Below are 115,343 nucleotides of genomic sequence, written 5' to 3'. Positions count from 1 at the left end.
AAAGCCTGCCCTCCGCGCGTCGGGCTCTAGCGTGACGGCCTGCCTCGCTTCGCGACATCAGTGTTGGAGCCGGCTTGTCCAGCCGTAGCTCGCGCGCAAGGGCTGGTGGGCGCTCACGGATTCGAACGACGCGGGCGAACTGCTAGGGACTGTCCTTGATTGAATCAAAGAGGCGCTCAGTCGGACCATGGTCGAGGCCGTGAAGCAGAGCGAGGTAAGAGAGCCAAGACCGTCCCGGCTCGCAGAGGCGCGGCGGGTCATTGAGGATTTCGCCGCCGATCTCTCAGGCGTCCCTCGCGAGCAACTATCAACGATCGGCTGGGTTACAGCACCAAACAACCCCTGAGGTCGCCATGAACAAAGATCCCCCACTGACACCGGACGATTTCCCAATCGAAGTGCACAGGGAAAAGCTCAAGAACCAAAAAGGCGAGCCGGTCGCCTCTGCCGAGACGGAACAGCTTGCGGGGGAGATCGCTGAGCGGCTCAACGAGCAAGCCTATCAGGAAGAGCAAGATCGTTGGTCGGCTTAGAAAGCTCGTGTGGCCGAGCCTTTGACTACGACAAGTGATGCAGACGGTGCAGAAGTACATCAACATCGCCGCTATAATCGCGCTCGCTGGTTGGTGTGGCCTCTGTTTCAAGGTGGGCTGGTACTGATGGAACGGCTTTCGCCGCTGTAGACCACATCGGTCCCCAGCCTGGAGGTTTTTCAGGATCGAAAAACGAGCTGGGACCGAGGCTCTGCCGCTGTCTGATCGGCAAACGCTTGGTTCATCCCAAAAAATTGAGTAGTGGGCTTCGGGGCTTTCGCAACGTGCGAGGCGCGCCCTGACCCCTTTCCCGGTCTGCGGCGTCGAATTTGCGAACCGCATTTCTCGACGCGCGCTCACTCGTCCAACCGCAGTCACCGTCAGCATTTTGGTTAATCGTCCCTGAAGGCCATCCGAGGATTGGATCGTGAAGTCGTGAACCGCTGTTAGAAAGGCCCGTGGTAAGTTGAAGTTATGCTCAGCCCTGAACCACCGGTACGAGACGTACCGAAGTCGCTCACCGACGATCAAATTGCTTCAGCACCGCTCATCGTCAATGGCCTGACCGTCCGACCGCGCAAGCAAGTGAACCCGTGGCTCTGCGCACTTTGTCTGCTGCCAGAGTTCGTGGCGCTCCCCGTTCTTGCCGGTCTCGGCATGCAGCGGCTGCTGCGATACCTAGTCACCCAGCGGAAGAAGGCTAGCTAGGCGTGACTTCCGCAACGGGTCAAAAGCGCCGGTTTGAACGGCGCCGTGTCACTTCCGGTGTGCCCCGATCAAAAGACCATATCTGAGCCAAACCGAACTTCGCCATCGGGCCCATGAGCGGACGGCCGCTACCCTGATCGCTGCGCGAGCGAATGCCCGAGGAAAAAAACGCATCATTTCCCTCGTTGCGTCCGGTCCTTTCGGATCAGTGTAGGAGCCAGCAGGGCTGCCTCCGGACCATGAGTGTCCTGCGCCGTGGATATTCCAGTGCTCCAATATTCCGCGCCCGCTCGCGTCGCTGAGGATCGTGCAGGTGTAGGCATGGCCTCCAGGTACCTGGCCGCGGTCAATTTTCTTTTGCAGCCGCATGGCTCGTACAGACTGCTCAAGAATTTGATCACCATTGTTGGGATGAACGATTGTGTCGTGATCGCCGTGAAAAACAATGGTCGGGACAGGTGGCCCGTCACCAACAACAGCCCAGCGATTGGATCCCCCGCCTTGTCGCATGGCGACCAACGCAGAAGGAAGGTCAGTGGCGGCGCCGCAAGCAAGTCCAGAATGTACGCCAATTGCTGCGTACAGATCTTTATAGGTGTTACCCATGACAGCAGCAGCGGCAGCTCCGGCCGATAGTCCACCGACATAGACACGATCCTTATCAACCGGAAAATCGCGCATGACCTGACGAGTGATCCCCGCAATGATCGAGGGTTCACCCCTGCCCCGCTGCTGGTCGGCTGCGCGAAACCAATTCCAGCATTTCGCGCGGTTTGCCTCGCTGCGCTGCGCCGGATAGACCACAAAGCAGGTTTTTTGCTCAGCGATGAAGTTCATCCTCGTACCAGCGGCGAAATCGTCCGGGGATTGGGTGCAGCCGTGCAGCATCACGATCAAGGGAAGGGGTTGGTCCTTATGGCGGCTCGGGATGAAGAGCTTGTAGGCACGACTTCCCGCTGGATTGCTGTAGCTACCTTCGATGAATCGTGTGCCGTCAGGCACGACATCTGCCGGCGAGGGCGGCTTGCGCGCAGTTACACCCCGCAATGCAAACCCACCGCGCTGCGTTGCGCGGTCAAGCAACTCGCCGAGCATGTGGGCTTGCGCCGGCGTCACGTCCGGCCCGTTGTTCTCCTCGATAACATTGGCCTGCCCGTCGATGATTGTCGGCTCTTCAAGGGTGGGCTGGGCATTGCGCGAATTCGGGCCTGGCGCACCTCCGCCGCGCAGCATGCGTTGCAGCAGTGCGGTAGCCTCGACGAGCCGACCAGCACGCGTCAGGCGCGTGGCTTCTCCAATCAAGTCCTGTCTCAGCATCGTGTTCACCGCGTTCTATCGGCGAGGGCGGCCTTGACCGCCGGACTGGCCTGCAAAGCGCCCAGGACGTAGACCGACGCAATCGCGGCGCGAGCAAGCTCGGGCGTGACATCTTGAGCGATGCTAGCAAGGCCCAAGACGTTGATGTGGAGCATTTCGCGGGCTTGCCGCGCCGCTTCGAGATCTTCGCGGCTGAAGTGCCTCAAACCCAGATCCAAACTTTTTCGGGTGGCGGACTTCTTCAGGATGTCGGCATGCCGCTCCAACTGGTTGCGGATTGCCGTGCGGATGAAATCGGTGCGGTTCGAATAGAAACCCTCCTGCACCATCAGGTCGACCTGACCAAGATCGACATAGCCAAGATTGATGGTGATTTTTTCGCTGTCCGAAGGCTTCGGCCGGAGTTCGCGAACGTTGTCTGCCATGGAACAACCATCCATTCACCATCCACATAGATGGTTTACGGAGCGAGAGAAGAGCTGTCAAGGTCTTAGGGCAAGTCCTAAGGAAGTCGGCCCGTTTGGCGCCTTTCACATGCATCGGGGCACGATTTTTCCGGCCTTCAAAATTAGCGACGCCTATGGAAGGTCCGTTGGCGGCCTACTGGAGATTGCTGGTTACGGGCTGCATGAAGCGCGCGCAGGCAGCAGGCATCACCGTCACATCACCGCTGACCTCAGGAGCGAAGGTCGCCGGCTCCCATATGCATCGCGTGGCCCGAAGGGAACGCGCCTTCCCGTTTTCCGGAGAATGGAACGCCATGGAGGTGGCCAATCACCGTCCTGCGGTTGGGCCGGGTCTGGTCGAACAGCCGCTTCATGGCATGGGGCAGCAGCGAGGCAGCGACCGTGACGAGCAGAGCATGATTGCCGGCGCGCTGTAGGGTCTCTTTGCGTCCGCGACCTCTACGTTGGGCCGACGTGGTCGACTCCGGACGTCTGATCCTCCCGCGGGCAGCCGCACGCATGTCCCCACTTTGATGGAGATCACCTGGTGTTCGGCAGAAGAACGACCCCAGGCCTGGATCAATGACCCAGGGCTGGGGCCGCTCGGGCTATGGACTGGATAGCCGTGCGCCTAAGCGCATGTTCCTCAATGTGACGGGGCGGCAAGGGTTGCGGAAGCGGCAACGAAAATTGATGAAGGTCCAAAGTATGTTAGGAATGTCCGGCTGGTGGGTTAGCTTAGGTTAATTCTTGGAAAACTAACCTTTGATTCCGCACTCGACCCGCCCCCCTCGATTCCGCACGTGCCGACACTGCGATCGATTGAGCCAAGTGCAAAGCTCCCTCGACACTACCCCGTTTACGTTCGGTGAGCTGCGCCCGATGGGCTTGCGCGAGGTCTTGGTTTACTGCCATTGCGGCCATCACGTCGCTCTGAGGGGAGATCGCTGGCCTGATGAGATGCGCCTGTCTGATATCGAGCCACGCTTCGTCTGCGCCGGCTGCGGCATTCGAGGGGCTGAGGTCAGGCCCGATTTCGAGAGCGGCAAGCCACCGCAATTCATTAGTTGAGACGCACCTACAGAGCCATGGAAATGACAGCCGCCAACCCTAGGACGGCTAACCCCCACGCCAGCGCATGTAATGTCCAATGCTGCATGGTTGCCTCGCTGGAAGCAGGCTGCAACCGGATCACGTGCGCTACTTGCGATCGATCGGCCCTCGAGACGACAGGTGCATGGGTCGGTGCCGACCGGTGCCACGCCTCTGCAACGTCGAAGATTGGCCTTACATGCGACCTCGACAAGTCTCGCGATACCTACGGCAATTTCCTTCGCCTCGTTCGCCCAACTCGTTCTTATAGAGGCAGGCTTGTCTCAGTTCGCCGCAGACATCCCTCCGAACTGGTCGTTGGCAAGTCTCCCGGTATCTGCGGCAATTTCCTTCGCCCCGCTCCCCTAAGATGTCCTTGTTTTCGCAGGCACGCCGCAATTCCTCGCATTGCCGCCCCCCTCGACCGTCGTACACTCGGACGCCTCCCGGTCCAAACTCAATGGATTGGGAAAAGGCGGAGATCGGCATTACGAAAAGAGCAGTTGCTGCTGCGGCGCCGAGCGCATACTTGCGCGTAGCCGAAATAAGAAACTTCCTCATAGCGTCTCCTCCATCGTGCGTAGATTACGCGGCGGCGTGGAGTCGGATCCACGGCTGGCAACTACGTTTATGTGTTCACTAACCTTCAGTTCCTGGACGGAGACCTTAAAAGGTTGATCTGAACCCCAGCCGAACAGCCAGTTCAAAGACTGTTTATTTCGAGCTTACAGATCTTCGCGATCATAACCGCGCTGTTCCTGAAGGACGACTTCCGGCTCGGATCAAAAACTGTCGAAGCGTTGTGCGGCAGGACAGCTCTGGGCGATAGGAAGACATCCCGATAAATAGGGTCGCCTAGGACGCATTCTCATTCCGAGGAAAGTTTGTAAACGTCACCTGGCTTGAGGTTGACTTCTTCAAAGATTCTCTGCTGTTTTTCAGAAAGAAGAGTAGGTAGAACTTGCGCTGTCCAACCTAGCTGCGAGGACCAGCGTGACGCCTGGTTTGGCTTAGCAAGGGCAAGCCATATCTCCGTCGCTGACCCTGAAACCGAGGTCACCTCGACGATAGTAAACTCATGACCGAACGACTCTGCCGTGAAGGGTCAACGCGCACTCAGGGCGACAGTTGCTGGCTGAAACGCCTCACTCGGGCGGCTTTAGTCCAGGCGATTGTAGCCACTCGCTTGTGCGACCCTGTCTCGCATTGGCGAGCCTTCCGAATGACCTACTCGCGTAGACGCCCGGGCGGAATAAGCGTAGCTTGTTCGCGCAAACGCTTTGCCTCTTCGGCAAGCCGCTCTTCCAGGGATTGAGTCTGTTTGAAACGACGCCGCGTCAACATGGCGACTCCCGTGTTCGAGAGGGCGGGAGCGCTATGGCGTTCTCATCACAGATAGTAGCCAGGGTCCGGGCTGTGATGACCCAAGCGTGCTCCCTTCATAGACAAGGTTATGTTTCGCGCCTGTGCCGGAACTCTTCAGGAATGGCTCAAAAGGATTAACCGCCGCAAAGGAAGGTTTTAGCACCTCGTCTACTTTGAGCGATTGCGGGGAAGCGCTCGAAGATGCTCTGAACGCATTGCAGGGAGGCGTCACGACGTTCTGAGCATCATTTCGCATTTTTGCTCTTGATTGGCGCGGGCTCGCCCTTACGACGGTGCTGGTATCGATCGAAATCACTTCAACAAGTCGCCGCCGGTCCGCCTGAATTTCCAAGCGAGCGCGGATCGTGGTTCCTGCTGGGACGGTCACATAACCAGCAGCTTTCAGGACCGAGACATGGAGAAAGGCATCGCCCATGCCGCCCACCAGTTCAGCGAAGCCAAACTTCTTGTCCAGCTTGAACCAAGACACTCGACGCTGAGACGATCATCTGAATTTCAACGCGCCAAAGCTGGAACCGGAGGAAAGGACTGGGCAAGCTTCGGTAGCACTTCGCCAAACTAACTTACCCATTTTCATTTGTGAATGAGGTCACCCTGTATTACCGTAGTGGAACCTGCAGAGGTGAGCGGCCAGATGAATCTTGAAGACTTGTACCGGCTTCTGCGCAGCGAACACGTCCAGGCGCAAGGGATCGTCGATACCCTCGAGGAACCCCTGCTGGTGCTGGATCAGGGCGGGTGTGTTCTGACGGCCAATCGCGGGTTTTACGAAACCTTCAGGGTCGGACGGGACGACACGGTGGGACGCAGCCTGTTCGACCTCGGCAACGGTCAATGGGACATACCTGAACTAAGGCGCCTCGTCGGCGAGATCATTCCCCGGTCTACCGCTATCGTCGGCTACGAAGTGGCAGCCAATTTTCCGACCATCGGGCCCCGAACAATGCTGGTCAGCGCCCGTCGGCTGGTTCACCCCGATAACAATAGCACCAGCGTACTGATCCTGTTTGAGGACGTGACCGACCGGCGGCGTGGCGACGCCCAAAAAGACATTCTCCTCGCGGAAACGCGCCACCGGATGAAAAATCTTTTGGCAATCGTGCGCTCTCTTGCCAATCAGACCGATGTGGAAGGCCGGACGGCGAAGGAATATCGCGATTCTTTCTTGGGACGATTCCAAGCCGTGGCCGAAGCGGAGACGCTCGCGCTGGCCGGGAGCGCCGAAGCCGATCTGAGTGCCCTGGTCGAGCAGGCAATGAAGTCGGCGGGTCCGGAGCGATGTCGGGTGGTCGCCGGGCCGCAGGTACGTCTCAAGCCGCGCCAAGTCGTGCCGATGAGCCTCATTCTGCATGAACTCGTCACCAACGCCTGGAAGTATGGAGCCCTTTCGCGCACCGGCGGGCTCGTCCACCTGAGCTGGCGCACCGCAGAAGAGAAGGGAAAATCCCTGCTTCACATCGATTGGCGAGAAGAAAACGGCCCGCCAGTGACGCCGCCAGCCCGCTCCGGGTTCGGCTCCAAGTTGATCGACCTTAGTGCGGTGCAAGGCTTACGCGGCGCCGTGGAACTTAAGTATGAGGCAACCGGTTTACGGGTTCACATCACCGCGCCTGTGGAGGCTTGAACCCCGGGGACGCATTGTGCACGACGCTCCCCGAATCTTGGTTGTCGAAGACGAGTACCTCATCGCGTTGGAGCTCGAGACTCAGCTGACGACTGCCGGTTATCGCGTGATCGGGCCGGCCTCCGACGTCGACGGGGCACTGGAGCTATTGAACGCCAGCCGTCCCGACGCGGCCATCCTCGACGTCAATTTGGCAGGGGAATGGGTCACACCGGTCGCGCAAGCGCTACAGGCGATGTCCGTGCCCTACATTCTTGCCAGCGGATACATTGCGGCCGACTTCGAAGCCCATCCTGTCCTGCGAGACGCCGTCAACGTCGGGAAGTCGTGGAGGCCAGACTTTCTCCTCAAGTCTCTTCGCGACGCACTAAACGGCGTGTGAGCGGCATCGCCGGAGCATCAGAAAACGGACTGGCTTGCTCACCTTCGGCAAATGGCACATTGTTCTCGCGTCCCAGTTATCTTGTGATAGCGGAGGGCGCCGATGAAGAACATTCTGATAGTGGAAGACGAATATTTCCTGGCTGACGATTGTGCCAGGGTGATCGAAGCTACAGGCTTGCACGCGCTGGGTCCCTTCGGCACGCTCGCTGACGCGGAGCCATATGTTGCCGAAGCGGACGGCGCTGTACTTGACGTCAACCTTGCCGGGGAGATGGTTTTTCCCCCGCTGGAGAAACTCCTGGCGGCCGGCAAACCTGTTGCTTTGCTGACGGGCTACGACCCAACTTCTATTCCCTCCCGCTTTGCCAGCTTGCCGATTTTCGTGAAGCCCGGGAGACTGCGGGCCGGCGGTAGAGCTGATCGCGCATGAACTTGGAATGAGCGGCGTTTCCGGTAACCGCCAGGTAACGTCCGACCTGCCGCCGGCCGCCGCCCTTTCAGGTAAAGTCAAATGCCCCGAGACGTTGACCGGGGGTAAGGTCGGCCCCCAAGCACCACGGCCCCAGCCCCGCAGGTGACAGGCCGGAAACTACCCGGAAGCGTTTTGGTCCGAAGTTGAACTTATAAGCGACTGGCGATCCAACCAATCCGCCAAAGCTTTGTACTCATTAGCCATTTGCAACAATTCCAGCTTAGCCGCCGGAGTCGTTGTTATAGCTGCCTGATGGCGGCAGAGCTTGCCAAGCGAGCGGTAGGATTCGGATCGAGGATTCATCGCGGAGAACTCTGATCCCGTGTGCCCCCCGCGCCCATCACTTGTGTTACAAAGTGAACACTTCAGTGAAGGGAACGCGCCCCTGCGGGCTAATTCGCTCAGCCTGAGGCAGTAAGTTGCCTCCCTGGATCACTGGCCTCAGCTTGCCTGCGTCGTACTGTTCGCTCGCGATCTGCTCGATGGGCGCCCGATCCCGTCTAAACGTGCTGGCAACATCATTTGCAGGTTCCGTCTGACGCCGCGCGGTCACGCAGGGCAGACCATTCGACCCTGCAGACGATCCGGTCATCGCCCCTGAACATTCGAACAGAACAGCCTCAGACTTCGCCTCTTCGAACCAGCCGGAAAGGATCAGGGACAAGGGGCATCTCAGATCTCCCTCTCCCGCACGGTCGGCAACTGTCGGCTTTGCGCATCGATCCTATTGGCTGCAGAGAGTGTCGCCGCTGATGACGTGTCCAACTGTAAGGGACTGGGTGATGTCTGCTTGGGGTCTTGGTTGTGTGCAAACGGATAGGTCGAACGCGGCCGTGGTCGCCAATCGTTGCAGGCCGCCGATGTTCTCGCGTCGGATCGTCCAATGACGGCCAAAGGGGGTATCGCGAGGCGGTATTGCGCTTTTGGGCGCACTTTCCGCTCTTCAGGCAGCGCGGATGGCTGCAATCAGGCTCGGCTTGCCGATGATGTTCATCACTCGTGTGAGATTATAGGCGAGAACATGCAGCGCCATCTCGGCGGCGACATTCCGCAGGCGCTTCATCAGGAAGTGGGGCGCACCCACGCGGGCTTTGATCGTGCCGAAGGGATGCTCGACCGTCTCGCGCCGCGTCCGCATGGCGTCTGGGTTGGAATCGAGCCGTCTCTGAACCTCCTCGACCACATGCTCATGCTCCCAACGCGTGATGCGACGCTCCTTTGAGGGCGTACATTGGCTCTTGATCGCGCAGCCTTGGCACGCTGCTGTCGACCGTAACGGCGCAGCGTCATTCCATGCTCGATGTTGGTGTAGTGATAGGGCAGCAGCTGGCCGGATGGGCAGCGGTAGACGTCCTCATCAGGCAGGTAGGCGAAGTCCTGTTTGCCGAACCGGCCCTCCGCCTTGGCGTTCGACGTCATGGGCTTGGGCAGGGTGACTGCAACGCCAGCCTTCTCGCAGGCCAATATCTCTTCTCCGTCGAAGTAGCCACGGTCGGCGACCGCCTCGAGTTTGTCCGCTTCGAGCACTTCTTTGGCTTGCTTCGACATCCGAGCAAGCTGCCCACGATCGTTGCCAACGTTTATGACCTCGTGCGTAACAATTAGATGGTGTTCGGTGTCCACCGCGACCTGGACATTGTACCCGACGACACCCGATCCGCGTCCACTGGTGGCCATCGAACGGGCATCCGGATCGGTGAGCGATATCTGTTGACCCGGCGTGTTGCGCATCTGCGCATCAAGCAATTCCAGGCGGCTCATCTCCTGCTTCAGCCGAGCGATCTTTTCCTTGATCCTTGTCTTGATGCTGATCGCTTCCGATGGCTCCTGCCGATCGGCGCTATCGAGTTGACGCAGATATCGACCGACGCTTTCCTCGATCTGCGCCATCCGCCTCGCCATCTTGGCATGCGTGAAGTTGCGGTCGCGGTTGTTCACCGCCTTGAACTTGCTGCCGTCGATCGCGACGCTTGGGGTCTGCAACAGGCCCATTTGCCGGCATAGTGCAATGAACTTCGCACAAACCTTCCGGATCGCCGCACCATTGTCCTTCCGGAAATCGGCGATCGTCTTATGATCGGGAGCCAGGCGGCCGATCAGCCACATCACCTCGATATTGCGGCAAGCCTCTCCGACTTTTGCCAGGTCGCGCTCACCATGAAAGCACCGAAGCCAAAGCAATGGGCCGAGCAGGAAGTCCGACGATTAGTCAGGCTCGCTCGGCGGGGAGTTGGCACATCGCGGATAGCCGCCGAACTCGGCCGTCACGCCGGATCGGTGAGGCGTATGGCGCGAACGTTGGGACTGCTGTTGAAGAAGTAGCTCCGAGCGTTCTTCAGCGCAGCGCGGCTGGCCTACAGACCAAAACCTCAGCCAATCTCCCGCGCAAGCTTGAGCGCGGCATCGGTATGGCGGCCATAGAAGAACGCTCGGTCAAGGCTGCGAAAAGATGCCCATTCCAAATAGCGCGATGGCAATGCCTCTAAACATGGTCATGGACCGGGTTGAACGATGCAAGGAAAGTTCAAAACGGCCCCAGCCCCAGGACTGGGGTAAACAACGGGGCCGGCATTCCCATTCCAATGTGCCGCAATCGGCGGTAATCGGCACGCTTTCAGCAAGCCACAAGAAACCTAACGAACTCTTTCTCACGCCGCCATCCGGGCGCGAGCCACGCCGTTGAGGTTGGATCAATGTGAAGCGCAGTGTGGGCGCTACCCATCCGCTGCTTTGCTGAGCTGCTGTGCGATTCTGAGGTCTTGCATTTCCCAATTGGCGCGCCCTCGCTCCTGACGATCGGGATGGCAGGCTCTCATCCTGATGCTGCAAAGCCCCTCGGGCCAGCCTCGGCCCCTAGGGGCTGGAGGGGACAAGTGCGGGGCCAAGGCGGTCCGACGGCTGGCGCTAAGGAGCGCCACGCACTTGGAGGCTAGTCCCAGTCAGCAAGATTGCTGTGTTCACTTGTGACCCGAGGCAGGTAATCGTAATGTTCCCGCACACGGCAGCGGCCTTTGCAGGCCTAGATCACTAGAGGAATCCAGCACAGCGTGTAGTTGTGGCACGCGGTTTAAAGACCGAGTAAGTGAGGGCGGATGTTGACCCGCCCTCACACGAGTGCTGGCCCTCCATCGGCGATGGACTGAACTCAGCGCTCAGCCTTGTCGATGTCGGCCCTGGTTTTCTTCACCGTATCGGCAACTCTCTCGGTACCAGGTAAGCGTCCCGTTCGGCGCTCAGCCTACCCGAGCCATCCTTGCCTAGCCCAGTCATGGGTCTAGAGCCTGCCAAGTGAAGGCGAGAGAGCCGAAGCGGCGGAGGTTTGCCGCACGTTGGTCGATCGGGTGACACTCGTCCCCGATGGCGAACAGCTCGCGATCATATTGCGCGGGGACCTAGCCGCGATCCTTACTTTGCGGCGGGCACGAAAAACCCCGACTTCCTTTCGGAAGCCGGGGCTCTGGATGGCTTGCTATCGTAAGCACCGGTGGTTGCGGGGGCACGCAACACCCGATTCTTGCGATTGATGGAAGCGGCAATCCCACGCTTGGCCGCTTAGTTAGACCATTGCCCTCTGAAGGCTGATATTAAGGACACTCTGTTAAGAATGAGGCGGTAAAAGACCTGCAAAAACAGTGACTTGAACGCACTGCTCGATGTCCGCAGAAACTCAGTGAGCATCCGCGCAAACAGTTTTGGGACAGTAGTAGCGAACAAGAGGAAAGAAGGTCGTAGTCCAGCACTATGGCCGCGGATCAGAGGTTGCTTAGTTGATGGCCAAGTCCGTTAGCCATCGAAGGGATGCTCCCGTAGCTCAGCTGGATAGTGCGCCTCCTTCAAAAGATGGAGGCTAAATGTTCGAATCGCGTCGGGCGCGCCAAAGTCCGCCGATACCCCTCTGTAGTACGATATAGCCGCCGATTACCGCCGGAACGACACCACAGCAAGGAGTGCGAGGTAGCCTGCGATCGAAAAAGCACAGAAACGGCGGCGTCGGGCGGTGAAAAAAGTTCAAATCGCTTATGGCGGTTTTTTGAACGCTGCTATGCGCCCCTTCTCCGCCATTCAGTAGGCAACTGAGCTGACTGATGCGGAATGCCCATTGTTAATGGTCGCGCATTCGGAAGTAGAACCGCTCGGCGAGCACGAACGAGGCCCAACCTAACGCCGCCGCGCCGGCAAAACCGAGGACGCCCAGATACACGACATTGAACACATCCCCAAGCGGGGGACTCGCAAGCCGCCACCACAGCGCAAACACCGCGGCCAGCGCCACCGAATGCAGCAGGTAGAACGAATAGGATATCCGTCCGAGCGCAACCAGTGGCGACCATGACAGAGAGCGGGCGAGCCAGCCCTCGCCGGCGCTAGCCTTGCACAGCATCAAGATGCCCACCCCGGCGAACAGCCAGACGAACTGTGAGGTGGTCAGATATCCCGCCGTCATTAGTCCGGTCGGGATGCAATAGAGCAGCACCACGATCCCGTCCGGGAACGTCGCCGCGATGCCGCGAACGCTGGCCTGCGACAACAGGCCGACCGCCGCGCCAGCAAACAGGAACACGAAAAATTCGAAGTACATGCCGGCAAGTCCTGGCACGTAGGCCATCACCACACCGGCGAGAACGGTTGTCGCGAGCGCCGGTACACGGAGCGCACGCCCGCTCGCCAGCAAAAGCGGTAGGCTGAGATAGAAGGCCATTTCATAGAACAGGGACCATGTGACGTTGTTGAACACGACGCCGGTTACGCCCAGCGCTGGAACGCCGTTTAGGAAGAGGAGATTGAAGGCGAGATCGCCCCAGCTCGGAAACGGAATGTGAAGAAACGGCCCAGTCAACACGCACACCGCCATTGTCAGCAGGAAGGCGGGATAAATCCGCACCAGACGGTTTCGCACGAACTGCGGATAGGCGAAGTCGCGGCGGTTCGCGATCTTGGCAATCAGGAATCCGCTCAACACGAAGAAAATGTAGACGCCGTGGTGCGAATGAAATAGCCAGTACATCGCCTTATCGAACGGCTCGCTCCAGCCCGCAAGCGGCACGACATTGGGATTGGCGCCGCGGAACGTCGCCATGTAGGTCCCACAATAGTGCACAAGGAAGGTCAGGAGCACCGCGACGCCGCGAAGCCCGTCCAGGCTACGATTACGTCCAATCATGTGCGAGCTGCGATATCGCGGTTGGCGGCTCGAGCCGAAATTGGCCGAACGGGAAGCTCCGTTCCGGTGATCGACGGTTCGGCCGGCTTGCCGGGTTGTCGCCATCGACGGCGATGAGTCCCGACCGCCGTCGCAAGCCGCTTGCCGAGCCGTCGAAGCGGCGTCTCAATGCACCGGAAGCTGATATCAGCCGAGACGCCGAGCAGGATGGTGGCGGCCAAGAGGAACGGTATCGTCTCGGAGGGCCCGGCGGGAGAGCCTGGAAAAGCTCCGCGATATAGCGCAGCCACCAGCCAGAAGACCGTGTTGTGGAGCAGGTAGATAGCGAACGAGCGTTCGCCGACCCAGACCAGCGCGCGACGCACGGAGCTCGGCCCGATCAGATATCCGTCGCTGTAGGACGCGAGAAACACGAGGACCAGCGCCAAACCGCTGACGACCGTCGGGAAAAACTTGATATGCATCGCCGGGATAATGCAGAGGGCTAGCAGCAGGCAAGATAGCGTCGCCGTGCGCATCACGGGGCTGCGAAGCGCCGTCGGCCTGAGTCGTTCGTAAAGCCAATGTTGCCTGCATAGTGCGAGCAGAACACCGAGCGCGATCGCGTCGAGCCGCGTCATCCACACTAGCGTCGTTCTCGGAAGCAGGGCAAACACCACGACCAGGCCGACTAGGCCGAGCATTACCAGGCGCCGCGGCAACAAAAATAAAAATGGAAAAACCAGGTAGAACTGCTCTTCCAGCGACAGGCTCCAATAGATCCCGAAGAATGAACCACAGTAGGGATTGGTGGAATCAATGCAGGCTGCGACATGGATGTTCTGAAGGTTGAGAACTATGGCAGCCAAATCGCCGGTCATGCCCCGCAGGACGATATCGCTCCAGTCGTTGAGGTGCAGCATCAGCAGCGCTGTGACCAGAAACACGATCCACGAGAGCGGCCAGATCCGGAAGATGCGCCTGATCCAGAACGGGACCGCAGCTCGCCAATAGCTGCGCGGTTTGGCGGCGATCGCGGCACTCATCTCGCTGGCAAAAGCCGAGGTGATCACGAAACCGGAGATGCAGAAGAACAGATCGACGCCACCGTAAAAGTCGAAATATTGCTCGAAATTGCCCTGCCGCCATGACAGCAGCGTGTTGATATGCTCAAGAATGACGAAGAGCACCGCGAATGCTCGCAGCGCTTCGATCTCAAGATTGCGGCAACCGGCCTTCATGCAACCCGGGGTAGCGCTACCGGATACACTCGTCAAGGATGTCGCACGAGAATGACTCGCTTTTTATCTCAGCTGTCGCCGCCGGGACGCTGATGCTGTCGTTGCATTGCGACGACGCCTGGGTGCTGGGCAGCCCGCCAACCCGTCACTCCTGTGTGGATAAGGCGTTCGATGACGCGAGCTGCCGCAAGGCTGTTGCGCGACGATCGTATCGCCGGCAGCACTAGGATCGCCGCAACCTTGGATCGCCAATCATCTTTTCCGCGCCAAACGCGACACAGCGCACAAATACTGCATGTCGGACACAAAAAAAGCTCGATCCAGACGCCATCGCGAGTCTAGCCTCACCGCTCCGATAGATGGGCGCCTGCGTTGTCGGTGGAGCACATTTAAAGAATGAAGATGGGCAACTCGTAATGCAGGACATCAAGCCAAAATGGGGGGCTGAGTCCCCGCTTGCGATGGCTGCTTTGCAGGATGCACATGCGCAACGAGACCGCTGCCGTAGCACGCGTCATGCGCCGGATTTCTGTTGTTGCGCCGCGCATTCCATTGCACCGATGTGCTTCCCCTTCCGGGGTGATCCCATGAGTTTTGAGGGCCGCCTCGGATGAGTGCAGTACTTGGTGATTCTGCATCCTGTCCCTTCATTCTTCTCCTTGCCCCAAGCCGGCCGCAAAAGTCGCAACATTGTTCAGCTTCCGTTGTACGGCTTCTCCACCTTGCGCATTGAACGCCCCATACTCAATCTTCGAAGACATAGAGGCTGACGTAGATCGATAATTAGCTTGGGCTTATCCCCTAGTTTGGTTTAAGTGCCGTTTGATACTATCAGTTGCCGGTTACACTTTTCATTTTTGATATGCAGTGAACTGCCGGCATAGACTTCGCCGGCTGCAGGTCATCAGCGACCAAACAGCGGGGGGACGCCGCTCAGCTCCCATCTAGGACCAGAACTTGCTTCTTCCGATGCTCACGTTGCTAGCTCTCAAGCTCGACACCGCCACATCCCGGTTTGCGACTGAAGCGTGCCTCGCGTGTACCACCTGGAGCGGTCCTGAGCTGGCCCGCGCGGAAGCTCTACGAAGTCGCAACGTTGACGTCGCGGTGCTGGGCCTTGCGGCGGCATTGCCTTGGTCGACCACGGCAACCAGCATACTTGGGACCGCCATTCTCTTTCTCATTTGGCCGATGATCGGGAGGGAGCGGTTGCTTACAGCCGTAAGTCAGCCTGCCGGAGCCCTGCCGGTTGCGCTCGTAATGCTTGCCGTCATCGGAACCGCCTGGGCAACCGGGGTACCTTGGTCAGAGCGGCTCGGCGCTCTCGACAAGATGATCAAGCTGCTGCTGCTCCCGCTCCTGTTGCTGCACTTCCAGTACAGTAGACGGGCGACATGCATATTCGTCGCCTTTATCGGATCGAACGTCATTTTGCTGGGGTATTCCTTCCTAGCATACGCAGTGCCCTCGTTGGCCATTGTTGAAAAAGTTGGTTACGCGGGCGTTCCGGTGAGAAACTATATCGACCAAAGTCAGGGATTTGCGTTCGTTGCGATTGCCTTGGCAGGTCTCGCGTTCGAGGCCGCGTCTCGAAAAAACCGCTATTCAGCTGCGGCCCTCGGAGCGACCGCTAGCCTATTCTTCGCTAACCTAGCCTTCGTCAACGTCGCTCGGACTGCATTCTTTTACATCCCCATCATGTTGGTTCTGTTGATGGTGCGGTACGTAAATCGAAGGCAACTCGTTGCAGGACTGATCGTTGCGGCGATCATTTGCGGGGGGGTATGGCAGATATCTCCAAACCTCCATCGAAAAGTCTCTACGATTTTCGCGGAGTTGGCTGTGCAGCCGGATGCTCCAATAGGAGTGAACGAGCCTTCGGCAGCCATGAGACTTGAATTTTGGCGCAAGTCATTGCGTTTTTTTGAAATGGCGCCCTTAATCGGCCATGGGACCGGTTCGATCCGAGGTCTCTTCCAGCAAGATGCGATCGGCCAGGCAGGGGTATCGGCCGTTGTTGTCAGAAATCCTCATAATCAGACGCTTGCCGCTGCCGTCCAGTGGGGCAGCATCGGAATCATAATTCTTTGGACAATGTGGATAGCCCATCTACGGCTCTTCCGCATCAGCGGCCCGGCCGCTTGGATCGGCTTGCTGGCGACAGCGCAAAATATCGCAAGCTCGGTCTTCAACTCTCATCTGATGGATACGTACGAGGGCTGGCTCTACGTTCTGGCGGTTGGAGTAGCAGGCGGAGAAGTGTTACGTATTCAAACCAGCAATCCGGTTCTTCGCAAAACCGCGGAACGATCGCAGGCAACTCAGGCGCAGTGAGTTGCGAGTTCTTGGCTTATGTGCGTCGATCCGGATTTGCCGACCGCATCTCGCGCAGCGCACATCCAACAAGGCGTCGCGGCTAAGATTGGGCTGTCGCGAGTCATGATTTCAGAAATTTCAGATTTAGGTTGCCCACGTTCACGAGATGTTGGCGCCATCCAGCAATTTCAGTAGCGGGCCCGACCGAACGACAGCAGCGTGTCTTCTGCTGGCGCCGATCGGGAGCGGATTCTTACTTGGCTAGAATTCGTATGCCAGCGCGATGACGGGGCTCGCGACTCTCTAAGCCGAGTGAGGCGCGGATATTTTTCTAACGAGTGAGCAGCTAAGAGAAGCGTCAGGTTGCGTCAGCCGCGTCCGTTTCGAGGCGCGCTCATAGACTACTCAATCGCGCAGATTTGTCTCGATTATCTTGAGTTCCATTTCTTGCATAGGTATCGCGACCATAACGCCGTTACGGTGCCGCGAGTGCACGTCGAACAGCAGCGCGTCGTGTTGCCAATGGTGCTGCACATGGACGTCGAGAGTGCCGGAGGCGATGGCCGTCGTCACGGAGTAGCGTCCGGATGCGAGGTTAGGGAGAACGAACACGAAGCGGGCCGCGACCTGCTGTCCTTGCCGAAAAACCAATCCTTGGTCGGCATAGCTCAAAAATGTGTTGTCCCCGAACAATGGTTGGCCGAGGCGATCTTTGACATGAAAGCCGACGATGGGACTTTCCATATCCGCGGCGATCTTGATCCGAATGGTTATCGCGATTGCCTCGCCGCCCTCGATCCAGGACAGTGGCGTGCCGTCCGGAGCCGTCATCGTTGTTTCGACAATTTCGGCAAGCCCGCTGCCGAAAGAGCTGCTCTCCTCGCGGACGTCAAAGATAGGCGGCTCCGCCTGTGGTGCAGGCGGCCGAGGCCTCCTGGCCGCCTCGCCTTCCTTAGCAGGAGGCATTGCCAAGGACCCTGCCCCCTTGTCGGAGGTTTGGTTCTGACTGGCCGCGACTTTACGAGGGCGGGGGCGCGCCAATCGAACAACATTTTCCGGCAAACCCATCGCCTGGGCCTGGATCGCCGCGGCATATGCCTCACAGACATCCTTGGCGGTGCCCTCCATTTGCAGTCGTCCTTTGTCGAGCCAGAGGGCGCGCTGGCAGAGACTCATCACGGCGCCGGTGTCGTGACCGCAAAACAGAACCGTGCCGGTCTCTCGGAATTGCCGCAGCCAGCGCAGGCATTTTTGCTGGAAATAGGCGTCACCGACGGCCAGCGCCTCATCGATGATAAGAATATCGGCGTCGACATGGGCGATCACGGCGAACGCCAACCGCATCGCCATGCCACTGGAATATGTCTTGACCGGCTGGTCCACGAAGCCGCCGATATCTGCGAAAGCGACGATGTCGTCCATTCGTGCCCTAGTCTCCTCCTGGGACAGTCCGAGCACCGAGGCGTTCAGAATCACGTTCTCGCGGCCCGTATATTCCGGATTGAAACCCGACCCTAGTTCCAAAAGCGCCGCGACCCTTCCTTTGACCTGAACGTCGCCGGCCGTCGGAGTCAAGGTGCCACATACTAATTGCAACAGCGTCGACTTGCCCGATCCGTTGCGGCCGATCACGCCTACAGTCTCACCGCGGGCTACTTTGAAGTCGAGCTCCTGCAATGCCCAGTGACGACTGAAATAGGTCTTCTCGCCGAGTTCAGCGCCGAAGCAGCGCGCCACCGGGCGGACATACCGTTGCAGACGTGGCACTACGCCCTGCAGCAGACGATCGGTGGGCTGGGAATAGATTAGATACGCCTTTGAGAGGCCTTTGGCCGCAATGGCCAGGTTAGAGGACATCGGCGAATCCGTTTCTTAACCTCTGAAAAATCCAAAATCCGCATGCAAGCGCTGCCAGCGCCGCCAGACTGTAAATCGTAAGTCCGACGAAATCCGGCCACCGGCCGAAAATCGTGACGTCGCGCGCTTGTTGCACCACGAAGGTGAGCGGATTGAGTAGGATGACGCCTCTGAACGATTCTGGAATCGCCTCGATCGGAAAGAAGATCGGCGTCAGGAACAACGTCACGGTGATGAGCAAGGAGACAAGTTGCGAAAGGTCGCGTAGATAGACGCCCGCGGCTGCAAAGAAGAACACCAAGCCGATCACAAACAGCAGATAAGGAGCGATCACAAGCGGCAGCATCAGAACAGTGAAGTAGATCTTTCCATTCAGCAGAAGGTTGCCGATGAGGACGATGGCGATGCCGATGCCTGCGTTCACGAGCGCCGTAAGGACGGTAACGACTGGCAATATCTCGAGCGGGAACACCACCTTTGTGACGTAGCTTGCGTTTCCAAGCACAAGAGCAGGAGCGCGCGCCACTGCCTCGGCGAATATCGTATGGACCACCATTCCGGTCAGACAGATGACGGCGAAGTCGAACGGTCCGTCAGACATGCCTGGCCAGCGCGCCTGGAACACCTTGCTGAAAACGAAGGTATACACCGCCGCCGTGAACAGCGGCATCAGCACCGCCCAGGTGCCGCCGAGCATGCTGCCGCGAAACCGCTGTGTGAACTCCCGCGCCGCGAGACGAAAGATAAGGACGCGGTGACGTCCCAGTGCTTTGACGAGTTCGGCGAGCGAGGCTGGATGGTGCTGCATTGTTGAGGTTCAACTTTTCCGGGAGAGTTCGTCCTGGGCGAAATCCAGGTTCAAAAGACCGTTTTCCACGCGGTGGACATCGAGCAATTCCGTGCTTTCGGAGGTGTCGTCCGATCGGTTGGCGTGATCGAAGGGCCGGCCTTCGCGTGCGTCACAAAAGAAGCGATCACGTACCCGCGGGAGGCCATGACTTTTCCGTAGCGATTGGCACACAGGATCGTGTCCGTGTCGAGTGCGAGTGAGGTTGCTTTGACAGCCATCGGCTTTTCCATGAACGCATTGCTCATGCCCATGGCATCTTGTCGGTCGAAAACACGACGACGCGCTGAACGAGAGGTGGGGCCTCCGAGCATCCTGGAAATTCCAGTCACGTGAACCTTCTGCATGGAAATCCCCAACTGGCGCGCAGCTGCCCCAACTTCGATCTGATGTCTACTCAAGGCATACGTCCCGCTTTTGATACCCAAGAAACTGGCGCACGCCGGCTTCCATGCGTTCGAGGGTAAAGTCCGCCATGAAGGATTCCTGAGCAGAAAGGGCGAGATGCGCATAGAGCTGGGCATCCTCGACCAAATGCATCAAGCCATCATATACGGCGTCGGGGTCCATGGACTGGCAAATGAACCCGGCGCCCGTCGATTTCAGGTATTGCGCAGGACCTGCATAGTCCGGCCCGTGGAAAAGGATTGGTCTGCCCGCGGCGAGGTAGGTTGGGATTTTGGATGGGAAACTGAGTTTGGCGACGTCGGCCATCGAAGTCGCATAGGGGTACGGGCAGTAGAGAATGTCGCACGAATCCGACAATAGCTCCACGGATTTCGCCTGCGATTGCCAACCAAGAAAATCAAGATGATCGTCTGGTATGGCTATCGGGCGCTGATGCCCGAATACGCGAACGGTTACTCGACGGCCGGCCACTTGCCAACGAGCGAGTTCGAGCGCCCTCACGAGCGCAAGCCATTCTTCATTGGCATAAAATTGGCCAGCCATTCCGATCACCAGTTCGCCGGTGGTTCGCAATGCCAGCTCTGGCCGTCGCGCGATAGACCGATCGAGCGAGGCAATGATGGCCTGGCTCGGTGTCCCATAGAGCTCTTCGTATTGCCCGGCCATGGCCCACGAGGCGGCAGCACAGGCGGTCGCTGCTCGCATCGTTCGGTCGAAGGCGGCGAGATCCCATCTGCGGTTGAAACGATCGACACCGTGAGCCCGGAGCCACCAATCCAGCGGATCCCAAATCTGGGCGCGGAGCGGAACGCCGAGTCCGTCTGCAACCCCAGCGGCCATTCGGACCATGGTTTGGCCCTGAAGGATGACCCAGAGGGATGAGACGTTCTGTTCTTTGCCGTAGGCGACAGCCTGCCGCACCAGCGGCGAAATCCTGGTCCGGCGGCGGAACGTCTCGATTGCCGTCGCGCCAACCGATCCAACCGAAATCCCCCGAATGCTGCGACAGCTGAGTTCGTTAGGTTTGACCACAAAGCGTATCGGGAGATCAGCCAGGTCCGGATAAGGCTCCGGGCTCAGATGGCGGTTTTGCACGCAAAAAATCGCCAATTCTCCGGCGGGGACGAACCGGCACATTTGCGCTGTGACAATCCCGGCCGTGAGGTTGCTGGAGGGCGGTATGTCGGTGAGCAGTAGCGTCTTCATTGTGACGCAGCCTCGCTGGGACTGTTCAAGGCATGCTTGTCGGCCACGGACCGGTACAGTCCGGCCAGCCGCCAGGCAAATAGTCGATCGCCGTACAAATCTTCGGCGGTGGTCCGCCCCGCCGATCCTCGCGCACGTCTTTCCGCTTCATCGGCGGCAAGGCGGCGTATGGCCGCGGCGAGGCCATCGATATCCCCCATCGGGACCGATATACCGACATCAGGAGCCCGGGCGACTTCGGGCAGGGAGGTGCCGTCAAATACGATTACCGCTTTCCCGCACGCCATCGCCTCAATCGCCATCATGCCGAACGCTTCCGCGGTCGACGGCATGACGAAAAAATCGGCAGCCTTGAAGGTGTCGAGAATCAACGCCTCGTCGTTTGTCCATCCCAAATCGATGATCTGATGCGTTCCGATGAATTCGTTGAGCTTTTCCTTGGCGTGGGTCGCTACGATACAGAGCGGGACATTGATTTCTCCCAGACGGCGAAGGGCTTGTAGGAAGAAGTCAAAGCCTTTGTATGGACTGTCGGGGAAAGCCCTCACGCCTATCACCAACCGGTTTGGCAGCACCCCGAGGCGCGCTCGCGCGGCGGCGCCATCGCCTGGACAGAATTTCTGCAGGTCGATGCCGAAGGGAATGCAATGCAGCCGGATGGCCCGACCGATCGGCGATGATTGCACCATCCGCCGCATATGCTCGGATGCAACCACAACATCGATGTCGCTCTTGTGGATCAGCCGCTGTTTCCACTCAAAATCCTGGGCCGTGCGATCGCGGCGCATCTCGAACACGAGGTCCAGCCTCGGACATTCCCCACAGCCGATTCTCCACCTTTCGCAGCCCAGCGGATAGATGCAGTGCCCCGTCATCGGCCAGGGATCGTGCCAAGTCCAGATACTCGGCTTGAGCCGGCTGAGCCAGGGCAGCGCATCAAGTCCGAAATAGCCATCGTGAATGATGTGATAGTGAACCACGTCTGCTTCGCGAAACGCACGATGCAGCGGCAGCGTGAACGATTGAAGTTGGAGGCGCGAGTGAATGGAATACGCCCGCTCGATTCTTCCTAACATTTTCGTCAGGTCGCGACTGCGAGGAATTCTAAAAAACTTGCTCGAGGCGTTGCTGTCGCTCAGCTTGTTCCAGACTAGATGATGCGTTTCGATCCCGTCGGCCGCGAGTAAGTGGCGAACGTCGAAGCCGTTAAAACGACTTCCGATCAGGTCGGATGAATTAAGCTGAAGTACCTTCATGCTTTGAACACCAACACGCAGTTCGCAATCATTGGGCAAATGCCCGTCGGTAGAACTCATCCATTTTCGGACGTAGCACTTCGACCGCCAGTCTCGATTTTATGATTTCGAAATTCTCGATAGCAGCAGCGTCAACCAGATTGTCGTCGGTCAAGGCGGTTGCGAAGCGCTCGCATATCTTCTCAAAATCGTCCGGCGGGATGGCAAAGCCGGTCTTTTCGTGAACAAACCATTCCTCACAGCACGAGGTATTGGTCTGGATCGGAAACGCTCCCATCACCATTGCTTCCAGCACCGACGTCGAAATAGCGTCAGAGATGCTGATCCCGAGATATATCCGCGCCTGGCCGAAATGTCGCAGGATGTCGTCATGCGTGGCCCAATCGATCACCTTGATATTGAGGATTCCCGCCTCGGCAAGTTCTAGCGCGCGGACGCGTGGTTTTGCACTGACCGAGAACAGAACGATCGTGTGATCCTTCAGCTGCTCGGCAAAGCGCTCGAGCACCGCAAGCGACACCATCGCGCGCCCGGCAAAATGATCATAACCCTTGACCATGATCAGCTTGCGCCTCGAGGGGGGCTCTGGATCACGGAGCGACAGGACATGGTTGATGTCCATGCCGCCGGAATTCGGCAGAACCGGCAGGTCCGGTCCGCGATATCCGAATTCCCGTCCAAGTGCGAGGTCGCGATGGCATTCGCAGGAGTAGAGATCGATAGCTTCGCACACCCGCCGGATCTGCCGCGCATGGTCGGGTTGCCGGCCGAATAAAAAGATATCGCTGCCCCAGTTAGTCGCGAGCCAGCGAGGAAACGGACCTTTGATACGATCGCGCGCAGCGAGCACGAGATAGGCCGAATGTTGAAACTCCATCGAGTGGATCAAATCCGGCTTGAGCTTGCTGATGAGAGAGGCAAGCACGTCAGGACCATGAATGCGCAGTGTGGTTTGATTACTCTCGTCATCGCGTCCGAGGCGAACGGTTTCCGTGACATCGGCAATGGCGCCGATAGTCTGAAAAGTCGACAAGTGTCGAATTTTCACGCCCGAACTTGTGGTGTCAAAGGGCGGCGGCTCAACGTCGATAACTTCCGCTGTCGGACTCATCAACATTGCTTGCTTGATGCGGTTCAAGGCATATGCTGGGTCGGATCGCAGGAGACGCAGGAAGTTGAGGACGCGAGAACGGATACCTTTCCGGCGGGCTTCCTTCACGGCCTCTTTTGGCGGTTCGTCCAGGACCGGAACGTGAAGCGTCAAATCCCGCAGCTTGTGATGTGGAGTGCTCGGCTCGAGCGGAAAAATATGGAGGTCATAACCCAGATCCGTCGCGATATCGATCCATCGCGCGGTGTGCGGGCTATTGTGCATCGCTACAAAGAGTATCTTGCGGCGCACGGTCATTCAGCGATCCAACGACGAGATGACTGAACAAAACGCATCTCGCGCCCGCTCCACGTGGAATTCCTCGGCAAGGAGTGCTGCGTTCTCGGTGAGACCGTGCCTAAGTTTGCGATCGTTGGAAATCGTGGTCAACGCCGCGACCAGCCGATCTGGATCGGAGGTGTCGACAATCAGGGCGGCGTTAGCCTTCCGCAGGAGCTCGGTCGCAAAGGACCCGGTAGGCGCATGAACCAGGATAGGAGTGCCGGCGGCGAGATACTCTCCGAGTTTGGCGGGCGAAGATGATAGGATCGCCTCGGGAATCGCGGAGTCGAATGACAGCGGTAGAAAAAGGACGTCCGCATTTCGTTGCAACGACAGCGCGGTCGACTGGGAAGTATGTGCATGATGGTGCACATAGGGGCCGTCAAGGCCGCTTGCGGCCAGCGCAGTAATGGGCTGAGAGGTGTAGACGTGGAGTTCGAAGCGGCCCGCCAACCGGTTAAGCGCCGCGTTCAGATTGCGAAAGGCGCTCGCCTGCGCCGAATACACTGATCCCGTGTACAGTAAACGGCAGGGCCGTCCGGCGTGTCGTTCCGGCTCATCCTGCGGTATGCCGGTGGGCTCATTGGAGAAGGCCGCAGGGTCTACGGGATTTCTCACAATATAGATCTTCGCCGCCGGAAGACGCGCGCGCACGTCGTTCGCCAGGACTTCGTTCGGGGCGATTATGGCGCCGGCGCCGCGGCCCCATATCGGCTCCCAAAAACGCGCTAGCCACCGGTAGATGCCTGGCTCCCACTGAAAGATGGGGTCATCGAACAGATAGGCGACGAAGGGCACCTTGAGCCGCCGCGACGCAAAGTAAGCTGCGGGAAGGTCGAACGGACTGGCCGTGCAGCCCACGATCGCATCGACCGGCTCGTCCCGCAGGATCGACGTAATTTCCTTCGTTCTCGACATCGCGCTGCGCAGCAACCCACCATAATTGTTTAATTTCCGCAACGCTACGGGTGCGCGAGATATCAATTGATGGCGGGGAGCACCAAGCGAATGATAGCTGCCGAAGCGGTGGCCATCGGCCTCGAGCGCTTGAAGTTGATCCGTGAGGTAGACCGGAGGAGCAACTCTTGCAGGTACCATGAGATGCTCCAGAACTCTCGCTTGTCCACTCGCAGACGGAGGCGCAGCCGTGGTGACCACGGCGAGTTTCGGCAATCGTGATGGACGTTTTCCGGCCACCGGCAGGCTTTCCTTGGGAACGTTGCGGTTCATGCCTCACCGCCGAGATTGGCCGGAGATTCGGCAGACGAATCCTTTGGCACCTGCCACCAAATTGCCGCGCCGTCGACTTCGTGCATAGGTGCTACAATTCCATAACGAGCTCGGAAGTCATCCACGGCCTGGGCGCAGGCCTTGAGGATGTAATCGTCGACAATCACGAATCCGCCTGGAGACACTTTCCCGTAGAGTGCGCTGAGGGTATTGATCGTGCTTTCGTACATGTCGCCATCGAGCCGCAGAACGGCCAATTTTTCGATGGGGGCGGTTGGCAAGGTGTCCTTGAACCATCCCTCCAAGAACACGACTTGTTCGTCCAGCAACGCGTACCGACGAAAATTGGCCTCGACTTCTGCGCGCGAGACGGCGAGCTGCGCGAACGTGTGGTGCTGGTCGCCGGCGTCCGCGGGGTAGGCGGCTTCGTCAGGAGCAGGTAGGCCGCGAAAGCTATCTGCGACAAATACCCGGCGGCTTGTGTCTCCGGCCGCTGCCAGAATGCCCCTCATGTAGATGCACGCGCCCCCACGCCAAACCCCAGTCTCGATAAGATCGCCTGGCACGCTTTCTTGGAGCGCACGCTGCGTTAGGACCCGCAAGTTTCGCATTCGCGCCGTGCCGATCATCGTCTCGGCCCGCGACGGCCAGTCTCGTCCAACCGCCCGGCGCGCGGGGTCGAAGACATCTTTCGCCCAGGGGGCCTGTGAGACATCCGGGTGCAGCGTGCCCGTCAGCGAGGCTTCCAAAAGGTCGAGAAAACGATCCGCCGCCGCCATGCCGGCTCCAGCAACCGATCCGTTTAGCCGGTTGCGAAGGCTCCGGAAATGCTCATCTTGTCCACTGCGAAGGGCAACAAGGTTTGCGGTTAATAGCGGCATTTGGCTGGTAAATACCGCCTGAGCTTCCGCGAAACGGCCCAGGAGAAGATTGCCGAGCGTAGGGAGATGTTCGTGGATATGCGCGCTGAGCTCCGCGACATGTTCCTGGAGTCGAGCGACATCTGCTAAGCTACGAGCGAGACTATCGGCTCGCTCGTTTGAGGCGGCAAGCTGACCCTTGGCGCTTTCCAATTCCCGTGAACTTTGGGACTCACGTGCGGACGAAGCTGCCAGTTCACTCCGGATGCTTTCCAATTCCTGCGAGGCTTGGGCTTCACGGGCGGACGAAGCTGCAAGTTCACTTCGGATGCTTTTCAATTCCCGTGAGACTTGGGCTTCACGGGCGGACGAAGCTGCAAGTTCACTCCGGATGCTTTCCAATTCCTGCGAGGCTTGGGCTTCACGGGCGGACGATGCAGCCAGTTCGCTCCGGACGCTTTCCAATTCCCGCAAGGCTTGGGCTTCACGGCCGGATGATGCTGCCAGTTCGCTCCGGATGCTTTCCAATTCCCGCAAGGCTTGGGCTTCACGGCCGGTCGAGGCCGCAACTTGGTCTTGGAGCACACCGATCTGTGCATACAGCTCTTTAAATACCCACAACTTTCGGGCAGCTCGACCGAGCATTGAGTGGTTCTGTTTTGGCTGCGTCATAGCCTCCGCGATTCCTCAACAAATCAAAACAATCGCGCCAGCGTCTAGCAAGCGCAGCCTGCCAGCGGCCAATATCATACTAGAGAGCATCGTCGGGACCTGACAACGTTATCCTCCGCCTGAAGCTTTGTGCCAGACGGTTCTGTTGACGTAGTCGACATAGCTCAACACGATGCGAAGCACCTGCTTTGAGACCGGCCCGGTTTCGTAGTCCGGCACTGTCTTGAATGTCCGGGAGCTTGTTTGGTGATGATTGATGACGACCTGCACCGCCTCCAAGACGCGCCGGCTCTTCAGCCCGCTCATGACGAGCGTCCCCACGTCCATGCCTTCGGGTCTCTCGTGTGCATTGCGAATTGTTATCGCTGGAAGGTTGAGGAGCGATGCCTCCTCAGTGATGGTACCACTGTCGGAGAGTACACACAGTGCACCCATTTGAAGACGAATGTAATCGATAAACCCGAACGGTTTCGCGAACACGATCCGATCATCCATTTCCATCTGCCCGAGCGCATCGAGCCGCTTGCGGGTCCGAGGATGCGTGGAAACCAGGACGGGGTATCCATAGGTAGTCGACAAATCCCGTAACGTGCCCAGGATGTCGCGCAAATGTTCGACGCTATCGACGTTTTCTTCGCGGTGAATGCTCACGAGGAAGAATTTTCGCTCGTCCAGGCCAAGTCGCGTCAGAACATCGGACGCCTCGATCTTCGGCATGTAAAACTGAAGCACCTCCTGCATGTGGGAGCCGGTCTTCATAATAGTCTCCGGCCGGATCCCCTCTGCGAGCAGGTAGCGACGCGCGTGCTCCGTGAGCACGAGATTTACGTCGCTAAGATGATCCAGCACCTTCCGGTTCAACTCCTCCGGCACCCGCTGGTCGAAGCATCTGTTCCCGGCTTCCATATGGAAGACGGGAATCTGCTTCCGTTTCGCGGCAATGACAGCCAGACAGGTATTCGTGTCGCCGTATAGCAACAGAGCATCCGGTTTTTCCGTGTTCAGGACGTCGTCGGTTTTCGCGATGACATCCGCTATCGCCCTGGCAGGCGTTTCGTTGTTCACTCCCAGAAAGTGATTGGGCTTGCGGATTCCAAGTTCATCGAAGAAGATCTGGTTCAGCTCGAAATCATAGTTCTGTCCCGAATGGACCAGAACATGATCAAGCTGAGCGTCGAATTCCGCAATGACGCGGCTCATCTTGATGAGCTCTGGCCGCGTTCCGACCAATGTCATCACCTTCATTTGCTGAGCCGCTCCTTTTTTCACAACACGGACAGAGCAGGCCGATCGGACGATCGTCCAAGTTCGGCCCGGACAAAATCGAGAGATAACAGGCGCTCCTTAAGGCCTTCAACGGTGAGGCGATGAGTGTTGTGAGATGTGTAGTCGTCCACTGTCGAGAGCTCCACTTCACCCTCCACAAAGAACTTATCGTAATTCAGGTCGCGGTTGTCTGCAGGGATCTGAAAGTACCGGTCTGAATGACTGGCCCTCATTATTTCTTCGCGGCCAATGAGCGTCTCGAACAGCTTTTCTCCGTGCCGAGTGCCAATGATACTAACCGCATTGCTCGCTCCAAACAGCTCTTTCAGTGCAATCGCCAGATCACCCATGGTGGCGGCTGGAGCCTTCTGTACGAAAATATCGCCTGGCCTGCTGTGCTGGTACGCATGAACGACGAGCTCGACCGACTCTTCCAGCGACATCAGGAACCGAGTCATATTGGGGTCTGTCACGGTGAGGGGGAGGCCGTTCTTGATCTGCTGCATGAACAATGGAATGACGGAGCCGCGGGAGCCCATCACATTGCCGTATCGGGTAATACACATGATCGTGTCCCCGGCCACCCTCGATTTCGCCAGCACAACCTTCTCTGCCATGGCCTTCGACAGACCCATGGCGTTGATGGGGTAGACCGCCTTATCTGTGCTTAGGAAGACAACGCGCTCCACGCCCGTCTCTATCGCCGCCTGCAGCACGTTCTCCGTGCCAATCACGTTGGTGCGCAAGGCTTCTATCGGGTAGAATTCACAGGAGGGCACCTGCTTCAGCGCTGCGGCATGGAAGATATAGTCGGCGCCCTTCATCGCATCACGAACGTTTCCGTAGTCTCGAACGTCGCCCAGGAAGAACTTAAGCTTGGGGTTCCTAAGCTCCGTACGCATATCTTCTTGCTTCTTTTCGTCGCGGCTGAAGATGCGAATCTCTCCGATCTCCGTGTGGAGAAAGCGACGCAAGACGGCGTTCCCAAACGAGCCCGTACCGCCAGTGATCATCAATGTCTTGTTGTCAAACATTATTCATCTCTCGACGCAAATCAGCTTCATACAATCGCCGGATCAGTTCCGGCCAATCAGCCGCGCGATAGCCTGTCTCTCTCTGAAACTTCTCGGAGTTGAGAGAACGATCAATCTTCGTCTGATCGTCCTTCAGTATTTCAATTCGCTTTCCGTACTGACGCGCGAGAAGGTGCAGCAGATCGAATTTGCAGATCGGCGCTGCAGAGACGTGATAGAGCCCCGCGAGATCTTTGTTCGGCAGGACGACATCGCGAATAACTGCAGCGAGTTCCGCTGTCGGCAGCCCGGAAAAAATGGCTTTTGCGTAACCCTTGACGGCGTCTTGCTGGGAAAGAAACCACTCGACGAGCGAATGAGCGCTGTAGAGTTCCCGGCCGATAATCGACGTGCGCAACGTCACAGCATGGTCGTAGTCAACGAGCTCTCCCAAGAGTTTTGATCGGCCATATAGGTCTTGAGCGTCGGTGACGTCACCTTCCGTGTAATTTCCCTTCCATCCGGAGAAGACGCAGTCGGTGCTAATGTGAATCAGCCGGGCGCCAATCAAGGAGCAGATGCGGGCAAGCCGGTGTGGAAAAATCGCATTGATCGGTAGAGTGACCAGCGGGTCGGCCGCTGACGCAAGCTGCTTCACAAGGCCGATACAGTTGATAACCGCGGCAGGACGCTCCCGATCCAGAAGCGAGACAAGCGCGTCCTCGTCAAGGACATCCAAATGCAGCAGGCGCGCCGATGCTACCGACGAGAAGAAGCCCAGAGCCACTTTGTCCCTTATGGTTCCAACCGCCTCGAAATCGGCGGATGCAAGAAAGGAGCGGAATACAGCGGCGCCTAACATTCCGCTGGCGCCCAGGATAAGGACTTTAGTCTTAGGCATGGCAACTCATTTCTCTTTGCAAAATTCCCAGTAGCCGGCTCAGCACCTGATCCGCATCAAAGTGTTTTTCGTAATACGCGCGGCCGGCTCGACCCATTTCCAGCCGTTCGATTGCAGGCATTTTCGTCAGAGCGAGTATGCTTTGCGCGAGGCCAGCCCCATCTCCGGCTTGAACAGTGAGGCCGACTCCCGCGCTTACGATCAGATCCGCAGCCGCGCCGTTAATAGCGCCGACGATCGGCCTGCCCGCTTTCATGTAGGCCTGTATTTTGCTTGGAATGGTTGCGTTGAGAGCTGGATGATCGCCGAGAGTCACGAGGAGGCAGTCCGCATGCCTGAACAATTCCGGCATCATGCGGCGATCCAGCATGCCGATCATTTGGACGTTCGTTAGCTTAGCAGCAGTGACTGACTCTCTAAGCGTCTCGGCATGGCTGCCCGTTCCGGCGACCACGATCAGGATCTCAGGGTGAAACCGAAGAATGCGCGCCGCGTGGACGATCGTGGACAGCGACTGGGCTCTGCCAAGATTGCCTGCAAACACCACCGAAAACCGGCGCGGAAACAAGCCCGCGATAGCAAGCGGCAATGGAAGCACTTCGTCACTCGGGGGAGCAAAATTCGGGAGGACGAATATCTTCTTCTTTGGAATCATCTTGGCGATCGGCCCCACGAACTGGTTTGACTGGACCAGAACGGTGTCTGCGGCGCGATAAATGAATCTGACTAGAACATGAAGAATGGCTACGACGAAGCGGCTATCTACAAAGCCGGTCGACGTCACGACCTGCGGCCACAAGTCCTGTACCCAGAGCGCAAGGTGGCAACGTTTGATCCAGCGCAGAAGAATAGCTGGAAGCGCCGCCGTTATCGGCATCGCGAGCACGAGGATAACGTCGAACTCCTGCCTTTTGAGCAGCCGCGGGAACCACAGGAGACCTGACCAAGCGAAGGACAGGTAGTTCAGGGCAAGATTGAGCGCCGTAGCCTGGTGTCGCGGCCGGCTCGGGATTCTGAATACTTGTGCGCCGGCAAACGTTTCGCATTGAACCTTATCGCGCGTATAGCCAGGTGCGAGTTCGCCGGTCGGATAGTTCGGCTTGCCGGTCGCGACCGTCACTGAGTGTCCGGCCTTGGTCAGCCATCGAACCAGGTCGTTCACAACAAATGACTCCGGCCAAAAATACTGAGTCACAATCAAAATACGCATTAGACCAAGCTCACCCATTCAGGCTTGGACGCTGTTTGATCGCAGAGCCATTCGAAAGTTTTAAGATATTGGCCGGCAATATCAGGCCATGAAAACTGCACCGCGTAGTGCCGCGCCGCATCGGCTGTCGCTTTCAGCTGAAATGGAGGAAGAGACACTGCTTCTCGCAAGGCTTGTCGCAACTGACCGACGTCATTTTTGACAATCCAACCCAGGTTCTTTTCCGCAAGGTGTGCCCAAGGCGTTGCGCTGGTGGTGATGACCGGGAGGCCTGCTGATAGTGCCTCGGCAACCGTGATCCCGAAGCTCTCGGTGTAAGACGGCAGCACATAGATAGAGGAGGCGTGAAGCTTTTCCCATTTCTCCCGCTCGTATAGTGGACCGAGAAGCTTCACGTCGCGACGGAGACCGAGTTGTCGGATTCGCGCCTCCAAGTAGGCGCGATAGCCTGGGTCGCCAAACCCATGGATATGCAGTTCATAGCCACGGCGATCCTCAAGGCCGCGCCACGCTTCCAGCAGATCAGGAATTCCTTTCGTGGGACAGAGACGCGCAAGAAAAAGAATGACCTTTTTCCTCTCCGCGTTTACGTTCTCCGACGATATGACAGGCATTTTCGGGCCATCGACTCCATTAGGAATAATGGCAATGGGTGAGGTGAGTCCGGATCTCCGAAGATGGTCATGCTCTCGCTCTGAATTTGCAATCAGCAAATGGGCGCGCTGAACTATTCTACGCTGGTACAGAGTCCACGCCATAAACTTCTTTAAGCGCTTGCGATCCAGTGCACGAGGCGACAGCGCACCATGTGGACTGATGACTAGCAAGGCTTGACTACGCCTTGCTTGTAGCTGCGCCCAGCATTCAAAAGGGGTCCATAATCCGTGAATATGGATCACACCGCAAAGCAATTGCTTTGGGATCACGCCAATGGGGCCAACGGTTCGGCCCGCCACGTAGACATGTTCGACATCTTGTTCCGGCGCCAGTCCGCAGACCAAGCGAGCGTCAACTCGCTGCGCCAGCAACGCATGATGCAAAGACAACGCAACAGCAGCCATGCCGCCGCCACTTTGGCTCGCATCTCGCACCACACCAGTAATGGCGCCCACCCCCGCCATTCTCATTCCACTACCTTACGCAATATTTCACTTCAGCATCTGCTCTCACGAGAGCCCCTCCCGTGAGCGAACTCCAATAAATAGAACAACACCCTTAACTACGACGGACGCCCTCAAAACACTCGACCACTGCGCCCAGCGTTGCGCATGCACAAAGCCCGGCCCCATAACGAATACTGGAATTACGGGCACGACTCCGACAAAGACCGTACGGAACGTACTAACAATCGTGTTACGCACCCGAGCGTGCCGCCCCGACAACAGATCGGTACGCTTCGAACAAACGCCATTCTCCCGCTCCAGCCTTGCGGCTCGGCAGGCTCGTTCAGAGTAGCCTTGTACTTGCGCTCGGGTTGCGCGTTTTCCGGGGTTAAGACGCAGCAATTCTGCGTAAAGCGCGGGAATGCGCCGATACTCGATCGGGCAGTGACCGCAAGCCGCGTCATTGCCCGCGATGTGGTTGGTGATCCTAGTCAGCATCAAGGATGCATTCGGCACCGTTGGATGCGACACAGGGTTGACCGCAACTTAGCGTCCTAATATTGGGTGCCCCACTACATTGGTGGTGGGAGCTTGACGTGGGGGTATGGGTTCGGCGAGCCGCGGCTCAACCTCGGATCTCATTTATCGACTGCGCCTTTGGAACGCACATCCTGAAGCACGGTCACGCGGCATATGCGGCGCAATCATTGGTCGGGAACGTTTCGCTATGCTTGAGACACGGGCATCTCGCGCGCCTGTATCAGCTCCTCCACTTACCCGATTTCGCGTCTGACAAATTCCATCGCGATCGTTCAGCGGCTGACGATGCAGAAACTGAACCGCGTGAAGTCAAGCTACTCTCGTATCGTTCGAGAGCGCCGATGACTGCCTGGAATCTCCGTACCTACCAGACGCGCGAGAGAGCGTTGCGTCCGTCTCGTGCCGTGACGTTTGGATCGATATGTGACCCGCTTTGAACAATATTTCCTGAGGTTGACAAGCGGACCGCATTAGCAGGAGCGCACGAGCTCTTTCGGTGTTTATGAAATACCAAAGACGGCTCTGGCCAGCGGCGGTTACTTGACAGATTGCGTCGGCTAATTGCCGGAATTTGATATGGGCGGGACGTGATAAGCGAACAATATCCCATTCGGTACTTGTCGGGCCTCCACCAACGAAGCTATTTTCGCTCGCGTGGCGTGGCCAAGCGGGGCGGAAGTCGGTCGAAGGATTGGCCAGCGAACGCGCTATGTTGACCTTGAGGAAAGAGCAAGTGTCGAGAATGACTGACCTGCCAATGCGTACGGACGGCGCCACGGCCGAGCGGCTGAAGGCCTTGGAAGAGGAGAAGGCAGAGCTGAAGAAGCTTCTGGCTGAGAGACTGCTCGAAGCAGCCGCCCTTCGCGAGCATCGTTCAAGGGAATGATCGGGCACGCGCGCTGCGTCGCGCGTCCGCAGACCGTCATCTCTCCGCCCCGTAAAGAGATCTCTTGAAGTGGCCAAATCGAAAGCGAAAGCAGCGGCTGTGGATGATGTCACGCTCGCGTACTGGCTGATCGGAGCTGGAGCAGTCCTAGTCCTGATTGGGCTATTGGGCGTAGTGGCCTTGCGCAGGCTCGACGCGAAGGCGGGGCGAACGCGAGAGTTGGCAGGCACGACTCCTGGTACAGCACGCTTGCCAGAAGTCCTTGATCACTAGCGCGCTAGCGGAGTGTCCCCTCCCCCCTGTCGATAGGGCTGAGGCGTTATGACATGGCAAATGAGCCCGCTAAGCTGATCGACGACTTCTGCAGACCGGACTTGGCAGCAAACGTTCGTGCGTGGGAGGACCGCAGAACGCGGACTGCTCGACGGCATCTTCCTGGCCGACGTGTTCGGGGTGTACGACGTATATGGCGGCACTGGCGATGCCGCCGCCTTGCACGCTGTTCAACTGCCCAACGCCGACCCGACGCTGCTCGTGTCCGCCATGGCGCTCGTCACCAACCATCTCGGCTTCGGCATCACCTCGAATCTCACCTTCGAGCATCCCTATCAGCTCGCGCGCACATTTTCGACGCTCGACCATCTGACCCGGGGCAGGATCGGCTGGAACCTCGTCACCCGCTATCTCGATAGCGGCGCGCGCGGCATGGGTCTTCCGGCCGGGCGCGCCCACGACGACCGCTATGACGCGGCCGAGGACTTTCTCACCGCGGCCTACAAGCTATGGGAGGGAAGCTGGGAGGACGATGCGGTTCGGCGCGGCCGCGGCAGCCGCATCTTCACGGACCCCACAAAGCTCCACCGGGTTCTTCATGAAGGCCCCTACTTCAAGGTCGACGGCATCCATCTCGCCGAGCCTTCGCCGCAGCGGACGCCGCTATTGTATCAGGCCGGCACCTCCAAGCGCGGCCGCGCCTTCGCGGCTCAGCACGCGGGAAGCGATCTTTCTCAACGGCCAGACCAAGCCGATGCTTGCGCGTGCCGTTCGCGAGATACGCGAAGCCGCCAAGGCCTACGGCCGCGATCCCTACGACATCCGCCTGTTTGCCGGCGCGACCGTGATCGCGGCGCCGACACGGGACGAGGCGAACGACCTGCTCGCGGACTACGCACGCCATGTCGACCAGACCGGCCAGCTCGCCCTGCTGTCGGGCTGGACCGGCATCGACTTCTCGACCTATCGGCCCGACCAGCCGATCGAATATGTTGAGAGCAACGCCATCCAGTCGATGGTCGGGAATTTCACGGTCCGGAGCGACCGGCCGGTCAAGGTCGGCGACCTCGCCAGATTGAGCCGCGCCGGCGCGAGGTCACCCTTCGTGGTCGGCTCGCCGCAGGACGTCGCCGACGAGCTGATCTCCTGGGCTGACGAGACCGACGTCGACGGTTTCAACCTGTTCCGCCTGGTCGCGCCGGAATCGCTGAACGCCTTCGTCGATCTCGTGGTGCCGGAGCTGCAATCGCGCGGCGTCTACAAGACCGCCTATCGCGACGGCACACTGCGCGAAAAGCTGTTCCCGGGACGCGGTCCGCGGCTGCACACGACGCATCCCGGCGTGGGTTTTCGGCACTCAGTCGACGCGCTGCGATCGGATCGCCGCCGAATAGTGGGCGGGCCGATTTTAGACAACAAGCTGCATCGCGTGGAAAATTCCTTTCTCAGATTGTGTCCGGTCAGAGACGCTTCCTTCTCCAACTGCACCGCATTCGGAAATTGCAACAGGGCCAAGCTTGCCTGCACATTGCGGCCTGCAGTTTTTCAAACGCGTCGCCTAAGCGGCTTAGCTTCAGGATCATTGTTCATGTCTGGTTTCAACTCCCGCCTGCGGACCCTCGCCGCGGCCGCGCTCGGCATCTTCGCCATGGCGTCCGTTCAGCCCGCGATGTCCGAAGAGATCCGCATCGGCTATCAGAAATCCTCGACGCTGACGGCGATCCTGAAGACGAACGGCGAGTTGGAGAAGGCGCTCGCGCCGCTCGGCGTCACCATCTCCTGGCACGAATTCACCAGCGGCCTGCCGCTACTGGAAGCCATCAACATCGGCAGCATCGATTTCGGCGCTGATGTCGCCGACACGGTGCCGATCTTCGCGCAGGCCGCCGGCGCCAAGCTCGCTTATATCGCCGAGGAAGCCGCCTCGCCGGCGGCGCAGGCGATCATCGTGCCGCAGTCGTCGGCCATCAAAACAATAGCTGATTTGAAGGGCAAGAAGGTCGCGGTGACCAAGGGCGCCGGCAGCCACTATTTGCTGCTTGCGGCGCTGGCAAAATCGGGGCTTAATTTCAAGGATATCACGCCTGCCTATTTGACACCGGCCGATGGTCGCGCGGCTTTCGTCAGCAACAATGTCGACGCCTGGGTTGCCTGGGATCCGTTCCTGACCAGCGCCCTGCATCAGACCAAGGGCCGGATCCTGTCCGATGGCAGCAACGGCCTTGCGAGCTACAAGCGCTACTATCTCGCTTCCGCCGCCTATGCCGACAAGCATGCCGAAGTGCTGAATGTGATCTTCACCAAGCTTGCCGCAACCGGAAAATGGGTAAAGTCCCAGCCGAAGGACGCGGCCACGTTGCTGGCCGGGCTCTGGGGTATCGACGCGGCGATTGTCGAGGAGGCCAATAGCCACCGTTCCTATCAGGTCGGCGCGGTCACCGGACCAGGCCTGTCGGAGCAGCAGCGAATTGCCGATGCGTTCCACGCCGAGGGCCTGATCCCGGTGAAGCTCGACACCACGACCATCAAGATCTGGACCCCGAGGGGGTCCTGATCTCCGGCAATTTGCGCTTCGGCCGCCGACCTTTGGAATCTTTATGTCTCCGCGCCAGCTGCACCTGAACGTCAACCTCCTCCACTCCGGCGTCTATCCATCGGCCTGGCGATTACCGGCCAGCGATCCGCGGGCTTTCTTTGATCTCGGTCATTACGTCCGGGTGGCGCAGATTGCCGAGCGCGGCAAGCTCGACGCGATTTTTCTGGCGGATTCGCCGGCCGTGAATGATCGCATCGACTACCGGTCGTTCACGTCGCTGGAGCCGACCATCATTCTGGCAACGGTCGCGGCCGCCACAACCCATGTCGGCCTGATCGGGACGGTGTCGACGACCTATAATGAGCCCTACAACATTGCGCGCCGCTTCGTGTCGCTCGACCATGCCAGTGGCGGCCGTTCGGGCTGGAACGCGGTCACCACCGCAGATGCTGCTTCGAGCCGCAACTTCGGCCTCACCGGTGCCTTGGAGCACAAGGCCCGCTACGAGCGCGCCAAGGAATTCACGGAGGTCGTCCACGCGCTGTTCGACAGTTGGGACGACGACGCCTTCGTCGGCGACACGGCGAGCGCGCGATTTATCGATACGTCGAAGGTGCACACGATCGCGCATCGCGGCCCCCATTATACGGTGGCCGGACCGCTGAACGTTCCACGCTCACCGCAAGGGCGGCCTGTTACCGTGCAGGCCGGCGGCTCCAATGATGGGCGCGATTTCGCCGCCGCCTATGCGGAAGCCGTGTTCACACTGGCGCAGTCGATCGAGGAAGGCGTTGCCTACGCGCGCGACCTGCGCACGCGCGCCGCAGCTTACGGTCGTTCCGGCGATTCCATCGTTAGCCGGCCCGGGCTTGCCACGGTCATCGGCAGCACCGAGGCCGAGGCGAAGCGGCGGCAGGACGAGCTCTGGGAGCTGGTGCCGATCGAATTCAGCCTGGCGCGTCTCGCCGGCACGCTTCAGATCGACCCCGCCCTGCTCGAGCTCGACAAACCGCTGCCCGATCCGTTGCCGCTTCCGGCGAACGCCAACCACACCATGTTCAAGGGCACCGTGAACATCGCCCGCCGCGGCAACCTCACCGTCCGCCAGCTGATCCGCGCGCTCGGAGGCGGCGTGGGTCATCGCATCATCGTGGGTACGCCGGAGCAGATCGCAGACGATATCGAAGCCTGGTTCAAGGCCGGCGCTGCGGACGGCTTCAACCTGATGCCGGACGTTCTGCTCACGGGACTGGAGACCTTCGTCGATAACGTGGCGCCGATCCTGCAGACGCGCGGACTGTTCCGGACCGAGTACACGGGCACGACGTTGCGCGACCATTTCGGACTGCCACGACCAGCGAGCCGCTATGCGAAGCGACCGCCGGCAGTCGCCTCGGCCTGATCGTCGCGACCGCCTATCCTATGGGATGGGCTAGCTTCGCAGCAGGCCTGGCCGATCGTCTGGCTCGGACACGGGGGATTATCTCCTCTGCAAAACGCCGCATCTCGGCCTCGAACGGCTGGAATTGCAGCATGAAGAGTTCGATACCGGCGGCATGGAACGCCTCGATGCGCGCCGCCACCTCATCGTAACTGCCGACCAGCCCCGCGGCCGTTCCGCCGTTGCTGCCGACCCGCGGCGTCTTCTGCATGGTCTGCATCATCACGACCTTCGGGTCGGTGTTCTGCTTCTGGATTGCCTTCATCGGCGCGTCCTTGGCCGCTAGGCTGAGCAAGCGCTCATAGGCGACCTGCGCCTGCTCCCGGGTCTCGCGTGCGACGACAAAGGCGGACAATCCGAAGCGCAATGGCGGCGCTGAACCGCGCGGCCGCGCGGCGACGTCGGCGATCAGGCCGGCGACATCATCGAGCGGCTGGCCGTTGATGAACCAGACATCGCCATGAGCGGCGACCAGATCGCGCGCGGGCTCGGACTCCCCGCCGACATAGATGGCCGGACGCTTGCGGTAGAGGCTGGTCGGCCGCAGCGCATAGTCCGTGACGTTGAAGTGATCGCCGCTGAAATTCAGGCGCTCGCCCTCCATCAGGCGGGACACGACGGAGATCCATTCCTTACCGTAAGCATAGCGCGCATCGTGATCGGGAAAGCCGATCCCCGCCTTCTCCAGCTCCGGACGATTCCAGGCATTGACCAGATTGATGGCAAACCGGCCGCGGCTGATGTTCTCGATGCCGAGCGCGAGCTTGGCGAGCACCACGGGGTGATAGAGATATGGCTTGATGGCGGCAATGATCTCGATGCGCTTGGTCAGCGCCGCGATCGCCGCAGCAGCACTCCAGGCTTCGAGCTGATCGAGATCTTCCTGATGCGGATTGATCGTGTGCTGCGCGATCAGCGTCGAATCATACCCGAGCTCCTCGGCTGCAAGGATCAGATCCCGATTGCGCTCCCAGGAGGCATCGTAGGGCTCTTCCGGGTCCTGATGCGCGGCACGCGGCCCATGCACCAGCGCCCAGATGCCGAAGCGAAGAGGTGCAGCCGTCATCATGCTCTCCCGTAACTCTCTCGACTTTGAGCGTTCTCGCTAATCGCCGCCGCAAGTTCAAGCAGACCTGCATCAAAAGATTTTCTTTGTCGCGCATCCGCGCGGCGACGACAGCAGATCACTCCGGAGCCGACGACAATTGAAATACCGCTCTATTTCTGCCAGCCCGATTTCGTGGGACATTTTGTGGAGACGGCAGGTGATTGCCGTCACGCCTTCTGCATCAAATGCAGTGCGTGAAACGAGGTCTCGCGTCTTGAGCAATCTGGAACTGAGCGGCATCGACCGCACCGCGATCGGTGCGGACCGCGCGCCGGCATCGCAAAGCAGCGGCGGCGCACTCGCTCCGGCCGCCGCGAAGAGCAAGCCTGGCACTCGCGGCCTTCAGCTTCTGTCGTGGCTGGCGCCGGTGGTGCTGGTCGTCATCTGGGAATGGCTGGCGCAGGCAGGATGGCTCTCGCCGCAAGTTCTGCCCGCACCGAGCAAGGTGATCCGCACCGCCTTCAAGCTTGCGACCACGGGCACACTGCTGAACGATCTCGGCGTGAGCTTGCTGCGGGCGGCGGCGGGATTCGTGATCGGCACGGCCATCGGCGGCGGCCTCGGCATTCTCGTCGGCTTCTCCCGCATCGCCGAAGCTCTGATCGACCGCAGCGTGCAGATGATCCGGGCCATCCCGTTCCTCGCAGCGCTGCCTTTGGTCATCGTCTGGCTTGGCGTCGGCGAGACCCAGAAGATCTTCCTGGTGGCCCTCGGCGTCACCTTCCCGATCTACATCAACACGGTGCTCGGTATCCGCCAGGTCGATCCCAAATTGCTCGAGCTCGGTCGCGTCCAGGGCCTGAGCTCCATTCAGCTGATCCGTCGGATCATCCTTCCCGGCGCATTGCCCTCGATCCTGACCGGCGTCCGCTATGCACTGGCGACGGCATGGCTTGCGCTGGTCGTCGCTGAAACCATCGGCGCGCAGTCGGGCATCGGCTTTCTCGCCATGGACGCGCGTGAATTCCTGCGCACCGACGTGATCGTGCTGACCATCGTGATCTATGCGCTCATCGGCGTCGCGGCCGATGGAATTGCACGCTTTCTCGAACGGCGCCTTCTCGCCTGGCATCCGAACTACGGGGCAGCACGATGAACGCACACATCGCTTCGCTGCCGGCCGCTCCATTCGAAGCCGGACCGGCCGTCACCGTCAGCAATCTCGTGCGCAGCTACGGCAGCCGCGTGGTGATCGAAAAGCTGAACCTGCGCATCGAACGGGGCGAGTTCGTCGCCCTGCTGGGCGAAAGCGGCTGCGGCAAGACGACATTGCTGCGGGCGCTCGCCGGTCTGGACTCGATCCAGGGTGGGCGCATCGTCGCGCCGCGCCGGCCGGCGGTGGTATTCCAGGAGCACCGGCTCCTGCCCTGGGACAGCCTCTGGCGCAACGTCTCGCTTGGTTTGCAGGTGCCGGACGCACGCGAGCGCGCCGCCGAAGCGTTGACCGAGGTGGGCCTCGGCGACCGTCTCGACGATTGGCCGCGCAATCTGTCCGGCGGACAGGCCCAGCGCGTCGCGCTGGCCCGCGCGCTGGTGCAGCAACCAGAGCTTCTGCTCCTTGACGAGCCGTTTGCCGCATTGGACGCGCTCACCCGCATCCGCATGCATGAGCTCGTTCGCGAGCTCGTCGCCAATCATCAGCCGGGCGTTCTGCTCGTCACGCACGACGTCGACGAAGCGATTGCGCTGGCGGATCGCATCCTGGTGATGCGGAACGGCGCGATCGCCTACGAGCACCGCGTCGCACGAAACGGCTCGACACCGATCTCGCGCAGCAAGCTCCTTGCCGAGCTCGGCGTGAATTCGCACTCCACCCATTGATTCAGCGGAAGGCCATTATGTCCGACTCTCCCATCTCCAAGCCGTCCCGCCGCAGCTTTCTCAGCACCGCGGCCTTCGGCGTCGGCGCCCTCGCCGGCCTCAACATCGGCGATTTTGCCGAGGCCGCAACTGGCCGCACCACGGATATTGTTCGCCTGACCTGGGGCCTGAGCGGTCTCAATCTGATCGCCAAGGAACGCGGCGAGTTCGAGAAGGTGCTGGCCAAGGACGGCATCAAGGTCGAATGGCTCGGGCCCTTCCCGAACCACGCCCCGACATTGCAGGCCGTCACCGGCGGCAGCGCCGATTTCAGCTTCGGCGGCAGCACGACGCCGGCGCTGGCCGCGATCATCGCCGGTTCGCCGCTGGTGTTCACCCAGTTCGTGGTTTACGAGCCCCGCACGACGGCGATCATCGCCAAGGATGGCTCCGGCATCGATAAGGTCGAGGACCTCGTCGGCAAGTCGGTCGCGGTCAACCGCTCCGGCCTCGGCGAGTTCCTGCTGGTCGCCGCGCTCGAGAAGCACAAGGTCGACCGTTCCAAGGTCAAGTTCGTCTATCTCAATCCGCCCGATGCGGCGCCTGCGCTCGCCTCCGGCAAGGTCGACGCCTGGTCGATGTGGAGCCCCGGCGTCGATATCGCCCGGCTCGAATACAAGGCGCACGACATCTTCCTGGAAGGGAGGGACCTCGACTTCCAGATCGACTACACCTCGTACCTGACCACCCGCAAATTCGCGACCGACAACCCCGCCCTCGTGCGGGCCGTCAACGATGCGTTCCGCGCCGAAGGCAAGTGGATCTCGGAGAACGGAAAGGAGGCGGAGTACATCGCCCAGAAGGCGGGCAAGTACAGCGACGAGGTCCGCGATCAGTTCATTGCGCTGAAACGCAAGTACCGCTACTTCGCGGTCAATGACGAGCGCTTCATCAGCGAGCTGCAAAAGGCCGCCGACTGGCTGGTCGCGCGCAAGGTTCTGCCCGAGCCGGTCAAGGTCACCGACCATCTCGCCCAGCTCTAGTTAACAGGTCAGGACAATGAACAAGACCGTATCCGCCCCCTCCCTCGGCAGATCCGAGCCGTTCAAGGCCGGCTCGCCGGAGCTGGAAGCGTTGCTCAACCAGATCGCCGAAGGCGCGAGCGCGCGAGAACGCGACCGCGTGCTGCCCTTCGAAATCATCGATCTCATCCGCCGCGCCCGTCTCGGCGCGCTGCGGCTGCCAGTGAGCGCCGGCGGCGCTCCGCGATCTCTTCGCTTTCGTGATCCGCCTCGGCGAGGCCGACTCCAATGTCGCGCATATCCTGCGCAACCATTTCAGCGTGGTGGAACGGCTGGTGCGTACGCCCAAGGACGAGCAGAGCCGCGAGTGGCAGAAGGCGGTCGCGCAGGGCGCGATCATCGGGCTTGCCACCACCGAGCTCGAAAGCCCCCGCGTCGGCAATGTCACGCCGGGTACGACCTTCACGCCTGACGGAAACGGCGATTACCTCCTGAACGGGACCAAATATTACAGCACCGGCACGCTGTATTCGGACTACGTGCTCGTCCGCGCCGCCGATCCTGATGGCATCAGCGGCGCGACCATCGTCCCGATCAAGCGCGAGGGCATCGAGCTGGTCGACGATTGGGATGGGCTCGGACAGCGGCTCACCGCGACCGGCACGACGCATTTCCGCAACGTCAAGGTCAAGCGCCAGGAGATCGTCTTCGACACGCCCGACACCGGCTACGGCGTGCCTTACTCCAACACGTTCGCGCAGCTGTTCCTGACCGCGGTCGTTGCCGGTATCGCGCGCGCGACGTTGCGTGACGCCACCGCGCTCGTCCATTCGCGCAAGCGAACCTTCTATTACGCGCCCACAGAAGTTCCGACGGATGATCCCCTGCTGCAGCAGACCGTCGGCCAGATCGCCAGCGGGGCGTTTGCGGCCGAAACGGTTGTGCTGGCGGCCGCCGAGGCGCTCGACATCGCGACGGATGCCTTCGACTCCGGTGCATCGAACGCCGCGGAGGCCGCCCACACCGCCGCCCTGCTCTCGGCCAAGGCCAAGATCATCGGACGATTTCGCCATCCGCGGCGGCAGCCTGCTGTTCGATGTCGGCGGCGCGTCGGCGACCAAGAAGGTCACCAATTTCGACCGGCACTGGCGACAATCCGACCACCTACAAGGCGCGATCGATCGGCCAGTACGAAATCAGCGGCACGCCGCTGCAGGCGAAGGGCTTCTTCTAGGCAGGATGGCGCCTTTATCCGACGGTCCGACGCAAGGAGAGACAGACATGTGAAGGTCGGACATCCATCTCGTCAATGAGATCGAGCACCAGTTCCGCGCCGTGATGCGCCGGCTCGCCGGTGGCGTCAGTATCATCACGGCCGCCGCGACGCCGACATCACGGGAATGACGGTCACGTCGCTGACCTCGCTGAGCGCCAGCCCGCCGCGTGTGCTGGTCAGCGTCAACCGCCAGGCCTCTTCTTTTGCCCCGATCGAGCGTCACAGGGTGTTCGGGGTCAACATTCTCGGATCCGACCAGCAGGAGCTCGCGAGCCGATTCAGCAATGGCAGGCTGAAGGGGGCCCAGCGCTATGAAGGCGTCGCCTGGACGGCTGGGCCGTCTGGCGTTCCCCTGCTCGGCAATTCACTGGCGACGGTCGAGTGCCAGGTGGAGGAGATCATCGAGCGATACTCGCATGGGATAATCGTCGGCAGTATCTTGAGCTTCGAACTGTCGCCCCAGCTGTCGGGGCTGGTATACTGGAACGGTCAATATATCGAGATAAAGCACGATTTCGACCTGGATTTGCTCGCCGAGATCAGCATCCCCCTGGCGCATGTCAGGTAGGAGCGCTCCTGCGGCTTCTCGATCTCCGGCATCAAACGAGGGCAGCATGAAACGCGAAATCCCGACATCGGACCTGGAGCCGACGTCCAGGCGGTGGCAGCTCGACCGGATCGTGGCCGAGCTACGCGTCTCCCGGAAGGAGACACACAGCATCCGCAGGGACGGCGAAGCACGCCAAGCCCCATCGCGCGAAGCGCTGGAGGCCGTCCTCGATGGCCTCACGGCGGCACTGTTTCCACGGCATTACGGTCGCTCCGAGCTCGACGGCGAGAATATCGACTATTTCGTCGGAAACACCCTCGCCATCGCCCTGGACTCGCTGTGCGACCAGATCCATCGCGGTGCCCTCTTCATCGGCGACGAGCTCACCGCCGGATTCCGCCGCGAGGACGCCGTCGAACTGACCCGGACATTCGGCTCGCGACTGCCGATCGTGCGCGGGCTTCTCATCAATGACCTCAGGGCCGCCTTCGTCGGTGACCCCGCCGCCCGGAATTTTCCCGAGATCCTGATCGGCTATCCCGGGATGACGGCAATCATTCATCACCGCCTCGCCCATATCCTGCACGGGCTGGGCGCCCGGCTGATCGCTCGCCTGGTCGCCGAGATCGCGCATACCCGCACCGGGATCGACATTCACCCCGGCGCGAGCATCGGCTCTGGCTTCTTCATCGACCACGGCACCGGCGTGGTGATCGGCGAGACCGCCATCATCGGCGACAACGTCCGCGTCTATCAGGCCGTCACGCTCGGCGCTCGTCACTTTCCGACCGACGACGATGGCAGCTTGATCAAGGGCGACGCCCGCCATCCGATCGTGGAAGACGATGTCGTCATCTATGCCGGCGCTACGATCTTGGGCCGGATCACCATCGGCCGCGGATCGACGATCGGCGGCAATGTCTGGCTGACCCACAGTGTGCCGCCGAACAGTATCGTGACCCAGGCCACGGTCCGCAATAAGCAAGGCTAGGGCTTCTTGTTTCTACGCGTTTTCTTGACGCGAACCGGTATCCACTTCGCTCGAAAACGCTAGATGGCCGGCGCCTTCCAGCGCATCAGGCGACGCTCCAGTGCCTCCAGGATTGCGTTGAAGGAGAGGCCGATCACCGTGATGCCGAGGATGCCGAAATACATCTGCGGGATCAGGAAGCTGTACTGGCTGTTGATGATGAGATAACCCAGCCCCGATTTCGCACCGACCATCTCGGACGCGACCAGCACCAGCATCGCCGAGGCGCTTGCCAGGCGGATGCCGACGAAGATGGTCGGCAGCGACGCCGGCAGGATCACTTTCCGGAACAATTGGCTCGGCGTCGCCCCCATCGTCCGTGCCGACTTGACCAGGAGCGGATCGACCTGGCGGACTGCAGCGATCGTGTTCAGCAGCAGCGGCCAGGCGCAGCTGTAGACCACCATGGTGACCTTCGAGAGCTCGCCGATCCCGAGCAGCAGGATGAAAACCGGCAGCAGCGCCAGCGGCGCCGTGTTGCGCGCGATCTCGATGATCTGGCTCAGGAGATTGCCCAGCCCGACATACCATCCCGTCAACACACCCAACGGCACGAACAGGGCAATGGCGATCAGAAAACCGCTCAGGGCACGAAGCAGGCTTGCCCCGATGTGGTCGTAGAGCTCTCCCGACTGTGCAAGCTGCCAGCCCGCGGCGATCACCTCGGAGAACGGCGGCAGGAAGGTCACATCGATGAGACCGAGGCGCGGCGCCGTTTCCCAGAGGGCCAGGAACAGCAGCAACAGCAGGGATCGCTGTCCAATGATGCCGAGCCATCGCACCAGGCTACCCGTCGCCGCGGCAACTACGCCGGCGCGTTGCCTGGCCCGGTCTTTCGGGCTGCCCTCGGCCAGTTCCATCAAGGTCAGGATCTCCAGATTAGACATGAGCGAGCTCCTTCGCCTTTGCCACGCGCTCGCCATCCGATGCTGCCACCTGGGAGCCCTGCGCCTTCAAGACCTCGTCGCGCAGCAAGGACCACACTTCGTGCCTGACATGCCCGAACCCGGGCAACGAGCGAACGTCCTCGGTCTTGCTGTGCAACTCATCGGGAATATCGATGACTTGCTTGATGCGGCCGGGACGCGAGGTCATCACCGCCACGCGCTGACCAAGGACCACGGCTTCATCGATGCCGTGCGTGATGAACAGGATGGTCTTTCCCGTGCGGCGCCAGATCCGCAGCAGCTCGCCTTGCAGTGTCTCCCGCGTCTGTGCATCGAGCGCCGCAAACGGCTCATCCATCAGCAGCACCTCCGGATCGTAGGCAAGGCTGCGGGCGATCGCGACGCGTTGCTTCATGCCGCCGGAGAGCTCGTGCGGATAGCGGTCGGCAAAGCCGGACAGCCCGACGAGATCGAGATAGTGCAGCGCCCTTTCCCGCCGCTCCCTGGCCTTCAGGCCGGCAATGTCGAGCCCGAACTCGACATTCTGCGCGGCCGTGCGCCAGGGAAACAGCGCGTATTGCTGGAACACGATGCCGCGGTCCCGCGCCGGGCCCCCGATGACCCCGCCATCGAGCAGGATGCGACCGCTGCTCGGTGTCGTTAGGCCGCCGAGCAGGTCCAGCAGGGTCGACTTGCCGCAGCCGCTCGGCCCCACCAACGCAAGGAATTCGCCGGTCCGCACATCCAGTGTGATGTCGTCAAGCGCGGTGAAGCGCTGCGCCGGCCCGCCATCCCTGCCGCGGACCAGGAAGTCCTTGCGCACGTGCTCGAAGCGGATCTTGGCCGTCGTCATTTGGCCTCCGCGGTCTTGCCCGGGCGGAAATAGTTGAACGCGTTGGTGAAGATGTCCGACGGCTTGAGCTGGTCCTGCTTCAGCAGGCCATCCCTGACCAGCCAGTCGATCCAGACCTGGAGCTCGGCATCGCCGATCACGCCGCCCTTGGTCGCGACGCCCGTGCTCCTCCAGTACTTGATCGGGGTGGCGTCCTCGTTGCGCTTGCGCTCGGCGATGACGCGCTCGAAGCGGGCACGGACCTCCTCCGGCGGCGTTGTCTGAGCCCAGTCGATGGCACGAGACACGCCCTCGATCAGCTTGCGGGACGTGTTCGGATTGTCCTTGATGAACTTGTCCCGCAGCACATAGGCCCCTCCGGTGAAGTTCCCGAAGACGTCGGTATCCGCAAACAGCCGGCGAATGCCGCCGCGCTCGAGTGCCTTGTCACGCAGGACGCCGCCGAGCGTGCTAAGCTCGACCTGCCCCTGCCGCAGCGCCTGCTCACCGGTGACCGGCGGGATCGCGACCAGCGTCACCTGCTTCGCCTCCGCCGGCGTCAGGCCGTTGCGAGCCAGGTACTCGCGCAGCACGAATTCATGGTGCGCTCCCAGCGTGTTGACCGCGACCTTCTTGCCGATCAGGTCCCGCGCGGTCTTGATCGGACTATCCTCCTTCACGTAGTAGCCGCTGTAGGTGTTGTCGTCCGAACCGTAATAGCCGACCACCGCCTTGATCGGCGCCTTGGCGGCGATCAGCTTGATGATCGCGCCGTAGAACGCACCGCCGATGTCGATATCGCCGGTGACCACGGTCTGAATATCCTGCGGACCGCTGATGGTGTTGCCGACCCATTTCAGCTTGAGCGGCGCGAGATAGCCGAGATCGTCAGCCAGCTCGATGAAGGTCACCTGCCCGGCCCAACCCTGGTAACGGATCTCGCTCTTCTCGAGCTGCGGCTCGGCCATGGCGCTGCCAACGAACCCCGTCAGACCGAGGGCCGCGAGGCCGAGTTGCCGGCCTCGTGCACGGAGCCCGGCAACCAGCCGGCGCAGAGCGGAGATAGCAATTCTCATTGTATTCACTCCCTTGCTTATTTCAGGCGGCTTTTGCTTGCGGCTTGGTCGACTTGATCCGGGTGACGCTCTGCCGGCCGTCGACGCTGACCGGCACCTCGCCATCAATGGTCGCGCGGCGCACGACGCGATGCTGATCGCCGTAATCATTGACCGCGTAATGCTGGGTCGCGCGATTATCCCAGATGACGACATCCCCCTGCCGCCAGCTCCAGCGAACCGTGTTCTCCGGCGCCGTGATGTGCGACTGGAACAGGTCAAACAGCTTCTGGCCGTCGTATTTCGACAGGCCAACGAAGCGCTGGACGAAGTTGCCCAGCACCAGCGTGCGCTCGCCGGTCTCAGGGTGGACGCGAACGACGGGGTGTTCGGTCTCGTAGATTGTACCGGTGAACACCTCCTCGAAGTGTTTTCTGTCGGCCTCGCTCGCACGGGTCTTGACTGCATAGTCATAGGCATTGCTGTGCACCGCCCAGAGCTCGTCGGCGAGCTTGCGCAGCGGCGCCGGCAGGTCGAGATAGGCGGCAGCCGTGTTCGACCAGATCGTGTCGCCGCCGAACTCGGGGATCACGACGCCGCGCAGAACCGAGATCTTCGGATAGGCGTCGACGAAGGTGACATCGGTATGCCACTGGTCCGCACGGCCGCCTCCGCGCGCGGAGTCGAGCTCGAGGATCGAGGCCGTGCCCTTGGTGGCGCCGACCGTCGGATGCGGCACCAGATTGCCGAGCCGATGGGCAAAACGCTCCTGCTCGGCATCGTCGAGATGATTTTGGTCACGGAAGAAGATGACTTTGTGCTCCAGCAGCACCTGATTGATCGCTGCAATAAATCGATCCGGCAGATCGCCCGAAAGCTTGATATTCCTGATTTCGGCGCCGATACGGGCCGACCGTTTCACGATATCCGCGCGCGGAATGACGTTGTCGATGGTGATTCCGTCAGTCATGTCACTTTCCCCGATGCCGCGATCCATTTGGACAAGGCTCCGCCGTTCGCCGATCGCAGTTGCGATGACGGAGTGAAGGACAATGATGGTGCGATCGATCCTCTTGCGAGACTGCCGTCCGCTCTGACGGCAATCCCGTCTGGCGGGACCTTTCCGTGGAGGCTACATCAATGCAGCCTCGTGCTCAGTCAGAGAATGCTAGCTCACGGATTTCGGAAATGGCTTCCAAAGATTGAACAGTGCGGGGAATAGTTGCATTCGCGAAAACAGCGACAGAAGAACGCAGAACCGCTCTCGGCGTAAACCCACGGTGTCGCCGCCGCTTAGATGGTCGTCTGGACGTGCGCATCTCGAATCCACAAACAGTCGCGCCACGTGCGATCTCCGCTTGCAGGCTTTCCCGAAAGTTCATGCTCGCATCGAACTCAACAACGCAATTCCATTCCATCGACAACGATGCGAGCGCCGACATAGATTTTGCCCAGGCCGCATACGGGGCGTTTCGACATGAGCAATCAACGGCAGCTTGTTCTCAATCTCTTCATCAATCCCGGCGGCCATCACGAAGCTGCCTGGCGCTACAAGGGATCGTCCGCGGAGCACATTCTCGACATCACCTATTATCAGGAGCTGGCACAGCGCGCCGAGGCGAGCAAGTTCGACGCGATCTTCTTTGCCGACGGGCCGGCGCTAGCCGACAACGTCCGCTACGCCCAGCGTTTTCGCTTCGAGCCGATCACCTGGCTGGCTGCGATCGCCGCGGTGACGAAGCGTATCGGCCTGATCGCGACGGCATCGACCACCTATACCGAGCCCTACAATCTCGCGCGCCTGTTCGCCTCGCTCGACCACCTGAGCAAGGGCCGGGCCGGCTGGAATATCGTGACGACCAGCGCGCCGCAGGCTGCGCAAAACTTTGGATTGCCCGAGCACCCGCCTCACCACGAGCGTTACGAGCGCGCCCGCGAATATCTCGACGTGATCTCGCGGCTCTGGGACAGCTGGGAGGACGACGCACTCGTCAACGATCCCGCTTCCGGCGTCTTCGCCGAGACCAGCAAGATCCACACGCTCGACCATGTCGGCAAGCATTTTCGGGTGCGCGCCCCGTTGAACATCTCGCGCACGCCGCAGGGCCGGCCGGTCTATGTGCAGGCGGGCTCCTCCGACGATGGTCGTGCCTTCGCCGCGCGCTTTGCGGAAGCCATCTTCACCGCGCACCAGACGCTGGACTCCGCCAAGTCCTTCTATGCGGACATCAAGCGGCAGGCCCGCACCTTTGACCGCGGCCCTGACGAGATCAAGATTTTGCCCGGCATCAGCCCCTTCATCGGCAGCACGCAAGCCGAGGCCGACCGCCTTCAGGACGAGTTCAATGAGCTGATCCAGCCGGAATATTCCCTGACGCAGCTGCGCCAGATGATCGGTCTCGATCTCACGGGCTACGATCTCGATGGTCCCGTGCCGCGCCATCTGATCGACACCGCCAGTGCGCGCGGCGTCGCCAGCCGCTTCAAGCTCGTTGTCGACATCGTCGATCGCGAGAAACCGACGATCCGCCGGCTCGTCCAGCGCCTTGCCGGCGCGCGGGGGCATTGGGTCATAGCCGGCACGCCGGAAAAGATCGCCGACAATGTCCAGGCCTGGTTCGAGAGCGGCGCGGCCGATGGTTTCAACGTGATGCCGCCCTGGCTGCCCGGCGGATTCGATGTCTTTGCCGAGCAGGTCGTCCCGATCCTGCGCAAGCGCGGCTTGTTCCGCGAGGACTATACCGGCACGACGCTGCGCGAGCATTACGGCCTCGCTCGCCCTGCCAGCATCTACTCCAACCAGGTCAAGGCGATCGCCTGACACCGCTCTCCCTCCAAACTGGAACCGTAAGAAGACATGAAGACCGCATTGTTTCTCCTCTCCGGCCTTTTGGCTCTCTCCCCGCTCGCCGCCGGAAACTCCCTGGCGCAGCAGCCCTCGAAGCCCGAATTGCGGGTCGGCTTCGTGCCGGGGCCGTACATCGATGAGTTCAAGATCGGCGTCGAGCCCGAGCTGAAGCAGAAGGGCTACAAGATCCGCTATGTCGAATTCTCGACCGGCCTCGAAGCCAACAATGCGGTGTTCAAGTCCGAGATCGATGCCAATGTGATGCAGCACACGGTCTTCCTTGAGTCCTACAACGAGCGCCAGAAGACCGATCTTCTCGGCATTGTCCATGTCCCGACGCCCCCGATGGGCCTCTATTCGAAGAAGCACCCGCTGGGCACGCCGATCAAGCCGGGCTCCAGCGTCGCGGTGCCGAACGATCCCGTCAACCTCCAGCGCGCGATGTGGGTGCTGCGCGATCTTGGCCTGATCGAGATTCGCGACAGCAAGCCGGTCGACGTCACCGAGCTCGATGTCATCAAGAATCCAGGCGGCATCAAGATCGTGCCGCTCGAGGCAGCGCAGGCGCCGCGCGCGCTCGACGATGTCGATTTCGCCGCTGTCCAGGGCAATTTTGCGATCTCCAGCGGCCTGAAGCTCACCAATGCCTTTGCGCTGGAGAAGATGACTACGCCTTACATCAACGTGCTCGCAGTGAAGAAGGCCAACGCCAATGCCGAATGGGCCCAGGACATCGTCGCCGCTTACAAATCGCCGACGTTCAAGACGGCGATCTTGGCTGACCGCTTCTATGACGGGTTCACCCTGCCCGACTACATGAAGTGAGGGGATCGCGGAAAAGCAGTGAGACGCGGCCTCAGCATGTTCGCGTTCACGTTGGAGTGGACGCGTGTTCGTTCTCCCGCTGAGCGGGCGACCGACGCGCGAGCGGTGACCGATCGCATCGGCTGGCATGAAGCCTTGATCCTGCCGCTGGTGCTGCTGATCGCGTTCCTGTTCGTGCTCGGCCTGATGACGCGCCTGCACCTGCATGAGCGCGCCGACCCGAGCCTGATGTATGCATCGTTCGGCAGCATGGGTCTGCCCATGCTGCCGACGGTGCCGGACTCCTGCCGCAGACCGCTGAACGCCGGTTCCACACAGCAGCTGCGGCACGCCGACGTGCTCGCGTTGCTCGCGAACGACTGATCCAATCCTCCGCATTCCGTCCACTGCGTGAAAATCGTTCCTTGCGAAACGGCACCAGGGAATATCTCGCTCGAACAGATGACAGTCTCAGTACGATCCAACCAAACTGAACGTGGTCAACGGCTGGCGATGTTCAACATGTTACCGCTCGTGTTAGCCTTGTCGGGTTCTCGCCCTACAATGTTGTCCGGAGTGAACATGAGCTACATCATCTCGCTGCATTCAAGCTTTGCCAGCTGGTTCGAACAGGCACGCGAGTGGTTCCGGCACTCACTGCGGCCGCAGACGGGTGGCCCGAACGATGAACGATGCAGCCCTCAGGATGACCTTTACGAGATCTTCCTGTTCGGACCCCACGGCTGACAACCCTGCCTAAGCGCCGGTCCCCACCTCCACTGACAAAAAGGTAATCAGACAATGTCCGACGCTGCGCTGCAGCTCGCCGAGACGGGCCGCCGCCTCGATGCCATTGACCGCAAGATCCTGACGGTGCTTCAGGAGGACGCCTCACTGTCCGTGGCCGAAATCGGCGACCGGGTCGGCCTGTCCTCCACGCCCTGCTGGAAGCGCATCCAGCGCCTGGAGGCCGACGGCGTGATCCTGAAGCGCGTTGCGCTGGTCGACCAAAACAAGATCGGCCCCGGCCTTTCGGTGTTCGTCTCGATGGAAAGCTCCGATCACTCCGATGGCTGGCTGAAGCGTTTCGCCGCTGCCGTTAGCGCTATACCCGAGGTGATGAAAGAACCAGCCGACGCTTCCAGCTCAGTAGACGCAGAGGAAACGGTTCCGACAATTTCCCCGATGGCCGCCTCGAAGGCATCTGCAAGCCGGCGCATGTCGGACTTTCGTTACTCGGCAGCGATACGATCATGAGCTGCCTTGGCTTCGGTTTCCGCTTGCGCCTTCTCGGCCGCTTTCACCTTAAACCTTTCGACCGCGCCCGCGATTTCGCCGATTTCGTCCTTGCGGCCAACACCGTGGAGCACAACATTGGAATTGCCTTCGGACAAGTCCAGCATCGAGGCTCTCAGCTCCCGGATCGGATGCTAATGCTGCGCGACGTAAGCACCGAGAGGGCGAGCCCCAGGAGCAAGCTGAGAGCACCAAGATCAGAGCAATCATTACGCCCAATCCAAGGTCTTCTTCTGCCCTCAACGCAGTGGCTTTCGAAGCCTTCTCGTAATCACTTGCGAGCGGCTCTGCGAGCTCGTCAACCCGCCTTCCGGCCGCAAGCGCAGAGCTTACGGCGACCAACTACCGGGCCGCAGCGTAAAGACCTTCTACTGACAACCTGAATCAGAACGAGAGAGGCGAAATGCCTTGGCCTGGTGATCAGTCCAGTGGCCGGATATTCTGGTTCATGCGGAAGAAGTTCGTCGGATCGTATTTCGCTTTGATCTGCTGCAGGCGACGGTAATTCCGCCCATAGGCAGCGGCAACGGGATCGCCTGTCTCATCATCATCGAGATAATTGACATAGCGTCCAGAAGCGAAAAACGGCCGCATCCTTTCATAGGTTGCGCGTGCCCACGAGATGCTGCGGCTGGTATCGCTGGCCTGCGTCCATTGCGCGAGGATCAGGAAATTGTAGCCCTCCTGCCGATGCACAAATGCCGTATCCCCGGCACCTACGCGGGCCGCGGCACCGTGGATGTGCTCGAGCAGCAGCTGCCCCATCGGAGTCGGGCAGCGGGCGAAGCATTCGATCATCGTCGCGACCGCACCATCGCTCAGCTCCGTGAGGAAGTTCGACTTCCAATAGTTGAACGCGCCTTTCGGATAGTTGGCGTCGAGCATGCGGTTGAGCTCGCAATAGGTCATCGGTCCGACCGCATCCAGAATCGGAGGCCCGAACTGTTTCAGCGGCTGCATCGCTCGTTCGGCCTCCGGGACTGGGCCGCAGTGGCTGGTGACCAGGGCCGCGACCTCCCTGCCGGACCCGTCGGGCGCATGGGTCAGGGATGCGAACAGCATGTGCTCGTCCGTGAGCGATCGCGTGCTGGTCCGGAAAAATTCCAGCACGTCGCGGGAACGCTCGATAGGGTGAACGATCGGGCCGCCGGTGATGATCGGCCCTACCGTATGGAGGTCGTATTCAAGACTGGTGGCAATCCCGAAGTTTCCGCCGCCGCCGCGCACGGCCCAAAATAGATCGGGCTGCTCTTGCTTGCTGGCCCGCACAACCTTGCCGTCGGCGGTGACGAGTTCGACAGCCCGCAGATTATCCAACGCGAGGCCGTACTTGCCCATCAGCCAGCCCAGCCCTCCGCCGAGCGTCAGGCCCGCGATGCCGGTGGTCGAGACCACGCCGCCGGTCACCGCGAGTCCGTGAAGCTGCGTTTCTCGATTGAGCTCGCCCCAGGTGACCCCGCCCTGCGCCCAAACGGTCTTGCCGATCGCGTCGACCCGGACCCCCTTCATGGGTGAGAGGTCGATCATGATCCCGCCGTCGATGGTTGCGCGCCCGGCCACATTGTGGCCGCCGCCGCGAACCGCGACCTCGAGGCCGAGCTTGGTCGCAAGTGCCACGGCATCCACGACATCGGCCGCACTGCGACATCTGGCAATCAATGCTGGCCGTTTGTCGACCAGCCCATTGTGAACCTTGCGCGCCTCGTCGTAGCCCTCGTCCGCTGGTTTGAGCAGTTCTCCTCCGAAGGAGGCATTAAGCTCGGCGGCAGCGCTGGCAACAGATGCGATGGACATGGCGTGGGCTCCTCAGCTTGACCCCGCCATATCCTCGATCGCGGGCTGTCTCAGAGCAAATCCGAAGAATTCAGGTGACGATGAACTGATTTCACCTACACTCGCCGCATGCACAAGCTGCCGCCCCTGATCGAGCTCCGCGCTTTTGAGGCTGCCGCGCGCCATCTGAGCTTCAAGAAAGCCGCGGCAGAACTCGGCGTCACGCCGACCGCGATCAGCCACCAGATCGGATTGCTTGAGCAGTATTGCGGCCGCGCCCTATTCCGGCGCAGACCACGCCCTCTTTCCTTGACCGATGCCGGCGCCCAGCTGTTTCCTGCCATTCGCGGCGGGCTCGAGGCGTTTGCCGCTGCCATTGCGTCCCTCAAGCAGGAAGGTGACGAGCAGCCGCTCCGGGTTACGACGACCAACGCCTTCGCCAGCCGCTGGCTCGTGCCCCGCCTGCCCCTGTGGCGGAAGTTGCATCCTGACGTGCCGCTGGAGGTGATAGGCACTGACACGGTGCTCGATCTGCAGGCCGGAGACAGCGACGTTGCCATTCGCTACGCGACAAGCCGCGTACCACCGACAGACGGGATCGTCGATGAACTATTCAGCGATACGTTCTTGCCGGTCTGCAGCCCGGATTTGCTTTCAACGGGCCGCCTGAAGAGACCAATCGACCTTGCAAACCATGTTCTGATCCACTCCTATTGGTCGCCGACCGATCGCGAGCCGCCCACATGGCAGAGATGGCTTACCGCGGCTCAGCGCAGGTGGCGGGAAGTGCCCCAATTCAAGGATATGCAACACTTGAGTTTCCGCGAGGAACTGCACGCCATCGAGGCGGTGATCGCCGGGCAGGGAGTCGGGATTTTCAGTGATGTGCTCGTGGCCCACGAACTCGCTGTCGGTATGCTCGTGAAACCGTTCAAGTTGAGCTTGTCTGGCTATAGCTTCTATGTGGTCACCAGGCCAAGCAATCCGCGCGCAAGGACCATCCGAGCCTTCTCGGAGTGGTTGCGGTCGAGTACTTAATCCGCTCTTCTTGTTGTCTTCGAAATGTCCGCTCGGGGTCACAAGCGGCGGTCGTGGCAAGCGCAGCCTTGCGCCCGGTTTATAGCCAGGAGCCGACAGCCAACTGCGAGGGCCGGCCTCAGGCCGCCCACCCGTAAATTTCCCAAGTGTTCGGTCATTTGCGCTCGCTGGTTAACTGGTGAGGATCGAGCGCCGCATCATGAAAACACCAAAGCCAAAGCAGTGGGCCGACCAAGAGGTCCGACGATTGATCACACTGGCCCGACAGGGAGTTGGCGCGTCAAAGATAGCCGCCGAACTCGGCCGCCACGCCGGATCGGTGAGGCGCATGGCGCGAACGTTGAGACTGCTGTTGAAGAAGTAGTCCCCGAGCGATCTTGAGCGCGCGGCTGACCTACAGCCCCAACGCCTCGGCCCCTCCCGCTGCGGCCGTTGCGACTCGCGAAAAATGCAGAACTCAGATCGTTTGCAGCAATATCATCCCGACGATGGTCACAAAGAAACCGATTGCCGTCACTGCGGCGAAGCACCGTTCTACGCTATCCATGAACGCAACCCCTGCTAAAAAGATCAGTTCAGCTTTTTCGTAATGTAAGTGCGATTGCAACTGCCAACTTGCTCGTACTCGCGCGACGAGTTTGAGAGTCCCTCCGGCCAGAACAGAAAATAACCGAAACGCTCATACCGCCATACTGGGCGCCGATTGCGTGGTGTTCGCATCATCTCCGATTGCTAGGAGCGGGAAAGCAGATGCGCACGAGTGATCGTGCAGCGCATCGTTGGCTAAATGCTCCCAATACTCAGCTTCGGCGAGCAGTTTCCAACTTCTATCGGAGTGATGCGCGGCAGTCTGACGGCACAGCGATGCCATCGCGCGCAGGCGACTCACAGTATCCACCTACTCCTCCCATTCATTTTTTGTTTTTTGCACCCTATTTTCTATTTTTGCGTCGGAGTCATTATAGTTATAGCTCTGAACCAATTTTACTTTCCGAAGCTCGATCGGCTTTCGCTGCGGTTTCAAATCGCGCGTCAATCACAATGGGCGCAATCCATTGCGTTCTTTCGGGCTCAATGTCGAAGCGCGCGGCTAAAGCGGTCGTCGAGCATGCCGTATTTGCACTGCAATGGTCCGCCATGGCCGTAATTCTACGGAGATTGCGCACCCCCAGTGTTTGGCTTCTACTTCCGATTGTTTTTATGACGATTAGCTTTTTGAGCGAGAGGTCATGAGCGTCAAAGCCATGATGGCAACTATTCTACGAAGCCAGATGACATCGCGCGGCATACACTCCCTGCCGCGATCTGACTACGAGGAGATAGTAGAGGAGTTGGTCGAACAGCTCAGAGAGCTGGAGCTTAGCTTGGCCGCTCGCGAGTTGGCAGACAAGCAGAAGCCGAAGTAGCTTCATATTGGCTGACACCGCACATGTGCTTGGTCTTCCACGGCGACTCAATATTTCGATTGTCCGCCATGAAACACGCCGCTGCCCGCCCCTTAGCTGATCGGAAGTCGCCGCTGGAAAGCTGGTCGAGATCGCCAGCGGCATTAAACCCGTACAGGACGGACGGATCGTCATTGAGCTGATCAATGGGCACGGGCCAACAGTTCAGCGCCGCAGTCGCGTTGGCGCAGGAGCGCGGCTGGCTGGAGCTGCATGAGAGTGGCACGTATGTGCGGCTACCGGGGCAAACAGAAGCATTGGGTTAAGTGAAGTACTGAATTCAGCAATTGAGCAGTGATTTGGTCTGCGTTTAAGCCAGTCTTGTCGTGCTGTACCGCCCATCAACCCCGAAAGCGAACCTCCCAGCAATCGGCGATCTGGAGCGTGTTCACGCGCTTAGTTCGGGCGCTCCAGATGTCCGCTCATCGTTCAACAGCGGCACAAACAGCAGACATGATCGAAGGTCGCCTATGGGCCAACAGCCGTCATAGGAACGACACGGTAATCCAGCCCATTTTCAACGACGTCCTGCACGATCCAAAATGCCCGCGGTGGGATCCCGAGTTCGACCTATCGTCACTTAACCGAGACGCTCCTCAATTCCCGCTGAGACATGTTCGTCGATCCACCGGACAACTGCGGAACGTACGTCTGCATTTTCATAGACACTGTGCGCTAACTGATCGGCGTTGCTGCCTCTTGTATCCCGCGAAAATAGATGAATCGTTGCTGACGCGCCAACGGGTATCGCTTCCGTTGTAATTTCCAGAGCGAGAGATGAGCCAAGCCCCATAGACCAGCGCGCGACCCAGATCGCTATCCGCTCATTCCAGCGAACATCTAGTTCTTCGAACATTTCTCGAGAAGGTACCGTTCCTTGTACGGCGGTAACAACCAGAATAGCTACCAATAACATTAGGAAAAAGAAGCCGTACAATAGATTATCAAAGAAAGTCGTCTTCAGACCAACTAGTACAAGCACGGATACGGACACAGCCACTCCTCCAATGATAGAAAGACCGGGCGCCGCAAAGTATTTGGCGCCGGCGGAAGCTAGAATGCCGACCAACGGAATGAGCCAAAATGCGGTGGGTACAGGCAGATTACGAAAGGGCTCCCGGAGAAATCGAAGGTCATTCGCTTTTGCAAAGTACGTCGTCAGTCTCACTGAGGCCCACGCAAGTAGTTGACCACTTGCCAAGCTGGCAGAGGCCTCATCTCCTGTCACTCTGAATACTCCGATTTGCGTGTTCTTTGGAACGCACACATTCAGACCATCAGCTAGTTCAGCCACTCTCTTTGTCCCGATGTCGCCCAAGTGCGAAATGATCACGGCGGCAAAGGTGCAAATGAGACCCAATATCACGAGAACGCCACACCACTCGAAGAACGAGAGGCCTGATGCTAGGTTAAATATGTAGCTGGCTAGGAGGGCCAGCCCCATAAGGCCCCCCACGACAGCCCTCTCAGAAAAAAGGAGGCGATCGCGATGGATGGCGTGGAGAAACGGAGTTGCCAGGCAGGCTATTCCATCGATCCTCGTTCGTCGAGCAGCGTAAAGGGCGACATTTCCGCCATGACTGTGTGCTACTACATACTGCTTAGCATCGGGATATATTGCACGAAGTGCATCGACAAAGTCGCTTAGCTCTTCTGCGGCTTTCGCGCGATCCCAAAGGTTATTGCGGCCGGACCAATCGAATCTCGTTACAACGGCTCTACATCGCAAATTGTGAAGCAGGTCTATCGAGAATTTCGAATCCAGCTGTGTCCACTCAGCACCTCTAGCAAACGTTCCATGAACCAGAGTAACGACGACCATGGGCGACATGGCAGTTCTCCCTCGGTTCGAATCGGTGCAACACATCAATTAAGTCGCTGTCGCCACGACGAACGTGGACTGAGGATACCAGACGGGTGTATTTGCCGGAAGCGTTCGCAAGCTGAAGCTTTCCTCGGAACAGCGACTGTCGGTTGGCTTTGCTCGCGGCCCCAAAAACTGTCTGATCAGGGTCATAAGCTGCGGTGGCGCACTATGCCGCGATTGGACCGCTTAGGGCCATGTGCGGACCCAGGCGTGCAATGAGCGAGCGCATCTCTGGGCGTCAGGACGATCGCCTCGCTGAAGTTGCAGTTGAGAGGCTCAGCGCTGCGAATGCATCGGGAATTAACTACACTTGGTGGTTGACACAAATTAAATATGCTTATTTAATTGGTCCGTCGCCCGCCGTTTTAATTATAGAATCGATCGCGTTCTGTTGTGGGGGAATCGGTAATGCGTTGGCTTGCGCTTGCACTGATTTTGAATGCCTGGGGAGTGTCCGCGGCTGAACTGCGCGGCACCTCCGATGCGCGATCCGCTCCAGCGCAGAAATATGACACTCGCGCCCAATGCGAAGCCGATCCTAACAGGGCCAGAAGCTGTTGCGACTTTACTGAGCGGCTCCGATACGCCTCTCCGCAACATGATGGCAAGCTGATTTCAGAACTGGGATCAGAGATGCCGACTCGATTTGTGTGTCACGACCCAGATTTCAAACGATGAGAACGGCTTCAATCCTCATGCTCGAAGCCGGTTGAGGCGTACTTCAGGAGGGTTCTCTTATGTTGTTTTCAGGATTTTGGCGATGCTGCGTAATCGCCACGTTGACGCTGCTGGCCGACGGCGCGTTCGCCCAGCCGCCGCAGGAAATCTCCGTCCCGGCTGAAGACACGATCAGGCTACAGCCCGGTCAGATACGAATTCTCCAATTCGGGGAGGCTGTGAAGCAGATCGGTACGCCGGAGGACAACATCGTGGAGATCACGCCGCAGTCTGAACGCATATTCACCTTTAGGGGGCTCGCGTCGGGCGAAACGATTGTGACTGCCCGATCCGACGACGGTCGCGTGGTCCATCGGGTGCGCGTCGTGGTCGGAGGCAATCTAGTCAAAGTGTATGGCTTGGCGGATGAACCGGACTATGTCGGCTTTATATGCGATGGGTACGGCTGTGGGCGCGGTGAGTCCGGGCAGGCTAAAGCCAACTCGACGACGGTACGGAAACCTTTGCGCGGCGGTGGCTTCATCGAAAAGAACTATCAGTAAGGTGTCAGGCAGCAGCTTCCCGCGCGGCGAGGACGAAGGACCGAATGTCGGATAGAACTTCGTTCAGGGGTCAAGACCGCTTGGGGGCAAAATGCGAAGAACTCAGGTTGAGCAAATCTAGTCCGCTCTGCCGCGATAAGCGGACCTCCGTGAGACCTAGCGCAACTTCGCAGATGGGCCAAAACCGGAAGTCGCCTCCCTCTCTCGATTAGCCTATCTGAGCGAGTCAGGAGGCTAGGAGGAAGCTCGAAACCCAGCTCTTGGCAGCCTTGAGATTGATGACTAATTCAAAATGGATCTCTTGGAAGAAAGGCATTTCTGCTGGGTTGCTACCATTGAGGATTTGGACGATCCGCGCGACTATCCGTCGACAGCCTGCCCTCAGATCGTTTGCGTGCGACATAAGTGCGCCCGCCTCGACCATGTCGCCAAAGATTCCAATAGCCGGCAATCTGAGATAACTAAGTGATTGACTTAGTCATGTCGCATTGCCTCGACGGCCCGGCGAAATTCTGCTTCGTTGCCGGCGAGCGCAATTAAAGTCGCAGGCGTTGCAGATTTGCAACCCGCACAGTTATCCGCGATACTAAGCTCCTGCATTGAGACGACCGAAGCATATTTCGTGCTTAATTCGATACGATCAATGGGGGCGAAAAGTGTTTGATGTCTATCGCAATGGCAAGCGGGACTTGCTCGTTCTAAGCACAGGGGCCGCGATACCCGGTGCTTACTCTGCAAATAACTGGCGCAAGAGTAGAAAAAGAATTCGCAAAGTAAGCGACGAGATTAGGTCAGCCGTTCATCGACAAGGTTATTACGTTCGTAGCTTCCGTGTCGCGAAGGAGGGCACGATCTAAGTGAGCGGGCCGGCGGCCCTGATGCTCCCATCTGCAATGTCTAGAACACCAGCCGCGAGCCCGGATACTCGGCAACCCATTGTTCGCCGAACTTCGATCCTCCCCGACACAACTTGTCGTACTACCATACCGGCTTCTCGCAACCTGCTAACTATTTTTCAACCGCTTTGACTTAATTTCTGGATACGGAGCATCTACAGCCGGTCGGCGTGGCCATTCTGCGACAGCAAATGCTTGCCCGAGTGGACCTGTCCCCGTTGTAACTCGCGTATAGTGTCTTTCTTTTATCATCGCTTTTTTGATCTTTCGGCAGGACAAGGCCGATCGGAATTAGAGATTCGCGACAGATGTCGTCAGTGATACAACTTGAACAGCCATACAAAGCAACAACTGCGACAAGTCCCTCGTGCTATGGACTGCCCGATATTTTGGTGAACCTCCTCGCTTTATTATCGCAGATTCAAGCTCTCGAAATTCAGACGACAGATGACGCTCGTCAGGCGATCATCCTTCTTGAACTCGCGAATGGCCGCATCCGATTGACCGTCGGACAAACCAAACTGAACGAGACAACCCGAACGACTTTACTGGTTCAGTCGGCGCGGATCGATCTGCTGATTGCAGAGACCTGCAGAGAGGCGGCGTGTTTATTCGAACGAACTGATTTGAAATCGTGGATTGCAGATGAAAGAGAACAATCGAAAGGCGCACCGCGTTCGATTTGAACACAAACACATCGTGAGCATCATGGGTGTTGATGGCACGTGGCGAAGAAGCTGCGTTCTCGTGGACGCCTCTGCAAGCGGCGCGAAGCTTGAGGTCGACGGCTCAACGGACCCCCTGAAGGCACAGGAATTCTTTCTAGTTCTCTCGTCAACTGGACTGGCATTTCGGCGCTGCGAGCTGGTTTGGGTGGACGGGTCTCACGTCGGAGTTCAATTCGTCACAGCAAAGACGAAGGCCAAGGCGAGCCCACAGAAACGTCTTGTTGGCTCACAATGAGGCGGGTTCGGACTTGCCAAATGACCGCTCAGCAGGATGACAGGCTTGTTGTCGGCAGTCGTTTCAAGATGAGCGAGCTGGGGATTGTTCAGTTCCCAAAATTGGCCCACAAGACCGGCACCATTGTCGAAATCAGTATTCGCACCCCCGGCGTGACGGTGCTGTTCGACGGCGCAGTCAGACCGACCGTCTTAGATCGAAGCTACATATCTCCTCTCTCGAAGTGACGATCTTCTCGACCGAGAACCTTCTCCGACTTTTGTAGGTCGCGCTCACCATGAAAGCACCGAAGCCAAAGCAATGGGCCGAGCAGGAAGTCCGACGATTAGTCAGGCTCGCTCGGCGGGGAGTTGGCACATCGCGGATAGCCGCCGAACTCGGCCGTCACGCCGGATCGGTGAGGCGTATGGCGCGAACGTTGGGACTGCTGTTGAAGAAGTAGCTCCGAGCGTTCTTCAGCGCAGCGCGGCTGGCCTACAGACCAAAACCTCGGCCAATCTCCCGCGCAAGCTTGAGCGCGGAGTCGGTATGGCGGCCATAGAGGAACGCTCGGTTTAGCTGCGGAAAAGATGCCCATTCCAAATAGCGCGATGGCAATGCCTCTAAACATGGTCATGGACCGGGTTGAACGATGCAAGGAAAGTTCAAAACGGCCCCAGCCGCAGGACTGGGGTAAACAGCCGGGGCCGGCATTCCCATTCCAATGTGCCGCAATCGGCGGTAATCGGCACGCTTTCAGCAAGCCACAAGAAACCTAACGAACTCTTTCTCACGCCGCCATCCGGGGAGCCACGCCGTTGAGGTTGGATCAATGTGAAGCGCAGTGTGGGCGCTACCCATCCGCTGCTTTGCTGAGCTGCTGTGCGATTCTGAGGTCTTGCATTTCCCAATTGGCGCGCCCTCGCTCCTAACGATCGGGATGGCAGGCTCTCACCCTGATGCTGCAAAGCCCCTCGGGCCAGCCTTGGCCCCTAGGGGCTGGAGGGGACAAGTGCGGGGCCAAGGCGGTCCGACGGCTGGCGCTGAGGAGCGCCATGCACTTGAAGGCTAGTCCCAGTCGGCAAGATTGCTGTGTTCACTTGTGACCCGAGGCAGGTAATCGTAATGTTCCCGCACACGGCAGCGGCCTTTGCAGGCCTAGATCACTAGAGGAATCCAGCACAGCGTGTAGTTGTGGCACGCGGTTTAAAGACCGAGTAAGTGAGGGCGGATGTTGACCCGCCCTCACACGAGTGCTGGCCCTCCATCGGCGAGGACTCAACTCAGCGCTCAGCCTTGTCGATGTCCGCCCTCGTTTTCTTCACCGTATCGGCAACTCTCTCGGTAAGTTCTGTCGCTTCTTTGCGCACCACTAGTTCTTCGCCGGCTCGAACATCCTTCTGGACCACGGGCTCCTCGTGCAGTTCTCGCACTGCGTACTCGCGCTCCAGGGGTTGTCCCGTCGCAACTCCCGTGGCTGGACGGCGCTCGACCACGGTTCTCTCATCGCGCAGTCGCACGTCCTTTTGCACGGGCTCCTCGACTACGTAAGTTTTTATGTGTTTGACGGTCTCGGTAGCCCGTTTGCCAACCTTCAGTTCTTCTTCCGGAAGAGGGATGACCTTTTCGCGTTCGACGCCTTGAGAGACATATCCTTCTTGCCTTACCGCGCTTCCTGATGCTCCGCTTCCGACCGCTGCCGTGCCATCGCTGTTTTCTTCGTGAATCTCGACTGGATTGTACTCTTGCAGCACACCTTCAATACGTTCGAGATCGGCCATGCTCGGAGCATCTACTAACACCGACAACGCGGCACCACCTCTTTGCATGTGGTTTTCATAGAGACGGCGCTCGTCATCCGGCACATCGCTTCCAAACAGCCAGTCCCAGAAACTTTCTCCATCCGAAGCTCGCGCTTACTCTATCGCTGATCGAAGATTGTGATGTTGATTGCTCACTCTCACATGATCCGCTGGAACCCCTGAACCGACCAAAGCTCGGTACGCTTGCTCTGCATCGTTGCGGGAGCTGTATACTGCTACTACGCATTGTCCTTGCATGGTTGCCTCCTCTATGGACATGCGCCCAACGCGAGCATCAACGCATCGTTCTTAACTTTATCGCAAACTTTAGTCCGGTACGGCGCATGAGATCGGCTTCGGCGTAAAAGTGGCTGCGAGCGGACCGTTGAGGCCGCGCTGAGGTTGATCGAAGAAGAAGAGATGGGCCCCGCCAGCTGAGCACACTGATGGACAAGACCTTCGTCTATGGTGCGTTGAGGCAGGTCGAGCGCGATGTAGTTGAAGGAGAAAAGGATAGCACAGCCGCTGAAGCAGAGCTGGACACAATGCGCAGAGCCCAACGTATTCTTGATCAGGACCGACAACGCCTCCTCTCGCTGTTACAGCCTTGAAAGGGTGTCGCCCGCAAGCAGTTTGACTTTGAACCGCGCGCTGAGGGCCTAGCCGCGTTAAACTGTGCAAATGCGGACGCATCGTCCCACTTGCTCAGGACATTGAAGTCCGCCAGGGTCAGACTGAGAAGAGCTCGGGCTGAGCAAATCTGGTCCGGTATGCTCCGCTGAGCAGACGCCGTCAGGCCGTGCCGCCACTTCGCATTCGGGCCATATGCAGACCTGCTGACTTTGGATGGCCGAAAGGTTAAGCTGTCGCATTATCAGCCAGACGGCCTTCAGGGGGGCGCCAATGGCCATCTTGTATTTCGAGGAGGCGGAGGTTGGCAAACTGCGTACGGCTGGCCCTTACCACGTCACAAAGAACGAGATCATCGAATTTGCCCAAAAATTCGATCCGCTGCCCATTCATACCAACGAGGAGATTGCCGCACGTTCGATCTTTTCCGGACTGATCGCTTCGAGTGCACACACGTTTGCGATACTTATCTCTTTGTTGAGCAGAACACAGCCGTACTCGCTTCGTATCGTTCCCGGGCTTGGCTGGGATGAACTCAGGCTCCCCGCGAAAATTCGCTCTTGAAGAGGCCGTCGAAAGCGCCTGATAACTCGCTCATCCCGCACCACCGATTGACTCGGACTCGCTTCTGCTCATCGGTTAAACTCCGACCATAGTGGCGGAGCATATGCTTGTTTATACAGGTAGAGTCTGCATAGGGGGATCAGAATGATCCACCCGTTCTGAAGTCTCCGCCCCCGAAGGATCCTCCGGTCCCGAAACCGTCTGGAGGCGGAATCGGCAACCCTCCCCCGAAACCCGAGTCCCATGGGCTGGGCCCACGATGGAAGCCATCACGTAGAACTTGCCCCAGCACCGCACTCCCAATAACCCCAGTCAGGATGCCGCCAAGCACGTTTCCGAGTGACGCCTCGTTACTGAACGTGCCGTAAGGGGTGTCGTAGCCTTGATGCCGTAGTTGCTCCCATTCCTGTTCGACCGTCTCGCGGCGCCGGGCGAGTTCCTTGAGCCGCTGGTGGGAGTCTGCTGCTTGGCGTAACGCTGAATTCATTAGCTCGTCCGTAGATTGGATACGCCTGACGATCTCCTCATCCTTGGGCGTCGGAGTTTGAACAGCCTCCCTGTAGAGTTCCTGCAGATCTTCGCGCTGATCGGCGGCTGCCAGCAGGTCGACCGCATCACGATAAGGGGCATCCCCCTGGAGGATCGATGCATCGAAACTTCGGTCCTGAGCAGCGAGAGCTTCCCGCGCCTGTTGGAGATGGGCTTCGCGATGTGCTACCGCATCCCTTCCCTTGGCAACTTCAGTTTCGGCGGCCTCAAAGCCGGACTGGACAAGTGCGTTGCGCTCCAAAACTTTTAGATCGGATCGTTCCTCGCGCAACCTCTCAGCAATTCGCTTGGAGTGCTCGCGTAGCCGCACGGGGATTTCGTTGAGCAGGGCATAGTTGACTCGTAACCTGTCATAACCCACGACGCCGGCCACCATTCGATCCATGTAGCGGGTGAACGGGTTGGCTCGGTAGGCGGCGGTCCCGAACTTCCGGCGCCAGAGATACATGAATAGCGGATCGGCTTCGTAAGGACGACGCTTTTCGTCCCGATCGGCTTCCGCTTGGATGGCCTTCTTCTCAGCCTGCTGGACTTGCCCGGTGATCTCCTCAACTCGCGCCCGCTGGGCAATCCATTCAGTGTTGATACTGATCTTGGCCTCGACGTCTTTGCGAATCGTCTCCGCGCCGGCCAAGGCACGTTGCAGATCGTCCAGGGCGGCCTGCCGCTCAGCCTCCGCTTGCTGCACCCGTTGCTCGGCCTCGTGCCGCCGCTCCGTCAGCTGCTGCAAGGCCTGCTGCCGGCTGTGAAGCAGGCTGATCGCCTCCCGCTCTGCGCTATCCAGCTCGCCAACGACCTGGTTCTGCCTGATGGCGTCGAGCTTTAGCCGTGCGAGTTCGCGGAACGCTTCCGTGCGCTGGACACGCAGGCGGCCGACGTCCTTCGTGGCCTTCGCATAAGCTTGCTCGAGTTGCGCCTCCTGTTGGCGAACTCTCTGAATGAACTGTTCGATCTGGGCAAGCGCCTGCCTTCCGGATATCATGGCCTTACCATTGTGTGATCGCGCCGCCCAGAACCGGCAACTTGTAATCCACATCGAGATGGCCTCGGCGCTTTTCGCCAAGGCTATTCTGCTGCACGATTCCGTCATCGTTTCTTGTCTTGCTGCACGCGCATGGCCGTCGCCTCACTCACACGCACGCCCCATTTCGAGGCCTCCACGGTCCGGCCATCCTCTTCGCTCGTCACGGGTAGCTTGAGAACGCGGCCATCGGGCGTGAGGGGTTCAACGATCAGATAGTAGTTGCGGCCTGTGGGATTGCGTTGCGGGACGCGCCAAACACCGGTGGGCTCGCCCGGTCGCGAGACAATACGCAGGACATACTCGCGGCGCAGATCCCGATGCAACGCCTCCAGATCGTTAACAGCCCGCCGTGCTGCATCGGCGTCGCCGCGGGCAATGGCTGCCTTTCCATCAGCAAGAAGCCCAGCGGCCTTCTCGCGCGCCGTAGCGACTTTCGCTTCGCGGAGGACATCCTCGTGCTCCTGCTCCAGGGCTGCCGGCAGCCTCTCGGCCAAATCGACCCTGTTGCGCTCCGCTTGGGCCTGCTCCTGGGCGACCCGCCGCTGTGCCGGCTCGACGATGCCGAAGTGGTATGCGCCCCAGCCGAACGCCACTATCGCCAGTAAGGTCAGTAAACGGCGACCGATGCGACCACGATCGACCCAGGCAAGCGCCATCGTGCGGGCGAAGCTTGGCGGAGGGGGAGTATAGACGAAGCGCTGTTCTTTGAGGGCCTGCACACCCTCGACCAGAATACGGTCAGGGACCTCGATGCCCTGCCCTAGATAGATCTCACGAAGTCGCTTCAGAAGTTGGGCGTCCCGCTGCTCTTCGCTGAGCTCGCGGCTGACGAGATTGTCTTGGTGGCGCAGCGTGTCCACGACATCCATTGCGAGCATCAAATCATTGAGGCTCGCAGGGGCTTTCTCCTGCGCGATAGATGCAGCTTGATCAGCCATCTACTGGCAACGCCTGTCCTTCCGCTACTAGACGAGCGATGCGGCGCTTGCCGTCCTCAACCGCATCTCGAATCTCCGCCGAGTTTTGAGTCGCAAGCCGTCGCATCTCACCAATGATTTCTTGGGAGCGCTCCTGGAAGGTGATAACGGAGTCAACGAGCTTCTTGACCGCATCCGCGCGGATCGTCGGCCCGTAGCCCGCCTTGATGGCAGCTTCTCCGACCTGATCGCCGATTTCGGCCAGCACTTCCAGGCTGCGGGACACGCCCTCTTTCATTTCGTTGAGGGTCTGTGTCGACTCATTCAGGCCGAACATGCCCGTGAACGAGGCTTTCAGAGCCGTGAAGACGGAGTCGTTGGTCGAGAAAAACGTGACCGCCTGCGCGTAGACGCGCTCCTTCGCGCTGGTCATCTGCATGAGCCGAGCCATCACCACTTCAGAAGTGTTGTATCCGATTGTCAGATTGTCCGAGAGGTCTTTGGCGATCTGATAGCGTTTCTCCTCGTCCTGGGTACGTCGGAGTTGCTCGTCACGGGCAAGCTCTAGCCGTGCGCGTTCAGATACCTCCTGTCCTGTGAAGTTGGCCACGGCGTCGGCCGCCTTCTGCAATTCGACCTGAGCGCCCTTGAGTTTTTGCTCAGCGGTCTTAAGCACCTCCAGGGCCATGACCTCGGCATGTTTCAGCGCGCCGCGGAAATCACGGTAGGAGTCAAGGATGATCTGCTCGCGCTGGATCTGGTCCTTGGTTGAGCGAGTGACGTCAAGATAGACTTTTCTGATCTCATCGAAGCGATCAGCGACATCCCCGCGCGACAGCTTCATCCAAACGTTATTGATGCGCTCGAACAGATCGATCTTCTGATCCGCGAGCTGGTCCACCATCTTCTTGGTGTCGTCGCGAATGGAATTGAAAGAGTCGGTGATCTGACGGTAACGTTCGCCGATCTCCATCGCCTGAACCTGCTCGCGGACCACCTCGTTGAACACACTGGTCTGACCCAGAGTACGAGCGATGATTACGATTCGGTCCGCATCGAGAGCGGAGATTTTTTCTAGCAACCCGGCAATTGGAGCCTCGATCGGCTGGGGCGGCGCAATTCCGATCTCCCGCAACGCTCGGGTGGCCCTGTCGAGATACTGCATGGGCGACGTTGGCGCGACGTCAGACATTGGGGCCTCCGTGTAGTTTCCTTCCTGAGTTCCAAAAACCCGCTCCTGGAATCAGCTCCACCGAAAACAGCGAGCGATCCCATGGAGAATTCATCTCAATAGGATCCGATTGTCTTGGTTCCTATAGACGGTATGACAAGCCGCCATCGTAGCGACGATGCGTCCGCTGCGCGATACAAAAGCTCTCGAAATATGCGATTGCCATTACCGCCGACCTGAATGCCTCCGCGGCCAAAGCGCTTACCGGGCCTAGAGGCGCGGGTCTGCAGATAATAGCCGATGGCCTTGATCAGCTCACTTAGCCGTCCTCGGCCAGTCAAACGCTTTCCATTGTCAAGTAGCTCCACTCAGAATAACGCTCACTAAGCTTAAGAGCTGCTTAGGCCCGCTCGCATCGCCTGTTTCGGATCATTGCGGGAAGCAGCGTGGCGACGCTTTGAACTAGGGTCAGGAACGGGCAATTTCTGCCTTAAATAGGCGGCAGAACATGCCAGCGCATGCTCCGGCGAATGCTGTCGCTCCACGCTTGGGCGGGTCAACGCTGCGCTGGTGAACCAGAAGGTCCTTGACGCGACAGAACACCATGGATTCGGAACACCTTTGATTGGTAGATGGACGGAGCCGACCCGTGCAATTTTTGCTGAGAGTTATGCTTGCAACCGCCCTCGTGAACCTTGCTCCAGCCGTCGCCGCGACGCCGAAGAACGCCGTCGCTTCTCCTGCCTTACAGAAGGAATTCGATGATTTCATCGAGAAGTTTCGCGCGGCGCTGAGGACAAACGATTCCGCCGCCGTCGCTAGTATGACACGATTGCCGTTCATGAACGACAGCGGAATTCGCGCCGCCGCGCAATTTCGTGCCAAGACCTATCCGACCTCGTTCACGGCGAAAAATCGCGCGTGTATCCAGCGCGGCAAAGCCTTCTACGATCGCGATCAGGAGAACAATGACTATTACTCCGTCTTCTGCGGCCAGCTCATCTTCGTCTTTACCAGGACGCCGGCCGGCTTCCTTTTTACGGACGTTGGCGTGAATGACTGATGAGGCAATAATGCTATCACTGCCGCCAGACGTATGACCGGTCGGCTCCCTTAACGACGCATTGGATAATAGGCGGAGGGCTGCACTCATCAACGGAAAGACTCGCCGCGAGTGCAATGAGCCGGCTCAGATCCCCATTGACGGATATGCAAATAGACGGCGGCGACTTCGCCTTCGGTCAAAAGCGGCGGTCAGCCGACCAGCCCGGAAACGTCTGCTCAGCGGCCAGAAGCGGACACCAAATGAGGGAAAGGTCCGGGGAGTCTGCCGGCATTCTCCCGCAGGTGTCTAAGCGCGCTTCACATGGCGAGCCGCCCGAAGGCCGCGCAGTCATTGTGGAGGCGAGCCGCGACCGGTTTGTTGGCGAATTTAGTCCTTTTGTTTCTCGCCTGCGCTTTTTCCATCGGAGCTCTTAGAGCGCTCTTCGAGCGCCTGGTCCTAGTCCAGCAAAGCTCGGAGCGATTCCGTGACGATCCATGCCGCAAATGAAGCAATGGCCGCCAAGACGATCATTTGGAGCCGCTCGTCCGCGGCGACCTTCCTGATCATCTGCCAGCGATGATGCATGATAGGTCGCCTGCGTTTCAACGAGGGACAAAGGGCTGAACGACGACTTTCGGTCAGCTAAACTTGGTCGAGAGCTGAGGTCAATTTTTCGGTCCGTGTTGTCAATGCCGGGCGACTTGCGCCGACACTGTTGGATTCACGGCACCGGCTTGCCCTGGAAAGAACGCGGCCAAGGCGCCCAGTAACAAAGCCACCGCCGCGAACAATGCACCTTGCGAGACGCGCTTGGCCGCTGTGTCCGCCGCCTGCTTTGCCTGCTCCTTCGTCTTGGCTACCGCTTCTTTATATTGTTGCTGGTACTGACTGATCTGCGCCTTTGCTTCGTCTTGTGATATATTCTGCGCCTTGGCTAGAGCCTCGGCGGCCGTGTCGTTAGCCGCTGCCTGCTGAGAAGCGTCACCCGTTAGCGCCGCGCGGACGGCTGTGGCCGCGGCATCACAAAGCGCAGCGGGATCTTGCCCTCCCGAGGCGCCTCTAACTTTGCTTTCGATGGCAGCCATCGGATCGCTAACATTGTTCAGCGTAGGCGCCGCCGTCTGAACTGCCGTTTGTACCGACCCTCCAAGCGCTTTGCCCGCTCCGCCCAAAGCGGAGGACGCTGTGCTGAGAGCGCCACCAGCGATGCCGGAAGCGGCGGAAGAAAGCAGATACATTACTGCCAGCGTCGAGACGGCCCATGACATCAGTCCATGATAAGCCGTCGTTGAAGCCGACGCCTTGCCAGAAAGCCGACCGGCTATGTAGCCCCCTAGCGCTGCAGCCACAATTCCAGAAACTACGAACCAGATACCAGCACCAACCGACATCGAGCTTGCGCTGGGCGTACTACCCTCCCCAACGTCGACAGTCGACAAACCTACGCCCAGACCGATCATGTTCAGGATAATCTGTATGACAAGGGCGATGGCTGCACCCGCGAAAACGGCGCCCCACGCGACCTGGTTCAACATGATTGTGCGAATTTCGTCAGCGGGAACGACCTCGCTCGTCTGAGGGGGCGTGCGGTGGCTTGAACGAACCATTTCGGGAGAGTTGGCCATGACATTATCCTTGAAGCCTGTTTGATCCCGCAACTTGCTTTTGGATGCGACGTTCCTAAAAAGTCGCAGGCCTCAACTGCAAACCCCTTGCAGCACCGCCGCTCGAATGCCCGTTAGCGTGCACCTCCCGATTGTCCTTCGCCGAGTTCGAGCAGAACGGCGGCTCCGGCAGGTGTCGAATTGCTGTTGGCGCCATGGGTAGGCTCGGGGTGCTGACACGAACAGCAGCTAAGAAGCTAGCGAAAGATGACCCGCTTCAGGTCGGCATTCAGGTGCAAAGCCGTCGATGCCGGGTCTGCTTTGCCATTACCGGGCAGCCCCTCCTCGCCCAGCAGGTTCCACATCAAGCTCCCCACTTTCGCGCTCAATGGGAACTTTTGCCAGTTTTTCCCGTATTCGACAGGACGAACCGATCTGCCATGTCGTCCCAACAGACATCTCAGTTTCGACCGACTGCTCCTACGCCGCCGGCCAACCGGCTGCCAACTCTTCCTTCCCAGAAATCCATTGGAGTGCTGGAGCGCCGAGTTTTTCCTCGCACCTCTTTCGACGGTTCGGCTTGCTTTCTTGGCGGCTATCCTTGTGCACGAGCCGAGTATTCTGAAGACTTGGCCTCTGCAACTCCATGCCACAAATGAATTTGGGTTGAGCGCAACCGCCCGGTCAACCAATTCAATCTCACTTTTATAATCGCCGACCACGAAGGCTGATGTCTAGCTCTTGGCGATATGTTGTAATGTTTCGCGCCTAGACTCATTGCCGACTTGATCGGCCATCTGTAAAGCTTCGGCGGCCTTGTCCTGAAAGCGCTTGGCGTTTTCCAAACCAGTACGCGCCTTCTGACGGAGTTTGCTGGGCGACGTCAACCACTCGCTCATATGCGAAGCGGTTTCGGCCTGGCGGGCCTTCCGCAGAACTTGCTCGCGCTCGGGGCCGCGCGGCAGAGACTTCACCTCCTCGCGCAGTCGATTGGCTTCCTGGTGAAGCCGTTCGTCGAGAGATTGGGTCTGCTTGAACCGACGGCGCTCTATCATGGCGCTGCTCCATTGGTGAGTTAGGCGGAGCGCAACTGGCGTTCACACACCGATAGAGGTGTCGGACCAGTCGGTGATGGAACAAAGTGCGGCTAGGAAGGTGACAAGGCCAACGGTTTATTTCGTCCACACGCAACTATCCAGGAACTACTCAAAAGTAGCCGAATTGGCCAATACCCACATTCGCTTTAGGAACGACCAACCCGGCGGCCCATTGAAGATTGAGGGACGTCAGTTCCGCGACACGGTGGCGCGCCAGCACGTTAGTGCCGCAAGGGTACAGCCATGCACGACATGCGAATCCACCTAGAAAAACTCCTCACGGAAGCGGAGGAGTGCGCGGTTATCAGCAGACGCCACGCAGCCGACCAATCGAAGAAGGAGTTGTTTGCTGATCTCTCCTCGAACCTATTGGGGCTCGCCACCAAGGTGGAACTCGCCATCCAAGAGCGTCAGGACTGGTGTAACAGGTAGTGTGCATCGGCGAGCCTTTCCTGCGCCTTGCACCTGACGCTCGGGGACTACGTCTGAATCGCGACAGGCGATCGGTAGTCAATGATCAGGTTCTTCCCTTCATCCGGCCATGATAGCGCAAGCTTCCCTGCCACACCTTTAAACAGCGGCAACTACACGGCCGCACCATCAAGACTGCCAATCCAGCGAGTCGGCCCTTCTGCCAACAATGCGCGGCGAGACAGGCAGTGCCGCACTAGTTGCCGCAGTTCCTAACTGGCTGCTCTGCTACATCTCGGAGGGTGCGGACCTGCTCCGCGCGGCGGGCGAGCTCCTCATAGGTCTTAGCGACCTTACGCAAGCTTTTCCTTGTCTCAGGATGCTCGCAGTTGTCCGCCTTCGTCCGAAACTCCTCCGCTCGCATCTCCCAGTAATGAGGCGAGTGCATACGTTCGATACCCATGACGCCAATTTCCTGAATTGGTCGTTCATGTTGATTAATGTACATTCAGTCCAAGTGTTCCGCGCTCCTACGGGGGAACGGTTAGGTCGCTTCCTCACCCTAGCGGGCAAAAGCGATAGGAGCAGGTCGCGCCGGAGAGCCGGCCTACGTCAGCTATGGGTCTTGGTTGTGTGCAAACGGATGGTCGGCACGCGGCCGTGGTCGCCAATCACTGCAGGCGGCTGATGTTCTCGCGTCGGATCGTCCAATGACGGCCAAAGGGGGGATCGCGAGGCAGTATTGCGCTTTTGGGCGCACTTTCCGCTCTTCAGGTGGCGCGGATGGCTGCAATCAGGCTCGGCTTGCCGATGATGTTCATCACTCGTGTGAGATTATAGGCGAGAACATGCAGCGCCATCTCGGCGGCGACATTCCGCAGGCGCTTCATCAAGAAGTGGGTCGCACCCATACGGGCTTTGATCGTGCCGAAGGGATGCTCGACCGTCTCGCGCCGCGTCCGCATGGCGTCTGGGTTGGAATCGAGCCGTCTCTGAACCTCCTCGACCACATGCTCATGCTCCCAACGCGTGATGCGACGCTCCTTTGAGGGCGTACATTGGCTCTTGATCGCGCAGCCTTGGCACGCTGCTGTCGACCAGTAACGGCGCAGCGTCATTCCATGCTCGATGTTGGTGTAGTGATAGGGCAGCAGCTGGCCGGATGGGCAGCGGTAGACGTCCTCATCAGGCAGGTAGGCGAAGTCCTGTTTGCCGAACCGGCCCTCCGCCTTGGCGTTCGACGTCATGGGCTTGGGCAAGGTGACTGCAACGCCAGCCTTCTCGCAGGCCAATATCTCTTCTCCGTCGAAGTAGCCACGGTCGGCGACCGCCTCGAGTTTGTCCGCTTCGAGCACTTCTTTGGCTTGCTTCGACATCCGAGCAAGCTGCCCACGACGTTGCCAACGTTTATGACCTCGTGCGTAACAATTAGATGGTGTTCGGTGTCCACCGCGACCTGGACATTGTACCCGACGACACCCGATCCGCGTCCACTGGTGGCCATCGAACGGGCATCCGGATCGGTGAGCGATATCTGTTGACCCGGCGTGTTGCGCATCTGCGCATCAAGCAGTTCCAGGCGGCTCATCTCCTGCTTCAGCCGAGCGATCTTTTCCTTGATCCTCGTCGTCTTGGCGCTGATCGCTTCTGATGGCTCCTGCCGATCGGCGCTATCGAGTTGACGCAGATATCGACCGACGCTTTCCTCGATCTGCGCCATCCGCCTCGCCATCTTGGCATGCGTGAAGTTGCGGTCGCGGTTGCTCACCGCCTTGAACTTGCTACCGTCGATCGCGACGCTTGGGGTCTGCAACAGGCCCATTTGCCGGCATAGTGCAATGAACTTCGCACAAACCTTCCGGATCGCCGCACCATTGTCCTTCCGGAAATCGGCGATCGTCTTATGATCGGGAGCCAGGCGGCCGATCAGCCACATCACCTCGATATTGCGGCAAGCCTCACGTTCCAGGCGGCGACTGGATTGCACCCGATTGAGATAACCATAGATGTAAAGCTTCAGAAGAACTGCCGGATGATAGGAGGGCCGGGCGTCCCCTTGGCGATCACACGCTCAAACCCCAGTCCATGCAGGTCGAGCGCCTCGACGAACACATCGATCACATGGACCGAGTTGTCCTCGCTTACCCAATCCTCCAGACATTCCGGGGCCAGCCTGCGTGTGCTCGGCTTCACGCGGGGCGAGGTGCTGCGCATCCTCTTGCTGGAGCTCGCGATCCTCACCCTGATCGCGCAACCGCCTGGCTGGTTGATGGGCTACGGGCTCGCCTGGGTCATGAAGACGAACCTTGCCGGTGAACTGATGCGCGTCCGCCTGGTCGTCGAGCATTCGACCTATGTGGTCGCCACATCCGTCGTGGTGCTGGCGGCCATCGCCTCCGCGGCCGTCATCCGCCAACGCATCGACAACCTGGACGTGGTCGCGGTCCTCAAGACGCGAGACTAGCCATGCCGGCACAGTGGATCAAACGCATCATCGGCGCCGCGATTCTAGCTGCGGTCGCGGGAGGACTGGCCCGGTTCGCCTGGCCCCGGCCTGTTTTGGTGGACCTCGCGATCGTCGGGAAGGGGCCTATCGAAGTCACGGCGGACGACGACGGGAAGACCGATGTGCCCATGTCTACACGGTCTCGGCCCCGATCGCGGGGAAGGTCCTGAGGATCTCGCATCCGATGGGCGAGAAGGGACCTTCGCTACACGTTGGCGACGAAGTCGTCGCCAACGAGACGGTCATGGCCCTGATGCAGCCGGCGCTGCCCGGTTTCATCGACGTGCGTTCGCGGGACCAGCTTCAGGCCGAGGTGCTTGCCGCCGACGCGGCCATTCAGCAGCAGGAGGCAGAGGTGCAACGGATCCAGGCCGCACTGAATTTTTCCAAGACGGAGTTTCAACGGGCGCAAGCGCTGTTGCGGACGCAGTCCACCTCGGCACAGGCGTTCGACAAGGCGAAGTTCGAGGTGGCGACCAGCGAAGCCAATCTGGCGAGCGCCAAGGCCCAGGTCGAGATGCGCCGCGCGGTGCGGACCAGCTTGGCAGCTCGATTGATGGATCCGGCCAACGCCGTGCCCTCTGCGGAGCCGACCTGCTGCGTCCGGGTGCTCGCGCCGGCGAACGGACGGGTACTGAAGATTGCCCAGGACAGCGAGGCGACCGTCCTTCCCGGGACGCCCCTCGTCGACATTGGCAACCCACTTGATCTGGAGGTTGTGGCAGACCTGCTCTGGACCGATGCCGTCCAGGTCAGGGTCGGCGCCCCCGTCCGGATCGACGGCTGGGCGGCCAGCCGATCAAGGGAAAGGTGGTCCGTGTGGACCCGGCCGGCTTCCCGAAGGTCTCGGCCCTGGGCATCGAAGAACAGCGAGTTCGGGTAACCATCGACTTCGTGGATCCGCCCGAGGCGTGGGCATCGCTCGGCCACGACTACCGGGTCGTCGTCCACGTCACCACCTGGAGCGCTTCGGACGCTCTGACTGTGCCGGTGAGCGCCTTGTTCAGGAAAGGCGATCAGTGGGCTGTTTTCGCCGATGAGAACGGTCGCGCCAAAACCGTGCTGGTCAGCATCGGTCACCGCAACAACCAAGTGGCCGAGGTGCTCTCCGGGCTGGCTGCGGGGGACCAGGTAGTTCTGCATCCCAGCGACCGAGTGGTCGATGGAGGCAGGATCGCGATGCGCGCCGCACCGTAGGTAGCGGTCCGTTGGTAAGTGGTCGGCTTGTTGATGCAAAGTAGAAGACGGGCGAATCCTCGGCTTCGCCTCAGGATCACATGGCGACGTTGGCCCGAGGCCGCAGACGGTCAGTTCCGGGCCACAAGCGGAAGTGAGGGACAACCAATGAAAGAGGCCGCGAACTGAGACGGCCTTACTTCGGCCCCGGGAGATCGTCCTTCTTCGGCGGCTGTAGGCCGGGCGAGTTAAGCCAATCGTCCATGTGAGCGGCTGTCTCTGCTTGCCTCGCTCTTCTTAATGCCGCGTCGCGCACCGGTCCGTGTGGCAGCAACCTAGCCTCCTCCAAGAGCTTGTGAGCCTCTTCGAGAAGCCGTACTTTTAGTGACTTAGTTTGTTTGAAACGACGACGACGAATGATCGTCATAACGCGCTCCTTTCCATTGGAGGAAGGCGGGAGCGCAATCGGCGTTCTCGTCACGGATAAAAGCCAAGGTCCGGTCCGTGATGAAGGGATAATGACACAGCCCCGGGTTTGGTTATGTATCTTTTGATACGCAGCGAGAAGTAATTATTCTTTCGGTAACTCAAATTGAGCCACTCGCAAATACAAAGCAGGCCACTGACCGTCGCCCAAGTCCGCTTAGGGTCAATCGCGTCGGTTTGGCCCCGTTTAAGTTAGGTCGGGTCCACCCCTGACAGCCGACATATCCTCGGCCGTGCGATGCGGCGGCATGGGCCAAAAGCGGCTGTAAGCAATCGCAGCAAACCGCCCCACTATTCGATCACTTCGTCGGCGCGGGCGAGCAGCGTCGGCGGCATGTCGAGGCCGAGCGCCTTGGCGGCCTTGAGATTGATCACCAGTTCAAACTTCGCCGGCTGCTGAACGGGGAGATCGGCGGGTTTTGCGCCTTTAAAGATCTTGTCGACATAGCCAGCAGCACGCCAACTTAAATCAGCAAGATCTGCTCCATAGGCAATGAGCCCACCATCATCCGCAAATACGCGCAGTCCGTAGATCGTCGGGAGCCGGTTCTTGGCCGCGAAATCCACAATCTTTTTACGATAGGTGATGGTTAGAGGTTCCTCTACCGCAACCAGAGCATTCGCGCGCTGCTCCGTGACGGCTTCGAGCGCGTAGTCGAAGTCAGCGGGAACTCGCACATCGATGGATTGAACCTCAAGCCCCAATCTCTGGGCCACCTCTTTGGTTTCGCCGAAGACGCGTGCTGAATAAGGATTCGCCGCATTCCAAATGACTGCCACGCGAGAGGTACTAGGGGCAAACTCGCTGAGCATTTCCAGTCGTTTCCCGCCCAGGTCCGGCACCATGAGACTCAGTCCGGTCACGTTTCCGCCTGGCCGCGCCAAACTGGCGACGAGACCACTTCCTAGCGGGTCGCCCGCGCCTGTCATGACGATGGGGATTGTTGCGGTGACACTCTTGGCAGCAAGCGGCGCTTGCGTTCCCCCTGCTACAATCACATCCACCTCGAGATTCACAAGCTCCTTCGCTAGCTCAGGCATTCGGTCGAGCCATTCGGCGTATCGACGCTCAAAGATGAAGTTTTGCCCTTCAATCCAGCCCAACTGGCGGAGGCCCTCAGTGAAAGCTCCGTTTAGCTCATTGCTATAGTCGGTACTAGGATAGATCCCCGATCCCGGGCTCAACCAGCCTATCCGATAAATCTTTGGGGCTTGCTGCGCGCGCGCCACGCGGCCGCGCCGCCGAGCATCGTCATGAACCAGCGTCGGTTCATTGCCCGGTCCCTCCCGTGCTTCTGAAGGATAGCACACCTCGATACGGCAGGGACTGCTGTGCTGCGGGATTGCGATACAGCTTATGTCGCAGATGGGTCAAAAACGCGAAGAATTCAGGTTGAGCAAATCTGGTCCGGCTCTGGCTCAACGAGCGGGCTACCGGCCGCGGAGGTGCAACTTCGCTGATGGGACAGGAGCTGGTCTTCGCCAGGATAACAGTCGGCCGCCCCTTGCTCGCCTTTGCTGCAGCGAAGGCAGATAGCTGGCGTGAACAGCCGCGTCTCAGACGGTCAAGGCAGTACTCTTGTCAGATGCGTGCGCCGCTTCATTTTTACAACCGAACATTGCATTTTGACCCGCTATGCTCGACGTGGAGCTTCTGGTTGCGGCTCAAGAATGAACTAGTTCATACTATCGGGATAGAAAACACCGCTACGGTACGAACTGATCGAGAGATAAAGCATCTGCATCGGACGACTGTCCGGGTCGGAATTCGGTCTGGGTTCTTGGTCCGCCTCGCGCATCCCTCACGCGAGCATAGGATGCTCTGGCTGCAAATCCGTCGAGCCTGATTTCGATCAACGCGTGTCGGAGTTGTGGTGAGGTCCACATGTGCACAGGACTGGGCACGCCCATGTGCGATATCTGCGGCAAATTCTGCGCGCGCGGCGGAACTGCCAACAGGCCTCGTGTTCGCCACAGTGTTCGACCACGGTTTTCGGCATACGCACGCACCCGCGCCATTGAACAGTAAAACGCGATTAAATCTGTCGCTAAGTCCCGGCCTCGGGCTCCAGCCCGATTTGTTGCCCACGATGGGCGGCGGGCGTACCATACCACGCCGGTTGTCAGCCTAGTGTCGAGAATTTAAGGACCGGCCGCAATACGAACGGCCTAACAGAAGATTTTACTCGGCCGGCCAGAGCTCGGTCGAACTGTTCATAATCTCGCGACCAGGAAGGCTCTTCATGACGGGGGGCATCAGTGAGAGGATAGTGGAGCGCAAGGTCGCCATTCTCGGGCGGCTTGGCGTCTACCCGATGGTTCGCCTCTCGCTCCCGGCGCGCCGGCTTCTCGCCTTTCTCGCGCTTCAAGGTCGGCCGGTCTCGCGCACCGCAGCCGCCAGCAATCTCTGGCTGGATCTCGCCGAAGACGCGGGCCGAGCCAACCTCCGCCGCGCGCTGTGGCACGTTCCGCGCGGCTGGATCGAGACCATGGGCGACGAGCTGGTGCTGTCGGCGGACGTCGATTTCTCGCGCGCGCAGGCCATCGCGGCCCGTGCCCTCAAGGGCGAAGCGCTTACCTTCGAGGACATCGTATTGCTATCGAACGACGTTCTGCCCGGCTGGCATGAGGAGTGGCTGATCGCCGCGCAGGAGGCGTTTCGCCTGCTGCGGGTGGAGGCGCTCGAGGCGGCCTGCCGGATGATGACGACGTGTGGGGATCTCGCGCTGGCAGCACAGGCGGGAGTCGCCGCGCTCGCCGCCGAGCCGCTGCGCGAATCGGCGGCCGAAGCGCTGATCGATGCATATCTCGCCCAGCGCAATCGCTACCAGGCGGTCCAGTGCTACCGTTCGCTGGCAAAACGCCTTGCCTGCGAGCTGGGCGTCGCCCCGGATGAGGCGCTGGCGAAGCGCGTGGCCGGCATTTGTCCCGCCTCACGCACCGCGCACTAGCTTCCCCTTCCCTTCCTTCCCTTCTGTCTCGTCCTTTTCCGGAGTCTGCAGGGACGGCCGTCCTGCCCGCGGACGATCCTGCGACGCTGCGTGGACGCCTCGGAAAGCGCCGCGGCCACGGCAGCAATCCGCACTGAGCGCGCGAACAAGACGGCAAGGCGACGGCGCCACACACAGCGGCGGACGGCGGTCATGCTCAACTGCACCGCAGATGTTCAGGAGGCCGGAGTCGCGCGATGCTGAATCAACAAGAGTCATCCCATCTCTTCGCCGCGCAGGAAAATCCGTTCGCTGAAGCCTTCGCCGAAACCGGCAACGGCGCGGCGATCGGCTTCGCTCCGTGGAGCGAGAATCTCACGCCATTCGCAGCGACGCTCGATGGCGGCGCAAGCCAGTCCGAGACCGACCGCCTGGTGGCCGAAGTCTATGCCGAGCTTCGCGACGAAGCGTTCGACGAAGCGCTTGCGTTTCTGGCCGAGGAGACCGAGCAGGCACTCGACGAGCGGTTCGTCGGCGAGACGCCGGCGTCCGCACAGGAGCGCGAGCGCTATGCCGACGCGCACCTTGCCCCGGTGCGCTTCGAGGCGCAACAGTATCTGCAGGCGCTGGAAGCAGGGATGGCCGGCCTGGACGTCGGCTCCCTTTCAGAGCAACAGCTCGATGAGGTGCTGGAGAGATTCGACCCATTGATCGGAGAGCTGACGCCGGCCGGCGAGGAGTTCATCGGCAAGCTCATCAAGAAAGCCAAGGGCGTCGTCAAGACCGTCGCCAATGTGGCAAAGAGCGTCGGCAAGGTCGCGGGGTCGCTGCTCGGGCCGGTTCTGAACAAGCTGCGCGGCCTGATCAATCCCCTGCTCCGGCGCGTCCTGTCCTTCGCCATCGGCCGGTTGCCGGCACCTCTGCAGCCGCACGCACGCGCGCTCGCCGCCCGATTCACGTCCGAGGCTGCGGAGGAGAGCATCGACGAAGCTCAGGTGTCACCGGCGAACCTGACCGACATGGAATCGCTCGCCGAATCCTTCGACGCGGCCATCGCGGAGGCACTGGCGGGCGATGCGGCAGCCGAGTTCGAAGGCGAGGCGTTCGGTGCGACGGACGAGAGCGAGATCGAGACTCGGGAACTCGAGGTGCTCGCCGAAGCCCGCGGCGCACTGATCGAACGGCTGCGCGACGCCGACGAGGACGAAGATCTCGCGCCGGCGATCGAGCAATTCGTTCCCGCCCTGCTCGGCGCGCTGCGGCTCGGAATCAACCTCGTCGGTCGACCGAAGGTGGTGGGCTTTCTCGCCAATTATCTCGGCCAGCTGATCGGCAAATGGGTAGGACCGCAGCTCAAAGGGCCTCTGTCGAACGCCATCGTAGATACCGGTCTGAGGCTCATCTCGCTCGAGGCCGAGGACCGGGCGCAGCTCGAGCGCAGCGACGAGGTGGCGCCGGTCGCGCTCGCCAGCGTCGTCGAGGATACGGTCCGCCAGTTCGCCGAGAACGAGGACTACGTGTTCGAGGACGAAGAGCTGACCCAGCTCGCGACCGCAGAAGCGTTTAGCCAAGCCGTTGCAACGCATTTCCCGCCTCGCTTCGTTCGTGCGTCGCTGCAGCAGGCCCCGTCGCTCGGCGGAACCTTCGTGAGCCGCCGCCCGCGTAGCCTCCGGCCCTATCGCAAGTACAACCGCACGCCCGATATCCAGTTGACGTCGCAGATTGCGGACACGCTGCCCACCTTCGGCGGATCGACGGTCGGCGCGGCGATGCGGGCGGCGGGCGCGCAGTTTCCGATCCGCGCGCGCATGCACATCTATCAGTCTGCGCCCGGCACCACGCTCCAGCGCATGGTGCGCACCGACCGGTCGGGCGCAGGCGCAGGCCGCGGCTACATCAACACCGCCAACGTCCATCCGCTGACGCCGGCGGCGGCCGGCGTTCTACTGCGTGAACCGAAGCTCGGCGTCGCGGTGCCCGCCGCATATCTCCGCTCGCGACAGCGGATCGCCGCGGGCCAGCGCTTCTACATTCTGGAGCCGGTCGGCGCCGGCGCGCCGCCAACTTTGCCCGCGGGCCCGGCGGGACAGGCCGCGGCCAGGCGTCTGCGCGCAAGCCGTGCCTGGGCGTCGGTGAATATGCGCCAGGCACGCATCACCGTCGGCATCTACTTGTCGGAGGCGGAGACGCAGAAGATCGTCGCGGCGATCCGCAAGGGCCAGGGAAGCCTTGCGCTGCTGCAGGCGCTCACCAGGACCTACCAGGACATGGAGCGACTCTCCGCCGGCGGCCAGGCTCCTCTCCGGATGTTGCGCGAGGATGGTGAGGACGGCGAGACTTTCGAGGACTTCGCTGCCCAAAGGGGCAAGCTGCTGCCGCCCGGTCTGACCGCACAGCTGCGCCAGCGCCTGCGCGCCTGGGTGATGCCGGCGTTGACGAAATGGGCGCGAGCCAATGCGGAAGCGTTCGTGCGCGCAGCCGGACATCCCGATCCCGGTGTAACGGTTCGCATCCGCCTCACCGCGGTCCCCGGGCTCGACGCGATCCGCAGGATGCTGCGCGGCGGTGCGTCCGCGCCGGCCGGCGCCGCGCTGCGCGGCACACCGAGCATCGCCATCTCCGTCACACCTGGGCGGGGCGGCAAGTGACGCGTGACATCGACCAGCATCTCGTCACCTCGGACCTCCAGCGGCAGGTCGCCCACTGGCTGGCGGCCGCTCGCACGTTTCGCGATGCCGAGGAGTTTGCTTCGATCGAGGCCTGGAAGTCGGTCGAACGCGACACCGGTGCGCCGCTGCGCCAGCAGATTAACGCGGTCGTCGAGGAACTCATCGAGCTCGGTGAGGCGACGCAGCGGGTCGTTGCCGAGGCGCGGAAGAATCCGGCCCGCATTCCAGCCGCCTCGACCGGTGTCCAGCGTTTCCGTCGCCGCTACGTCCAGGTCGACACCACACTCGATTTCCTCGGAGATGCCGTGAACTCGCGAACGAGTGCGCCTCTGCGCGAGGCGCTCACGACGCTCGACCGGCTTGCGGTCACGAGCATGCAGGGCGTGCTCGAGCGGGCGAGGAAGCCGGTGCCAAGAGTGCTGGTGTACCAGGACAAGGGAACCGGCGCATCGATCCTGCGCGCGGGCGTCCGCCTCTGGGCGCCCGGGGCCATCATGCCGGTCGCGGCCATCAAGATCGTGCGCCACAATCTCTATCGCCCCACCTCGCTCTTTCACGAGACTGGCCATCAGGTCGCTCACCTCACCGGCTGGACGCCCTCCGTGCGAGCGGCCATAGCGCGCGCGCTGAAGGACGATGAAAAGCTTCAGGCGATGTGGACACCCTGGGCCTCCGAGATCGGTGCCGACGTCTTTGCCTTTCTTCACACCGGCTATGCCTCGACGGCGGCGCTCTACGACGTCGTCGGCAATGCCGACACCATCCTGCAATGGCCGGTGGGCGACCCGCACCCGATCGGGTGGCTTCGCACAGTCCTCGGTTGCGCAATGTCACGCCTCTGCTTCGGCGACAAGGGCCCATGGAATGCCCTGCAACGGGCCATGGAAGCGCATTATCCGATCGCCCTCGCCGAAGAGACGCTGCAGCCCCTGCTCGCCCGCTCGAAGGCCGCGATGCCAAGGATCGCAGAAGCGTGTCTCTCAGCGCCCGTACCGGGGCTCGGCGGCCGGCCGATGACCGACCTGGTCGATCCAAAACGCGTCTCGCCCCAGGCGCTTGCCGAGCTCGAACACACCGCTGGCGCAGCGCTCTGGACGTCGCCGGCGTGGCGGCAGCGCGAGGGAATACGGATCGTCGCACTCGCCGGCCTGCGCGAGGCCGAATGTCCGGAGACTGCACCGATGTGGATTGAACGCGCACGCAGCTGGTTCGTCAACCAAGCCGAAGCGGCGTGAATTGAGAAAGGAATACGACATGGCCAAGAAGCCTTCATCTTCGGCGGGATCCGACTCCGTGCTGGAGCTTGCCAAACGCCAATCGGACGGGCACCCGCGCAACGAGGAGATCGACCTCCTCAAGCAGACCATCAACGAACTGCACGAGCGCGATGCGAAGCGCGAGCAGGAGCTGTGCCACTTGAATCAGGCGCTGAGCCGGTTGTCGCAGATGAGCGCGATCGAATGCATCCTGACCAACGGATTTGAGGAACTGTCCACCAAGCTCGCACCGCTGGCGGAGATCGGACCTCATCGCGTTCCGATCACGGATGGCGCTGTGAACGCGCGTCTCGCAAGCATGATCGAAGCCACGGCGCGGCCGAGCTGGTCCGGAGCATCGACCGTGCCGATACCAACGCGTCCCGTTCCATTCATCGGCGAGGTCGTTCCGCGCCCACGCGACAACGAAAGGTATTAGTCATGATCCAGCAGCTGATTGACCGCATGATGGCGCCGCCGTCCAACATGTCGCGCGATGCGGCGGCCGCAATAGTGCTCATGTGCGATCCGTTCGATCTGTTGCTCCACATGGAACAGGTCTGGAACGCCTTTCGCGTATGGGGACCGCCGCCGAATCCGCAGCCGGCCAGCCCGGCCCGGCTGGCCTTCCTCCGCTACGACATCGGCGCATTCGCGCCATTCATCCCGGATCCGTCGTTGGCCGGTGTCCCGCAATGGGACCACCTCGGCTACAGCTACGTTCTGGAGAACACACGCGCCATCCAGATCCTGCGCCGCGTCGTCCGGGAGTATCGCTCCGGCGAGGGATTGGGCATCCCGTCAATCGCGACCCAGCGTTGGCTCGAGATCACCGAGGTGCTGCTGTTTGGTGCCGCCAATCCGCTTGCCCCGTGGCTGTCCACCAGTGTCATCCGTCCCGATCCCGAGGCGGTACGGCGCAACGCATACTGGCGGCTCTTCGGCCTCGACCTGGCATTCGGCACCGACGACAACCGGCCGCCCACCTACGACAAGGCCACGCACGCGAACGCGTCATTCATCCAGGTGTTCGAGGAACTCCTTTTTGAACTGTGGCAGGCGATCACCAACGTTCGCAACACATCCGGCGTGAACGCCTCAGACGACGATCGGATTTTCAGGATCGCCGAAGCGCTGCGATTTGCACTGCGCGCCCGGCGGCAAAATCAGTTGCTCAGCCGGGAGGAGCTGGTCGCGGCAACGGCCCTCGGCTGGGCCGAATTGACGCTAAGCGCCAACACGCCGGTGGTCGAGGATCTGGTTGCCAACGCCACGAGCCCCTACGAGCGTCTGCGGATGATCGGCGAGCGCGTTGGGCTCGCACCGCACAGCAGGTCGTCGGCTCTGTTCTCGATGGCCGGCGATCTTTCCCGGTTCCTGCGCATCGTCGAGTCCGGCGTCGTGTCCGGACCTGAACTGGCGTGGGTTCTCTACCTCGAGCAGCCGCCGGTCGGTTCGCCGCCGGGCGCAGCTTCGCCGATCGGAGCTTCGAGCAGGCGGGTCATCACTGAGTGGGCATCCGCAACTGGCAAGGATCTGAAGACACGCGCAAAGCCGATCGAGATGCGGCCGCCGACCCGGCCGCCGCTGCTCGTCGGCGCACGTTGAGGTCAACGCAGGAGGCAGACGATGCACGGGTCCACGCAGGATTTCCAATCGCTCGACCCGCTCGGCCTCGACGCTCCGTTCGCGGAGACGTCCGAGCCGGAGAACCACAGCGGAATTGGAGCGTTCGCCACGCTCGAGGACAACCCGTTCGTGGCCTTTTCGGGCGAAGCGGAGTGGACTGGTGCGGGTGAATCCCAGTCCCTCGAGGAGGAAGAACTGGGCTCACCCCACTCCTTCGCGAACTGTACGTCGACGCAGAAGCACCTGCTACTTGACGTCGCCGAACGGTGTCTGCGCGCAGTGCGGCATGCGGCCTCGTTCGTCGGCAGCGCGTACGGACGGCCGGATCAGATGGGCGCAGCCACGCGGCAGCTGCTGCTGCGGCATTTTCACACCACGAAGCACGACGATCTCCGTCACATCGTCACACGGCTGATGCGGATCGAAATAGCGCTGAAGGATGGAATCAAGTTCCGCGGCGAGACCGACTGCGCCACGGACGGCAAGGGAGCCGTCTGCGGCTATGCCCTGACGACGCAGTTGTTCGGCGGTTTCGGCAAGGTCCACATCTGCTTCGACACCCGGCCGAGGCACTGCAACTTCAGCGCGCTGGCGCCCGACACGCAGGAGGTGACCCTCATCCACGAGGTCGCGCATCGCTATGTCGGCATCAAGGACCAGGCCTACGAGCACGAACCGAAATACTCGACCCTGTCCCCGAAGCAGGCTCTGGACAACGCGGATAGCTACGCCTTCTTCGCCGTCGAGGGCATGACCCTGCTGAGCGAGAGCTTCGAGCCGGAGGTGGAAGGCTCGCTGTCGGAAGATTACGATGAAACGTCGTTCACCGGGCTTGAAGCCCAGGCGTGGGATTCGCATGGCTTTTCCGCGGATAACGAAGCCGCGCGAGACGAAAGCTCGGAGCCTTGGGAGCGCGAGCTCGAGGAGGCTCGCGAGCTGGAATCCGGAGCCAGCCGCTGCGCCGAAGACGAACACGAAGGTGAGGACGAATATCTCGAGTCCGAGGCGTGGACCGCAACAGCGGAGCAGATCGCCTTTCGCAACAATGTGCTCGCCGAGCATATCGCCCGCAGCCGCAAGGCCAGGGGTGCTCCCCTGCCGGACCTGAGCAGCACTCAGGTCGAGACGATCCCCGGCACCAGCGTCAAGACGCGGCCGGAGACCGCGCGGGCCGCAGGCCGCCTGCTCGCCGCTGCAAATGCAGATCTGCAGAAGGCTCAGATTGCGGGTGATGCAGATGCGCTGCAAACGAAACGATTGACGGCAGCAAGCGGCTATCGCGGCAGCGAGCACCAGCGCTCGCTGTGGCTCAGGTATTTCAAGGGCTACTACAACCGGACACGCGCGCACCGCGAAGCTCTTGCCGAAGGTCCGCATTCGAAGGCGGCAGCCGCCTACATGCTGAAGTCGAAGGCCTACGGCGGCTTTGGCCTGGGTGGCCGGATTGCGGCGCCAGGCTACAGCAATCACCAAAACGGCATTGCCGTCGACTTCTATCAGAACAGAAAAGCGGGATTCGAGGTTGCCAACAGTAGCAGTGACGCAGCGCGAGCGGCCTGGCGCAGGAGCTGGTTCTATGGATGGCTGAAGCAGAACGCGGCGGCTTACGGCTTCGAGCAGTTGCCGACCGAGGAATGGCACTGGGAGTTTCGCCGCAAGCCGACGATCACGAGCGAGTTCGAAAGCGAAGCCGTCGTTCCGTCCACGAAGCCGTATCTTGACGGCGCGTTATGGATCTACCGCTCCCGCGTCACCGGGACGAAGATCGCCGTATTCGCGCCGGCCGCGGCCGTTCGAGGCAGCGGGCCGGTGGACATGTTGCTCTACATCCACGGGTTGCTCAGTCCTTGCGGCGTGCCGCGAGCCATGCCTGCGGGCATCGTGACGGAGGCGACCTTCAGGCTCGGCAAGATCGTGACCGACAGCGGCCGGCCGATGCTGCTGATCGTGCCGCAGCTCCAGATTGGGAGCGACGCAGGCTGGAGTGCACACGGCCTCGACCGGCCTGCGCAGCTCAATGCGCTGTTTGCCGAAGTGCTGGGCGAGACGGACCGCCGCCTCGAGCGGAGCGGCACGCAAATAGGCCGGCTCGTCATTTCCGGGCACTCGCGCGCCTACGGCGTGCTCTATCCGCTCGCCAACGCGAACAAATCCACGGCGCTCGGCACCGGCGCGCTTGCGAAGCTCGTCAAGGTGTGGGTGCTTGACGCCACCTACGGAAGCCCGCCCATCGCGGCGTTCAAGACGCTCGCCGCAGCCCGGCCGGGTTTGGGCGTGGACATCGTTTACCGCGCCAAATCTCCGACCGACAAATTCGACGGCCGCGCCAGTGCGGGCGCCGTGGCGCTGCGCCCCGTGCCAAATTCGATCACCCATTGCGCGCTGCCCGGTAAACTGCTCCCGACCTTGTTGAGCGAGCTCGGCGCCCCGGATGGCGAGGCCTTCGAGGATTTCGATGCGATGTCGAGCGCGGAAACACATCTCGAGAGAGGCGACGGGGAATCGTTGGCTTGGCGGGACGTGGAAGCAGGCCTTCCTGGCGACAAGCTCGACGAAGACTTCTCCGACACGGGCTGGCCTGAATCGTCCGAGGACGAAATCGAGCACGAAGGATGCGGATGCGGGTGCGGCGCTCACTCGGCGCCCCGAAAATTCGAGGCCGAGTGGTTCGAACCGGAATCGGATGATGCAGGATGGCCTGCAGGCGTCGGCGTGCGCGCATTCGACACCGAGGCCGGTGGAGCTGCCGACCTCTTGCAGGGCGCCTCGGCTCTTGTGGTCGGACCGACGCTTCGCCGCGGCAACGGCGGCGCCGGTGTCGAAGCGCTGCAGCGCGCGCTGGCGCAACTCGGCCATTCGGCGGGCGAAATCGACGGACGATTTGGCGCTGCAACGGAAAAAGCGGTCCGCGCCTTTCAGTCCCGCGCAGGCCTCGCCGCCGACGGCGTGGTCGGCCCGCGCACCAAGGCGGCTATCGCCGCAGCGCTCGGGGGCAAGATCGCGCCGCTACCTACTCCACCTGCTCCCATCCCGCCGGCACCGACCCCGCCTGCGCCGCTTCCTGTCGACGAGGATCTCGATGCCTTCATTGCCAGATTGGCTGCGGAGTGGTCGCGGCGGACGGGCGGAAAGCCTTCGGCCGACGAACGAAGCGCGGCGCTGCGCGGCGACTACGAGGATACGCTGAAGGGCGCCCGCATGCGCTTCGGGACGAAGTACGCCGACGACGTTCTCCGCCGCGCCTGGATGATCAGCCGCGAGGAAGAGATGCGCTTCCGCACCGAGCCATCGGGCGGCTCGCTCGGCGATTTCGGGCCGCCGGCGCAGCGGGTGGAGCTGGTCAGTCACGCGTCGATCGACGGAAGCGGCAAGGCGCCTGTCGCGCCGATCATGGTCCGCTTCTTTGCCGAGCTGCGCCGCCGCTACGGCGCAGGCCTCGGAGCGGGCACGTATCGCGGACATGGCGGCGGGAGCTTCAACGACCGCGGCTATTCGCTCGATCTGTTCCTGAACAGGCGCGACGCTCGCGGTTTCTATCTCCGCGACGATGCCTTGAGGTTGCTGCGCGCGGTGAACGAGACCGCGAAGGCGATGCCGGCCAAATGGCGGGTCATCTACAACGATTTCGCGGTCGCCGACGAGATCAACCGGGAGACCGGCAAGCGCAACGTGATCTTCGTCGGCACGACGCGCAAAGACAAGAACAAGCGCGTGACGGGGCTCAACTGGCATGGACCGCATCCCCTAATCATCCACTTCCACCTCGACCTCGCGCCGCTGCCGGGCGCGCAGAGCGAAGCCGAGGACGAGGGATGGCAGGAGACTTGGCAGGAGAACTGGCAGGAGAACTGGCAGGAGAACTGGCAGGAGAATTCCAGCGACAGTGAGGACGTGCGCGCCGCCTGCGAGGGCGAATCTCCAGCCGACGAGACCCTCACCCTGGAAGCCCTGCTCGCGGGCGAAGCGGGAGGCGATCCGGGGCTGGTGGACCGCCTCAAAGGCGTCGCCGAATTCATGCTCGGACCGACGCTGCGCCGGGGCAGCAAAGGCGACGGCGTGAGCAGCCTGCAGCGCGCCCTTGTCGGGCTCGGTTACGATTTGGCAGTGGACGGTGATTTTGGTTCGAACACCGAACGCGCGGTGCGTGGGTTTCAGTCGCGCAGCGGGCTGGAGGCCGACGGCGTCGTCGGCGCGGCGACCAAAACCGCGATTGGCGCCGCGCTGGGTGGCCGCTCGCTGCCGCCCGCCCCCGCTCCTACGCCTCCTGCGCCGACGCCCTTGCCCTACGTGCCGGGCAAGAAGCTCGCGCCGAAAGCGTTCGTCGCCACGTTCGGCGAGTCAGCCAGGGCTTCGCAGGCGGCGAGCCGCGTACCCGCCCTGGTAACGCTCGGCCAGGCAGCGCTGGAATCCGGCTGGGGTGCGCATGCGCCCGGCTTCAATTTTTTCGGTATCAAGGCAAAAGCCAGCATGCCCGAAAACATGCGGCAGTTGCTGAAGACCAAGGAGGTCATGTCGCGGCCCGACGCCAAATTCCCCGAAGTGATCTCGGTGACGCCGCGGCCCGACGGCAAGTACGACTATGTCGTGCGCGACTGGTTCCGCGTCTATCCCGACGCTGCCACCGCGTTCAGCGAGCACGGCTCATTTCTGGCGCGCAACAAGCGGTACGCCAAGGCGTTCACGGTCAGCCACGACCCATACGCCTTCGCAACCGAAGTCGCTCGCGCGGGCTACGCCACCGGACCGACTTACGAGAGGGAGCTCCATGCCGTCATGCGCATGATCGAGAAGGCGGGTGGCGGGTAAGAATGTCGAACTGAAACCTGCGACCTAAATGGTCCGATCCGGATCGCCGGTCGGGTCTGGGCGACGCGTTCTCGAAGAAGTCAGGGCGGCAGCCTTATCGTGCCCGGAGGTCCACCATTCGCCAGCAAGAGCCGCACGCCGACTGGCTCTCGATCATTCAAGCCGACTGCACGGAGATCGGTGATATGCCACGAGGACCTGACAAATATGATTCCATGACTGCTCTGTACGATGATCCGAACAACGTCGAAGGGATGGCATATGGAAAAAGATGGCTACGTCATGAGTGGCGCCAACTGGTGGAAGAACAGGTTACGGACAACACGGAAACACAAAAGATCATCATGGCCCTCCACGGAGGTGGCATTGAGACCGGCACAAGCGAGATCGCTCTAGCTACGGCAGGCTATCATCCGGCTACGCTGGCGACCGCAGTTGATGGTCTTGGATTTCATGACCTCTGGCTGTTTGAAGGGTTGTTGCCCTCCAGCAACGGCGACCTGCATGTGACGGCTTCCCACTACGATGAGCCAATAGCCACGAAGTTGGCTGAAAACGCTCAACGTTGTATCAGCTTGCACGGCTGTACGGACACCCAGGCGAATGGAAGAATTCAGCTCGGCGGACTGGACGACGAGTTGCGCGATATCGTTCTGGAAGAATTGGATGCTGCAGGAATCCCGGCCGAGGTTACCAGCAACCCGATGCTTGACGGCAGTCTCCCAAGCAACATCGCAAACAAGACAAGAATTGGCGGCTGCGCCCAACTCGAGATGGGAACGAGCTATCGTAGAAGCTTGTTCGGGATCAACACAAGGCGACAGCGGAAAAACACGACGAACGCTCAATTTTGGCTACTGGTCGACGCTTTGCGTAAATCCATGAGCCGCGTATGAGCCGTTCCCTACCCGGACGGACTAGCCAGCAGGCTTGTTCGAACCGGGCACGACGGCTTAGAAAATCGATATTCCAAGCCCAGGTTACGCCGGCGCCCACCGGCCGTCTCAGGAATGAGCACCCACGGACGGCGCGACGTCGAGGCGGACGGCGACACCAGCCAGCTCCGGGCTCGGTGCCGGATAGAGCTTCATGACCAGCGGATCATGACCGGGTACGATGTGGTCCGCGTCGGGCGCGGCCGCCCGCAGCTTGTCGAAACCCGCCCCAGCATGTCGCCGACGTGAAACGCCGTCGTGAACGGACGCTCGCTGGTCATGTTCTCGGTGAAATGGCTGACGTCGGAGGCGAGCACGACAGGGCCGCGGCGCGTGTTGACCCGGACGAACTGAAGGCCGGCGGAATGTCCGCCCGCGGCATGGACCGTCAATCCCGGCGCAATCTCCGCGCCGCCGTCGTAGAACAGCACCCTGCGCGCATAGTTCAGCCGCACGATCCCGCAGACATCCTCGACCTCGAAGGAATGCGACAGCCGCGGATATTGCACGTAACGCCCGGTGGCGTAGGCGAGCTCGCGCTCCTGAAGATGAAACCGCGCATTCGAAAACCGGTCGAAATTGCCGGCATGGTCGTAATGCAAATGCGTCAGGATCACATCCTTGACGGCGGCGAGGTCGATGTCGAACGAGGCGATCGAAGGCTTCTGGTTCAGCGTATTCACGGCCGCGTGTACGAAGCCATTTTAGGCGCCCAACGAAGCGAAACTGAAACAATGCAATTCGAACCTGTGATCGTAACGCCCATTGAGGGAGGGTGGAATGCGTAGCCTGATTTTCGGTGCGGCTCTCCTGGCGCTGGCAACCATCGGATGTTCCGCGTTTATTTCGGCCGCCCTTTCCGCAGCACGGGATGCAAAGGCCGCAACATTCTCAGAACGGTTCGCGCCGACAGTGACGGTTCTCCCAACCGGCTAGGCCCGCCAGCGTGAACCGGCGGGCCTGAGCACTCACTTCTTCAAACAAAGCCCGACTGTCGGCGACGTCCCGCATTTCGCTCCGTCGGCGGCGCCTCCGCTTGGACAGAACACCGACACTAGCGTTTCGCTGTTGTTGCAATTGACGGCGCCATCAGCTTGCACTGCGCGGATGTTGACGTCCCCGGATCGCCCTTGTCTCCCTTCTCACCTTTTGGCCCCTGCGGTCCTTGTGGTCCTTGCGCACCGGCTGGGCCCTGTGGTCCCGGCACCCCCTGAATCCCTTGGGCCCCCTGCGGGGCCGGTCGGCCCCTGCGGCCCTGGATCACCTTTAGGTCCAGGCTCTCTGCCACAGGCCGCAAGGATGAGCGCGGCAGTCAGAACTCCCGCCGTGATCATTTTGTGCATTGCGATCCTCCCAGTTATCAACCCATTAAACAGGTCGTCTGAGAGAGCCGCGAGAGAGAAGCCCGCCAGCGTGAGCCGGCGGGTGAGTTGGTTTGGACTGTAGATTGCAACCGGGGGTGCCGGCCCGCAGCTCAACTGTATGCGAGCTCGCTCGAGCCCGCGAGCCCATCTAAGCGGCAGCTTCCGCCCCGGCCTTCCGCGGCGCGTCGCATCCATCCCCTTCATGGGGTGGCACGCTCCTTGCCAATTGCACGTCCCGCAGCATGGAGGCGTGCACCGATGGGACAACGTAGTCGCATTATCCGGCGCCCAAAGCCCGATTTGACACATATCGCTCGGAAGCTCGTGAGATTGCTCGACGAGATCGAAGACCTTGATGAGCTGAGAGAAAAGGTCCGGCTCGCCGAAGCCGCTCGAGTGTTGCACTAGCCTGCACTAAAAAGCGCCCTCCACCTTCTTGGGGCGCTGATTGCGCTCCCTAGCAGCGCTAGGATAATTGTCGCATTTCACTTCCAGTTTGAGTGCGAGCCGCACTGCAATCCATCTTCTGGATCGCTCTAACAAGAATGGCGTTGTGCGCGCGCCGACGAGGCGGAGTTAGTGTTAACCTCGACAATGTCTTTAAAATTGATCCCAACGCGGGCCAGACCTGTTCTGAGGGGCTGGTCTCGAAACACCTCGATCGGCCTTACCGAGGCGGACGGCAACCGGCGTTCAGTGTCAGGCACCGTGCTGCTGGGCTTGCGAGCCGCCAAGCACTTAGCTTGGTCAAGGCGCGAAACGCAGCGAGCGCGTTCGCTTCAAGTGAACGCAAAGGCGAGCAGGCTCGAGCAGAGCACCACCAGACCGACCGCTGTCAGTGTCAGGAAGCTGTCGGAGACAAGGTCACGATTGCGCATGAAACACCCACGATCGCTCCGTAGGAGCGAGGGCAGCAGTCCCGCCTTGGCTCGACGAGAAAACAACCGGCCACCGCCTCAAGCGCCTTCTGCCGCCAGCGCTCGAACTAGGTCGGGGCAATGGGACACCGGCTAGAGGGATGCGGAGATCGTCGTCCACTGCTTGCCAACATCTTTATGAATTGGTTCCTGAAGCATTGGCGGCTGACGGCGCGTGGGGAAGCATTCCGTGCGGACGTTGTCGCGTACGCCGACGACTTCGTCATCCTCAGCTGCGGATACGCGACTGAGGCTCTGGCGTGGACGAACGCGGTGATCACCAAACGCCTACACATCACCTCGTTGGCCTGGGCGATATTCGACCTGGCCTTGCGTTCGCATCGCGCGTTTCTTAGGGTGAACGCGCAGCATTGCTTCGTTCTATCGGACATGTCGCAGGAAAGCGGCGAGATGTCGGGCGTCCACGATCGGCACCGATCTCATCGATAGAGAAAGTCGTCGGCGCAAGCGGGCGTAGCTTCCGACGCGTGCGCATCTCATCTTCTGTCGATCTCGTACCGACCCACCGTTTAATTCAGGTTAGTGCACAAGCTGCCGTCATGGTCGGTTAGCTGAATTCGGCGATCGATTACAGGCACAGGTCTGTACGTAATGTACAGAACTGTGCCCCGGTTTGCGGTGATAGAGGACACGAAAGTCAGCCCGCCCGGCCCCGCCTTCGCCCCCGCTAAATAATGAGTTCGGCCACGCATGCCGCCGGACGTGGCGAACTTCAAGAATTTATCTTTTCTCAAATGTTTGCCGCGACCTTCCAGCACTGGCGGCAACGTTAGAGCCAGTCCTGCGGGGTCCGAGATGAGGACATATCTGAGCTTGTATGTCTCGAAGCTATTCGCGGGGGATCTGGCGGCTTTCGGCGGCCCTGCGACAGATGAAGCGGTCGCAGGGCACATTCGGGCGGAGCAGATCTCCCTCGTGCTCGGCTATTCCCTAGGCATAATGCTGGCCAACGCCTGCAATGCGACGGTGCTTGCAATTGCCCTCTGGCACTCGCCCAACAGAAACTATGCCCTGATCTGGGCAGCTGCCGTGGTTTGCGGCGCGTTATCGATAGGCCTGAAGGCGCGTTTATCACGACGGATTACGAAGCCGCAGTTCGTCTCCCGACAGGCCATGCATCGGCTGGTGCGAAATGCGCTCGTTCTTGGAACAGCCTGGGCGGTCGTTCCGGTCGCTTTCTTCGCCGACGCCTCAAATGGCGGCCAACTCGTGATCACATGTCTTTGCTCCGGGATGCTCGCGGGCGGAGCATTCGCCTTCGCTACGATTCCCGTGGCGGCGGTTGCATTCACGGCTCCGATTTTTGTGGGTACGGCAATCTGCCTCGGCAGAAATGGCGATTTCGTCTATCTGCTGGTCGCTATTCTTGTTGTGGCCTATGGCTTCGTGCTTCTGCGCGGCGTTTTCGCCCATTCTTTCGAATTCACGAAACGCACCATTGCTCAATTGGAAGCCGAACGGAGGGTCCGGCGGGATCCCCTTACCCACTTGCCGAACCGTTTCGCCTTCAACGAAAGCCTCGAAGCCGCCCTCAATCGGTTGGCTCGCTCGGGAGAGGAATTCGCGGTTCTTCTGCTTGATCTCGATCGCTTTAAGGAAGTGAACGACAAGTTCGGCCACCCCGCTGGAGATGAGTTCCTCGTTCAGGCCGCGGCGAGACTGCAACGATGCGCGCGTGAGACCGATACTGTCGCGCGGATCGGCGGGGACGAATTTGCGCTGATCGTGACCAATCTGGCCAAAGTCGAAGACGCGTTGGAAATCGCCGAGCGCTTCGTCGGGGCTTTCGGCGAACCATTCCTGATCGAACGATGCGAGATCGCGAGCGCGACGAGCGTCGGGATCGTGTTGGCCCCGCGCGACGGCAATACGCCCCATGAGCTCTTGAAAAATGTCGACCTTGCGCTCTATCGCGCCAAAAAAGCGGGGCCCGGAACGGTTCGCTTCTTTGAGGTCAGCGACGACAAATCAGCGCGCGATCGCAGGGCGCTGCAACGGGATCTGGAGGAGGCGATCGGGAAAGACGAGCTTTTTCTGGTCTACCAACCATTCTTTGATATTCGCGAGAACCGAGTAACCGGCTTTGAGGCCTTGCTGCGCTGGCAACACCCTGTCCGGGGAGTCATTTCGCCGGCTGAGTTCATCCCAATTGCCGAAGAAACCGGCTTGATCCACCCGATCGGCGAGTGGGTGATCCGACGCGCCTGCTCGACGCTTTCGAACTGGCCCTCCGATCTCAGGGTCGCCGTGAATTTCTCGGCAGCTCAATTCCATAACACCAGCATCCTGCAAACAATCGTGCAGGCCTTGACAGAGGCCAGAGTTGCCCCTAGCCGACTTGAAATCGAAATAACGGAGTCGATGCTGATTTCAAAATACGGGCCGGCATCATCGATCCTGAATTCACTCCTGCAACTGGGGGTGACGGTGGCGCTCGACGATTTCGGAACAGGATTTTCGTCGCTGACCTATTTGCTCAAATTGCCTTACACCCGCATCAAAATCGATCAGTCCTTTATACGCGACATGCTGACACGGCCGGATAGCGCGGCGATCGTAAAATCAATAATCACGCTGGCGCAGGATCTGCACATTGGCGTGGTAGCGGAAGGCGTCGAGACCGCCGAGCAGCTCGGGCGTTTGCGCCAAACGAGCTGTGATGAAGTCCAAGGATATCTCATCGGTCGGCCGGTATCAGCCGACCGCATCTTCGCCCTACTCGATCAAAATAAGCAATGGTCGACACCTGCCGCTTGAAACGCCCTGTACGAACCGACCGACCATCATGCCGCGCGAAGCCGCGTGCGGCGCTGGCAATGCTAGCGGAATCAACGACAAGATCGGTATGTGACCGACCTTGCGATATGACCCTACGGCATCCAAGTCCGTCACATCGTCTTGTTGTTCAGCGCCAAGGGTAATACCGATATCGATCAAATAGGTCGAAGGTCTATCGGTAGGTACATCGGAGCCCCGAAGGCGCCGCCCTGCCGCAGCAGGGCATCCCGCAAATAACGAACCACTTTCACGATGATAATTTGCGCGCTGTTTTGGGTACGAATAGTAGCATCAATGTCATCAACCCGCTTCAACCGCTGGCGTTGCGCGACTTCTGAACCTCGTCGAGTAGACCAAGGCGCGTGACTCGCGATGCGTGCCACAGTTAAAAAGGCCATTTGAGCCAGAGGCCGGAAGGGCGGGCGGCGTCCTACCGGCTCACCTCAGGTTCGGCAAATAAGCCCTGCCGCGACAATCGTTCCATGCTCTATAAGGGCCTACCGCGACTGTTCGCCGAGCTCGCCTGGTGCGCGGCGACGTCGGCATCAACGCCTGTTGCACGATCTCGGCCGCATCGTGGTTCTGCTCCTCTACCATCGCGGTCTTGAGCCGATCGACGCTGGCGCCCCTTGCGCGGCAGTTCGGGTCCACTAATGGTCTTCCGTTCACGCAGAGCTGCCGGCACAAGGCCGCAGCGAGCCGACCGCTTCAAATAAACTTCTAGATCTGGATCGTTGACATCGATTGCCCACCACGTTCCGTCCAAGCATATCAAGGGTGAAGAGACGAGACTTTTACATCCGTTGCCAGAAGGCGGGTCGTTAGGCCCAACTTTCACGTCTTTCGCTCCCACCCAATTCTGATTTCGATTTCGGCAACCTATCCTGAATGGCTCCAGATTTGGTTGGAAGAAAAAGAACACTTTTAGGCATTTGCTCGGCAATTACCTGGGACACGCGGCCAGGCAAGGGCGTGTTTGGCTGGGCTGTTCTGCAACTGGACCCGCCATGTTTCAAAAATTAACCAAGAATTGTTTCTGTTACCCATAACGCTTTCTTAATACTTAAGCTAAGCGAGACTAAGTCTTGCTAGTGGCTCGCAAGCGATAGTCGCGCGGCCAACGCTGACGCAATCTTCCAACTTCATGGAAACGCATGATGAGCGATCTTACGGACACCGTCGGCCATCCACAGAACCCGATGGCCATTCCCGGCTCACGGAAGGACGACGTTGTTCGCGGAATATATTGCATGATCGCCGCGAGCGTGATGTTCGCACTATCGAGCGCACTATCGAAATGGCAAGCCGCTCTCTATCCTGTTGGCGAAGTTATGTTCTTTCGCTCCGTTTCTGCGTTTGTCCTCTGCGCCGCATTGATCCTCCCGGCAACGGGCATGTCAGTCTTTAACACTCGGCGGCCCCGCGCCCACCTTGCGCGCGGGCTGTCGCAGTCGATCTCGCAGACGTTCACTGTCATCGCCGTTAGTCTGATGCCCCTTGCAGGCGCGATCGCGATCAATTTTTCTGCATCGTTGTGGGCGGCCTTGCTGTCATTAGTCTGGCTTAAGGAGCGTGCCGGGATCGCGCGTTGGAGCGCGCTGGTAACAGGATTCGTGGGGGTCATCGTTGTGGTAAATCCAGGTGCAGATTCGTTGCAGATTGGCGCATTATTTGCGCTGGCAAACGCGGTTATGTATGGCAGCGTCACGGTTGCCGTTCGCGGAATGACCGCAACTGAGTCTGCAAAGACGCTGTTGATGTGGCAGATGCTTACGGTAACCTTCTTTCATTCCTTCTTACTGCTGTTTGGATTCCGGGTGCCGGCGCCGGCTGACGCAATCATGTTGACCCTGAGCGGTGTTACAAACGCCGCGGCACAATATTTTTGGACGCAAGCGCTCCACCTAGCCCCGGCCGCCGCCGTCTCGCCATTCTATTACCTGACCCTCGTCTGGGCACTTGCGATTGGATTTTTCGTTTGGGGCGACGTGCCGACGCTTTTTCTTCTGATCGGGTCCGGTATTGTCGTTGCATCGGGCCTGTTCCTGCTCGTGCACGAGGCTCGGCGACCAACCAAGAAGCCGATCTTCGGTGAACAAACTGGAAAATCCAGCCTTCAGAAAGTCGCTGGGTAAACGAGCGGGTCCCAAACTCTAGGCGACAAATTTGCGCCCGGGCGACCATTTGGCAATCATTTCAGGAACTGTCGCTATTGGAACAGGCGGACTGAACAGATAGCCTTGCCCTTCGTCGCAATCGAGCGCCGCGAGAAAATCATACTGTCCGACGGTTTCGATGCCTTCTGCCAACGTCGTCATTCCCAGAGCGCGAGCAATACTCACCACGGCTTGCACAATCACAACGTGCTCGGTGCCTTCAGCAAGGTCAGAAACAAACGACCTATCTATCTTGATTTTGTCGAATGGGAAGCTACGGAGATAACTGAGAGAGGAATACCCCGTACCGAAGTCGTCCAACGAAATGCGGACGCCGAGTTGCTTCAACTGACGCAGAGTAGATAGGGTGGATTCATTATTGGTCATGAATACTCCCTCGGTAATTTCAAGCTCAAGGCGATGCGGCTGAAGTCCGGTTGCCGCCAGGGCGTGTCTCACGACCTCGGAGAGATTGGAAGCTGAAAACTGAATCGGGGAAAGATTGACCGCTATCTTAAGATTGTTCGGCCAGTGCGCGGCGCAGCGGCACGCCTCTCTCAGCGCCCATTCACCAAGAGGTTGAATGAGTCCAGTATCCTCCGCTACCGCGATGAATGTTGTCGGCGGTACCATGCCATTGACCGGATGGCGCCATCGCATCAAGGCTTCGAAGCCGGTTATGATGTTGCTCCGCAAATTGAGGATGGGCTGATAATATAGCTCCATCTCATTTTGCTCGATCGCCTCGCGCAGATCGATCTCAAGCTGCCGTCGTTCCCTAAGCTCCCTGTTCATTGCAGCATGATAGAATCTATAGCTGCCACGTCCTTGGGCTTTGACCGCGTATAGTGCCAGATCGGCGGCAATCAGAAGGTCGTCGCAATTTACTCCATCGCACGGCCCAATGGCGATACCTACACTGATGCCAGAACGGATTCGGTGACCTCCGATCTCAAAGGGCTTCTGTGCTGCCTCGATCATGCTATTCGCCAGGTCCGCGATCGCTGGTCGAGACTCAACCGTCGGTACAACAACTGCGAATTCATCGCCGCCGAGCCGTGCCAGCACTTCATTTGCACCGAGCGTATTCTTTAAGCGCCGGGCCATCTCCTGCAGCAGCAAGTCACCGGTCTGATGGCCAAGGGTATCGTTGATAGCTTTAAAACGATCAAGGTCAAGAAATAGGACGGCGAATTCCGCCGCTGGCTGCCCGTTGTCTACTGCCGATGGTTGCCGGCGGCTCATCTGGTCGAGCATGGAGTGGAACATCCGCCGGTTTGGGAGACCGGTCAGTGAATCCTCGGAACTAAGGCGGACTGCATCTGCTTCAGCGCGCGATCTTTTCGTGACGTCAGTGAAGGTTTGGACGAATCCACCATCGGGGAGACTTTCCCTGCGAATTTCGATGATTGATCCATCCGGCATCGTTCGTTCGCTAACGCCGAGTTCTCCTGCGACAAGATCTCCCAAGATCCGAACAGAAGCCTCGGTCAGTTTGCCCGTAGGTGTCTCGTATTCGGCGAGTTGATCGACTCTTGGTGGGTTCTGTATGAACTCTACGGGCAAATCGAGCAACTCGCCGCAGCGACGATTGATAATCGGAATCTGCTGATCATAGGTAACCAGCATAATTCCCTGATTCATATATTCGAGCGTAAGGTCAAGTTGATTCGCTTTTTGCCTTGCCTTCGCGTCTATCCGTAGAAGCTGCTCAAGAGCAATGAGAACCAGCAAGGTAAGTACGGTACCCACCAACGAATTCAACTTGAGGGCGTTCCGAGAGCTTTCCATGATCTGGCTTTTGCTCAAGCTAACGCTGACCCACAATGGATAGCCCTTGACCTTGCGGACAGTAATGAAACGCGTTTCGTTGTTGGCGGGATCAATGTTTTCAAATGTAGTTTCGACCCCGGCTCCCATTTGGTCGAGCAGTTGTGTTCCGCTAAGATCGTCCCCAAGTGCGTAACCGACCGCGCTCCCGCCACTCGAACGAACCACGCCATCACTTCCGATCAGGGCGATCGCCGCCGCCGATCCAAAATTGATATTGTTGTAGAATTTCGTCAAATGGCCCGGATTGAGCGAGGCCACGACGACGCCGCCGAACGTCTGATCACTATTCACGAAGCGCCGCGTGAATTGCACGGACCATTTTCCGCTCGCACGGCCAACCACCGGCTTGCTGATAAAAAGCTGATCCGCGATGTTGTTCAAATGAAACTTAAAGTGCTCTCGATCGCTCAGATCAAGGGCAGGCGCGGGTTGAGGACCGCTGTTCGACGCGCGCATAATTCCCTTGTCGTCGATAATGGCGACTTGGACGATAATGTCGCTCAGCACGTCGGTCGTGTTGGCAATAGCGCTAAAACTAACCGAATTTTTCCGGGTCTCAATGCTCCGTCGCAGGTATAAGAGCGCCTTATCAATTTCTCCGATTGATCGAAGAACATTCTCTTCGAATACTAGCGCAAAGTTACGAGCGTCCCGATGCGCCTCTCTTTCGTCCCCCCGAACATCGCCGAAGTATTTTACAGCAACTCCTGCCCACACCATGGTGATGATCACCAAGCCGAAAATTGCCGAGCTTCGACGCTCAGCAATCAGCTTTGGCAACTCTAGGATTTGTAAATTCATGCCGAGAACAGGCCCCCTATCGGCAGGGCTTACTCGTCGGATATTTCGGGCGACTTAACTTCATTGATCGGCCACCGGAGCGTGAGGTTAACCTTAATAGATGGGCCACCTCTCTCCCGAGTTGACGTTGAGAAAAATAACCGATTATTAACTCGCGATAAAAAGATCTTCTTTCGGAGTTCATATGTCGGGTTGCGATACGGTTGGTTCGAAAGAAGACGCATTAGCCCACACTGAATTTAGGGCTTGTTCGCAACCCTTTGGCAACAAAGCTGTTGACGGAGCATTTGAACGATCAAACGAAATTGCGGTGCCTGTCACTCCTCGAGCCAAGGAGATTGCGCCAGAAAAAGTCCTGCAAGCCTTTAATACTTGGGCTTTTAAGCGTGAGCAACCTGACAACTCTGCTGCAATGTTGCAGAGCATTTCCAAATCAATTGCGGTCAGAAATCCCGTTCCGTTTGTGCTCTATTGGGGCAAAGGTCCGCGGTCCAACATCGACAAGCCAGACTTCGAATGTCTCAACTATTTGGCTGCCTTCACCCGCCGAATCAGCACAACATATGCACCGGGGGCGGCATTAAGGCTGATTTTCACCGATACCCATGCGGAATTGAACGGACATTCATCACTGAACATACGCCAGTACTTTGATGAGGTTGCGGATGGCGCCCGCGAACGCGGTTTCGAGAGCTGTTGGTTGGGCGACCTCACAAGGGCCGCAGAAGCGGATAGCAAAAGTCCTTTAATCGATGAGATCGTACCGGAGCCGACGTTCCAGCGGCTGCTTGCCAGCGCGATGAAATGGTATCGTGGAAATGGAAGTTGTGAGGATGGCGCAATAGAATATTACCGGATGAACATGATCGAAAAACGCGCGGTCGAACGTGCATTTCCTGACTCAATCTTTATCACCTTCAATGGAAGCGAATTTCGAGGGCTTTTCCCCCCAAACCTTCCAATTTTCTACATGTATTCGCTTCGCAAAGGGATCAGCATCAAACCCTGGTTCCTCTTCCCAGATACGGACGCCTGCGAACAGCGAGCAAGTTAGTCTCGCGTGTTGGAAATGCCGCGCTACGTTGTTGAGATTTATTCTTCCGAGGACGGGCCGCCTTGCGGATATTGTCCGGGTCTAGCTGAGAAGGGCGGCTAGAGCGGGCTTGCAGAGGGCAAGATAGACAGCTGCGGCAAAGTCTCCGCAGACAATCTGCTCATAGGATGATTTGGACTCCTCGGGGAAAGCGAACTCTCGCTGCTCAGTGGGCTCCGGCGTCCAAATGCACTTTCAATAGCGCAGCCCACACGTGTGGCGCAGGATTCCAGAACGGTACGAAGTCGCACTGTCGAAGCGCGTGCCGCTGAGGCCGGAGCGAGCGAGGGCTAGCGCCCCGCCGGCCCGGCGAATTTCGGTCTATTCTCCCCCCTCGTAGAACAGCTCGAGCGGCAGCCCGACCAGCGCCTTGCCGATCCAGTCGCGAGCAATCACATTCGGGGTCCCATGGCTATGGCTGCCCGTGCGTCGCGGAAGGAGCGCTCGATGGGTCCTCGGTGATAGCCGTAACCTCCCGTAACCGTGAGCGCCGCCGCCGCGACCTTGTTCGCAACCTCGGCTGCATGCACCTTGAACTCGGTCCGAGAAATGAGGATTTCGCTCTGCGGCTTGCCGGCTCGCCAGAGCTCATCCAGCCTTGCCGCGAGTTCCACGCGCCACGGCCGCAAGGTCTCGACCAACACCTTGGCTGCACCGAGTTCCTGCCGGATCGCCTGATAGTCCGACAGGCTCTTGTTTCGGTCCTTGTGCACGAAATTCGTGGCGTGCGTGGTGACGGCCTGACGCCAAACGACCTCGCTGAAGACTGGGCTTTTCCAAGAAATGTCGACGCCCGCCAACTCGGGAAGGACGAGCAGATCAACGGGCGCCTTAGCGAGCTCACTTTCCAGCCGGCTTCACATCGCTGTCGCGCTGTCGCGATGATCGGGAAATTCGCAGGTCGCTACTCGGATGATCGCCGTGTCCTCCATGACAGCCAAAGTTGCGCCAAGCGATGCCGGGTTGACCAGTGGCACAAAGTTTGACGGCAATGCCTTGGCATCCATATTTGCGTGGGCGCAACACCACTTGGATCAAGACCTGGCGATCGACCTCCTCGCTTCCCGCGCTGGAATGAGCCGCCGCACTTTCATCCGGCGATTCGAGGAGGCAACCGGAATGTCGCCCGGTGATTGGTTGACGCAGGCACGCGTGTCGCGGGCTCGCGAACTCCTCGAGGCGACGCAGCTCCCAATCGAGGGTATCGCGGTCGAGACCGGCTTCGGCTCGGCTGAGGCGCTGAGACATCATTTCAGACAGAGAATCGGTACTAGCCCCATGCGTTATCGTGCGGCCTTTCAGTTACCTGCGCGAGCGGGAGCCGAAAATTGCTGAGCAGCATATGGCGGTTAAATCGCTAAGCGCGAGCTTCAGGACGGTCGCCTGCCCCTGTTGTCGATTGGCCAAAATGCCAAAGCTAGTGTTTGAAGCAAGCTGGCTACCGTCGCCAGTATCCATGTCGGTTTGGCCGTCCCAGCAGCTCGGCGTCGCGGTCGCGCTGCGGGTTGGGCGTGGTCAGCAGCACGTCCCTGATAAACATCGAGCTGGCACCGGCAAGGAAGCGGAGTGCCTGCAATTCATCAGTCATGTACTGAACTCCGGCAGAGAGCCGGGCCACGCTTTGTGGCATCATGATGCGCGCCACCGCAACGAGGCGCACCACATCGATGGGATCCGGCCGTTCCGCGGTTACGTTGACCGGGACGCCCCTTGACTTCGTTCCAAAGATTGATGGAAACACTCTCCGGGTGAACGGTCATGTTGGCGAGCAGCACTAGCATGCGGAGCCGGTCGGTAGCCTGCTCGCCCATTCCGATGATGCCGCTACAGCAGACCTTGATGCCGGCTGCGCGACACGCGGTCCAGCGTGTCGATGCGGTCCTGTGCAATCACGGGAATGGATGTTGTGCAGGCAGTACCAGAAGTTCGCGGTCCGCAACTACACCGCGCCTCCCTCCTCAGGCACCCCCACGGGCTGGTGCCGCACCACCTGACGGGCGTGGCAGCCATCCGGCGAGCCCTGCTTTGACAACAACACTATCCAGCGACATCCTTCCTGGGTGCGCATCAATGAATGAGACAACCGGCAGCCTTCCAAAAAATGCCGCTGCCGGATTTCTCCAACAGCGGCCTAAGTCTTGGGAGAAAGCAGACGAGCCGGTCTGCCAGCGGAGCCGAGCAACAAAACAGAATCTCAATCGTGGTCGCCCATTGACACTGCCAACCTCTTTCCGCTCGCATTGCGGAACGATTCGACTTCGACTTTGCGCATTGGAACGTCATCAAACGGTTCGAGATACGGAGTGAAGTCCTGCTTCCAATCGCCATTCTTCCAAATGAACTCGCCTGGGTCATTGGGGCACGACGCAGCATCGGGGTAACCTTGGGTAAATAGACCAGGCGACCTCGAGAGGCGACCGGACGAAGATCGTGAGAAGCTCGCGGCCTACGCAGATAACGGTTTCAACCTATCGAGGCCGGACACTTGGCTTGCCAACCAGCAAATTAAAAACATTCGATCCCAGCATCCGAAAAATGAGAGACACAATTTGCAATTATCGTGCGTTTTCTGACCAACGGCCAAACAATGGAGATAGAGAGATCAGAGGCTCACGAGATGAGCACCAGTTGTGCTTGCCAAACCATGCACAGAAAACTTGAGACCTCCTGATTTTTGAAATACGTATTGCGGTCACCATAGATCGAAAATCGACGAGGCAATGCTGCCTGCCTAGCAAGCTCTCTCACAGGGAGAGGAGCGTGCGCGATAATTCCGACGAGGATAAGGACTGATTACTAGAGTCGCTCCGTCTTTGGCCACGATGCATCGCGCTTTGCCGGAGGCTGTGGATTATGCGTCAGGTCCTCAACGACTTGATGCGATTTATCGTAAGGGTCGTTCATGATCGCGAGTCTCACTGTTGTCCTCCTCTGCCAACTCATCGGCGAGGTCATTGTGCAAGGTCTGAGCTTACCGTTGCCAGGGCCTGTGCTTGGTCTCCTCCTCTTGCTGATCACGCTGCTTGCCCGCGACCGCTTCGTGATGATGGCCCGAGGACCGTTTCGGGATAATAGCGTGGAGAATGTCAGCAAGGGACTGTTGACTCACCTGTCGCTCCTTTTTGTGCCAGCCGGCGTTGGGGTCGTGCAGAAACTTGATCTGCTCGCTGCGCATGGCATAGGCATCATTTGCATTCTTATGGTGTCGGTGACTGTGACCTTGCTCGCGACCGTGCTGACGTTCCAGATTGTCAGTCGCTTCACAAGCCGAGAGGACGCTCGATGAAGGAAGATCCGTTTTCGCTCTGGGTCTATCTGTCGCAATCCCCCTTACTTTGGCTGACAATCACTTTGCTGGTCTACGCAATAACCGACGCGGTATCAGTTGCAACGCGCCGTCATCCACTCGGCAACCCTGTGTTGCATGCGATGTGGATCATCGGCTTGTTTCTGCTTCTGACGGGTACCTCCTACACAACCTACTTCGCTGGTGCGCAGTTCGTACATTTTCTGCTGGGGCCTGCAACCGTCGCGCTCGCCGTGCCTCTCTATGAAAATCGCAAGCTGGTCACCGCCGCGATCGTTCCGATGCTGACCGCCCTGGTTGCCGGCTCCGTTACAGCTGTCACATCTGTGGTCCTTCTTGCCGAGGCCGCCGGGCTTCCCCTCGAAACTATCCTGTCTCTTGCGCCAAAGTCACTCACGGCCGGCGTTGCAATGGGAATCAGCGAAACGCTACATGCGGATCCGTCGGTGACTGCTGTCGCAGTCATTCTCACTGGTATCATGGGCGCCATCATCGTGACCCCCTTGATGAACTGGACAGGCATCATCGATTTTCGGGCTCGAGGCTTTGCCGCAGGCATCGCGGCGCACGGCATCGGCACCGCACGCGCTTTCCAGGTTGATGAGATCGCTGGTGTGTTCTCAAGCCTTGGCATGGGCCTGAATGCCCTTCTGACATCCTTCCTGGTGCCGTTCGCAGTAACGGTATTGATAAAATGATGCGCGAGACCTCTCGCCGCTATTGGACTCTGCATCGACGAAGAATGTCCAGAGACGAACCGCTTCGCCAGTAGCACCTTCATAGCCCTCGTTTACGTTCCGAGATGTCCATGGGCGCTGTTCGGACACCACTCGCACTCCCATAAAACAAGATAAAGCCTGAAAGGGAAGCCTGTGCAAGGAAGCCGCCCAATTGACTCGCTCAATACCGGAACAGATCCCGTCTACTTGATGAAGGCAAGCCGTGATCGATCGAGCGTGACTGTCACGGCCAGGATGACGATAAGGCCCGTCACCATGATCTGGATGTAGGTATGCACCCCTGCGATGTTTAAGCCATTTTGCAGAACGGCAATCACCAACACCCCGATTAGCGTTCGATGCACGCCTCCTGAACCGCCTGAAAGAGCGGTGCCCGCCCATGACCACAGCTGCGATCGCCTGAAGCAAAAGGTCATCCCCCATCCGGGCGGTTCCGGTCGAGGTTCGCGCGACAAGCAACAAGCCTGCAATTCCGCAGAGCATTCCGGATGCGACGAACGCGATTGCTTTCGTGCGAAGAACATCGATGCCCGAAAGCCGAGCCGTCACTCCTCCCCCTCCAATTGCAAACAGAGATCGCCCGAAATGGCTTCTCGCACCGATAAAAGAGGCGACCGCAAATATCAGAAGCGCCAGAATTCCCGAGTTTGGAATGCGCCCGATCATTGCACCGGATGCGACCCATGTGAGATCCGGACTGCGAAAAAACACGTTCACTCCGCCACTGATCCAGGTGGAAATGCCCCCAATGATGGTCATGGTGCTGAGGGTGGCGACAAAGGACGGGATCCGCAGGCGCAGCACCAAAATGGCGTTGAAAAGGCCGCAAAGCGCCCCGATGACGGAAGCAGCAAACAGAATCGCAGCGGCGCTGAACCCGAAATCCCGGATCAGAACTGCCGAGGAGATTGCCACGAAGGTCACGATCGCGCCGACGGAAAGGTCGATTGCTCCCATGAGAATGACAAAGGTGATGCCGGTCGCCACGACGAGCAGGATGGAGGACTGTCTCATCAGATTGAAAAGGTTTATCCAGCTCAGGAAGCGAGGATTGATGGCTGTGAAAACGATGACCATCGTCAGCAGCAGAAGCGCGGGGCCACCTGGATTTATGATCGCGCGGTGACGCTGAACAAACTGCCTCGCGATCTCCATTGTAGCCTCGAGTCGCAATCTCGATCTACGCGCCTTTGTCTCAGACCATGTGCCTGACAAGTTCCTGCTCCGTCGGTTTATCATTGGCAGGCGCGTCCCGCTCGAACTGGATCTCGCCATCGCGCATCACCAGAATCCGGTTTGACAGACCGATGAGCTCGAGCAAATCGTCCGATATCAGAAGAATGGCTGCTCCCTGGTCCGTCAGATCCCTGAGGACACTGTAGATCTCCTCTTTTGCGCCGACATCAACACCACGGGTAGGATTGTCGAGCACCAGAACCTGTACCCCTCGCGCCAGCCATTTTGCCAGCACGACCTTCTGCTGGTTTCCGCCGGAGAGGAATTGGCAGAGTTGCGTCGGCCCGCTGCATCGAATCCGTAAGCCATTGACGTGCTTCTGCGCTAAAGACCGTTCTCGCGCTGCCGATATGATTCCAGTCAGCCGGGAGACGAGGGGCAGCGAAGCCAGAGAAATGTTCGCTTCGACTGACATGTAAGGTACGATGCCTTCGGTCTTTCGTTCCTTGGGGACGAAGCCTACGCCATTTGCGATGGCGGCCTTGCCACGCCTCCGAAGGGGCAGGACTTTTCCGTTCACCTCGACGGTGCCGGCTGCCGGAAACGGATCAAATCCGACAACTGCCCTTCCAACGGCCTCTTTGCCGCATCCAACCAGTCCGCCAAGTCCGACGATCTCGCCTTTTCGAACATCGAAACTGACGTTCCTGACGTTATCGCCCTCAAGCCCATTCGCCGAAATCACAATAGGCGCTTCGGTGACGTCCAGCTGGCGCTTTTCCTTGAAGTACTCCTCATCCCGGATTCGCCCCACCATCGCCATGTGCAGGTTCTGCTCGGAAATCCGTTCTCCGGCAAACTCACCCACGTTTCGACCATCTTTGAAGACATAGATGCGATCGCACAGCTCTATGTATTCGGAAAGCCTGTGAGTGATAAGAACGAAGGATGCGCGCGCACGGAATTGGCGGATCGAGTCGAAGAGAAGCCTGACTTCGCGCTCACCGATGGCCGCGGTCGGTTCGTCAAGCAGGATGATCGGGTGGTCAATGTGGAAGTACTCAGCCAATGCGAAGGCTTTGGCAATCTCGATCATCTGCCGGTCGTGAAAGGCGTAGTCACTCGTCCGCCGACGTGGGTCGATGTGCGCAAGACCCAAGTCTTTCAGATGCCGTTCGCTGTGGGCAATCATCGCTTGCCGATCAACGAGGGCCAGCCGGTTGGTAAAATTGACTTCGAGCGACAGAAAGATATTTTCATAGACGGAAAGGCTGGGAATAAGGGCCTGCTCCTGGAACACCATCGAGATCCCGGCCTCGACGGCCTGGGTGTAACGGAGGGGCTTGAACGGTTTACCGAATAACTCCATCTCGCCCCCATTCGGGGGATGGATGCCAGCGATCATTTTGAGGGTCGTGGATTTTCCCGCCCCATTTTCACCTGCGATGCCGACAATCTCGTTTGGAAAAATCTGAAGATCAACTCCTTCCACGACCCAATTGCCGTTAAAGCTCTTGGATCCGCCTCGCATCGCGAAGATTGGATTGCGTACTGCCGTCATCTCACGTCCTCCGCGCTCACACGCTTCGTGTTGAGGAGAACAGCGAACAGTATGACGACCCCCTGGATGATCGCCTGCAGATGAGGCGCGAGCGCAAGCGTGTTCAGACCATTCGAAAGAGTCGTCGTGAAAAGCACCCCAAGAATCGTCAGGCGCACGTTGCCGAATCCTCCGGTGATCGCAGTACCGCCGACGACCACCGCGGTAATGGTGTCCAGAGTCATGAAGCTGCCCATTGTCGCTGTGGCGGATCCAAGACGCGCGGCCAATAACGCTCCGGCAACCCCCCCCAGGAGGCCGGACAACGCAAACGCCTGTATTTTGATCGTATTGACCTTCACTCCAACAAGAGCGGCTGTTTGCTCGTCACTTCCAAGTGCAAGCGTCATACGGCCAAACCGAGTGCGCGCCCCTAGAACGACTGCAGCCATATAGATGACGAGGGAAATCAGGACCGCATTGGGAATCACATTCAGCCATGCGCCCTGAGCGATGTCGATCACGGCGGCATCAGATACCGTCAGCGAACGGCCATCAGAGACAAAGAGGACGGCACCCGAGAGAGTCGTTGCGGTTGCAAGCGTCACCAGGATGGAGGGGATCCTGAGGTAGACGTAGACGAGCCCGTTGATCACACCACAGGACAGGCCCACCAGACAAACAATGGGGATTGACCAGAAACCGAAGTCCGGCGCCATCCGCGCAACCAGCATGCCACAGAAGCTCGCGATCGCTCCGATCGAAAGGTCAATGGAGCCCATCAAAATGACGAAAGTCGCACCGACCGATGCAACCAAGAGGACAGAACTGGATAGCTCAATCGCCCTCAGGTTTCCCACGGTCAAAAATGAGGGGGCCGCCAAGCCGATGGCCGCGCATGCGACAGCAAACACCGAAATGGTTACGATGCGCCGCGCTAGCTCGCCATCCCCACGCCCGACCTGCCATGCCTGCAACATTTTGCGATCCGATTGAGCATTTCTTGGAGGGATGCCTCCCTCGAGAAGGGAGGCATCCAGGCGCATTTTACTCGGGAATTCGCTGCTTGTAGTGGTCCTTATACTCCGCCGTCAGCTTCCCCACACAACCCGCGTCGAAGGCTTCCTGATATGGCTTCGGAAGGTTGTAACCGGCGGGCATACGGCTTCCCCAATAGGTCTTCACGTCGATCGGCCAGACGTAGTTTTGAGGGTCCCAATCGTTGGGATGGAGCGCGCGCGACATTTTCTTCCAGTCGAAGGGCAGCTTTTCCCCTGCAAGAAACGCCTGATACTTGTCGACATTCGCAGCCGTAATCAGCGTCGCCCCCGTGTACATCATGCGTTCGCACGGACTCGGCTTGAACCCCTTGGAGGCGTCGTACGCCCGCACAAGTGCGAAACCGGCCTGCCACTGTGGCGTAAAGCCCATGGTAGCAAGAATTCGGCCCTCCTTCACCAGCTTCAGGGTTTCGCCGTTGCCGTCAAGCCCTGTGATCGGGATGTGCATACCAGCATCTTCAACGGCCTGCATGGCTCCGAGTGCGATCGAGTCGTTCTGACCGAATACCGCATCGATCTTGGAATGTGCGACCAGCAGGTCTTCCATGACCTTGCGGGAGTCGACCTGGTTCCATTTTCCTGGCTGGCGGGCGACGACCTTGATGTTCGGGTATCCAGCGAGGGCCTTTTCGAAGCCTGCGGTTCTGGCGATGTCCGCATCGACCCCGGGAAAGCCTGTGATATGAACGACGTTGCCTTTTCCGCCGATCTTGTCGAAAAGCAGCTTTGCTATTCTATAGCTGTTGTCGACGTCGTCCGGCGTGAAGAAGGTCGCGAAGGCATAGTTGTCGGTCCCACCGTCCAAAGGATGAAAGCCCGGCAGAGATTCCCAGACAGCAACGTGCACTGCTCCTGCCTTTTTCGCCATCTCGACGATGGGCTTGATGTTTGCAGCGACCAGATTCTCGCCGAATGTAATTTTGACGCCCGCCGCGAACTGAGCTTCGTAGATTTCGATTTGCTTGGCGGCATCACCCTTTCCCGAAAGGATGCGGTAATTTAAACCGAGCGCTTTCGCCGCCTGCTCGGCACCTTGCGACCAGTTGTTGAAATACTCGTTCTCCAGCGTGGAGACCTCGGACAGGACATCTTCGGCCCTTGCGGCTGTAAACGACGCCAACAGAGCGGCTGTTGCAAAAAAGTAGGCAGACAAGTTGCGCATTAGTTCCCTCCTCTACTCGTTTCAAACCTCGATCGTCTCTCAAAGAGTCCGCAATCCGCGTGCAGGCGCCGTCATCTCTCGATATCGCGTTTGGCGTGAGAAAATTGACGAGTCATCTCTTACGCCGCGTGCTCGCACGCGCGACTTTCCCTCGTCACATCTAAGGTTGTGGTATTGATCATGGCGGGACAGCTTCGGCGTCACCCTCCCATTGCTTCTACATTTGTTTCCAGTCGCCAATCTGCTCGAACGCATGCGCCGCCCTATAGATGGTCGTCTCCTCGAAGTGACGACCAACAAGCATCAAACCCACTGGCAGGCCATCCACCATTCCGCAGGGCAGCGACATAGCGGGATGGTGCGTGAAGTTGAACGGAGCGGTATTAGTGAACATCTCAGTCGCGCGCGCGATATAGTCCTCTCGGCTGACATCCTGCGGAGGAAGCTGGGTCGCCTTCATCGGCGTCGTTGGCATTAGAAGAAGATCGTAATCCTTAAGCGTGTTGTCGTATGCCGCCCTCAGGCGGCGAGATATGTTGACCGCCTTGCCGTAAAATCGCGGCCCATAATTGTTATTGATGAATGTGCCGAGCATCAGGAACAGCTTCGCCTGCTCGGACAGGGAATTCGCTTTCCGCCGCCAGCCGCGATGAAAGTCCATGAGCGACAGTGAAAAGAGGTCCGATCGGCTGGTACCATAGCCGTCGCCGAACATCATGGTCTGTGTCGCGCCCTCGGTACCGATCGGCGTCCAGATTGCGGCTCCCTGGAGGTGCATCGGCACTGACACTGTCTCTACCGAGGCGCCGAGATCTTTGAAGCGCTTGGCGGCTTCACGAACGCTTCTGTTGACAGTCGCCTCCGCTCCGGGTTGCTCAAAGCCCTCCTTCAGAACGCCGATCTTCAATCCACTGATACTTTGGCCGAGCGCTTTGGTGTAGTCTTCGACCTTCGGCGCCTTGATGCGCGGATCGTAACCGTCGTCTCCAGCAATCACTTCAAGCAACAATGCGTTGTCGGCGACTGTTGCGGTCATCGGACCGGTGTGATCCAGCGTCATTTCATTAGGCATGATGCCGGTATAGGGGACCAAGCCCCAAGTCGGCTTCATGCCGTAGATTCCGCAAAAGGACGAGGGCATGCGTATTGAACCGCCCTGATCGCCGCCGATCGCCATATCGACTTCGCCAAGGGCAACGACAACCCCGGAGCCCGAAGACGAGCCTCCTGCGGAGTAGCCCATCTTGTGAGGATTGTGCACGGGTCCGAGCGCACCGGTATGGCTGCCGCCGGATGTGCAAAAGCATTCGCAGTGGACTTTGCCTGCAATTTCGGCGCCCGCGTCCAACATCCGACTGACAATGGTCGCATCGATTTCAGGAACAAATCCTTCGAGCGTCGCCGAGCCGTTCATCATGGGCACCCCGGCGAGCATGATGTTGTCTTTCAGCGCGACTGTCTTTCCCTTGAGCTTCCCACTAGGCGCCCCCAGCACCCTCGTCTTTCGATACCAGGCGTTGTGCGGGTTCTCCTCGGCTCTCGGCTGATATCCCGGCGTGCGAGGATACTTCACCGCAGGCAATTCGTCGGGAACGGCGTCGACATAGTTGTAGGCTTCAAGCGCCCCCTTGATAAGGCCGCGGAAGGAGACAAGGTCTTCATCGGAAAGTGAAAGACCGCATTGCCCTGCGACATCTCGCAACTGCGCTGGTGTAGGCGGGACGATTGACACTGGGCTTTCCTCCTCGAGGTGGGCTATTCGTATGTGTGAGGCCGCTCTGCGGTGGCTCGTCACTAACATTTCAAGAAAATATGCTTGGTGCAGCCGAGTCACCGAGCCCGCGCTCAAAACTGGGTAATTTTGAGTAATTCATCCTACAAAAATCGCCGAAAAAAGAAGCAATTTATGCGGGAATAATGCGCATTCAGCGCGACAATTATTAGTCCTACCGGGGAATAGATCATTTGCGTACTAACACAGCGAACTGCTGGCACCGAGATTTGGCTCTCGCGTTTACAATCCAGAAGCTGTCGGAATAGAAGCGATCCAAGATCACCGCGACAGGTAGCCAACCACGCTCGCTCAAGAGCCGTGGATTGCGGTACCCCTGATGCAGAGTCCAAAGTTGCTGCCTGGAGGTTCACTCCCGCACGTCAAGCGAGGCGAGATGACGCAAAGCGGATTGGATGTGTTGTTCGAACACATCGTCGTCGGGGGCAAATTTTACAGATCGACTAGTCAGGGGCTGCGGACGAATGATGATGCAAGATCTGCCACGCATCGTCTTTGTGGCTCAGCACGAAGGTGAAACGAGCCGGTGTCGCCGCTATGTGATCCGTGGAAGATTGGGAAAAGACATAATTGCCCACCACCAGAACGAGGTTGGCGGCCAATCTCGCAGAACGCCAAGCTTCAAATTCCACTGTATGCGTCCGACGGAAATAGGTTCGAATCTCTTCAGCACCCGAATAGAGCTTCGAGCTCGATGTACCGTACAGTAGCGCGTCACGTGCGTACAGGGCCGCCAGCTTGTCGACGTCGTGAGCGTTGAAGGCTTGCGCCCAGAGCACCAGGAACGCGCGCACGTCCGGCATCATATCGTCTCGATTAGAATTAGATACCCACTTAAATGACGAAGACATCTTGCTGGAATACTGTAAAACACGAGATGAGTCGCTTTGACACTTCCTGGCGATCGACCATTGAGATTGCCGCCTCAAAAGATCGCCGCTGCTGGATTGCTCCAACAGCGGCTTAGTCTAGGGAGGAAGCAGACAAGCCGGCCTGCCAGCGGATCGCATTACGTGACCTTAGCAAGCGGCAACACGGAGATTGTTGGTTGCGCCCCTCAGTCCAAATGGCACTCCGGAGATCACGATCGCTAAATCACCCGGCTCGGCGTAGCCTTCCTTGCGCGCCGTCGCCGCCGCTATTTGCGTGATGTCATCGGAGCTGGAGGGGTCGGCTGCAACAATGCTGTGTACCCCCCACAGCAAGCTCATGCGCCCCGCGACCCTCTCGTCTGGCGTAAGAGCGAGAATCGGGACCAGCGGCCTTCTACGCGCGATACGAGCGGCGGTGGTCCCGCTTGCGGTGAACCCGATGATCGCCCTCGCATCAATCGCGGCCGCCAGATCCGCGCCCGCGGCCGCAACCGCATGAGGAGGCGTGATTTCCTCACCGACCTGCGAGGCGTCGAGAAGCGACCGATAGAGATGATGCCGCTCGGTGCTTTTGATGATTCTGTCCATCATGGTAACCGCCTCGATGGGATAGGCTCCGCTCGCCGATTCAGCAGAAAGCATAACAGCGTCGGCACCATCGTAGATGGCGGTCGCGACATCGGACGCTTCCGCGCGCGTCGGCGTCGGCATAGCCGTCATCGAATCCAGCATCTGCGTTGCGACGATCACGGGCTTGGCGGCAAGCCGACAGGCGCGAACGAGCTCCTTCTGTCGCGGAGGCACCTCCTCGAGCGGGATCTCAACACCAAGATCGCCGCGCGCGACCATAATGCCGTCCGACAGGGCAATGATATCGCCGATACATTCGAGCGCCATGGGCGTCTCGATCTTGGCTATCAGACCTGCAGCTTCACCGATCAGGGAACGTGCTTCGAGGAGGTCCGATGGTCTTTGAACGAACGACAGAGCGACCCAGTCGACGCCAAGTTCAAGGCCGAAGGCTAAGTCGGTGCGATCCTTATGGGTCAAGGGGGATATATCAAGGAGTGCACCTGGGAGGTTTACCCCTTTGTGGTCACGGATCACGCCGCCCACGACAACTCTCGCGACGATCTCCTTGTCGCCGGGACTAACAACACTTAGACGCACTCGGCCGTCATCGATCAGGACGTCCTGGCCGGGATGGACGGCTGCGAAGATTTCGGGATGAGGCAGGGGAATGGATTGTTTTCCGTCCCCTCCTCCGTCGAGCGAAAAGCGGACCGTTTCGCCCGCATTCAGCATCAGCTTTCCGCCATCTAATGAGCCGATGCGAAGCTTCGGTCCTTGCAAATCCTGCAGCACGCCGATTGGCGTGCCGACCTCGTGTTCAAGCCGCCGGATCGACGCAAGAACCCCCGCATGGTCATCATGCGATCCGTGACTGAAATTGAGCCGGAACGTGTCCGCACCTGAAAAATAAAGAGAGCGGATCATCTCGGGTGCGGCCGTCGCCGGCCCCACCGTTGCTACAATTTTGGCAAAGCGAGAGCGACGCATCTTGGATCCCCTAGTTAGAGGATGAAACCAGTGTGAACGAAATTGGAATGCCGTCCCTCGACGATGGTATTCAGAATCTCGCGCGATGGGCTCGTATACTTCGCGGCCACCATCGATCGAATGGAAAACGAACGTAGCGCATCCGTGACCGACAAGGTGCCTTCGGCCGCATCCTTCCTGCCCGTGAAGGGAAACACGTCCGGCCCACGCTGACATTGACAGTTCAAGTTGACGCGGCAGACTTGATTGACCAGGACATCCGACATGCGACCGATCACGTCGGGGTCGCGGGCGAACAAGCTTACCTGCTGGCCATGTTCAGAGGTGGCCACGTAATCAAGCGCGAGGTCGACATCCTCGAAGTTCGACATGGGGATGAGTGGTCCGAACTGCTCCTCCCGAAAGAGCCGCATGGACGGCCCCACAGGATAGACGACTGCGGGATAGAAAAGAGTGCCTACGGCCGTACCCCCGCCGGCGTTGAGAATACGGGCGCCCTTCGTTACGGCGTCATCTAGAAGCGCGCTCATCTGGTTTACTTTCTCGACACTTGGCAAGGGCGTCAGAGTCACGTCTGGCGCCCAGGGCATACCGATTTTTAGTTGGGCGAGCTCCGCTTGTAGCGCCGCTATGAACGAATCAGCGACATCGCGGTGCACGAGCAGCATCTTCAGGGCC

89 protein-coding genes and 9 pseudogenes (1 of these 98 only partly in view) are annotated in these 115,343 nt (G+C 59.6%); 47 read left to right on the top strand and 51 right to left on the bottom strand.

Going from position 1 to position 115,343, the window contains the following annotated elements; genetic code table 11:
- Nucleotides 1-353 precede the first annotated feature (353 nt).
- Nucleotides 354-533, top strand: coding sequence for a hypothetical protein (locus ABIA45_RS38595; protein WP_036031726.1), 180 nt, complete (start codon nt 354-356; stop codon nt 531-533).
- Between the two features lie 756 nt (nt 534-1,289).
- Here ABIA45_RS38595 and ABIA45_RS38590 read toward each other — a convergent pair.
- The 4 genes and pseudogenes from ABIA45_RS38590 to ABIA45_RS38575 form a co-directional block, all read right to left on the bottom strand.
- Nucleotides 1,290-2,558, bottom strand: coding sequence for an alpha/beta hydrolase family esterase (locus ABIA45_RS38590; RefSeq protein WP_404655529.1), 1,269 nt, complete (start codon nt 2,556-2,558; stop codon nt 1,290-1,292).
- A gap of 5 nt (nt 2,559-2,563) precedes the next feature.
- The gene (locus ABIA45_RS38585; RefSeq protein WP_225125419.1) at nt 2,564-2,983 is read right to left on the bottom strand and encodes a CopG family transcriptional regulator; all 420 of its coding nucleotides are present in this window, start codon (nt 2,981-2,983) and stop codon (nt 2,564-2,566) included.
- Nucleotides 2,984-3,252: 269 nt separating this feature from the next.
- A pseudogene (locus ABIA45_RS38580) lies at nt 3,253-3,435 on the bottom strand (phosphatase PAP2 family protein); the annotation flags it as partial.
- Between the two features lie 2,036 nt (nt 3,436-5,471).
- Nucleotides 5,472-5,951, bottom strand: a complete 480-nt coding sequence (locus ABIA45_RS38575; protein ID WP_404655528.1) for a cold-shock protein — start codon at nt 5,949-5,951, stop codon at nt 5,472-5,474.
- 165 nt (nt 5,952-6,116) lie between these two features.
- Between ABIA45_RS38575 and ABIA45_RS38570 the strand changes: the two genes are divergently transcribed.
- The 3 genes from ABIA45_RS38570 (at nt 6,117) to ABIA45_RS38560 (ending at nt 7,920) form a co-directional block, all read left to right on the top strand.
- Entirely contained in the window at nt 6,117-7,106 is a 990-nt protein-coding gene (locus ABIA45_RS38570) for a sensor histidine kinase (RefSeq protein ID WP_404655526.1), read from the top strand.
- A gap of 37 nt (nt 7,107-7,143) precedes the next feature.
- A complete protein-coding gene (locus ABIA45_RS38565; protein WP_404655525.1) occupies nt 7,144-7,488 on the top strand; it encodes a response regulator in 345 nt (114 codons plus the stop codon).
- A 102-nt stretch (nt 7,489-7,590) separates the two neighbouring features.
- Nucleotides 7,591-7,920 carry a response regulator gene (locus ABIA45_RS38560; RefSeq protein WP_404655524.1) on the top strand — a complete coding sequence of 110 codons (330 nt, stop codon included), beginning with the start codon at nt 7,591-7,593 and terminating at the stop codon, nt 7,918-7,920.
- Between the two features lie 391 nt (nt 7,921-8,311).
- Here ABIA45_RS38560 and ABIA45_RS38555 read toward each other — a convergent pair whose 3' ends face one another.
- The 4 genes and pseudogenes from ABIA45_RS38555 to ABIA45_RS38540 all read right to left on the bottom strand — a co-directional run bounded on the left by ABIA45_RS38555 (nt 8,312) and on the right by ABIA45_RS38540 (nt 14,343).
- Nucleotides 8,312-8,626 carry a hypothetical protein gene (locus tag ABIA45_RS38555; RefSeq protein ID WP_404655523.1) on the bottom strand — a complete coding sequence of 105 codons (315 nt, stop codon included), beginning with the start codon at nt 8,624-8,626 and terminating at the stop codon, nt 8,312-8,314.
- 279 nt (nt 8,627-8,905) lie between these two features.
- A pseudogene (locus tag ABIA45_RS38550) lies at nt 8,906-10,092 on the bottom strand (IS1182 family transposase); the annotation flags it as partial.
- A 1,972-nt stretch (nt 10,093-12,064) separates the two neighbouring features.
- A complete protein-coding gene (locus tag ABIA45_RS38545; RefSeq protein ID WP_404655521.1) occupies nt 12,065-13,123 on the bottom strand; it encodes an acyltransferase family protein in 1,059 nt (352 codons plus the stop codon).
- Complete coding sequence (locus ABIA45_RS38540; protein ID WP_404655520.1) at nt 13,120-14,343, bottom strand: acyltransferase family protein; 1,224 nt, start codon at nt 14,341-14,343, stop codon at nt 13,120-13,122. Before ABIA45_RS38540 ends, ABIA45_RS38545 begins: the two co-directional genes overlap by 4 nt.
- A 957-nt stretch (nt 14,344-15,300) precedes the next feature.
- Between ABIA45_RS38540 and ABIA45_RS38535 the strand changes: the two genes are divergently transcribed.
- Nucleotides 15,301-16,677, top strand: a complete 1,377-nt coding sequence (locus ABIA45_RS38535; protein ID WP_225174700.1) for an O-antigen ligase — start codon at nt 15,301-15,303, stop codon at nt 16,675-16,677.
- Between the two features lie 387 nt (nt 16,678-17,064).
- Here the strand turns inward: ABIA45_RS38535 and ABIA45_RS38530 are convergent, their stop codons facing one another.
- From ABIA45_RS38530 to ABIA45_RS38470, 13 genes are all read right to left on the bottom strand, one after another.
- Nucleotides 17,065-18,516: an ABC transporter ATP-binding protein gene (locus ABIA45_RS38530; protein WP_404655518.1), complete on the bottom strand. Its 1,452-nt coding sequence runs from the start codon at nt 18,514-18,516 to the stop codon at nt 17,065-17,067.
- Nucleotides 18,506-19,324: an ABC transporter permease gene (locus tag ABIA45_RS38525; protein WP_225174646.1), complete on the bottom strand. Its 819-nt coding sequence runs from the start codon at nt 19,322-19,324 to the stop codon at nt 18,506-18,508. The genes ABIA45_RS38530 and ABIA45_RS38525 overlap by 11 nt, the downstream gene beginning before the upstream one ends.
- Before the next feature lie 50 nt (nt 19,325-19,374).
- Entirely contained in the window at nt 19,375-19,710 is a 336-nt protein-coding gene (locus tag ABIA45_RS38520; RefSeq protein ID WP_404655517.1) for a polysaccharide biosynthesis protein, read from the bottom strand.
- A gap of 46 nt (nt 19,711-19,756) precedes the next feature.
- Nucleotides 19,757-20,977 (bottom strand): hypothetical protein, encoded by a 1,221-nt coding sequence (locus ABIA45_RS38515; protein ID WP_225174644.1) that lies wholly within the window; start codon nt 20,975-20,977, stop codon nt 19,757-19,759.
- Entirely contained in the window at nt 20,974-22,293 is a 1,320-nt protein-coding gene (locus ABIA45_RS38510) for a glycosyltransferase (protein WP_404655516.1), read from the bottom strand. Before ABIA45_RS38510 ends, ABIA45_RS38515 begins: the two co-directional genes overlap by 4 nt.
- Nucleotides 22,262-23,641 (bottom strand): glycosyltransferase, encoded by a 1,380-nt coding sequence (locus tag ABIA45_RS38505; protein ID WP_225174642.1) that lies wholly within the window; start codon nt 23,639-23,641, stop codon nt 22,262-22,264. The genes ABIA45_RS38510 and ABIA45_RS38505 overlap by 32 nt, the downstream gene beginning before the upstream one ends.
- Nucleotides 23,642-24,895: a glycosyltransferase gene (locus tag ABIA45_RS38500; RefSeq protein WP_225174641.1), complete on the bottom strand. Its 1,254-nt coding sequence runs from the start codon at nt 24,893-24,895 to the stop codon at nt 23,642-23,644.
- Complete coding sequence (locus ABIA45_RS38495) at nt 24,892-26,427, bottom strand: TylF/MycF/NovP-related O-methyltransferase (RefSeq protein ID WP_404655514.1); 1,536 nt, start codon at nt 26,425-26,427, stop codon at nt 24,892-24,894. Before ABIA45_RS38495 ends, ABIA45_RS38500 begins: the two co-directional genes overlap by 4 nt.
- Before the next feature lie 108 nt (nt 26,428-26,535).
- Nucleotides 26,536-27,672 carry a non-hydrolyzing UDP-N-acetylglucosamine 2-epimerase gene (gene wecB / locus ABIA45_RS38490; RefSeq protein WP_225174639.1) on the bottom strand — a complete coding sequence of 379 codons (1,137 nt, stop codon included), beginning with the start codon at nt 27,670-27,672 and terminating at the stop codon, nt 26,536-26,538.
- A gap of 20 nt (nt 27,673-27,692) precedes the next feature.
- A complete protein-coding gene (locus tag ABIA45_RS38485) occupies nt 27,693-28,727 on the bottom strand; it encodes a polysaccharide biosynthesis protein (RefSeq protein ID WP_404655513.1) in 1,035 nt (344 codons plus the stop codon).
- Nucleotides 28,720-29,607: an SDR family oxidoreductase gene (locus ABIA45_RS38480; RefSeq protein ID WP_225174637.1), complete on the bottom strand. Its 888-nt coding sequence runs from the start codon at nt 29,605-29,607 to the stop codon at nt 28,720-28,722. The genes ABIA45_RS38485 and ABIA45_RS38480 overlap by 8 nt, the downstream gene beginning before the upstream one ends.
- Entirely contained in the window at nt 29,600-30,817 is a 1,218-nt protein-coding gene (locus tag ABIA45_RS38475) for a glycosyltransferase family 4 protein (RefSeq protein ID WP_225174636.1), read from the bottom strand. The genes ABIA45_RS38480 and ABIA45_RS38475 overlap by 8 nt, the downstream gene beginning before the upstream one ends.
- Nucleotides 30,817-31,938 carry a glycosyltransferase gene (locus ABIA45_RS38470; RefSeq protein ID WP_404655511.1) on the bottom strand — a complete coding sequence of 374 codons (1,122 nt, stop codon included), beginning with the start codon at nt 31,936-31,938 and terminating at the stop codon, nt 30,817-30,819. The genes ABIA45_RS38475 and ABIA45_RS38470 overlap by 1 nt, the downstream gene beginning before the upstream one ends.
- Before the next feature lie 1,264 nt (nt 31,939-33,202).
- Here ABIA45_RS38470 and ABIA45_RS38465 point away from each other — a divergent pair.
- The 5 genes and pseudogenes from ABIA45_RS38465 (at nt 33,203) to ABIA45_RS38445 (ending at nt 37,557) form a co-directional block, all read left to right on the top strand.
- Complete coding sequence (locus tag ABIA45_RS38465) at nt 33,203-33,346, top strand: hypothetical protein (RefSeq protein ID WP_225174652.1); 144 nt, start codon at nt 33,203-33,205, stop codon at nt 33,344-33,346.
- Nucleotides 33,347-33,736: 390 nt separating this feature from the next.
- Nucleotides 33,737-34,330: pseudogene (locus ABIA45_RS38460) on the top strand (LLM class flavin-dependent oxidoreductase); the annotation flags it as partial.
- Nucleotides 34,218-34,712, top strand: a pseudogene (locus ABIA45_RS38455) (LLM class flavin-dependent oxidoreductase); the annotation flags it as partial. The pseudogenes ABIA45_RS38460 and ABIA45_RS38455, both read left to right, overlap by 113 nt.
- 495 nt (nt 34,713-35,207) lie before the next feature.
- Complete coding sequence (locus ABIA45_RS38450) at nt 35,208-36,173, top strand: aliphatic sulfonate ABC transporter substrate-binding protein (protein ID WP_225174651.1); 966 nt, start codon at nt 35,208-35,210, stop codon at nt 36,171-36,173.
- Nucleotides 36,174-36,216: 43 nt separating this feature from the next.
- Nucleotides 36,217-37,557 carry an LLM class flavin-dependent oxidoreductase gene (locus tag ABIA45_RS38445; RefSeq protein ID WP_404655509.1) on the top strand — a complete coding sequence of 447 codons (1,341 nt, stop codon included), beginning with the start codon at nt 36,217-36,219 and terminating at the stop codon, nt 37,555-37,557.
- A 13-nt stretch (nt 37,558-37,570) separates the two neighbouring features.
- On the opposite strand, the gene ABIA45_RS38440 is transcribed toward ABIA45_RS38445, so the two are convergent.
- Nucleotides 37,571-38,662 carry an LLM class flavin-dependent oxidoreductase gene (locus ABIA45_RS38440; protein WP_225174633.1) on the bottom strand — a complete coding sequence of 364 codons (1,092 nt, stop codon included), beginning with the start codon at nt 38,660-38,662 and terminating at the stop codon, nt 37,571-37,573.
- A 256-nt stretch (nt 38,663-38,918) separates the two neighbouring features.
- On the opposite strand from ABIA45_RS38440, the gene ABIA45_RS38435 reads away from it, so the two are divergent.
- The 6 genes and pseudogenes from ABIA45_RS38435 (at nt 38,919) to epsC (ending at nt 44,343) form a co-directional block, all read left to right on the top strand.
- The gene (locus ABIA45_RS38435) at nt 38,919-39,800 is read left to right on the top strand and encodes an ABC transporter permease subunit (RefSeq protein ID WP_404655508.1); all 882 of its coding nucleotides are present in this window, start codon (nt 38,919-38,921) and stop codon (nt 39,798-39,800) included.
- Nucleotides 39,797-40,525 carry an ABC transporter ATP-binding protein gene (locus ABIA45_RS38430; protein WP_225174632.1) on the top strand — a complete coding sequence of 243 codons (729 nt, stop codon included), beginning with the start codon at nt 39,797-39,799 and terminating at the stop codon, nt 40,523-40,525. Before ABIA45_RS38435 ends, ABIA45_RS38430 begins: the two co-directional genes overlap by 4 nt.
- Before the next feature lie 17 nt (nt 40,526-40,542).
- Entirely contained in the window at nt 40,543-41,547 is a 1,005-nt protein-coding gene (locus ABIA45_RS38425; protein ID WP_404655506.1) for an NrtA/SsuA/CpmA family ABC transporter substrate-binding protein, read from the top strand.
- 16 nt (nt 41,548-41,563) lie between these two features.
- Nucleotides 41,564-42,760: pseudogene (locus ABIA45_RS38420) on the top strand (acyl-CoA dehydrogenase).
- A 104-nt stretch (nt 42,761-42,864) separates the two neighbouring features.
- Nucleotides 42,865-43,370, top strand: a pseudogene (locus ABIA45_RS38415) (flavin reductase family protein).
- Between the two features lie 46 nt (nt 43,371-43,416).
- On the top strand, nt 43,417-44,343 hold the full coding sequence (gene epsC / locus ABIA45_RS38410; RefSeq protein ID WP_404655504.1) for a serine O-acetyltransferase EpsC: 927 nt from the start codon (nt 43,417-43,419) through the stop codon (nt 44,341-44,343).
- A gap of 59 nt (nt 44,344-44,402) precedes the next feature.
- Here epsC and ABIA45_RS38405 read toward each other — a convergent pair whose 3' ends face one another.
- The 4 genes from ABIA45_RS38405 to ABIA45_RS38390 are packed head-to-tail and all read right to left on the bottom strand — an operon-like array spanning nt 44,403 to nt 48,126.
- Nucleotides 44,403-45,269: an ABC transporter permease gene (locus tag ABIA45_RS38405; protein ID WP_225133317.1), complete on the bottom strand. Its 867-nt coding sequence runs from the start codon at nt 45,267-45,269 to the stop codon at nt 44,403-44,405.
- Nucleotides 45,262-46,122, bottom strand: coding sequence for an ABC transporter ATP-binding protein (locus tag ABIA45_RS38400; RefSeq protein ID WP_404655502.1), 861 nt, complete (start codon nt 46,120-46,122; stop codon nt 45,262-45,264). Before ABIA45_RS38400 ends, ABIA45_RS38405 begins: the two co-directional genes overlap by 8 nt.
- The gene (locus ABIA45_RS38395) at nt 46,119-47,177 is read right to left on the bottom strand and encodes an ABC transporter substrate-binding protein (RefSeq protein WP_404655500.1); all 1,059 of its coding nucleotides are present in this window, start codon (nt 47,175-47,177) and stop codon (nt 46,119-46,121) included. Before ABIA45_RS38395 ends, ABIA45_RS38400 begins: the two co-directional genes overlap by 4 nt.
- A 22-nt stretch (nt 47,178-47,199) precedes the next feature.
- Nucleotides 47,200-48,126, bottom strand: coding sequence for a TauD/TfdA family dioxygenase (locus tag ABIA45_RS38390; protein ID WP_225133320.1), 927 nt, complete (start codon nt 48,124-48,126; stop codon nt 47,200-47,202).
- A 507-nt stretch (nt 48,127-48,633) separates the two neighbouring features.
- Between ABIA45_RS38390 and ABIA45_RS38385 the strand changes: the two genes are divergently transcribed.
- The 5 genes from ABIA45_RS38385 to ABIA45_RS38365 all read left to right on the top strand — a co-directional run bounded on the left by ABIA45_RS38385 (nt 48,634) and on the right by ABIA45_RS38365 (nt 52,065).
- Nucleotides 48,634-49,977: an LLM class flavin-dependent oxidoreductase gene (locus tag ABIA45_RS38385; protein WP_404655498.1), complete on the top strand. Its 1,344-nt coding sequence runs from the start codon at nt 48,634-48,636 to the stop codon at nt 49,975-49,977.
- 36 nt (nt 49,978-50,013) lie between these two features.
- Nucleotides 50,014-50,829, top strand: a complete 816-nt coding sequence (locus ABIA45_RS38380) for a MetQ/NlpA family ABC transporter substrate-binding protein (protein WP_404655496.1) — start codon at nt 50,014-50,016, stop codon at nt 50,827-50,829.
- 36 nt (nt 50,830-50,865) lie between these two features.
- On the top strand, nt 50,866-51,192 hold the full coding sequence (locus tag ABIA45_RS38375) for a hypothetical protein (protein WP_404655494.1): 327 nt from the start codon (nt 50,866-50,868) through the stop codon (nt 51,190-51,192).
- A 198-nt stretch (nt 51,193-51,390) separates the two neighbouring features.
- Nucleotides 51,391-51,555, top strand: coding sequence for a hypothetical protein (locus tag ABIA45_RS38370; protein ID WP_404655492.1), 165 nt, complete (start codon nt 51,391-51,393; stop codon nt 51,553-51,555).
- 54 nt (nt 51,556-51,609) lie between these two features.
- Nucleotides 51,610-52,065, top strand: coding sequence for an Lrp/AsnC family transcriptional regulator (locus ABIA45_RS38365; RefSeq protein ID WP_404655490.1), 456 nt, complete (start codon nt 51,610-51,612; stop codon nt 52,063-52,065).
- Here the strand turns inward: ABIA45_RS38365 and ABIA45_RS38360 are convergent.
- Together ABIA45_RS38360 and ABIA45_RS38355 are read right to left on the bottom strand one after the other, a co-directional pair.
- Nucleotides 52,041-52,232 (bottom strand): HAMP domain-containing protein, encoded by a 192-nt coding sequence (locus tag ABIA45_RS38360; protein WP_225190503.1) that lies wholly within the window; start codon nt 52,230-52,232, stop codon nt 52,041-52,043. The two genes, ABIA45_RS38365 and ABIA45_RS38360, sit on opposite strands and share 25 nt — an antisense overlap.
- A gap of 292 nt (nt 52,233-52,524) precedes the next feature.
- Complete coding sequence (locus ABIA45_RS38355; protein WP_404655489.1) at nt 52,525-53,898, bottom strand: FAD-binding oxidoreductase; 1,374 nt, start codon at nt 53,896-53,898, stop codon at nt 52,525-52,527.
- A 108-nt stretch (nt 53,899-54,006) separates the two neighbouring features.
- Here ABIA45_RS38355 and ABIA45_RS38350 point away from each other — a divergent pair, with 108 nt between their 5' ends.
- A complete protein-coding gene (locus tag ABIA45_RS38350) occupies nt 54,007-54,915 on the top strand; it encodes a LysR substrate-binding domain-containing protein (RefSeq protein ID WP_225174757.1) in 909 nt (302 codons plus the stop codon).
- A gap of 1,229 nt (nt 54,916-56,144) precedes the next feature.
- Nucleotides 56,145-56,321 (top strand): hypothetical protein, encoded by a 177-nt coding sequence (locus ABIA45_RS38345; protein ID WP_225133328.1) that lies wholly within the window; start codon nt 56,145-56,147, stop codon nt 56,319-56,321.
- Nucleotides 56,322-56,940: 619 nt separating this feature from the next.
- Here ABIA45_RS38345 and ABIA45_RS38340 read toward each other — a convergent pair.
- Nucleotides 56,941-58,191 (bottom strand): esterase/lipase family protein, encoded by a 1,251-nt coding sequence (locus tag ABIA45_RS38340; RefSeq protein WP_404655488.1) that lies wholly within the window; start codon nt 58,189-58,191, stop codon nt 56,941-56,943.
- A gap of 773 nt (nt 58,192-58,964) precedes the next feature.
- Here ABIA45_RS38340 and ABIA45_RS38335 point away from each other — a divergent pair.
- Nucleotides 58,965-59,447 (top strand): pilus assembly protein N-terminal domain-containing protein, encoded by a 483-nt coding sequence (locus ABIA45_RS38335; RefSeq protein WP_404655486.1) that lies wholly within the window; start codon nt 58,965-58,967, stop codon nt 59,445-59,447.
- A gap of 226 nt (nt 59,448-59,673) precedes the next feature.
- Here the strand turns inward: ABIA45_RS38335 and ABIA45_RS38330 are convergent, their stop codons facing one another.
- Nucleotides 59,674-59,898, bottom strand: coding sequence for a hypothetical protein (locus ABIA45_RS38330; protein ID WP_225156396.1), 225 nt, complete (start codon nt 59,896-59,898; stop codon nt 59,674-59,676).
- A 205-nt stretch (nt 59,899-60,103) separates the two neighbouring features.
- Between ABIA45_RS38330 and ABIA45_RS38325 the strand changes: the two genes are divergently transcribed.
- The 4 genes from ABIA45_RS38325 to ABIA45_RS38310 all read left to right on the top strand — a co-directional run bounded on the left by ABIA45_RS38325 (nt 60,104) and on the right by ABIA45_RS38310 (nt 61,533).
- Nucleotides 60,104-60,304: a hypothetical protein gene (locus tag ABIA45_RS38325; protein ID WP_225125337.1), complete on the top strand. Its 201-nt coding sequence runs from the start codon at nt 60,104-60,106 to the stop codon at nt 60,302-60,304.
- Nucleotides 60,305-60,735: 431 nt separating this feature from the next.
- The gene (locus ABIA45_RS38320; RefSeq protein WP_404655483.1) at nt 60,736-61,029 is read left to right on the top strand and encodes a hypothetical protein; all 294 of its coding nucleotides are present in this window, start codon (nt 60,736-60,738) and stop codon (nt 61,027-61,029) included.
- Nucleotides 60,989-61,306 (top strand): PilZ domain-containing protein, encoded by a 318-nt coding sequence (locus tag ABIA45_RS38315; protein WP_225133334.1) that lies wholly within the window; start codon nt 60,989-60,991, stop codon nt 61,304-61,306. The genes ABIA45_RS38320 and ABIA45_RS38315 overlap by 41 nt, the downstream gene beginning before the upstream one ends.
- 20 nt (nt 61,307-61,326) lie before the next feature.
- Nucleotides 61,327-61,533, top strand: coding sequence for a hypothetical protein (locus ABIA45_RS38310; protein WP_225125334.1), 207 nt, complete (start codon nt 61,327-61,329; stop codon nt 61,531-61,533).
- 1,035 nt (nt 61,534-62,568) lie between these two features.
- On the opposite strand, the gene ABIA45_RS38305 is transcribed toward ABIA45_RS38310, so the two are convergent.
- Nucleotides 62,569-63,066 carry a YsnF/AvaK domain-containing protein gene (locus ABIA45_RS38305; RefSeq protein WP_404655480.1) on the bottom strand — a complete coding sequence of 166 codons (498 nt, stop codon included), beginning with the start codon at nt 63,064-63,066 and terminating at the stop codon, nt 62,569-62,571.
- A gap of 467 nt (nt 63,067-63,533) precedes the next feature.
- Between ABIA45_RS38305 and ABIA45_RS38300 the strand changes: the two genes are divergently transcribed.
- On the top strand, nt 63,534-63,698 hold the full coding sequence (locus tag ABIA45_RS38300; RefSeq protein WP_225125329.1) for a hypothetical protein: 165 nt from the start codon (nt 63,534-63,536) through the stop codon (nt 63,696-63,698).
- A 292-nt stretch (nt 63,699-63,990) separates the two neighbouring features.
- Nucleotides 63,991-64,281 carry a MaoC/PaaZ C-terminal domain-containing protein gene (locus ABIA45_RS38295; RefSeq protein ID WP_225156390.1) on the top strand — a complete coding sequence of 97 codons (291 nt, stop codon included), beginning with the start codon at nt 63,991-63,993 and terminating at the stop codon, nt 64,279-64,281.
- A 139-nt stretch (nt 64,282-64,420) separates the two neighbouring features.
- Here ABIA45_RS38295 and ABIA45_RS38290 read toward each other — a convergent pair whose 3' ends face one another.
- From ABIA45_RS38290 to ABIA45_RS38275, 4 genes are read right to left on the bottom strand one after another with little or no spacing between them, the layout of a single operon-like run.
- Nucleotides 64,421-65,812, bottom strand: coding sequence for a hypothetical protein (locus ABIA45_RS38290; protein ID WP_404655478.1), 1,392 nt, complete (start codon nt 65,810-65,812; stop codon nt 64,421-64,423).
- A 4-nt stretch (nt 65,813-65,816) separates the two neighbouring features.
- The gene (locus ABIA45_RS38285) at nt 65,817-65,909 is read right to left on the bottom strand and encodes a DUF6384 family protein (RefSeq protein ID WP_404655477.1); all 93 of its coding nucleotides are present in this window, start codon (nt 65,907-65,909) and stop codon (nt 65,817-65,819) included.
- Nucleotides 65,910-65,916: 7 nt separating this feature from the next.
- A complete protein-coding gene (locus tag ABIA45_RS38280; protein WP_404655475.1) occupies nt 65,917-66,792 on the bottom strand; it encodes a DUF6384 family protein in 876 nt (291 codons plus the stop codon).
- A complete protein-coding gene (locus ABIA45_RS38275) occupies nt 66,785-67,963 on the bottom strand; it encodes a cell surface protein (RefSeq protein ID WP_225156388.1) in 1,179 nt (392 codons plus the stop codon). The genes ABIA45_RS38280 and ABIA45_RS38275 overlap by 8 nt, the downstream gene beginning before the upstream one ends.
- Nucleotides 67,964-68,591: 628 nt before the next feature.
- Here ABIA45_RS38275 and ABIA45_RS38270 point away from each other — a divergent pair.
- Entirely contained in the window at nt 68,592-69,005 is a 414-nt protein-coding gene (locus tag ABIA45_RS38270) for a hypothetical protein (protein ID WP_404655473.1), read from the top strand.
- 668 nt (nt 69,006-69,673) lie between these two features.
- On the opposite strand, the gene ABIA45_RS38265 is transcribed toward ABIA45_RS38270, so the two are convergent.
- From ABIA45_RS38265 to ABIA45_RS38255, 3 genes and pseudogenes are all read right to left on the bottom strand, one after another.
- Entirely contained in the window at nt 69,674-70,612 is a 939-nt protein-coding gene (locus tag ABIA45_RS38265) for a PhnA-like protein (protein ID WP_404655472.1), read from the bottom strand.
- 713 nt (nt 70,613-71,325) lie between these two features.
- Nucleotides 71,326-71,646 (bottom strand): hypothetical protein, encoded by a 321-nt coding sequence (locus ABIA45_RS38260; protein WP_404655471.1) that lies wholly within the window; start codon nt 71,644-71,646, stop codon nt 71,326-71,328.
- Nucleotides 71,647-72,869: 1,223 nt separating this feature from the next.
- Nucleotides 72,870-74,313: pseudogene (locus tag ABIA45_RS38255) on the bottom strand (IS1182 family transposase).
- Between ABIA45_RS38255 and ABIA45_RS38250 the strand changes: the two are divergent.
- Both ABIA45_RS38250 and ABIA45_RS38245 read left to right on the top strand, forming a co-directional pair.
- The gene (locus ABIA45_RS38250; RefSeq protein ID WP_404655469.1) at nt 74,231-74,563 is read left to right on the top strand and encodes an FtsX-like permease family protein; all 333 of its coding nucleotides are present in this window, start codon (nt 74,231-74,233) and stop codon (nt 74,561-74,563) included. The pseudogene ABIA45_RS38255 and the gene ABIA45_RS38250 overlap by 83 nt on opposite strands.
- 2 nt (nt 74,564-74,565) lie before the next feature.
- Nucleotides 74,566-75,802 (top strand): annotated as a pseudogene (locus tag ABIA45_RS38245) (efflux RND transporter periplasmic adaptor subunit).
- A gap of 756 nt (nt 75,803-76,558) precedes the next feature.
- Here ABIA45_RS38245 and ABIA45_RS38240 read toward each other — a convergent pair.
- On the bottom strand, nt 76,559-77,452 hold the full coding sequence (locus tag ABIA45_RS38240; RefSeq protein WP_404655467.1) for an ABC transporter substrate-binding protein: 894 nt from the start codon (nt 77,450-77,452) through the stop codon (nt 76,559-76,561).
- Nucleotides 77,453-78,510: 1,058 nt separating this feature from the next.
- Between ABIA45_RS38240 and ABIA45_RS38235 the strand changes: the two genes are divergently transcribed.
- The 7 genes from ABIA45_RS38235 (at nt 78,511) to ABIA45_RS38205 (ending at nt 90,453) form a co-directional block, all read left to right on the top strand.
- Entirely contained in the window at nt 78,511-79,218 is a 708-nt protein-coding gene (locus ABIA45_RS38235) for a BTAD domain-containing putative transcriptional regulator (RefSeq protein WP_404655466.1), read from the top strand.
- A gap of 236 nt (nt 79,219-79,454) precedes the next feature.
- Nucleotides 79,455-81,845, top strand: coding sequence for a hypothetical protein (locus tag ABIA45_RS38230; protein ID WP_225125305.1), 2,391 nt, complete (start codon nt 79,455-79,457; stop codon nt 81,843-81,845).
- Nucleotides 81,842-83,101, top strand: coding sequence for a hypothetical protein (locus ABIA45_RS38225; protein WP_225125295.1), 1,260 nt, complete (start codon nt 81,842-81,844; stop codon nt 83,099-83,101). The genes ABIA45_RS38230 and ABIA45_RS38225 overlap by 4 nt, the downstream gene beginning before the upstream one ends.
- Before the next feature lie 19 nt (nt 83,102-83,120).
- Nucleotides 83,121-83,561 (top strand): hypothetical protein, encoded by a 441-nt coding sequence (locus tag ABIA45_RS38220; RefSeq protein WP_404655465.1) that lies wholly within the window; start codon nt 83,121-83,123, stop codon nt 83,559-83,561.
- A 2-nt stretch (nt 83,562-83,563) separates the two neighbouring features.
- Entirely contained in the window at nt 83,564-84,730 is a 1,167-nt protein-coding gene (locus ABIA45_RS38215; RefSeq protein ID WP_225133342.1) for a hypothetical protein, read from the top strand.
- 21 nt (nt 84,731-84,751) lie between these two features.
- The gene (locus ABIA45_RS38210) at nt 84,752-89,557 is read left to right on the top strand and encodes a peptidoglycan-binding protein (RefSeq protein ID WP_404655463.1); all 4,806 of its coding nucleotides are present in this window, start codon (nt 84,752-84,754) and stop codon (nt 89,555-89,557) included.
- 215 nt (nt 89,558-89,772) lie between these two features.
- Entirely contained in the window at nt 89,773-90,453 is a 681-nt protein-coding gene (locus tag ABIA45_RS38205) for a poly-gamma-glutamate hydrolase family protein (protein ID WP_404655462.1), read from the top strand.
- 191 nt (nt 90,454-90,644) lie between these two features.
- Here ABIA45_RS38205 and ABIA45_RS38200 read toward each other — a convergent pair whose 3' ends face one another.
- Nucleotides 90,645-91,175 (bottom strand): N-acyl homoserine lactonase family protein, encoded by a 531-nt coding sequence (locus ABIA45_RS38200; RefSeq protein ID WP_404655461.1) that lies wholly within the window; start codon nt 91,173-91,175, stop codon nt 90,645-90,647.
- Between the two features lie 1,736 nt (nt 91,176-92,911).
- On the opposite strand from ABIA45_RS38200, the gene ABIA45_RS38195 reads away from it, so the two are divergent.
- From ABIA45_RS38195 to ABIA45_RS38185, 3 genes are all read left to right on the top strand, one after another.
- The gene (locus ABIA45_RS38195; protein ID WP_404655460.1) at nt 92,912-93,223 is read left to right on the top strand and encodes a hypothetical protein; all 312 of its coding nucleotides are present in this window, start codon (nt 92,912-92,914) and stop codon (nt 93,221-93,223) included.
- Between the two features lie 366 nt (nt 93,224-93,589).
- Nucleotides 93,590-95,551 (top strand): putative bifunctional diguanylate cyclase/phosphodiesterase, encoded by a 1,962-nt coding sequence (locus ABIA45_RS38190; protein WP_404655458.1) that lies wholly within the window; start codon nt 93,590-93,592, stop codon nt 95,549-95,551.
- Nucleotides 95,552-96,729: 1,178 nt separating this feature from the next.
- Complete coding sequence (locus tag ABIA45_RS38185; RefSeq protein ID WP_404655456.1) at nt 96,730-97,707, top strand: DMT family transporter; 978 nt, start codon at nt 96,730-96,732, stop codon at nt 97,705-97,707.
- An 18-nt stretch (nt 97,708-97,725) separates the two neighbouring features.
- On the opposite strand, the gene ABIA45_RS38180 is transcribed toward ABIA45_RS38185, so the two are convergent.
- Complete coding sequence (locus ABIA45_RS38180) at nt 97,726-100,362, bottom strand: EAL domain-containing protein (RefSeq protein ID WP_404655455.1); 2,637 nt, start codon at nt 100,360-100,362, stop codon at nt 97,726-97,728.
- A 184-nt stretch (nt 100,363-100,546) separates the two neighbouring features.
- Between ABIA45_RS38180 and ABIA45_RS38175 the strand changes: the two genes are divergently transcribed.
- The gene (locus ABIA45_RS38175; RefSeq protein WP_404655453.1) at nt 100,547-101,416 is read left to right on the top strand and encodes a hypothetical protein; all 870 of its coding nucleotides are present in this window, start codon (nt 100,547-100,549) and stop codon (nt 101,414-101,416) included.
- Nucleotides 101,417-101,847: 431 nt separating this feature from the next.
- On the opposite strand, the gene ABIA45_RS38170 is transcribed toward ABIA45_RS38175, so the two are convergent.
- A complete protein-coding gene (locus ABIA45_RS38170; RefSeq protein ID WP_404655451.1) occupies nt 101,848-102,255 on the bottom strand; it encodes an acyl-CoA dehydrogenase family protein in 408 nt (135 codons plus the stop codon).
- 112 nt (nt 102,256-102,367) lie between these two features.
- On the opposite strand from ABIA45_RS38170, the gene ABIA45_RS38165 reads away from it, so the two are divergent.
- Nucleotides 102,368-102,790, top strand: a complete 423-nt coding sequence (locus ABIA45_RS38165; protein ID WP_404655449.1) for a helix-turn-helix domain-containing protein — start codon at nt 102,368-102,370, stop codon at nt 102,788-102,790.
- 103 nt (nt 102,791-102,893) lie between these two features.
- On the opposite strand, the pseudogene ABIA45_RS38160 reads toward ABIA45_RS38165, so the two are convergent.
- Nucleotides 102,894-103,339 (bottom strand): annotated as a pseudogene (locus tag ABIA45_RS38160) (biotin synthase); the annotation flags it as partial.
- A gap of 1,018 nt (nt 103,340-104,357) precedes the next feature.
- Here ABIA45_RS38160 and ABIA45_RS38155 point away from each other — a divergent pair.
- Nucleotides 104,358-104,741 carry a CidA/LrgA family protein gene (locus ABIA45_RS38155; RefSeq protein WP_225174463.1) on the top strand — a complete coding sequence of 128 codons (384 nt, stop codon included), beginning with the start codon at nt 104,358-104,360 and terminating at the stop codon, nt 104,739-104,741.
- Nucleotides 104,738-105,460: an LrgB family protein gene (locus ABIA45_RS38150; protein ID WP_404655448.1), complete on the top strand. Its 723-nt coding sequence runs from the start codon at nt 104,738-104,740 to the stop codon at nt 105,458-105,460. Before ABIA45_RS38155 ends, ABIA45_RS38150 begins: the two co-directional genes overlap by 4 nt.
- Here the strand turns inward: ABIA45_RS38150 and ABIA45_RS38145 are convergent.
- The 8 genes from ABIA45_RS38145 to ABIA45_RS38110 form a co-directional block, all read right to left on the bottom strand.
- The gene (locus tag ABIA45_RS38145) at nt 105,383-106,657 is read right to left on the bottom strand and encodes an ABC transporter permease (RefSeq protein WP_404655447.1); all 1,275 of its coding nucleotides are present in this window, start codon (nt 106,655-106,657) and stop codon (nt 105,383-105,385) included. The genes ABIA45_RS38150 and ABIA45_RS38145 overlap by 78 nt on opposite strands.
- Before the next feature lie 40 nt (nt 106,658-106,697).
- Complete coding sequence (locus tag ABIA45_RS38140) at nt 106,698-108,239, bottom strand: sugar ABC transporter ATP-binding protein (RefSeq protein WP_404655446.1); 1,542 nt, start codon at nt 108,237-108,239, stop codon at nt 106,698-106,700.
- Nucleotides 108,236-109,198, bottom strand: a complete 963-nt coding sequence (locus ABIA45_RS38135) for an ABC transporter permease (protein ID WP_225133355.1) — start codon at nt 109,196-109,198, stop codon at nt 108,236-108,238. The genes ABIA45_RS38140 and ABIA45_RS38135 overlap by 4 nt, the downstream gene beginning before the upstream one ends.
- 67 nt (nt 109,199-109,265) lie before the next feature.
- Nucleotides 109,266-110,441 (bottom strand): sugar ABC transporter substrate-binding protein, encoded by a 1,176-nt coding sequence (locus ABIA45_RS38130; RefSeq protein ID WP_225125244.1) that lies wholly within the window; start codon nt 110,439-110,441, stop codon nt 109,266-109,268.
- 217 nt (nt 110,442-110,658) lie between these two features.
- Complete coding sequence (locus tag ABIA45_RS38125) at nt 110,659-112,173, bottom strand: amidase (protein ID WP_225133356.1); 1,515 nt, start codon at nt 112,171-112,173, stop codon at nt 110,659-110,661.
- A 503-nt stretch (nt 112,174-112,676) separates the two neighbouring features.
- Nucleotides 112,677-113,039 carry an SgcJ/EcaC family oxidoreductase gene (locus tag ABIA45_RS38120; RefSeq protein ID WP_036008279.1) on the bottom strand — a complete coding sequence of 121 codons (363 nt, stop codon included), beginning with the start codon at nt 113,037-113,039 and terminating at the stop codon, nt 112,677-112,679.
- A 213-nt stretch (nt 113,040-113,252) separates the two neighbouring features.
- Entirely contained in the window at nt 113,253-114,665 is a 1,413-nt protein-coding gene (gene pyk, locus ABIA45_RS38115; protein WP_225125240.1) for a pyruvate kinase, read from the bottom strand.
- A gap of 14 nt (nt 114,666-114,679) precedes the next feature.
- Nucleotides 114,680-115,343, bottom strand: the 3' end of a protein-coding gene (locus ABIA45_RS38110; RefSeq protein ID WP_225133358.1) for an NADP-dependent glyceraldehyde-3-phosphate dehydrogenase. It continues 968 nt past the right edge of the window; the window shows 664 of its 1,632 coding nt (coding positions 969-1,632); its start codon lies beyond the right edge, outside the window; its stop codon occupies nt 114,680-114,682.

Source organism: Bradyrhizobium sp. USDA 336, from assembly GCF_044908355.1.
GTDB classification, from domain to species: Bacteria; Pseudomonadota; Alphaproteobacteria; order Rhizobiales; family Xanthobacteraceae; genus Bradyrhizobium; species Bradyrhizobium yuanmingense.
The sequence above is the reverse complement of the archived record's forward strand: the minus strand, read 5'-3'. Positions and strand labels throughout refer to the sequence as shown.

What these genes read in the sequence shown, in the direction of transcription:
- ABIA45_RS38595 (WP_036031726.1), top strand. Translation starts at nt 354, where the DNA reads ATGAACAAAGATCCCCCACTGACACCGGACGATTTCCCAATCGAAGTG.
- ABIA45_RS38590 (WP_404655529.1), bottom strand. Translation starts at nt 2,558, where the DNA reads ATGCTGAGACAGGACTTGATTGGAGAAGCCACGCGCCTGACGCGTGCT.
- ABIA45_RS38585 (WP_225125419.1), bottom strand. Translation starts at nt 2,983, where the DNA reads ATGGCAGACAACGTTCGCGAACTCCGGCCGAAGCCTTCGGACAGCGAA.
- ABIA45_RS38570 (WP_404655526.1), top strand. Translation starts at nt 6,117, where the DNA reads ATGAATCTTGAAGACTTGTACCGGCTTCTGCGCAGCGAACACGTCCAG.
- ABIA45_RS38560 (WP_404655524.1), top strand. Translation starts at nt 7,591, where the DNA reads ATGAAGAACATTCTGATAGTGGAAGACGAATATTTCCTGGCTGACGAT.
- ABIA45_RS38545 (WP_404655521.1), bottom strand. Translation starts at nt 13,123, where the DNA reads ATGATTGGACGTAATCGTAGCCTGGACGGGCTTCGCGGCGTCGCGGTG.
- ABIA45_RS38540 (WP_404655520.1), bottom strand. Translation starts at nt 14,343, where the DNA reads ATGAAGGCCGGTTGCCGCAATCTTGAGATCGAAGCGCTGCGAGCATTC.
- ABIA45_RS38530 (WP_404655518.1), bottom strand. Translation starts at nt 18,516, where the DNA reads ATGTCCTCTAACCTGGCCATTGCGGCCAAAGGCCTCTCAAAGGCGTAT.
- ABIA45_RS38525 (WP_225174646.1), bottom strand. Translation starts at nt 19,324, where the DNA reads ATGCAGCACCATCCAGCCTCGCTCGCCGAACTCGTCAAAGCACTGGGA.
- ABIA45_RS38520 (WP_404655517.1), bottom strand. Translation starts at nt 19,710, where the DNA reads ATGCAGAAGGTTCACGTGACTGGAATTTCCAGGATGCTCGGAGGCCCC.
- ABIA45_RS38515 (WP_225174644.1), bottom strand. Translation starts at nt 20,977, where the DNA reads ATGAAGACGCTACTGCTCACCGACATACCGCCCTCCAGCAACCTCACG.
- ABIA45_RS38510 (WP_404655516.1), bottom strand. Translation starts at nt 22,293, where the DNA reads ATGAGTTCTACCGACGGGCATTTGCCCAATGATTGCGAACTGCGTGTT.
- ABIA45_RS38505 (WP_225174642.1), bottom strand. Translation starts at nt 23,641, where the DNA reads ATGACCGTGCGCCGCAAGATACTCTTTGTAGCGATGCACAATAGCCCG.
- ABIA45_RS38500 (WP_225174641.1), bottom strand. Translation starts at nt 24,895, where the DNA reads ATGAACCGCAACGTTCCCAAGGAAAGCCTGCCGGTGGCCGGAAAACGT.
- ABIA45_RS38495 (WP_404655514.1), bottom strand. Translation starts at nt 26,427, where the DNA reads ATGACGCAGCCAAAACAGAACCACTCAATGCTCGGTCGAGCTGCCCGA.
- wecB (WP_225174639.1), bottom strand. Translation starts at nt 27,672, where the DNA reads ATGAAGGTGATGACATTGGTCGGAACGCGGCCAGAGCTCATCAAGATG.
- ABIA45_RS38485 (WP_404655513.1), bottom strand. Translation starts at nt 28,727, where the DNA reads ATGTTTGACAACAAGACATTGATGATCACTGGCGGTACGGGCTCGTTT.
- ABIA45_RS38480 (WP_225174637.1), bottom strand. Translation starts at nt 29,607, where the DNA reads ATGCCTAAGACTAAAGTCCTTATCCTGGGCGCCAGCGGAATGTTAGGC.
- ABIA45_RS38475 (WP_225174636.1), bottom strand. Translation starts at nt 30,817, where the DNA reads ATGCGTATTTTGATTGTGACTCAGTATTTTTGGCCGGAGTCATTTGTT.
- ABIA45_RS38470 (WP_404655511.1), bottom strand. Translation starts at nt 31,938, where the DNA reads ATGGCGGGGGTGGGCGCCATTACTGGTGTGGTGCGAGATGCGAGCCAA.
- ABIA45_RS38465 (WP_225174652.1), top strand. Translation starts at nt 33,203, where the DNA reads ATGACTGACCTGCCAATGCGTACGGACGGCGCCACGGCCGAGCGGCTG.
- ABIA45_RS38450 (WP_225174651.1), top strand. Translation starts at nt 35,208, where the DNA reads ATGTCTGGTTTCAACTCCCGCCTGCGGACCCTCGCCGCGGCCGCGCTC.
- ABIA45_RS38445 (WP_404655509.1), top strand. Translation starts at nt 36,217, where the DNA reads ATGTCTCCGCGCCAGCTGCACCTGAACGTCAACCTCCTCCACTCCGGC.
- ABIA45_RS38440 (WP_225174633.1), bottom strand. Translation starts at nt 38,662, where the DNA reads ATGACGGCTGCACCTCTTCGCTTCGGCATCTGGGCGCTGGTGCATGGG.
- ABIA45_RS38430 (WP_225174632.1), top strand. Translation starts at nt 39,797, where the DNA reads ATGAACGCACACATCGCTTCGCTGCCGGCCGCTCCATTCGAAGCCGGA.
- ABIA45_RS38425 (WP_404655506.1), top strand. Translation starts at nt 40,543, where the DNA reads ATGTCCGACTCTCCCATCTCCAAGCCGTCCCGCCGCAGCTTTCTCAGC.
- epsC (WP_404655504.1), top strand. Translation starts at nt 43,417, where the DNA reads ATGAAACGCGAAATCCCGACATCGGACCTGGAGCCGACGTCCAGGCGG.
- ABIA45_RS38405 (WP_225133317.1), bottom strand. Translation starts at nt 45,269, where the DNA reads ATGTCTAATCTGGAGATCCTGACCTTGATGGAACTGGCCGAGGGCAGC.
- ABIA45_RS38400 (WP_404655502.1), bottom strand. Translation starts at nt 46,122, where the DNA reads ATGACGACGGCCAAGATCCGCTTCGAGCACGTGCGCAAGGACTTCCTG.
- ABIA45_RS38395 (WP_404655500.1), bottom strand. Translation starts at nt 47,177, where the DNA reads ATGAGAATTGCTATCTCCGCTCTGCGCCGGCTGGTTGCCGGGCTCCGT.
- ABIA45_RS38390 (WP_225133320.1), bottom strand. Translation starts at nt 48,126, where the DNA reads ATGACTGACGGAATCACCATCGACAACGTCATTCCGCGCGCGGATATC.
- ABIA45_RS38385 (WP_404655498.1), top strand. Translation starts at nt 48,634, where the DNA reads ATGAGCAATCAACGGCAGCTTGTTCTCAATCTCTTCATCAATCCCGGC.
- ABIA45_RS38380 (WP_404655496.1), top strand. Translation starts at nt 50,014, where the DNA reads ATGAAGACCGCATTGTTTCTCCTCTCCGGCCTTTTGGCTCTCTCCCCG.
- ABIA45_RS38375 (WP_404655494.1), top strand. Translation starts at nt 50,866, where the DNA reads ATGTTCGCGTTCACGTTGGAGTGGACGCGTGTTCGTTCTCCCGCTGAG.
- ABIA45_RS38370 (WP_404655492.1), top strand. Translation starts at nt 51,391, where the DNA reads ATGAGCTACATCATCTCGCTGCATTCAAGCTTTGCCAGCTGGTTCGAA.
- ABIA45_RS38365 (WP_404655490.1), top strand. Translation starts at nt 51,610, where the DNA reads ATGTCCGACGCTGCGCTGCAGCTCGCCGAGACGGGCCGCCGCCTCGAT.
- ABIA45_RS38355 (WP_404655489.1), bottom strand. Translation starts at nt 53,898, where the DNA reads ATGTCCATCGCATCTGTTGCCAGCGCTGCCGCCGAGCTTAATGCCTCC.
- ABIA45_RS38350 (WP_225174757.1), top strand. Translation starts at nt 54,007, where the DNA reads ATGCACAAGCTGCCGCCCCTGATCGAGCTCCGCGCTTTTGAGGCTGCC.
- ABIA45_RS38345 (WP_225133328.1), top strand. Translation starts at nt 56,145, where the DNA reads ATGAGCGTCAAAGCCATGATGGCAACTATTCTACGAAGCCAGATGACA.
- ABIA45_RS38340 (WP_404655488.1), bottom strand. Translation starts at nt 58,191, where the DNA reads ATGTCGCCCATGGTCGTCGTTACTCTGGTTCATGGAACGTTTGCTAGA.
- ABIA45_RS38335 (WP_404655486.1), top strand. Translation starts at nt 58,965, where the DNA reads ATGTTGTTTTCAGGATTTTGGCGATGCTGCGTAATCGCCACGTTGACG.
- ABIA45_RS38315 (WP_225133334.1), top strand. Translation starts at nt 60,989, where the DNA reads ATGAAAGAGAACAATCGAAAGGCGCACCGCGTTCGATTTGAACACAAA.
- ABIA45_RS38310 (WP_225125334.1), top strand. Translation starts at nt 61,327, where the DNA reads ATGACCGCTCAGCAGGATGACAGGCTTGTTGTCGGCAGTCGTTTCAAG.
- ABIA45_RS38305 (WP_404655480.1), bottom strand. Translation starts at nt 63,066, where the DNA reads ATGGCCGATCTCGAACGTATTGAAGGTGTGCTGCAAGAGTACAATCCA.
- ABIA45_RS38300 (WP_225125329.1), top strand. Translation starts at nt 63,534, where the DNA reads ATGGACAAGACCTTCGTCTATGGTGCGTTGAGGCAGGTCGAGCGCGAT.
- ABIA45_RS38295 (WP_225156390.1), top strand. Translation starts at nt 63,991, where the DNA reads ATGGCCATCTTGTATTTCGAGGAGGCGGAGGTTGGCAAACTGCGTACG.
- ABIA45_RS38290 (WP_404655478.1), bottom strand. Translation starts at nt 65,812, where the DNA reads ATGATATCCGGAAGGCAGGCGCTTGCCCAGATCGAACAGTTCATTCAG.
- ABIA45_RS38280 (WP_404655475.1), bottom strand. Translation starts at nt 66,792, where the DNA reads ATGGCTGATCAAGCTGCATCTATCGCGCAGGAGAAAGCCCCTGCGAGC.
- ABIA45_RS38275 (WP_225156388.1), bottom strand. Translation starts at nt 67,963, where the DNA reads ATGTCTGACGTCGCGCCAACGTCGCCCATGCAGTATCTCGACAGGGCC.
- ABIA45_RS38265 (WP_404655472.1), bottom strand. Translation starts at nt 70,612, where the DNA reads ATGGCCAACTCTCCCGAAATGGTTCGTTCAAGCCACCGCACGCCCCCT.
- ABIA45_RS38260 (WP_404655471.1), bottom strand. Translation starts at nt 71,646, where the DNA reads ATGATAGAGCGCCGTCGGTTCAAGCAGACCCAATCTCTCGACGAACGG.
- ABIA45_RS38235 (WP_404655466.1), top strand. Translation starts at nt 78,511, where the DNA reads ATGACGGGGGGCATCAGTGAGAGGATAGTGGAGCGCAAGGTCGCCATT.
- ABIA45_RS38230 (WP_225125305.1), top strand. Translation starts at nt 79,455, where the DNA reads ATGCTGAATCAACAAGAGTCATCCCATCTCTTCGCCGCGCAGGAAAAT.
- ABIA45_RS38220 (WP_404655465.1), top strand. Translation starts at nt 83,121, where the DNA reads ATGGCCAAGAAGCCTTCATCTTCGGCGGGATCCGACTCCGTGCTGGAG.
- ABIA45_RS38215 (WP_225133342.1), top strand. Translation starts at nt 83,564, where the DNA reads ATGATCCAGCAGCTGATTGACCGCATGATGGCGCCGCCGTCCAACATG.
- ABIA45_RS38210 (WP_404655463.1), top strand. Translation starts at nt 84,752, where the DNA reads ATGCACGGGTCCACGCAGGATTTCCAATCGCTCGACCCGCTCGGCCTC.
- ABIA45_RS38205 (WP_404655462.1), top strand. Translation starts at nt 89,773, where the DNA reads ATGACTGCTCTGTACGATGATCCGAACAACGTCGAAGGGATGGCATAT.
- ABIA45_RS38195 (WP_404655460.1), top strand. Translation starts at nt 92,912, where the DNA reads ATGAATTGGTTCCTGAAGCATTGGCGGCTGACGGCGCGTGGGGAAGCA.
- ABIA45_RS38190 (WP_404655458.1), top strand. Translation starts at nt 93,590, where the DNA reads ATGAGGACATATCTGAGCTTGTATGTCTCGAAGCTATTCGCGGGGGAT.
- ABIA45_RS38185 (WP_404655456.1), top strand. Translation starts at nt 96,730, where the DNA reads ATGAGCGATCTTACGGACACCGTCGGCCATCCACAGAACCCGATGGCC.
- ABIA45_RS38180 (WP_404655455.1), bottom strand. Translation starts at nt 100,362, where the DNA reads ATGAATTTACAAATCCTAGAGTTGCCAAAGCTGATTGCTGAGCGTCGA.
- ABIA45_RS38175 (WP_404655453.1), top strand. Translation starts at nt 100,547, where the DNA reads ATGTCGGGTTGCGATACGGTTGGTTCGAAAGAAGACGCATTAGCCCAC.
- ABIA45_RS38165 (WP_404655449.1), top strand. Translation starts at nt 102,368, where the DNA reads ATGATCGCCGTGTCCTCCATGACAGCCAAAGTTGCGCCAAGCGATGCC.
- ABIA45_RS38155 (WP_225174463.1), top strand. Translation starts at nt 104,358, where the DNA reads ATGATCGCGAGTCTCACTGTTGTCCTCCTCTGCCAACTCATCGGCGAG.
- ABIA45_RS38150 (WP_404655448.1), top strand. Translation starts at nt 104,738, where the DNA reads ATGAAGGAAGATCCGTTTTCGCTCTGGGTCTATCTGTCGCAATCCCCC.
- ABIA45_RS38145 (WP_404655447.1), bottom strand. Translation starts at nt 106,657, where the DNA reads ATGGAGATCGCGAGGCAGTTTGTTCAGCGTCACCGCGCGATCATAAAT.
- ABIA45_RS38140 (WP_404655446.1), bottom strand. Translation starts at nt 108,239, where the DNA reads ATGACGGCAGTACGCAATCCAATCTTCGCGATGCGAGGCGGATCCAAG.
- ABIA45_RS38135 (WP_225133355.1), bottom strand. Translation starts at nt 109,198, where the DNA reads ATGTTGCAGGCATGGCAGGTCGGGCGTGGGGATGGCGAGCTAGCGCGG.
- ABIA45_RS38130 (WP_225125244.1), bottom strand. Translation starts at nt 110,441, where the DNA reads ATGCGCAACTTGTCTGCCTACTTTTTTGCAACAGCCGCTCTGTTGGCG.
- ABIA45_RS38120 (WP_036008279.1), bottom strand. Translation starts at nt 113,039, where the DNA reads ATGATGCCGGACGTGCGCGCGTTCCTGGTGCTCTGGGCGCAAGCCTTC.
- pyk (WP_225125240.1), bottom strand. Translation starts at nt 114,665, where the DNA reads ATGCGTCGCTCTCGCTTTGCCAAAATTGTAGCAACGGTGGGGCCGGCG.